A 115,343-nucleotide genomic window follows, 5' to 3' on the forward strand; every position below is an offset into this window, starting at 1 on the left:
GAACAATCTGCTGAATTTGGGTAATGGCGCTGATAATGATCCCACAGACATTGATTTCATCGCCAAAGTAAACGCCCACACGATAAGCGTACATGATCTGGCAAGCAGCGAACGTCTCGCTACACTTGATTTCAAGCAGCGTTATAATAAGGGTGTGGATAACATCGAAGCCTTGTTTGGTTCAGGTTTCACTCATCATCATTGATCTAAAGCTGATTAACAGAGCCAAAGCGTGGCTCTGTTACCTCAACAAACAGGTCAAATGATAGCTAGTGTGGACTGCGAGCTGATGTCTATGCCAAAAGTTGCAATAATAATATCTGGTTTTGCTGTGTTACTGCTTGCGGTGGCCATAATTGTGCTACAACCTACTGGCCCCCAAACTAGGCCTTTGCTGTCTTTTAGCGCCCCTTTTGTCTTCGGCCATTTCAATATTCCCGCTGACAATCCCCTTACTGCAGAGGGGGTTAAACTGGGCCGCAGACTATTTTATGACCCACTGTTATCCGCCAACAACAGGGTGTCCTGTGCCACCTGTCATCTACAACAGTTGGCCTTTACCGATGGTAAGGCCCACTCTGTGGGCGTGTCTGGTATCCCACTGCCATTTAATAGCATGAGTCTGGCAAATACGCTGTGGGGACCACAACACTTTTTCTGGAATGGTCGCGCACAATCCTTAGAAGAGCAGGCATTGATGCCCATCCAAGATCCCAATGAGATGGCTCAGGATATGAACGAATTAATCGACAAATTAAGGGCCGACGAAGTCTATGTGAGGCTATTTGGTGCGGCCTACGGCGAGATTAGTGCAAAGAACATTGGTCGAGCCATTGCCAGTTTTGAGCGCACACTCATTTCTGCCAACTCAAAATATGACCAATTTTTGCGTGGTGAGCTAAAACTCAATACACAGGAAGAGCGGGGGCGGAAGTTGTTCATGGCTCATCCTGATGCCAAAGCCAGTTTGCGTGGTGGTAATTGTATAGACTGCCACAGCCAGTTTCTCACCAGTGGCTTCAACACACAATTTGACGGTTTTACTAACAATGGCCTGGAGGCGGAAGAGACGCTCGAGCCAGGGCTCGAAGCACTTACCGGTTTAGCCGCCGACAGAGGTAAATTTAAGGTTCCAAGCTTAAGAAATATAGCGCTCACCGCTCCTTACATGCATGACGGACGGTTTAGTTCACTGGAACAAGTACTCGATCACTACAATGGTGGGATCAAGCTCAGTTCTACCTTGAGTCCTTTGATTTTTGAAGCCAATAATCAACAAAATGATAGCACTTTGAGCCTAAATCTTAACAAGGAAGAGAAACAGGCACTTATTGCATTCTTACATACTTTAACTGATAACACTTTTATCAATGACAAGCGTTTCTCTGATCCTTTTAGCAAACAGGTACAACACAATGAATAAAGTTTGGATCGCCATTTTCACTGTCATACTGATCCTGGCCGGCAGTGCTTATATGGCTTTTTATTATCACCAGAGCGGTTCTGTGATACTTGAATTTCATGCTCGTGTAGGTGATAAATCACTTGAATTTGGTCAGCCCCTTTATCCCAACCCTGGCGGAAAGGGGCGTTTTAGCATAAGGGCGTTTCAAGTCTACCTTAGCGATATTCACTTAGTAGGCAGCAAGCAAGACTATCAGGTAAGTGATAGTTATCACTTGGCAAGGTTTGACAATGAAACCAGGCGCTACCGCATAGAATTAAGCGACGTGCCCTACGACGAATACTCCGATGTAATGATTTCTATCGGTGTAGACGAGGAGGCAAACTCCTCTTTGATGCCAAGGGGAGATCTTGATCCTAATGGCAGAATGGCCTGGAGCTGGGAAGTGGGCTACAAATTCTTGTTATTCGAAGGCGGGCTGGAGCAAGAGAATAGCCGACTGCCCCTAGTTTACCATGTGGGGTTTAGTGAAAACCTCAAAAAGCAGCGATTCAATCTACCTAAAACCATAACACCGGGCTCGGCGCCCATTCATTTCGATGTCGATGTGCTGGCCTTGTTTGACTCCCATCAGTCCATCGACATGGCCACCCTGCCCTCGGTGAAATTTGATCGTAACGATGCCAGCTTATTAGCTGAGAATTACGCCAACCTGCTCAGTTTGTCGGTCAAGGAAAGTCATAATCCCGTTGAAAACTGAGCTGACACAATTATCAGCTGTCTAAATAACTGGAATCAATGGGGGTGACGTTGATTGACCAAAGTTTGTAATTGAAACAAAAACTGTAGTTCAACCCTTTGACTGTCCGAGAACTCTGTAAACTTGCAGTAGAAGGCGTCGTTACTGACTGACGGTTGAACGCTCATTTCTATCGGTGATATCACATCTCAAATCAATGTTTTAAACAATTGCAATCGTTCTAAAAAATCTTGTATTTTTATTCTTGTTAATTGTTGGCTTTTTCAGCGAAAACAAAAAATGTGTTCTACTCTTTATACGAACTCAACCAAGGAGAATACTGATGCTCCAGCTAAATAAAAAGAAAATATTACTTACCACTGCTGCACTATTGATCGCTGGCACTGTCCATGCAGATGCAGATGATAACAATGTCCTGATCACGAAAGCAAAATCCGCAGCACCATCCATGATCAGTGCCAATGCCACGATAATGTATCGTGGAAAAATACTCGTAGAAGGAAGCAACGGCTGGATTTGCTTGCCAGAAACCATGCCCGATGACAATGCGCCGATGTGCAACGATGCAGTGTGGATGGAAATGATGGCCGGAGTGGGCACTAAAACCCCATTTACTGCAACCAAAATGGGATTTTCCTATATGTTACAAGGCGATGGAGGTGTGTCAAACTCCACACCCTACCACGCAGACCATATGAATGCGCCCGACTTTATTAAGGAAGGTCCGCACCTGATGATCATTGTGCCCAAAGCTACACTTAAAGGCATTACCAATGACCCTCAAGTAGGTGGCCCTTATGTGATGTGGGGCGAAACCGATTATGCACATATTATGATCCCAGTGGAGGATAGGAAGTAAGTTAAACGAAGAACCAAATAAAAGTATCCGGCGAAAAGTCGGCTCTTTTGATGTTGAGAGGGACTGACTTTTATAGCACCTATAATGTAACACCCACAACGCTGTTCGACAGCGTATTGCGAACATCACTTAATCTGGCCGCTCCCTCTTCGTGTCTCGCACTCAGGAGTAGACAAAAACGTAGGACGGTCAGATGAATTGAGGCGATATAGGTACTGTAATGGGTGCTTTGTTCTTTCATAAATCCCAATCCGTATAAAGAAGTTTCTGAGAGAGTAATTCTTTATACGGATTGGTATCAAACGCAGCTTGCACTCACTTCTCACTTCTCACAACGACACCACTTCAACAGACTCTACGCCACCCCACCGCGGTAACTCAACCCAAGTGGCATCAGGTCTCCACGTAGTGGCCCACGCGGGAAAATTTTCAGCAGGCATGGGGTGTGCAATGCCAAAACCTTGTGCCAGTTCACAGCCCAGCTTTAGCAGTGCAGTGCCATGTTCATTCGTCTCAACCCCTTCAGCGATAGCCTGAAGTTTGAAGGCAGCAGCCAACCCAATCACTCCGACCAGAATGGCCATGTCATCCTGGTCATAAAGCATGTCCCGCACAAAGCTCTGGTCAATCTTGAGCTGTTTGACACGTAGCTGTTTCAGGTAGGTCAGTGAAGAATAGCCGGTGCCAAAGTCATCTAGGGCAAATGTCACCCCGATCTCAGCACATTTTTCGATCACCTGAGACATATGCGTCATGTCCGACAAGGCGCTGGTCTCCAGCACTTCAAGCACTAGGGTGCTCGGTTTAATCTGCGAATGCTTTGCCAGAATTTTTTTCAGGCGCTCTACAAAGTCGCCTTGCTGTAACTGGCGTGCACCTACGTTGATACTCACGGGCAAGTCCAGTCCTTCGCAGCTCCACTGCTCCATCTGAGCCAGGGCAGTATCGGTCACCCACTCCCCAACCTCAATGGCCAGCGGGTCATCTTCGATCACCGGAAGGAACGCGTCAGGGAGCAGAAGGCCCCTCTTAGGATGCCGCCAGCGGATCAGGGCTTCAGCCCCAACGACGGCGCCGGTTCGCATGTTGACCTTGGGCTGGTAATGCAAAACAAATTCGTGTTGTTCCAGTGCCTTGCGAATGCGCTGCAGACTTTCGTGGTGACCCCGGATACTATCATCCTGCAAGACATCAAAGAGATGAAAGCGATTTTTGCCAGACAATTTGGCCTGATACATTGTCTGGTCAGCCTGACGCAGCAATTGATCGGCTTCGATGTCTTCGGACTGAGGGTAGAAGGTCACACCTAGGCTGGCTGAAACCTGCAGCATCAAATTGCCCAGTTGTTGAGTTTCCGCCGCAGCGTCTACCAGCCGGGTCAGCATCGGCACACAACTCATGGAGTTTTCCAGACCGACCAGCACGGCAACAAACTCGTCACCGCCAATACGCGCCAGTGTGTCGCCTTCGCGCAGCGTGCTTCGCATGGCACCACCCAGCATGACCAGCAATTGATCGCCCACATTGTGCCCATAGCGATCATTAATAGCCTTGAAGCCATCAAGATCGATGTAGACGACTGCTACTACCTGGTTGCGTCGCTTGGCCTGAGCCATCGCCTGCTGCAGGCGGTCGGACAGCAACGCCCGGTTAGGCAGATTGGTCAGCACATCGAAATGGGCCATGTGCTGCAACTGATTTTGATGTTCCTTAATGGCAGTGACGTCAGAAAACAATCCGACGTAGTGTTCTATTTCCCCATCGATGCCAAGCACTGCCGCGATGTTCATCGAACAGACATATTCCCCACCACTTTTCAGACGGTTGCATAATTCGCCCTCCCAATGGCCATTTTGGGCCAGACCCGACCACATACTAGTGTAGAAATCCTTACCTTGATGCATCGAGCTGAGCATACTCGGGTGCTTGCCCAGGACTTCCTCACGGCCATACTCTGTGATACGTGTAAAAGCATCGTTGACATTCAAAATGATCCCTTGTGCATTCGTAATCATGATGCCTTCGCGCGCATAAGTAAAAACGCTGGCCGCCTGAATGAGACTCTCGGCCTTCTTGCGCTGGGTCACGTCCCGGGCCGCCGCAAACACGCCCAGCACCTTGCCGGCATCATCGCGGTAGACGCTGGCGTTGTAGAGCACGTCGGTGATCTTGCCGCTGATGTGACGGATAGCCAACGGGTAGTCGGTCACAAAGCCCTTGGCAAAGACTTGCTGGTAGCCTTCGCGGGCCTGCACGGGGTCGGTAAAGTAGTCGGCGAAGTCGCTGCCTACCAGATCAGCCCGCTCGACCCCCGTGACCTGTTCGGTGGCGGTATTGACGTCGGTAATCTTGCCCTCGGCACTGATCGTCACCAACGGATCCAAACTGGCCTCAATCAGGCTACGGGAATACTGGGATACCTGCTTAACCAGCTCCTCGGCCTTCTTGCGCTCGGTCACGTCACGGGCCGCCGCAAACACGCCCAGCACCTTGCCGGCATCATCGCGGTAGACGCTGGCGTTGTAGAGCACGTCGGTGATCTTGCCGCTGATGTGACGGATAGCCAACGGGTAGTCGGTCACAAAGCCCTTGGCAAAGACTTGCTGGTAGCCTTCGCGGGCCTGCACGGGGTCGGTAAAGTAGTCGGCGAAGTCGCTGCCTACCAGAGCAGCCCGCTCGACTCCCGTGACCTGTTCGGTGGCGGTATTGACGTCGGTAATCTTGCCCTCGGCACTGATCGTCACCAACGGATCCAAACTGGCCTCAATCAGGCTACGGGAATACTGGGATACCTGCTCAATCATAGCTATCAGAATGCCTTATTTAATAAAATTCATGCCTACGTAGATTATTCAGGGCTGAGCTATGCTGTATATATATACACACTGTATAGGTAACCATTATAATGAACATGCAAGAAGCCAGCTTTTTAGCATGGCAACAATATTTTAGCTCAGAAGAAGATTGTTTGGTCTATTTATTTTCTTGGCTCGGAGAAAGGCAGTATATCGGCCCTTGTATTAAGGACGCTCTCATTGGTGGTAAACAGAAAGGCAAGCAAGGTCGCGGTGCAAGTGGGAAAACGAGTGTGATGATAGCTTGTGACAGCTGTGAGGAAAAAAGCCGGGTTTATCACTATGCCAAGGCCCAATTAATTTCCACGGCATTTATCTTGACAGCTAATAGTTTGCAGAGACTGTCCAAATTCGTGTGTTGCTGCGGATCAATTATTACCATTTTTTTCCATTGTTTTTTTGTCTTCCACCACGAAAAGGATAGAGGCTTTTATACCCAAGGTGTTGAGCGAGTGATCGATGCATTTACAGGTTTTTCGAGTCTTAATACATAAAAATTACTTGGGTCAAAGCAGAATGCAGTTGTTGCGAAATGGCTCTACTTTCAAATTTAACGAAAACTAAATTTTATACTATCCTTAATGAGCAGCCTATTCACTGACAGTGTTGTTCCTGTTGGAGCATCAACCATTCTTCGAGAAACATTACTATGTGGCTATTCATCATCAATTCAGTTCGACCCAAGAGATTGAGTAGAGTGCTGATCTTGTCGTTGTTGCTCAGTAGCTGTGCATCAATGGATGACAATAATAAACAGCGCCAGGTGGCTTCGGTAATTTCATATCTCTTCCCCGATACACAAGAGGTACCCACAGCAAACTCTAATATTGCACACATTACTGTTCCATTCCGGATAGGTATCGCTTTTGTGCCAGATAATGCGTCGCCTGAGTTTCGTCTACCTGAAAATGAGCGACTCAAATTAGCCGGCCAAGTGCGCGATGCTTTTTCTCACTATCCATTCGTCCAAGAGATTGTGCCCGTGCCGTCGGTTTACCTAAAATCTGAAGGAGGATTTGCCAATCTCGAGCGGGTTGCATCTTTACTCAGCTTAGATGTGATCGCCTTAATATCATTTGATCAAGTACAAAATTCAGGAGCTTCAGGTTGGTCATTTTTATATTGGACGGGGATTGGGGCGTACATTGTCGAAGGAGATCAATACGATATTCTCACTTCCGTTGAGACAACAGTATTCGACATTAAAAGTCAACGTTTGTTAATGCGTGCGGGAGGGATATCTACTATTCAAGGAGCAGCCACTTGGGTCGGTTTTTCGGAATACGCTAGGGCAGCTCGCACACAAGGCTTTGTTGATGCCATCGACAAAATGATTAAAGAATTGCATGTCGAAGTGAAAATGTTTCGTGAAAATGCGGTGAAAGATCCAATGATTAATCTTTTGTTACCAAAGGGATACAACCCAAATTAGAAAATAATCAGCACGTTAATAACGATTCAAACTGTTCAATCGGCACCGGTTTGCTAAAATAAAAGCCCTGAAATTCCTTGCAGCCTAACTGTTTAAGTAGCGATAACTGAGCTTCGGTTTCTACTCCTTCAGCTATGACACAAATATCGAAGATTTTTGCTATATCGATAATGGCTTTCACCATCATTTCACTATGTTTATCTGACGATATGTCTCGCACAAAACTCTTATCAATTTTTATTTGATCCATAGGTAATTGATTTAAATACGACAGCGATGAATATCCGGTACCAAAATCATCCAAAGACAAACTCACTCCAATCGCTTTTAAATCATGCATTTTCGCAATCCCAAGGGAGATATTTTCCACCATAATGCTCTCTGTCAATTCCAGTTTTAATAACGAGGCATCAACGTTAAAACGTAGCAAGATATCGGTGATTTTTTTAACAAAATTGGCTTGCTGAAATTGTTTCACGCTAACATTGACCGCCAGCGTGAGATGGCTTGTTTGTTCGTTTTTAGACCAGAGTTGAAGTTGTTGACAAGCGGTTTCCAACACCCAGTCACCTATGTCGAGTATTAACAAACTCGCTTCTGCAATAGGAATGAAATCTGTTGGGGAAACTTCGCCACGCAGAGGCTGATTCCAGCGTATCAGGGCTTCTGCTCCTATCGGTTGCTGTTCGCTATTCAACTGAACCTGATAGTACAAATTAAATTGCTTATTCAGTACTGCAAGAGCTAGGTCATTTTCCAGTGAAGCTCTAGATTCGACCTCCAACTGCATAGTTGGATCGAAGAAACGGACGCAATTACGGCCCGCCTCTTTTGCTTGATACATCGCCAAATCTGCTTGTTTAAGTAAGTCAAACGACGATACATTATTGTCATGATACAAGGACACACCAATGCTGGGTGAGCTAAGATATTTAATGCCTCTAAGTAAATAAGGTGCAGACAGGGATGATCGAACCTTTTCAGCTATTAAAGCGGTTTTATGAGATACCGCACTTTTAGTACCTTCTATATTATTGATTAATATAATAAATTCGTCCCCCCCCAAACGTGCAGCGGTGTCCTCTTCACGAACACAGAATTTAATCCGGTTTGCCACTTCAATCAGTAATAGATCACCAAAATCATGTCCTAATGTATCGTTAAGTGACTTGAACTTGTCCATATCAAGGAACAATACGGCCCCGTAATGATTACACCGTGCCGACGCCAACAAATCCACACCCAAACGATCCATTAACAAACGTCGGTTTGGCAAGCTGGTCAGCGTATCATAAAAAGCCAGTTTCTTAATTTCTTGTTCGGCTCGGTTACGTTTGGTGGTATCGCTAAAAATGCTGACATACTCTGTTGTTAACCCTTTAGTATTTTTGACGGCAGTGATGATCATATGTTTGGGGTATAAGTGCCCGTCTTTATGTTTATCCCATACTTCACCCGACCATGAGCCTTTCTTCAACACCTGTACCCACATATGCTCCATAAACATATTGCTCTGGCGATTAGAATTTAATATTCGTGGATTTTTTCCTATAACTTCGTGCGAACTGTAGCCGGTAATGTCTTGAAATGCGGCATTGACTTGGATAATTTTGGAATCAGCATTGGTAATCATAATGCCATCACCGGATTCAAATACCGTTGCCAAAACCCTTAAAGACTCAATATTTTCCTTCAATGTGCATTGCTGGTCATGCAATTTTTTGTTTATCTGCTTTAGAGAGCGATTATGTTTTTCAATTCTTTGCCTTTGTTGCTCCAAAACTTTATTTTGCTGATCCAGTTGAGTGAAAGTTTGTATTTTATTCAATAAAATATTCGGATTAATCGGTTTAGTTAAAAAGTCCACTGCTCCCGATTCAAAACCTTTCATAATGTAGTATTCCGATGAATACACCGCCGAGAGGAATATAATAGGAATCTGTTGAGTATTCTTTTTAACTCTGAGAAATTCCGCCAACTCAAAGCCATCCATTTCTGGCATCTGCACATCTAGTAGAATTAGAGCGAAGTCGTGATGCAAAGTTAATTTCAACGCTTGTGGACCACTGGTGGCTGTAAAGATCTCCACCGGCAAGCCCTGTCCATGATCAATGATGGTTAATTCCAGGGCCAGAATATTTTCTTTTTTGTCATCCACAATGAGAATTTTTGATTTCTCGGTCATTGTTGATTTCTTGGTCATCTTTGATTCCGCCACCATGTGTTCTTAAATTTACTTCTTTACCGGTTAGTTTTTTACTTACCTCAGTAACGACAGTTATTGTCACAAGGTAAAATTTGCGATTTCTACTAACAAAGGTCCAATCTTCTCCAGTGGCAGTAAATAATCTGGCACTACCAGATCAAGAGCCGCTTGTGGCATTTTTTTTACTTCCGCTGTCGTGGGATCTTCGACCACTGTAATTCCCCCATACGCTTTTATGACTTTCAAGCCCTGGCTTCAAACGCTCTTTTTCATCGGCTTCCTTGACGCTTAACTGACATATTCCATTTAACATCCGGTATAAAAAATCATCTGCGGATTTCCACCGCCGGTGCAGCACAATAATCACTGATAAAGCCATATGACGTTCCAATGCCGGAAGAATTATTTTCAACGCATTCATTCCTCCAGCAGACCCCCCAATCACTATGGCTTCAACTTTCGATTTCAAAATAGTGTCTCAATGTTTTATTTTCTGGTAGATTTTTTCTTCTTTATTGAAATCCTTAAAATGATCTCTGACAGTCGAAAAATCCAGGCTTTCTTTGCTACCCAGAGCAATAAAACCGGTATAATGCAGACTCTCATCAAATCGCGTAAGCACTTTATTTTGCAGGGATTTATCAAAGTATATGAGTACATTTCGGCATAAGATTAGATGCATCTCGCCAAACACACCATCAGTCACCAAATTATAGTTGGCGAAAGTAATATTCTTCTTCAAAGATTTATTAACAATCAATGAATCGTATTTAGCATAAAAATATTCATTTAATGAATGCGTTCCCCCTGTTTGTTGATAATCTCCAGCCGCGGCTGTGATATCACTCAGCGGATAAATACCTTTTTTTGCCGTTGCTAGAGAATCGTCATTAAAATCAGTCACAAAAATTGTGGCTTTGTCATAAAGGCCCTCTTCTTTCAATAATATCGCCAATGAATAAGCCTCTTCCCCAGTTGCACACCCTGCGTGCCAAATTTTGACAAAAGGAAATGTCTTCAAATAGGGGATCACTTTTTTCCGTAACGCCCTGTAAAACAAAGGGTCCCTGAACCAGTCAGTCACAGTTATCGAAAAATGAGACAGCAACCATTTAAAAAAACTTTCTTCCACTAAAATTTTTTGAATAAGGTCCATAACTGTAAGGCAATCCGATTTCAGTAATGCATCTCTGACCCGTCGTTTGATAGACACTCTGGCATAAGCCCTAAAATCATGACCATAACGTTGATAGATGGCTTCCAGTAGCAAATTTATTTCTATATTTTCGATGTCGTCCTTGTTCATGACTCTTTGCTCACTTGTACATCCAGATGCGCAACATAGAAAACAAACGTTGTGCATCCACAGGCTTGCACAGGTAGTCACTTGCTCCGGCTGCAATACATTTATCGCGATCTTCCTTCATGGCTTTGGCAGTCAAGGCGATAATCGGCAATTTTTTAAATCGTGCCTGAGTGCGAATTTGTCGAATGGTTTCGCAACCATCTATGCCAGGCATCATGATATCCATCAGCACCACGTCAACGAGCGGGCTATTTTTCAAGATATCTAAGGCGACTTTTCCATCTTCAGCAGCGAGGACTTCGATCCCCTTCTCCTCTAGGATTGCAGAAACCGCAAATATATTCCTCACGTCGTCATCAACCAACAATATTCTTTTACCCTTGAATACCATTTCAATATCATAAAGATCATGAATAATTTTTTGTTTTTCCGGAGGTAATTTTCCAATACTCTGGTGCAAAAACAGAGCTGTTTCATCCAATAAACGGTCATCTGAATCGCACCCCTTAATGATGATGGAATCCGAGTATTGGAGCAGTTTTTTATGTTCTGCTTTGCTAAGAACTTTCCCGGTATAGATGATGATGGGAGGAATTTGGAGGTTTTTCTCTAATGCCAATTTCTCCAGCAATTCAAATCCTGACATATCCGGCAACTTTAAATCCAAAATAACACAATCGAAATTTTCTGATGTCAGTGCCTTTAATCCTTCCTTGCCGGTTAAGGCCGCGGTAATGTTAACATCGCCGCTTTCTATCAAGCGCTGAATAGCAATTTGGGAGGGTTCATCATCTTCAATGATCAACAAATCCTTAACCGCTTTGGAGGTCAAATTAACCAGTTTATTTAAGGCTCCATCCAACTGCTCCTGAGTGACGGGTTTGGAAATAAATCCAATGGCACCCAAATTTTGATGGCCTTTATTTTTATCATCAACTGACATAAAGTGGACTGGAATATGACGTGTTTGTTGATTCTCTTTCAGTGCACTCAAGACAGACCGGCCATCGATGCCGGGAAGATGAATATCCAGGATGATGACATCTGGCAGATATTGCTCTGCGAGCATTAAGCCTTCTTCTCCCGTGGACGTTGCGACGCACAGCAAATCATGCTCGCGGCCTTGATTAATCAGAATTTGCGCAAAATTGGCATCGTCTTCAATCACCAGCATGATTTTTTTACCGTCCGAACGACTCCCCAATTCCAACATAAGCTCACGGTCATCATCGACCTGATAATCTAGTGGAGCAAGAAAGGTTTGGATTTGCTTAATTTCCGCAGCAGCCTTAACATCTTTAACCTCGTCCTTTACCTCCTGCCTGCTTTTTTTGTAACTCCCTGCCACGGCTCTTTTGTCACGGGGCATCTCTGACAGATGGCCCCTGCTTTGCTTTGTAATAGGAATGTATAAGGTAAACGTTGAGCCTTTACCTATTTTACTTTGCAGTTGAATCTCTCCTCCAAGTAATTCGGCTAAATCATTGGAAATAGACAGGCCCAGCCCGGTTCCACCAAATGTCCTCGCTGTTCCTCCTTCAGCTTGCTGAAAAGCTTCAAAGACCATTGATTGTTTATCTGCATGAATACCGATACCCGTGTCGGTGAAAGCAATCAACATGGTATTTGAATGTTCTAGACTGCTTTTGAAAAGATGCTCATCGCTGCTTGGCCTACTAAAATTGACGGTGATGCTTCCTGCCTCAGTAAACTTGATCGCGTTCGACATAATATTTTTCAAAATCGACTCCAAACAATTCCGATCCGAATAAATGGCTACGGGCAAACTAGGATCAGTCTTAATGATAAATTCTAAGCCCTTCTCCTCCATCATGTGACTGAAGTTGCGCTGCAGACTTTCAATAATATCTGCAATGGCAACGGGGCTTATTTCGATGTCCCTTTTTCCCGCTTCAATTTTGGAGAGGTCCAGAACTTCATTGATTAAAATAAGGAGATCTTGCCCACACTGGTGAACGATTGTGGCAGATTGGACTTGTTTGGGGGTCAAGTTATCTTCCGTATTTTTGGCCAGGCTAGCAGAAAGTAACAGCATACTGTTCAGCGGTGTTCGTAATTCGTGGGACATATTGGCTAAGAATTCGGATTTGTATTTACTGGAAATAGCTAGCTCCTCAGTCTTTTTTTCTAACTCGTCATTTTTCTTGTTAATTTCACTTTTCTGTACTTCGAGGCCATCGTTCGCAAATCGCAGTTTTTCTGTCTGTGCGGCCAAATCTGCGGATTGCTCTTCCAATTCCTCGTTACTCACCCTCAATTCTTCTGACTGGCTTTCCAATATTTCGGCTTGGTTTTGGCTTGCTTCGAACAGCTCTTTCATTTTAGCGGCGGCTTTGGCCGTATTGAAAATAGTGGAAAGGGTTACTCTTGTGCTAACTAACAATTCCAACTCAGTGTCTGAAAACTCTTTGAACGAACCTAGTTCAATCACTCCACACAACTGCCCATCATGCATAAAAGGACAAACCACCACATTTCGAGGGACAGCGTCACCAGTGGCAGAGCCAATTCGCGTGTAATTATCAGGAATATTAGTGACTGAGATAAGTTCCTGCTCATATGCCGCTTGCCCTACTAAGCCTTCGCCTATCTGAATCCGCTCATTTAAATTTTTACGTTTAGAAAAGGCATAGCTACCCGCGAGCTTTAAATCATTGGATTCCTCTTCTAGCAGATACAAAGCACCAATCTGAGCGCCGAGATATTTTGCCAAATAGGTAATAATGTTTCGCGATAGAGTTGTTTCATCCTGGGTGCCAAGTAGTTTCTGGTTTAGATCGTTTTGCCCTGTTTTAAGCCAATCTTGCTTTTGGTTTTTATCGTTCAGATCCTTTAGCATCTCGATCATCCCATTCATCGAATGCCCCAACAGATCGTCCTTACCTTTTATTTCAACTTTCGCGTCTAGGATCGCTCCGGATCCAATCACTTCAGCGACCTTTGCAATATCTCTCAAAGTAGCGGTCATGTTCTGCATCGCCAGGCCTAACTCATCTTTGTCACTGCGAGGTGAGATATCGGCAAGGTAGTTGCCCACAGAAATCTGGTTGGCCTGGGCAGCGATGTTTTTTAAGGAGGCAATCATCGTGTTGACGGCATTGGCCAGCAGATCGTTCTCCCCTTTAATCTCGATAGCCATGTCCAGATCGCCCAGGGCGACTTGCTCAACAACATTGGAGGCTTGACGCAAGGTTAAGGTCATCGCTTGCATGGCCGAGCCAATGACATCCTGGTTACTGCGAGGCTGGATGTCAGCCAGATAATCCCCTTGCGCTAGAATACTCACCTGGCGGGCCACATCCTTTAGCATCTCGATCATCCCATTCATCGAATGCCCCAACAGATCGTCCTTACCTTTTATTTCAACTTTCGCGTCTAGGATCGCTCCGGATCCAATCACTTCAGCGACCTTTGCAATATCTCTCAAAGTAGCGGTCATTTTCTGCATCGCCAGGCCTAACTCATCTTTGTCACTGCGAGGGGCGATATCGGCAAGGTAGTTGCCCACAGAAATCTGGTTGGCCTGGGCAGCAATGTTTTTTAAGGAGGCAATCATCGTGTTGACGGCATTGGCCAGCAGATCTTTCTCCCCTTTAATCTCGATAGCCATGTCCAGATCGCCCAGGGCGACTTGCTCCACAACCTTGGAGGCTTGACGCAAGGTTAAGGTCATCGCTTGCATGGCCGAGCCAATGACATCATGGTTACTGCGAGGCTGGATATCAGCCAGATAATCCCCTTGCGCTAGAATACTCACCTGGCGGGCCACATCCTTTAGCATCTCGATCATCCCATTCATCGAATGCCCCAACAGATCGTCCTTACCTTTTATTTCAACTTTCGCATCCAGGATCGCACCGGATCCAATCACTTCAGAGACCTTTGCAATATCTCTCAAAGTAGCGGTCATTTTCTGCATCGCCAGGCCTAACTCATCTTTGTCACTGCGAGGTGCGATATCGGCAAGGTAGTTGCCCACAGAAATCTGGTTGGCCTGGGCAGCGATGTTTTTTAAGGAGGACGTAACTTGAGTAAGTAATGAAAAGGTTTCCTCAAATTCACCTGTTTCTTTGGGAATCTGCGTGGAACTTAAATCCCCTGATATCAGAGCGATCAGCGATTGATTGACTCTTGCCATAGAATTTTTTTCGTGTTTTAGCATCGTGTTTTCCTTATCTCAGGTACTTTCCAGATACCGAATTTGAATAAATTGAATGGCGATTTAACTATCTGCTGAAATCACATCGCCATTACGGCATTGATACGCTATGAATTTGAAGCTCAGTGAAAGCTCCGCAACTAAATTTCAGGGTGTCTTAGTGATATATCATACTGAGAAAATGAACATTGAAAATTGGTATATTTACCTATATACGCCACCCATTTGCGGTTTTTTATTGTATAAATCCACATTTCAAAAGGGATGTGTTGTTCGACCTAGGCAATATCCCCCGATAAAAAAGGGGTGCCTTTTTATCATGTTATCTAACGTTGATAGATGGCTTCCGGTAGCAAATTTATTTCTATATTTTCGATGTCGTCCTTGTTCATGACTCTTTGCTCACTTGTACATCCAGATGCGTAACATAGAAAACAAACGTTGCGCATCCACATGCTTGCACAGGTAGTCACTTGCTCCGACTGCAATACATTTATCGCGATCTTCCTTCATGGCTTTGGCAGTCAAGGCGATAATCGGCAATTTTTTAAATCGTGCCTGATTGAGAATTTGTCGAATGGTTTTGCAACCATCTATGCCAGGCATCATGATACCCATCAGCACCACGTCAACGAGCGGTCAATTTTTAAGATGTCTAAGGCGACTTTTCCTTCTTCAGCAGCGAGAACTTCGATCACCAAGTACCGTGAATGTTCCAAATTATTTTAAAATTACTTACCTGTTTATTTCGTGGGGATACCTCAGGGTCAGATACTGTCGTTAGCTAACCGACCACTTTGGTGCGCTTGCAAACTTTATTTTGACTACCAAACAATCTTTCGATGGTCTATTCATCGCTATGGGGATGAGTTTATTTAAAGATCAGAAATTTCAAGGAAAATCAAATCGTAAGACACTTTGGTATGGTAAATTCACCGATGAATATATTAGCTACATTAGTATGAAGGGCTACCAATACAGTTGGAATGTAATGAGTATCCTACTGCCTATCCTAGTGATACTCGCCTCCTTGAATGACAGGGGCGAATACTTACCTGAGCTTTTCAACAGTATTTCCTTTATTGAATTTATTAAACTGAACTTTGCAATATTAACGCTCAGTTATGGTTTGCCCATACTATATATAATGCGTAAAGAGCAGGATTAGCATGCTTGACAATAATATTGCAAAGCTTCGGGGGAAACTTAAAATATCTCAGCAAGACCTAGCGGATGGCATTGGGGTATCTAGAAAAAAAATCAGCACAGTGGAAACGGGGCGTTTTACGCCCTCGGTAGTTATTGCATTAAAATTGGCGGCTTATTTTCAAGTTACAGTAGAGAGTATTTTTAGCTTCGAAGAGTAAAAAATAAGCTGTTATATGTTGTTCACAAAATGGAGTTTCAAATGAGAAAAGAATTCGAATTCAATGTTAAAGATCATAAAATTAAAGTTACTAATTCATGGCTTCATGGGGCCAAGCTCTATGTAGATGGTGATTTTCGCGATTTTGATAAGAGCCTATCTGCAAATGGAAAAAATACAGTTGGCCATTTTCACTCCGTTCAAAATTTAGCCAACTATATTTTCCGCTTAAGTAGGCGTTAATGTCCGCTTTTAGGCGATAGCACAATCAAAAATTGAATATGCCCAACGGCGGCAATTCGTGCGGAAAGTCAAACCGACTCGAAGTTCACTACAAGATTTAAAAAGGCAGCTTTCGCTGCCCTCATAACTCCATCAAAAGCTAAAGACAATTAGCTACCTTGTTTAACAACCTAGTATTTAAAGACAAAACATTCTTAGCCCTCCATATTAACCAGTATCGAGTCTGACTGGCGTAGTAGATCACTCTGTCCTTCAGTGGGAAGGCCATTTTTTCGCCTTCTTGATAATAAAAACAATCTTTTGAACGTTTTAACCAGTCGTCATCAGATTTGTTTTTAACATGCAAAAAGCTGTAAGGATTACTGAGTCTAATTTCGCGGCGCATCTTAATTTGTTCAGGTGTACGCTCTGCATAATGATGGCAGATTGGCGATGGACGATACATGTTTTGGCAAAACGGTGGCACTTTACCACTTATATTTTCTGGCCACTTTTCGCTAGGTGAATTTCTAAAAAAGCGTGGCTCACGCCAGTTGATTCGATAATAACGGCGACGCTCCGATACTTTTAATGCTTTGTCTTCTTGGTCATAAACGGCTAAGTCATTATCGGTGAAGTAAAATTGTGCTTGCCAAACACGCATTTGATTTTTGTTGTGTTGCATGGCTTTCACTAACATAGGCCGAGGATCTTCGGTGAGCATTTCATCGGCATCTAAGATATACCACCAGTCTGAAGGTGAATAACGATGGTGAAACATGTTGTACACTCGATTTCTAAATTGATTACGGTAAATCTCATCGGTATGGGCGGCTATTATAATACGTTCATCATTTAGCGCTTTTTCGCAAATAAGCTCCCAACTGCCGTCAGTTGAACCGTTATCAAACACATAAATAATGTCGCAAAACCTAAGGGCATTATTTAAAGTTTCTAGAATAATGTCGGCTTCATTTTTCATAATACAAATTGCGTTAAGTTTCATATTGATCTCTTACTAAAGTGAATCTTGACGAGCAGCTTGACGATTAACTCGCGTCAGATTTGCCAGCGTTGAAAACAGAAATTGAGTGATTAACCACACACCGAATAAGTGACGATGTAATGGTTTAAATTTGCTAACAGGGTGTTTGAGTAGCTGCTTGGCAGCGGCTAATTGACCTGCCTGAATATTGATTTTGGCTAAATGACAAATGTGCGCCGCACAATATTGCAACACAAAAGGCGCGATAAGTTTATCTACCTGACCTGCGGCTACTTTTGCCAATAAACGTTTGGCAAAAGGTAATATGTCTTGAGGTATATGCCTGTCACAGGCCCTATTCTCGCTATCGGTGTGGTATAACATTAGCACTAGCGGCGTATAAACTAGGTTAGACTGCAATGCGATTTGCGAAAACAGTGCTTGGTCTTCACCCATGGCTTCACCAACAGGGAATCCCCCAAGCTGCTTAAATAGTTGAGTACTTATCACTAAACTTGACGGCATAAAAGGCAAGTCACCTTTAGCACACACCTCAAAGTAATTATTCATCACACAGCCTGTTGGCGATATATCACCAATGGCTAACTTTGGGTTTTGATAACCACCATCTGCAATTACTTTCTGGTAATTACTGGCGAAACATTGATGCTCTGGAAAGCGCTGGATCAACTTACTCATTTCATATAAATAAAATGGTGACCATTGATCGTCGGCATCAATAAAAGCGATATGCTGGTATTGAGCTATTCTCACACCATAATTACGAGCTGCAGAGACTCCCTGATTTTTTTGCTTCACTAAAACCAAGTTAGGAATATTTAGTGCTGCCACTTTGGCTGCACTGCCATCAGTTGAACCATCGTCAACCACTATGATTTCTGCTGCAGTAAAACGCTGCTCACAGATTGAATGGAGTGTTCGGATGACACTATCAACTTTGTTGTACAAAGGAATGACGACTGAAAATTTTACTGTTTTCATATTATTGGCTCCCAGTTATGCTGACCAATTAAGCAGCGCGGCTTGCACTGCTTCATCGGGTTTCATAGCCGGTTTTGCAAAGCCTGTGCCAATACCCTGTTTTAGCTGTTGCGATAGCTGTTGAGGATCAATATATTGCGCATCATATCGGTAGGCTTCAGGTACCCCAACCTGTTCACACCAGCTGCGACATTTTTTATGGTAATTTATTGATATTCCAGGAGTATTTACCATGAAAGACATAATTGCTGAATGTAATCTCATGGACACTGTTGCCTTAAAACTAGCAATGCGTTGCAGTACTTTAAATGGGTTAGGATCGTACGCAATATGGGTCATAGACACATCACTTGAAACCCGCGACATGATTTTTTGATGAATGGAAAAATCCCCAAATTGCGAATGATTATTGAAATCCAATAAAAATATTGGTTCTTGGGTTTGCTGCCAGGTTTGTTCTATCGCTGCCACAGCCATGTCGATGCGATTTTGTTCGTTGTTTTTGTTTACATTGCCAAAGGGGTCAACTGCTTGCTGGCAAAAATTAAACATTATGCCATTACGTTCTATATCAATTAAGCGGTTAGTTTGATGGCAGAGCATGAGTGGCGCAAGATCGAAGGTTAACATCACATTAGCGTTAGGTGCGATAGTTTGGGCAATCGTTAGGCTTTGAGGATCTCTTACGCCGGTGAAACCACATTCGTTAAGAAACTTGGTGCAGGATTTTTCTGCTTCAAGGGACTCAAATGGACCAATGCCAACCCCTACTGCTCGGCTGGCTTTTTGCCCTGCTAACTTAATCAGATGGCGTTTAAATTCGATATCTTTGGTGCTATGTAATACAGAACCACCACCAAATATGACTTTCTCACTTTGCAATGCATTTTTATAATGCGAAAGTCGCTGATGACCACGAAAACGTGGCTCAGGCATCCCTTTAATATCGCCAAATTCTTCACATTTAATCAAACCCGCACTGCTGACTTTGTTATGGGTTGCACCCAGTAAATGGTGGCTGGCCCAACGCGTCGTATACAAAAGCACGTCGTCACCGGTGTTTTGCATGCCGTAATAGCCCGTAAGATAAGCATGGTATTGCTTAAACATGTTATTCTCCGTTTCGTAAATTTTTAAAGGTCATACCCAGCCAGAACAAAGCTGGCCAATAAAGGTATGCAAGAATTTCTAAGTTTTCAAAAAAGCTGTAACAAGCGAACACAATTAACATGCACATAGCAGCACGTGCTTGCACATTGTGGGCCGAAAAGACAAGTAGATAGAGAAGGCTTAAAATCATTGGGATTGCTAAGGAAAATAACCCCACTAAACCTTTAACAAACAATAAGCCGTACCAAGTATGGTGTGAGCCTATTGGCATAAACTCGACTAATTTGGGACCTGACTCAACCTTTCCATGGCCCCATATAGGTGCTTCATCACGCCAGCGTTGCACGGCTAAATTTTCTAATGCAGTGCGCACTCGTGTTGACGCGGGGCGCGCTTCTTTAACTTGTTGAAAGGCGTCCATCACCATTTCGTAGATAGGCTCGCCCAACAGCAAAATAATAGGCAATAAAAAACCAAGACCCAGTAATAACCATGGGTTTTTCAACTGACGAGTAAACAAAAACAGCGGTATTATCATGATGAAGATTGCCCAACCTGCCCGTGATTGAGATAGCAGCGCCATGACTACACAACCTGCTACGCCCCAGTTTCTCCATACTTTGTCTTTTTCTTGTAAGCAGAAAATCACAAAAATACAGCTCAAGAACCCAGCAGCAGGGGCCCATGGCGCAAAAAACTGCCAACGCCCCGCGCCTGTCTCTGGGTTTAATCCGTATAAGCTGACCATAAAGAAGTTGTCACCAGCGCCGCCCAAAATTTGTAGTGGAGAGATAAACAATTGCCCAGGTACTCGAACTACATAAAGAATAAAAGTTATCACCCCAAAAATAGCAGTGTGTTTACCCACAACACATACGGCTCGAATAAGACTTTCAGGCTTTAGGTTCACCACAGCGCCTAATAGCGGAAACACCCCCAACAAAGCCCAACCTTTAGCCCAACCCACTGTGCTTTTAATGGTTTGAGAGGTGCCTAGTGACCAATCTGCGTGGCCTACCCACAAACTAATTAACATCACCAGCATGCCAAGCCCCCACACCCACACAATCATGGGTACCTGGTTGAAGCTATTTTCACCTTCAACAAAGGCCCGTAACGCAACAACGCCTAGCACAGTCCAACCTAATGCTGAGCCCGTGATGTATAACCCACCTATTGCATAAATAGGATAGGTAAATACCAAGGCCCAACAAATTAACTTCTCTTCAACAGTACGTTGATTATGCGTCTGCGATTGCATAACACGGTCACTCCTGAAGTAATGAATAAAAAGCCTACTAGACCAGCTGCTAAACCTAATTGCGGAATAGGACTGTGAATGTCAGTAGGAAGGGAAGGTTTCGTTAATAGCTGTAACACTGGGTAAGAGGCAAACACATCAGCTTTACCCGCTTCAAGTCTAGCGGCTGCCGAAGTAAAGATGGCTTCTGCTAAATCAAACTCACGTTGCAAACGGTCTAATACTGCCGACTCTCGGGCGTATATTTTAAGTTCATCTTTAAGATGTAATTCAGAGCGGTGCAAGTCAGTAATTTGTGCGGTGATCCCTTGGCCTTTGGCAGACGCTTCAATTAAGTCTGCAAACATTTGCGCACGCTTTGGGTTCATTTCTAAATCAAGGCTACTAAAAACGCTGGCCGCATGAGGACCAGCAATAATATTACTGCGTATAAGTAATCCAGAGCGAGCAGCTTGGTAACGTTGTTGTTCGGCCACCACTTTAGGGTGACCATCTCCCCAACGAGATTGATACTCAGACAATTGTGACGTACTGATGTCTAACTCTTTGAGTAAACCGCGAAATTCCACGTCAGATTGCAAGATAAAAGCCTTGCCTGCCAAATCAGCCGACACCCCTAAATTCTTGCCTAAGCCAAAAGTGTAATCGACTAAATTAGAGGCTTCGGCTTGCAAGTAAAGTTGCTTTTCTTTGATGGTTTGTAGACTACTCACTAATAACGTGAATTGCTCTTGAGACACAAACGTTGAGCTTTGTTGAAATTGTAAGATATTGGCCCGGGCTTCATTTAATCTGATACGGTAATCATCCAGCACTCTTTGGATACTCTTATCTCTGTGAGACACCTCATCTGCCCGTAAACGGTTTAGCTCGTCTTGAAGGCTGTTATACAATGCCCATGCCTTTGCTTCTGCTTGTTTAGCACTGCTTCCTTTAATAGTTACCGCTAAAATAGAAGTTTGTTCAGTCAATGCAATTTTAGGTTGACCAAATTTGACAGCCGATAATGATGTTTTTTCACTGGCAAGATTCAACACCCCTCTGCTTAGTAGCATTTCTTTGTAATTCACTCGTGGGTTAAAGCCACCCGCTGAAAACGGCGCACTGGTTTGTGATTGCACTTGTCCCACATTATCAAGGGCCACGCTAGATGTTGCACCGGTTCCAGGTAACACCAGCTCCAGATCACTTTGGTAAACTGGTGCTTTATTCAGATAAAGCATCACAATCAAAGCGATAAACAAATAACCACACACACACAGTTCTAAATATGGCCATCTCACTATGCGATAAACCTGTGCTCTGAATTTCTGATAACGTGTAGGAATAGCGATGGGATGATGCATAATAATATCCTAAAACAACAACGTGAATGGTCTTAACACGTCAACAATAGTGCTTGCTACATCTCGTATATTAGTAATATCAGAGTCGTAACAAGCTATGGCATCGTTGGGCATGACATAAGGATTAATGTCATCACGGTTGGCCTGTCTCATTAATTGTTCAACAGAGCGTTCCACAACTTGTGTTTGATGAGTGATGGGGTGAATACTCGCCAACATCACTTTACGAGAAGCATTTGTCCACTCTTTACCACCCACACAGTTGGCTGATACCGCAGCCTGTAATAGTTTGGTGCCATAGGGCAAGTTTGTAGAGTAATTCCCTATCCCTGCACCTGAATTACTTTGTGCAGAATCAATCAGGTTAGACATAAAGACCCGAAAACCTTTAGGTGTGATTTGGCTAGGTCGAACTAAATGAGATTGAAAACATCCGGTGCTTGGCACAATCACCTGATCGCCATCGATCAGTGGGTAATCCTTGACGGGTAAGCCAGATAATATGCCCGTTAAGTCGACTTCAATCTGCCATCCTTGACGAATAAGGATAACTTGATCGAGCTTGGCATCGGGTCTTGCGCCGTAGGCTGCGCGTATGGCTTCTGAAAGTAATCTTTTATGACTGTAATCGCCTGCTGCTACGACCCTTTGATCCATCTCATCATTCGCACGTGTACTATTGATCAGCACCCTACCCGGTTGAAATACCGCGCCAGTAACGGGTACTTCAATTGCTGCTAAGTGCAAAACTTTAACGTGCACCGTTGCGGTTGCTGGGCGAAAAACATTAGCTTTGATTAACGCCATTTCTACTCGATCTGATAATTCTCTAGGCGACATGCCAGATGCAGAAATTGGATCAAGAATAGGTAACGTCAATAAACCTAAGTTGTCTAATACATAACTGCCATTAAATCCTTCTCCGAACTCCATCATGATTTCAATCATGTCACCTGGGCTAAGGGGTAAGGTATTGCGTGCAGGATTCATTCTTGAAGGTAACGGCGCTTGGCTTGGAGCAGAAGACAAGATAGGTTTATCAACCCGATAATTAAGGGGTGCCGCAAAATCCGCGCGGTCAACACAATTTAACTGTGCAGCAAATACATTGCCCGGGACACTTTGTTGACTGAACAACTCGCCATTGTCGTTTTTAGTACCGTAAAAACCAGAAGAGGAATTTTCGATTTCTTGCAAACCATGCTGTTGGGCACAACCTGCCAATAAACATAAACTTAAAACACTGGTCGCTGTACTGATTTTCGCTCTCTGTGTAAGATTTAATAGAACCGTCTTCATTAAATATCCCGTGACTAATCTGTAGTCTATGTGACTCATATCACTCACTATTGCAGCAACTAGGCCAATCACAGAATAAACATAACACACTGTTTTATATGCATTTTATTTTTCTAAAAAGATTAATCTTTTGCATATTGCAAAGGTATTTTTGATTTGCGAAATGCGAATTGCGAAAGGATTGAGGGGATAATGAGGTCAATTTGCGATAAATAAGCGACAGATAAAGCTTATTTATCGCAGCTACTTTTTACTGAATACTAATAGGCTCCTCTAGCGCCAATAACACAAGGTAAAGTTGCGAGTAATATTCTAATATCATAACCGACGCTCTGTTTTTGAAGGTAACGGTCGTCTAACGCAACTTGGGTGTCAAAATCAGTATCCGCCCTACCCGATACTTGCCATAAACCCGATAAACCCGGCATTCCGTTAAGACGACATAACGCGGAAGTAGGATAAGCATTTACCTCAATAGCCAAAGCTGGACGAGGCCCAATTAACGCCATATCACCTTTAACAATATTGATTAATTGTGGCAGTTCATCGATTGAGAACTTACGTATAAATGCACCGACGATAGAAATACGAGGGTCATTTTTATATTTTTTGCAGATACCGTCCCGATCACTGGTACTTGGATCAGGCTCAGCATATCGACGATCCGTTTTTAAATACATTGAGCGGAACTTGTACATTTTAAAATGACGACCATATTTACCAATCCTATCTTGACTAAAAAAACAACTGCCGCCGCTTTCTAAACGAATAAGCAACATGACTATCATTAACAAAGGTGACAAAAACAGTAAAGTAATCAAAGCCGCTGAACGTTGCAGAAACATCGGTATACCGTTGTGTTTACCCGTCAACTTTACTGGATAAGAAGGAGTATCTTGTTCGCTGGAAACAATATATTGGTCAATAGTTGGGTTTGAAATAGTAGGATTAGTCATGATTAAAGTCCTCGACTTGCACGGTTAAAAACAAAGGTACGAATTAAAAATAGTGGGTTGCCAATAACATAGCGTTTAAATTTACTTTTTGGCTCTTGCATTAACCTCCAGACCCATTCCAAACCTAATTCGCGCATCCATATTGGCGCTCTTGAAATGTGTCCTGAGTAGAAATCAAACAATCCACCTACCGCCAATGCGGTGCGACAGGTCAGTTGTGGGGCGTTATCTTTAAGCCATTGTTCTTGCACGGGAGAACCCATGGCTAATAGCAAAATATCGGCATTCGACTGATTGATACGCTTTACTGCGTTGCTATCATCGGTGCGCTCAAAATATCCATGTTCAGCTCCCGCAATAATTAACCTTGGATATTGTTTTAGAAGGTTATTAGCAGTGGCAATGGCGACCCCAGGCTTAGCTCCCAATAGATAGATTGACATTCCTTGGGCCTGAGCAGCTTCGCAAAGTTGAGGCAACATATCTGTACCATTGAGATTATCTCTGATGTTAATACCGAGGTTTTTTGCAGCAAGCCTTAATCCGGAGCCGTCAGCAAAACTGCGGTTAGCAGCATTTAGATTAGATTTAAGTTGTGGATGATCGACACTTAAGTTGACTGAGTTAACATTAACAAAGCAGCCAGTTTTACAACTCTTAGGTTTTTGTTCGCCATTTATTAAGAGGTCTTGTTCAGACATCACCCAATCAACCGCATCCGTCATAGTGTCATTATTAATTTTCAGCCCGAACACACTAAAAATAGCAGGGGTGGTTAACTGAGACTTATTATTGTTATATAAAAACGTGGTGAGTCCGGCCTTTAATAATAGCGATACGTACCCGAGTCGGTTGCCAGAAAACTGCTGTTCAAGTAACTCATATTTTTCGATGGTGACGAGTCCACTGGCTTGATGCAAAGTCACCGCATCAAACAGACCCGCTGGAATAAAGGAATAAGACTGTAAACGCTCTATTTGCTGTGCGGTCAATTCAATATCAATGGGCATGCCACACAAGCTAATGCGTTTGGTCAACACAGCCCATAACATCGGCACACCTTTAAATAGCCCAGAACTAAAGCGCTGGTATTGAACAGGTCTACCAAGGCAGTCTTGCTTTGTAGAGTATTCAAAAACCGTTTTACCTTTGGCTACAGCCAAATATGTATTCAATAGAAGAATGGGTAAGCTCATTAATAATAAACAGGCGCTTATTGGGCGGTTAAACTCTGTGCCTAAGTAACGCTGCTGTTGGGTCCCATCGACAACACGACTTATTTCCTGAAGTAAAAATGGTTTAGCTGACATATCGATCTCCAATCACTGCTAGTTTTGGTTTACCTAGAGCGTGAGTATCTCTCTAGGATCCGTATAACAGTTACATTGCGTATCTTGTGCCAAGTTTTAAAAAAATTTAAACCATTGTTATAAAAGACTTTTATTTGATTTTAAGTAAATTTACGTGTTGTTTTTTTTCATTTTAAAAATGCAAATTGAGAATTTTTCTTATTACGAAAAAATGTATATGAAAGGGAGTATTAATGTTTATTGATAATATCAAATGCGAATTAGCAGCACTTTTTGCAGAGCTCGGTCGTATGCATATATCGGTAATGTTAGCTAGGTACGACCAAACTCTGAATAACGCTTTAATACTAATGCGGTGAGATTAGTAAGTTTATCTTGGGGAGGACAAGATTGGCTTTTTATCTGGGTTAAAGCCTGATATTTGCTGAATATTTTGGTCAATCTTGCTAGAGCCTTATGACTTAGATTGAGCCAGAGGTTGGTACGTAAAGGCCCAAAACTAAAATGTCGAATATAATCATTTAAGTCTGGATCGTAAGTATTATTCCAACTTCGATTTAGGGTGCTCACGAATTGACAATGCTTGGTATATTCAATGATGTGTCCATTTTCACCCCAGCCTACGTCATTTTCAGCCAATATTGGTTGATGCCGAGCTGTTATTATCGTGTTTAACCAGCTTCGCACCTTGCTATGATTTTTTATCAACATTACACCTGAGTTAAATCTTCCCGTGTAACTTTTCGCCAAATACAGGTATTTATTAGGCAGTAACACATTGTTTAGTTTAGGTGTGTGCGTTTGGATATAGGCATCAGCGTCGACAAATAATACAGCATCATAACCATTATCTAAGGCTTCAATCATTAAGGTTAACTTTAACCAACAGCACTCCACACCAATAGAAGTCGCATAAGGTCTGGTGACAACTTGATAAGTATAACCATTACGGTCTGCATAACGCTTGTGTGAAGCAATACAATCTTTATATAGCCATTGGTAACCGTTCAGTGCAATGCTAAATACTAACACGTTATTTTTCATAGTTTCACCACTCTCATACTAATTTTAGATGTCTTCTAATGCTTGCATTGCAAGAAACAATCCAATTCTACCGCTCAGTAAAAAGCAAGTTTCAGAGCAGCACCATGAAATTAGCTATGCGATTTAGGAATATCTTGTGTATTGCGTTGCAAATTGCAAACAAACCATAAAATAACGCAACCATTAGTGACTCAACATTAGCTAATCAATTGATTTATATATATTTTCAAACATGGCACGAAGTTGGCAAACCTTAGAGCTTGCACGAGCATCCCAACATATTATTGGGTGATGCAACCATTGTTAATATAACTAGAGAAATATTATGCACCGATTCTATCGAACAAGTTTAATCTGGGGATTAGCCCTATTATGTTTTCAAACCCAAGCAACGGAACAAGAAAATGGTCAATATGTATGGAAGTTTTTGTCAGGCCAAGAATGGCCTCAAGGATACAACCAAAATATAGGCAAGCCTGACAACTTAATTTGGAGCCGTGATGAGTACACTGATGACTTTTTTCAGCGTATTAATAACGCCTTACCAGAACGCGAGTTAAACCAAGCCTTCATCACAGATGACAAAGGGTCAACCATTCACATTACGGAGCAAGCTGAAGTGTTTGTGACCTTCATCCACGAAGGTGCAGGTTACAAAAACTCCTTTGGCTTTTTTATCTTTGACCCAGAAAATCCCCCCACGTCACCAGAAGAAGTCCGAGAAACCATTGTTTTTCCTAACTTATCCTATCCACATATGACAAAAGGACACAGGGTCAGCCTAGGTTTTTTTGAGGCAGGAACCAGTATTGGTTTTTTCATTGCTGCAAACGGTTTCGACTATTACAGTGGAGTTAAATCTAGGTCTGCACCTTACTACTACTCATTACAAGACTTGAATCCAGAAAATGACCCAGCGTTACGTCAGCATGCTGTTTTATTGTACGATGAAGACGTGGCGGAAGTGATTCTAGGGTTTGAAGATTTACCTAGAACTTGGGGCGATAATGACTTTAATGACGCGGTATTCAGTATCAAGTCGACCCCAGAGCGAGCCATAGAAAAAGAGAACCTAACGAAAGTACCTAATGTTAACGACAGTGACGCAGACGGCGTACCTGATGATCAAGACGAATTCCCAAATGATTATCGTCGCACTTATAGTAGTTATTTCCCTAGTCAGAACAGTTACGTTACGTTGGCTTACGAAGATAATTGGCCGAGCCTTGGAGACTACGACTTTAATGATCTAGTCATAAGAGAACGTCTACGCACTGTATATGATGCAAGTGGCCTAGTAAGCGGATTTATACTTGATGGTTTTATCGCAGCAAGAGGCGCCTCACAGAAAAATGGTTTTGCATTGCGCTTAGTCGATATTGAAGGCGCACAAATCGCAAGTGCTACGCTGAATATCAATGGTAACAGGTATCAAAAAAGCGTTGAAAATAATCAGACCGATGCTGTGATATCACTTTGGAGTAATAGTCATACCTATACTCAAACTGGAGAAACAGGTAAATGTTCACTGTTTAATACCAACAAACAGTGTGCTCAGTTTGATCCCGTTCCGTTTAGTTTTGATGTGAAATTTACGAACAGCCAATTGTCATTAAATCATTCAGCACTGGACTTTTTTATCTATCGCACCGCTGACCGCACCTTAGAAATTCATATGCCAGAGTACGCACCAACTGACTGGTTCAATACCGGGCGATTTGGGACGAAACAAGATACCTCTGATCCAAGTCAACAACGTTATTTTAAATCAGCAAACAACTTACCGTGGGCTATAAAAATAACCGATGACTGGCATTACCCACGTGAATATATTGATGTGTTATGGGCTTACCCTGACTATGAGCAATGGGTAGAAACATCGGGCCAACAATCATCTGATTGGTACAAGACAAGTGAGCGCAGCACTCACTTTTATCAACCTAAATAATTGAGGAGAAAATGATGAAACGACTTAAAAACAACAAAATAATACTCAGTTCAGCATTAACAAAAAAAGCAAATAGCTTGTCGAGAATTCTATGCACAGCTTTGTTCTGTTTGCTGGCTGTTTGCCAGGTTAGTGTGGCAGAAGACTATTTACCTGATTCTGAAAAATTGGTGACTAAAGCGGCTCAATCAAAGGATCTATATGTTGAACCTGACTTTAACTTTCAGACCTTCAATACTTATACTTTAGAATTATTTGTCAATGACTCAAATGGACAACCCTTGCAAGGCGTGCTTTTACGTATCTTTTCTACTGATGCTGAAAACGTAGGATCTGAAGAAAGTTTAGCTGCACAAAAATCATTGTTAGGCATCGTAAAGACGGATCATCATGGAAGTGTCTATCAAACTATTGAGATATCGGGGTCTATCAAACAGGTGTTACTGCAACTCAATAGTCAAAGTCCTAATAACCAAGTGCTGATTAAACTTGCTGATCAAGAATATATTAGCCATGTCTTTGAAGTGGATTAGTAGTAGCGCAATTTAAACCATGAGTGAGTATACATTTTGCGTGTATTGTTAAGACTAGGGCAATCAATATCAGTAAGTAATCAATACTGATATTTTTTGCCCCTATTAACCTTTATAATTTGTAACTATATGATGATATAAATCATTGTACTAAATAGACTTATTAAAAATATAGTCCGTTTTTTTTTCAACCAATTCAGTCTATTAAATACAACAACAGGCACGTTAAGGAGACATCAAATGAATGATGAAAATGCAGTAACTAAACCGCCTATGACAGTGCTTTGTGTGGATGACGAATTAGATATCACTCATGCTATGAAACGTTTGTTACGTAAACAAAACTACAATTTGTTATTCGCTTCAAGTGGTGCAAAAGCCTTAGAGCTTATGCAACTCAACGATGTTCATATGATCATTTCTGATATGAGAATGCCTGCTATGTCAGGTGCAGAATTATTAGAAAAGGTAGCCATATCTTATCCCAACAGCTATCGTATTTTATTGACTGGCTACGCCGATATAGAATCGACGGTAAGTGCTATTAACAAAGGAAAAATTCACAAATATATTCAAAAACCATGGAATAACGACGAGCTAATCAGTTCAATCGAAGAAGGGTTGCAAGAAGTCAGATTAAAGAATGAAAACATACATCTGCAAAAGCGCATAAAAAAAACAATAGCGGCCTTAAAGAGCTGAATCAAAACCTTAAAGATAAGGTGCAATTACGTACTAAAAAAATTCACACCGCATTAAATAAAATAGAGCGCAATAATAACGCCACCCAAAAAGTGTTGTACAACCTGATAAATATTAATCCTAATATCAACAGCGGTTTTGCAAATAGTGTAAGCCAATTATCTAAGCGAATAGCCGAGTATTTATCGCTATCCAATGATGAAGTCAGTGATATTACTTATGCAGCATTGTTATGCGAAATTGGCTTATTGGGATTAGTTACAGCCATCTATAGTAAGCCGTTTAGTGAACTTAACTATAATCATATGCAAGAATATCTGAGTCAAACTAAAATAGCGCAGCTTGCACTTGGACCGGCTCTGCATTTGCAAGCGGTGTCAGATATTATTACTTACCAATTTGAGTGGCACAATGGCGCGGGACCCAACAAGTTAGTTGATTCACAAATCCCCCTAGGAGCAAAAATTCTATCTGTAGCAAGAGATTACTGGCGTTATGCATTAGGCAGAATGACACGTTTTCAACAAAGCAACGATAGCGAAACTGCTACAGTATGAAAAAAGCCAACCCAAACCGATGTTTTTAATAATAGAAAATCAGCAGATTGAAGCCTAAATACTCACTGGAAAAGATAAGTTAAAGGTAGTGCCCAAGCCGATTTCAGAGTCGACAGTGACCTGCACATTATGTGCTTCAAGAATAACATAGGAGACAGATAGTCCTAATCCTGTACCCACACCAACAGGCTTAGTGGTAAAAAAAGGAGTGAATAGCTTACTTATCGTCTCTTCGTTCATGCCGCACCCCGTGTCTTTAACATGGATTATCACTCTTTGGTTTTCTTCAGTATGCCAAATACTGAGTTTTCCACCTCCTTGCATGGCGTAGGCTGCGTTGATAAACAAATTCATAAAGACTTGTTGTAATTGCCCCAAATTACCTAAGACTAAAGGGCTTGAATCGTTCATTTGATTATCAATTTGATGCTCATATTTAAATACGTTCCCAGCAATTCTCAACGCAGCATCAACACATTTATTCAGCGATATTTGAATCAGCTTTGCATCCCCAGCATGAGAAAAACTCTTTAGGTTTTCTACAATATCTCTGACCCTATTTAACCCTTCAATATTGGAGGTTAATAAAGCGACAGAATCCTCATCTATATAGGTAAGGTCAATTTTTTTACATAGGGCAATAAAAGACGACATATCCAAATTATTATGTGTTTGCAATTCACTTTTAATATCATCATGCAGGCTTTTATAATCCATTAAATACTCTTTAAGCACCTGCATATTTGAACGTATAAAAGCTAAAGGGTTATTGATCTCGTGGGCAACGCCAGCAGCTAATTGACCCAACGAGGCCATTTTTTCTGATTGAATGAGCTGACATTTTGCCGTTTCAAGATTGTATACTGAATCTTGAAGTTGAACATTTTGTCTGAGTATACGTTCATCGGTTAACCTTCTTTGGATACCGCTAGCGAAGTTATCTCTAGCTGTTGCCAAGATTGGGAAAATACACTCATCAACCAATTCCTTTCGGCTCAAGAATGCCAACCAGCCAATTTTACCGCCAGACAAGGAAAAATTCATATACAGCACCCAACCAAACTGCTGTAAATTGTAATTGTTAACCTCGCTGACCTGAGAAACAAACCACGACTCTAATATTTCAGTTTCGGTTAGGGGCAAGTTGTCGTTAACAAGTATTTGCAACTCACTTTGAGATTGCCATCCGAGTTCTTTACTCCATACCTTATCAACTGTCCCATCTAGTTCCACACCATCTTTAGTAACAAAGTAAAATCCATAATCTGCAGCACAATATTCGCAAGTGAGTTCAACCATGTTGCCGACCATATCGTTTAGCGGCATCTGCGATGCCCCGGCCATTGAAGTTTTCCCAAGGTATTCGAGCTCAAATTGTTTTGTTGTTGAAAAAGCCAATGCCTTTTCCAAAGACTGATTAGTTTGATAAATTTCCAGAGAATATCTCTCTAGCTGGTTTTCAGCCATATTCCGCGCTTTCTTTTCTCTTGCGGCTTTACGTTCGAGAACGGCAATACGTTTCTGAAGTTCCTCAACAGACTTATTCTCAGTTAATACAAGCTCGCCAGTTTGAGGCTCTATTTTTTTATTCACACTTTTTCTACATCAAGCACGCAACGGTGACCGCCTTCATGTTCACATTCAGATTGGGAAACCTTTATTTTTTGCCCCGTATGCTCAGCAAGTCCATGCACAATACCTTCACAGAAAAAACATAACTGACGTGGAGACTGATAATGAAATGAGAGCTTATTCGATGTTTCAGACAAAAATTCGAATTCGGGTATTAAGGCGTCTGGATTCAGTTTTTTCACCTCTATGTGAATAAAGTCCTGAACCGCATGTAAAAACTCAAATATATCTTTAAAGTCATGGACACCCTTTGGGGCCATATTATATAACTCTTTAAAAACCCACGTCCCAAAGGCAAACTGTACATCTTTTGCTGATATGTTTTTCTTTTCTACTACCAAGCCAATTAAGGTAAACAACTCTAGATCATCGTATGTGCCAACAGTCGTATAAATCCCTTCGCTTGGCAGTTCTGCCTCGCCTAGTATTTCATCCCAAAAATCTTCTCCCCATAACTCTTCGATAAATTCATTAAATTTTACAAACACAATGCCTTTCATGTCATTCGCCTTTGAATTCTATTGGTTATTTATTTTCATTAATCCAGTTATTAACTGTATAAAAATTATATACTTATATGCTAGATATATTGAATGAAATCAACCTATGTAAATTCATTACTTCTTGTAAAAGTGCACCCAATCCCTGCTAGCTTTATCGGCAGATAACAAAACTTTAACAGTATATTTGTAGATAATAAAGCAGGCGCAAAGTGTTTTAAGACTAGCAATAAACACCCGATTCATATTTAAACACCCTTTAAAAGATAACCATAGTGAATAAATTTAGTTAAAACAATACATTGAAAAAGTGCGCATGTCGGGACTAGTTGAGTTTGTGGCAACATTAATGTAGGTCCCAGCCACTTAAGATCAAAAGTTGACTGACAAAGCCAATGCTTTTGATTTATTCTCTTTAGGATAATGTATTCATGGTTAGCATCACCCAGATTGTTTTTGTGATGGAGACTTGCTTTACAACCAACTCATTCTAAATGGCGAATAAACAGTGAGTAAAAAAGTGAATAACAAAACTATGTTGAGTTTTTATGGGTTAACAGAGTTTAGCTCGAATGGCTGTGACCTGTGAAGAATGAATTAGATGCTTTAGTGCCCTTAGGTCGGCGAAGTTTAATTCAGGCTACAAATCTTACCGTCACTATTCTGGTCGCCAGTTTAGTGGCGATGAAAATGATATTTTTAGGGCTCGATTCTCCACCTCTCCCAGCATTTTTTGTGGTTATAACAGGACTGACTAATGCTATCTATATTAGACGTAAGGGTTCGATTGATATAGCAGCCTGGATACTAGTAGTTACGTCGCTCTTAGGTCTGGCCTTTGCCAGCGTTTATACGGGTGGATTTGGTGCGCCGGTTATATTGCTCGCGCCGATCGTTCCCATTATGACTGTGTTACTTATCAATACGCGGGCGGCATGTATATCTCTTGGACTGACCTGTTTAATTCTAGCAGGCGTTTTTGTTCTGAGTGTCTACGGTTATGTGCCTGAAAACCCGAAAGACCCAAATTTGGTTCTATTTGGTGATTATATTGTGCTCACTTACCTGTGCCTAGTATCGACTTGGGTAGTATCGAGATATGCTTCAATTTCTAGAACTTTGTTAGTCAAACTGGAGAAACAATCGAATATAGACTACCTAACTAACATATTAAACCGCCGAGCCATTGAAGCGAGGCTGTTGCTAGAGGTAGGTAGGGCGAAACGTTCAGACACCTGGCTATCGTTTATCATGGCTGATGTTGATTTTTTTAAGTTATATAATGATAGCAATGGTCATCAGGCGGGAGATAACTGCCTTAAAGATATAGCGAGGTTATTAGATGATTGTTGTGAACGCCCAACGGATGTTGTTGGGCGATTTGGCGGGGAAGAGTTTGTTTTAATATTACCCGACACTAATATTGATGGTGCACGAAGAGTTGCAGAAAATATACGAAAAAAAATGACAGACCTGAATATTCCATATGGGCCACAAAAACCGGAGCCAGTCACTTTAACCTTAGGCATAGTGAGTGCTCATGGTAATACAATAGATAGTATTGAAAAACTCATCCGAGATGCTGATGCCGCACTTTATAAAGGTAAAGATAAAGGTCGGAATTGTGTTGTCAGTAAGGTGTTTGGTGAGCCTGAAGTGAAACGTTAAAATGTTGCAATACTTTAAAGGGATGTTTAAAGAGGTAAAAGATTGGCCATTATTAACCTTAGAAAAAAGGGATCACATCTCATCTGTTTGTTACAGAGTCAAACAGTTAACTACCCGCTAACATCTAGGGCTACACATAAAGGTAGACCAAAAATCAAAGCATTAATTCGTACTTAAAGTTATTCACAATGTTGGCAAAAAGTTCAGGGCGATAAAAAGGCGAACCATGCCCTGTCATTTCCATAAGTTCAAACCTGCCACCAGGAATAGCGTTTGCGATGCGTTGCGCTGCATTTAAATTCATATCTTGTCGACCACATGCAACAAGCACCGGCACCTTAAGATTACCTAACAGTTCAGACGTATCGGGTTCATGTTGATGGGCCGTATGTGCATTCAACGCGGCGTCTCTATTTTCGTAAAACCGCCATGATTTTTTAGGCACGATCTCAATTTCCCCTGCTGCATCTAATAATCCTCTGGCTTGTGCAGCTAAGGCCTTTTGTTGTGACTGCTCGACCGGAGGCGTCAAGGCCACGTCAAATAAACCTAATGCCGTCAACTTTGTTTCATGACGCAATGCAAACTGAGCCGCAGTTCTAGCCCCATAAGCAACACCAAGTACAAAGGCTTTGGGGATCTGTAACACATCCATAATCGCGGCTAAATCGTCTGCATACTGAGAGAAAGTAAACGCATTTTCTTCACCCCATCCACTTTTCCCCGTTCCGCGAATATCAAACCGTAAAATGCGATATGACTTCAACAAAGTGGTGAGAACGGGTTCCCAAGCGGTTAAATTAACACTGGCCATATTAACCAAAGCCAACACCGGTTTGGAGACTTCACCGTCAAGGGAATAGTGAAATTCTACGCCGTTAGCTATCAGCGTTTTATTACTTTGTTGATACGACAAACACATAAGACTTCCAGATAAATAGCACAGCATTGAGTTTAGAACATTGATTGTAAAGCAGAAATATCAGGTGAAGAAGTATAATCAATGAAAAACGCGATCCCTGCTCTAAGCAATAAGCGACCGACTTGACTGGAGCGACAATGATGCAGCAAAACTGACTTTGCGAATGACGTGTAACTGACTACAAAAGAAATGAATGCCAATGATATATACATAGGGATGCATATTGGCGCTAGCTAGCGTAATATTTTGATTAAATATTTCCGACCGAGAACATTCTAATATGTTGCACAAATCCTCACTATTACTTCTTTTATGTAGTTTATGCTCTACATATGTTGCTGCCAATCAGGACGTAGAGCAGCAAATAATCCAACATGTTGATACCCAGCTCGACGAGTCAACGGTTTTACTTAAACAGTTGGTCAACATTAACAGCGGTACCATGAATTTTGCCGGTGTTGAACAAGTGGGTATGCTGTTGCAACAAAAATACGATGCTCTGGGATTTACTACACAATGGCTTGATGGCAATCAATTCGGCCGAGCAGGACATTTGATTGCGACTTATGAATCAACCAGTCATCCAGATGCTACAAAGATATTATTGATCGGGCATTTGGATACGGTATTTGCTAAGGATGATGATTTTCAAACTATCACTGAGCTTGCTAACGAACGTATGGCTGGGCCAGGCATTACTGACATGAAAGGCGGTAATGTCATCATGTTAGCGGCCTTGCAAGCACTGCAAAAGCAAGGTTTGTTGCAACAATTAAATATTATGGTAGTGATGACAGGTGATGAGGAATCAAGTGGTAGTCCATTATCACTGTCAAAACAAGCCATCATCGACGCCGCGATTTGGGCTGATATTGCTTTAGGTTTTGAAGATGGAGATGGCAATGTTGCCACCGCTGTTACCTCACGTCGGGGCTCTGTAAATTGGGCACTGACGGTCAAAGGTAAACCTGCACATTCATCACAAATTTTCACAGATGAAAACGGTGACGGAGCAATTTTTGAGACAGCACGTATTCTCAATGAATTTCGTGTTCAGCTGCAGCATGAAAAGTTGCTGTCCTTTAATCCGGGTGTGATAGCCGGTGGAACCAGAGTCACACAGCAAGGTGATAAATCAAATTACAGTGCATTTGGTAAAACCAATGTGATTGCAAAAGATACCTTGGTTAAAGGTGGGATCCGCGCAGCAAGCCCAGAGCAATTGGAACGGGCTAAAGTGATAATGCAAAAAATTGTCTCGCAAAATCTACGACATACCTCAGCCGTTTTGGAATTTCAACCCGGTTATCCGCCAATGGCGCAAACCCTTGGGAATTTGGATTTACTGGCATTATATAGCCAAGTGAGTGAGGATTTGGGTTACGGAGCAATTGTGGCAGTAAACCCTCGTAACGCGGGGGCAGCCGATATTTCTTTCGCCGCTTCTCATGTGGATATGTCACTCGATGGTTTGGGCTTAATGGGCAGTGGTGGCCACACTAAAGATGAAGTGGCGGATATGTCGAGTTTCGTCAAAAACATGCAAAAAACGGCGATACTCATTTATCGTTTGTCTCAATAATTTAGAATTTATATAGCAAAAAAAATTCCCACATTTTAAATTGGCAGTTGTAGGAGCCACAACAACTGCCAATTGGCATTCTTAATTTCTTTTAATTTTTTTATCCACTTTAGCCATTAATTGATTAATTTCAACACGCCTAAATTCATCTGCGAGAGGTCTTTCTTGTCGCGCAGGTGCTTGAAGAGCCAGCATTAAGTGTTTCTTTGCTTTTGTATATTCTTTTTCGTCAAATAAAAACTCACCATAAAAGTAGTTTGAATCAATGCCATTTGGATTGATTAACATCGCTTTTTCTAGCATTTCTTTGGCAGTATCGTCATCACCGAAACCAAGTGGCCAGCCAGGTACTTTGTGATAAAGCGTGCCCAGACTGGTATAAGCGGAACCATTCAGGGCTGAATCATCAATTTTCATCGATTCTTCAAGGGCTTTTTTCGCCTTTTTAGCTAAAGATAAAGCCCCTATACCGCCTTTCGCCCCTGCATAGCTAGACTCTATAATCCCCAACCAGACTAGTCCGTTCGCATTTTCGGGATTTTCTGCCACTAAAGCTTGGGCTTGTGTAACAAGATTTTCGAATCCATCTTCTTGAGCATCATCAACAAGTTGATAATTGACTTGAACCCAGTGTTGTTGCAGGTTAAGTAGCTGTGTATTAAAATTTTCTGCAGCAAAGGTAGTAAAAGATGTTGCAGCTAACGAAGACGCAGTCAATAAAACTACCGCACCAAATTTGCTGAATGATTGAGTAAATGTCATAGGAATATCCTCTTTAAAGTAAAATAAACAATCATGCTTGTGATGACTGTTTTAAATAACGTTTAATAATTAAAAGCTTAGACTGGATGGCGTTGTCGACTAATTTTGGAATACATCCGTTTATTCGAGCAAACAGTTTTTCAGGCCAACCGACTACCTGCTCTCGTTTCTTACTATTTAGAAAAATCATAAAGGCTTTAGCGACGCTATCAACACTATCTACCGCGTTACCAAGGGCGGTATTCATATCGTCGACACTTGCAGGGTTTATATTGGTATGGGTTGCACGGGGTGCAAAATATCCAAAACGAATATTGGTATCAGCATATTCACGAGCAAGGGTCTCAGTAAAGCCACGCAAACCGAACTTGGAAGCACAATAACTACTAAAACCAGGATAACCAATATAACCAAAGGCCGAACCAACCTGAATAACGTTAATTGGCCCTTGATCAGAGTGATGCTCAGTGCTCAACGCAGACTTGGCCAGAAACGCCTGAGTAAACAACATGGGTGTTATCAAGTTGGTCTGCATCAAATCATTGATAAATTCTGGCTTAGACGCTTCAAATGCCACAAAGCTAGATAAGCCTGCGGCATTAACCAATACATCGATAGGTTGATTGGCAAAAGCGAGGTCAAGGATCTGCGCACGATCTTCTGATTTGTTTAAATCACCCATCAAAATTTCACAGTTTCCGAGCATTGTGAGTTGAAGCTGTGCAAGTTTCTCCCGATTACGCCCTTGGATAAAAACTTTGTAGCCATTTTCACAAAGAATTTTGGCAATCGCACCGCCGATACCACCTGATGCACCAGTGACTAAGCAAGTCTTAGTATTCTTTAGAGGTTCCAAAGTTATGCCGCCTGCATTTGGCTAGCAGACACTTCTAGGCTTCTAAAGATGTTGCCGTACAACACGTAAAAACGTTTGGCACTTTGAATAATGAGTGCTTGCTCTTTTGGACAATCGATTTTGTTCATTAAGGATTCAAAAAACTTTACATGTTCGATATCTAATGAGCCGTGAGATACCAAATAGCTGAACGCTTTTTTAGGTAAACCTAAAGCCTCTTTAATATTGCTGGCTGCGTTATCGGCCATCGCAATACTTGTGCCCTCCAAGACGTGCACCATCCCGAAAAATCCAAGAGGGTTGACTCTATTAACCATGTCATAGGCGTATGCAACCATCAACTCAGTGGCCATTGAAGGCGAAGTTGCGCGTACCTCTTCTTTGTCGTAACCACAGCTTGCAATGTCGTTTAGTACCCATTCTTGATGACCTAATTCTTCTTCAATATATTCAGCCACTGCTTCACGTAACCATTCTTTGCTTTCAGGTAAACGACTGCCCACCGACATTAACAAAGGCACGGTATGTTTAACGTGATGATAAGCTTGGCTTAAAAATGCCACATAGTCAGCAGTTTCAATATCCCCAGAAAAGCAGCGTTTAATGATCGGAGACGACAACAAATAATCACGTTCAGTGGTCGTTTCGTTTAAAAGTCTTTGATATAAGCTCATGGTATTTTTTCCTTCTTTCACCACTACAAATTTGCTGTGATTAGCGTAAATCGCAGCAATTTTTGCTTGGTAATGTTGATTAATTTGTTCACGTCTCGGACGCATGTTGGCGGTATACAATCCGTCTTCAAAACCCATGGCTTGAGTCAGGATTATATTGGCCTTAATTTGTGCATAATCGGGTAACTGACTATTCATTTTATTGATAGTGTCATGAATAACAGCTTCGGTAATTTGCTCTGATATGGGCACTAAAATCGCCATACAAAAAGGTCGACTATCACCCAGCACAACAGACTGCAAAAATAAGCCTGTCGCCTGTAATTCAGATTCAATCCATTCAGGAGAAATATTCCGCCCGAAAGAATTGATGATGGTGTTCTTATTACGACCTTGAATGTAAATTTTATTATTTTCGATAGTGGCGATATCCCCAGTAAAAACCTGGGTTTTGTACCAAGAGTTAGCGTCCTCCAAATACCCTAAAAAGGCATTACCGGTTATGACTAACTCGTCATTAATGACTTCTGCTTTTAAGTGCTCCAATACTGTTCCTGCACTTAATACGTCATCGTTATGGGGCGTATTGATACACACAACAGAACTGCATTCCGATAACCCATAACCTTGATAAACAGGTAAACCTATACTTCTGGCATCTGCCAACAATGAGGCTGAGACTCGGCTACCACCCACAGCAATAAATTTAAGTGACGCTGGTGGTTGCCAGTTATTCTTAGTCGCCATTACCAATACCTGAAGTAATTCTGGCACCAAAATCAAGGTGTTTGGCTGAGTTTTACTGATGCAACTTAACAGTTCATGGGGATTAACTAATCGGCTACCTTCAAATCCACGTTCTGTATCACTCGCTAGCACCACCGTGCCAGAAGCTAACATTGGGCAATACACGCCAGCGATGTTTTCAAGCAAGGTTGGCAGGGGTAACAAACACAAATGCCGGGGATTCTGTAAACCAATACTGGCAACCAGTGCATTGGCCACTGCCATTTGATTTTTGATGCTTAAACAGACTCCTTTAGGAGTGCCCGTTGAGCCTGATGTATAAGTGATTTTGGCCGTTCCTTTGGGTGCCTTCAATTTAGTATCTTGCACTAATTTGTAAGTACTAAGGGTGACTGGTTCACATTCAACTGACTCACCAAAATTGATTTTTTGTTGACTGAAAAGAATGTTTGGTTTCACCGAAAACAGCAATTGGTCATATTGGGTTTGAGTGAAAAACAATGGAATAGGCGTAAAAATCAGCTGTGCCATTTGGCATGCCAAATCAACAACGATCCAATCAATGGAATTGTCTGCATGCAAAGCGACTGAGGTGACTTTTTGCTCTTTCAACCATAAGGATAATGTTTTAACTCGCACTGCTAAGTCAGCATAAGTCATACTGCTATCCGACGTTTCAATGGCAACTTGATGCTCAAGCCCTTGGGGGATATTTGAAAATTGTTGTATCAAGTCACTCATTTTAATGACCTTTTAAGCTTGCTGGTAGTCAGTGCAATTTTGGATGCGAGTTGCTCAAACATCTGCTTAAAGTGCGGTGACTTATGTACTACCTTCATTACACTGGCCAGAGAAACAAAGACAACTTGAGGGTTTGTTTCGTAGTAAGAACCCCATTTTTGTGATGCCCCTAGTAATTTGTTTTTATCCGCAGGGGCAATGTGGTGACACTCAATACCTGCTTTGCCAATTAATTTAACGACATGATCAGTACCCGCAAATGCCATATGCTCATAGCCGTTACAAAACAATGAAACGGCAGTGGTAAGAAACAGTGGAATAGTAAACTTGTTTGAATTGCTATAAAGATGACCAATTTCAGCAATAAGCTCACGAGTTACCGTTGCATATTTTTGCGAAACGTAATGTTCGATAGGTTGAGCTAGATACTGTTCAATAAATAAGGTGTTGGTTGCGGCTCTGATCCCCAAAGCAGCCTTAAATTTGCCATTATTAATGGCTAAAACATAAGGCATACTAATATCAATGTCTGCACCATAAGTCGATGCAAAGCCTGCTTTGATAAACTGCTCTGCGGCTAAACGTCCAGCATCACTTTTTTGATAAACATCGAGGGAAAATCCATACTTTGAATGAGTTAAAGGTGTCAATTGACGAATATGGTGCACCTTAAGTAAACGTTGTCCAGTAAAAGGCATAGTCACTTTGTAGTCACTGACTAATGTTGTTTGTTCTGCTTGCATCATGAATTGCATCATTAAGACCTTTTGTTACTTTCTGACAAAATAATAAAGGTCAAGCCTTAAAATAAACTTAAGGTTTAAAAAGACATTGAAAATATTGGATGGTGAATTGCTTCAAGAGTGAACAATGATGGTAGGTTCTTAGGAATCACAATAAGTGACGAATAACTAAAAAAGTTAAACACTTCACTTTTTATCCTTGTGTTACCTGCTTCCGTTGTGCATGGCTACTTAATTTTGATAATTAAAATATCTGGACCACAGAGATCCTAGAGGCTGCGCGCACATAGAAGTTATTAAGTTTAACGGACGGGTTTGAGCAATCACGCAATACGTCGATGCAATCATCCCAGCTATATTCGACATACGTTTATCTAGTTGAGTCACTTAACGATGACCAACGAGCATCGGGCTTCCAGTTTTTGATCCAGATTGGGATATCACTCGCAGGCATAGGCTTAGCTATGGCATAACCTTGGGCTAAGTGACAGCCCATTTCTAATAATATTTTTCCTTGTTCACTGGTTTCTACTCCTTGTGCAATCACTTTGCATTTGAAGGCTTTAGACAGGCCGATAACCCCTTCGACTGTAGCTCGATCGCTTGGGTCAGTTAACATTTTTGCGATAAATACCTGTTCAATTTTAAGTGTAGTGACAGGTAGGATCCTCAGATAGGTCAGGGATGAGTAGCCGGCACCAAAATGATCTAAAGCAAACTGAACTCCCATATCAAGACACTCCTGTATCACACCAGTAACTTGTTCTAAATCATTAAACGCAGCCGTTTCACTTACTTCCAGCTCTAAATCATTTGGATCCACGTCAGGGTGGGAAGACATGATCTCTGCTAGCCTGCTCAAAAAGGTTTTCTGCTGCAATTGTAATGCGCTGATATTCACACTCACGTGCAGGTCCAGTGCTATGCTTCGCCATTCCTTGATTTGTGCCAATACTGAATTAAGAACCCATTCTTCCAGTTCTATCGATAAAGGGTTATCTTCAATCAAAACTGGAATTTCAACGGGTAATAATAAGCCACGATCTGGATGTTGCCAGCGTAACAACGCTTCTACGCCAATAACCTTGCCCAGCTTCATATCCACTATTGGTTGGTAAAACACTACAAACTGGTGATGAGTTAATGCGAAGCACACAGCTTCGAGACTTTCAGTATGAGCTTTTAAAGCGATATCTTGTGTTACATCGAATAGGTGGTAGCAATTTTTACCCATTTTTTTTGCTACATACATAGCCTGATCTGCATGACGTAAAAGCAAATCAGCATTAACGTTATCTTCAGGAAAGATAGTCACCCCAATACTCGCAGTGACATTAAGCATAAGATCATCGACAAATACGGGAGCAGAAGCGGCTAGTAGCAGGCGTTCTAATAGAGGTTTACAACTTTGAACTTTATCTAAATCGGCTAACACTGCGACAAATTCATCTCCTCCAAAACGTGCTAAAGTGTCCCCTTCTCGCAGGGTCTCTTTCATACGATTTGACATAGTGATTAGCAATCTGTCACCGACACCATGACCATGGGTATCATTCACCGCTTTAAACCCATCTAAATCTAGAAATACTATGGCTACTGATTTTTTATTGCGCTGACATTGCAGTAATGTCTGAGCGAGTCTGTCTGACAGTAATGTTCGATTGGGTAGCTGAGTCAATGCATCATAATGAGCAATCCGTTCTAATTGACTTTGATAGTTTTTTATACTGGTGATGTCAGAGAACAAAGCAACGAAGTTTTGTATTTTCCCCTCTGAATCACAGACACTACTAATGGTCTCAATTTCAGCATAGACTTCACCCGTTTTTCGGCGATTCCAGATTTCGCCAATCCAATAACCATTTCTGATTATTTCATTCCACATGTCTATATAAAAATCAGGGGATTGCCTGCCTGACGTCAAAAACCGCGGGTTTTGACCGACCGATTCTTCTCTGCTATAGCCGGTTATATGGGTAAAATTTTCATTAACATCAATGATGATGCCAGACGGATCAGTAATCATAATGCCCTCGTGGGCATGATTAAACACTTCGGTAGGCAGACTAAATTTTTCTTCTGCTACTTTTAAATCTGTAATATTTTCGTGAGATAACATCAGATGTTCGTTATCATTTTTAAAATGTGTAACACGAACTTTAAACCAACGCTTTTGGGTAGGACTATGACAGGGGTATTCCATGGTGAACTCATCAATCTCGCCTTGAATGACCTGCAAAGCCCCTGCAACTAAAGGTTTAGCATCATAAGCGTCAGAGCCTTGAGATTGACTGCAAACTTGAAAATAATTGTCGCCAATAAAATAATGACTGGATAAGGGTGAAGCACAGTTTTTGTCGTAAAAATTTCGCCATGCCTGATTAACCAACAAGATGTCACCCGCTTTGTTTAATATACAAACACTAGGCGAAAATGCGTCAATTGCGGACTGAATAAAAAAACTCTCAGCATCTGGCAGCTTTGACTCAGCCCCATTGGCACTGGAATCCTTGATTGGTTTTGACATAAAGTACTTCCAGAGTATTCATTTATATTGATAGCAATTATGCTCATAAAATAGACCTATGCAGGAAGAATAAGCACTAGACATTAATAATTTAGCGGGCTAAATCCCCAAGTCGAATACTCATTGGTGTGGTGCCCGCATGGTTCATTTCCTGATCCAACATTGTACGAAATTCTGCAGTGTCGGAAGCAAATATGATACCCACACCTTCTTTGTTGCAATGCATAACCAAGCCTTTTTGTTCGACACAAGCCTGGCCTTTATCTTTGTGGGTGAAATAGATTTTAATGAAGTCATTAGTTACCAGTTCAGGCTCGGGTAATTCTATAAAAGCGCCAAAAGTATTAATATTTCGTGTAAAGGCGTGCCCTAAATTTGCCCCCTTAAATTGAAGCTGGACATCTAAAGCTAAGGGTATTCGAGTATAAGTACGATGATGAAGAGACACTTCAACTCCTGCTGTTAAATTTAGAAGATATTAGCTTTTTCTTTCAGTATTGATTATCTATTAACTAAGATCAGTATAGGAGTATTTCTATAGATAAAATTGACTTGAATCAATTTAGAATAAGAGGAGGATAAAAATTATTACCGCCTATCTAATTCGCAATAGGCTATATTCGGGATGCAATCATGAAGTAAAAATGACGGTTCAAAATTAAATAGAATTGTTCAAGTTTTATTTTCATAAGCAACAACTCTATTACGGCCTTGATTTTTTGCTTGATAGAGTGCTGTGTCGACTTGATAAAACGATTCAATATTCGATTTTGAATTAGGATCAACTTTAGATACACCAAAACTTGCAGTAAGATCCCCTATATTAGAAAAAGAATATTCATTAATAACAGTGTGTATTTTCTCAGCAATACCCATAGAATTTTCTAAGGATGTTTCGGGTAATAGAATAATGAACTCTTCCCCGCCCCAGCGGGATAAAAGATCAGTTGCCCGGATATTTTTGGATAATAATTCTGAAAACTCCTTTAGTACAATATCCCCCACCTGATGTCCATATTCATCGTTAATTCGTTTAAAGTGATCAATGTCGATCAAAATTAAGCATAATTTGTTGTTATAACGTTTGATTTTTTGATGTTCGATTGCGAAGTTATCATCAAAGTATCGTCTATTACGTAAACCGGTAAGTTGGTCAGTGACAGACAATTTTTCTAATTCCAGCAGATGGAGCTTTTCTTTTTCTCTTATTTCTTGAATTGTCTTATAGGCTGAATTTGCTGATACTTCAAAAAAATAGGAGGCATACACTATAGCTAAAGAGGCGATTGTAAATCTTACAAATCCTTTTAAATTCCAAAAGCCGTAGTCCCATTCACCTATTCCTAGATAAGCCATTGGTATGATTGCTAAGTAAAAAAGAACAACCATTATCATGCCTTTGCGTGTTCCTAATATAGGAATAACAAATAATGGATAACAAAGAGTCCAAACGAGTGCAAAACTTTCGTTTCTAGCGAAATATGAAAAAATGACCAAGAAAGTGAAGAGAAAAATGGTGGCAAAATAAGCAGAAAAATTAAAACTTTTTTTGACAATCAGTGAATACAGCGCGAGCGCCGCACAGATGGAGATAATAAAGTTTACAAGGGGTAAAATGTAGTTATCATCATCAAAATTAATAAAAACAAATACACCAAAAGTAATAGTGGTAAAGATAAGTAAAGCAGCAGTCATAATAATTCTGCGATACAAAAAAGGGTCTTTTTTGATCTCTTTATCTATTGTGAAACCAGCTTTTATACTTTCTATCATTTTGGGTTAGCCCTACTGCGCTCCAGAAAAATCAAAGGCGGGAAACTCACCACTTACACGTTCTTCAAGTGCTGTTTTAGATTACTCAGATTAATTATAAATTACTAATCATTTTCTCAATCCTAGCATTATATTTAGTCGATTTATCAAGCCACTGATAATAAGATTTTAATCAGTAGCAGCGCCAATATCTGCCAATAATTAAGTTCCACATTATTTACTCTGACACTTGATCAATTGCACAGCTTCAATATTGCCCGCTGGCACAAAGCCAAAAACCTGACCATAGAAACTGAGCTCTGAATTCAGTGCTTTGATATTATTTGCTGGCTGTCTAAAGCCATGTCCTTCACCTTCAAAGGTGATGTAAGCGGTATCAATACAATTATCTTTTAGAGCGTTAAATATTAATTCAGATTGATTAGGAGGAACCACCTTATCGTCCAAGCCCTGGAATAAAAGCAAGGGAGCCGTTATATTTTCAACACTGTTAATAGGTGAACGTTGATCGTAAACGCTTTTCATCTCAGGATAGGGGCCAATGAGTTGATCCAGATATCGCGATTCAAACTTGTGAGTGTCGCCTGCTAAAATGCCTAAATCGCTGATCCCATAATAGCTGGTACCGGCTTTAAATACCGTTTGAAACGCTAAAGCTGCCAACGTGGTATATCCACCAGCACTGCCGCCTCGAATGGCAACTTTATCCCCATCTATAAAACCTTCAGCAGCAAGCCATTTAACCCCATTGGATGCGTCTTCAACATCGACTATTCCCCAATTAGGATAGAGTTTTTTCCTGAACGTTCTACCATATCCAGTGCTGCCTCTATGGTTGACATCAAAAACTGCAAATCCTCGACTGGTCCAAAATTGAATCCCTGGTTGTAGACTTGAATCGGTAGCACCCACAGGTCCTCCATGAACTTTAACGATAAGTGGAGGTAGGGTATTTTTTGCCCCCGAATAATCATTATTTTGGGGAGGATAATAGAAACCATAAGCGATTTCATTGATACCAGTAGGAAACTCAATTGGCTGGGGTACAGAAAGTAAATGTTTGGCTATGACGGGTCCGCTGGGTTGATAAATTTTTTCATAATGATTAGCTGTTAACTGGTATATAGCGTTACCTGAACTAGGTGTTGATGCTCTGAAATAAACAGTATCATTTGCCACTGAAATTGAATCTGCCGATGAAAATGCATCCCCAATATTGGTCATTTCACCTGTAGTTAAGTTAACCCGCGCTATGTGATCAAGCCCCTCCTGTGAGTAGGCAATAATGGCGTAATCGTTATCTTCGATACCATAACTGTTAATTTCAATATTTTTATCCAGCACTTTTTGTGGCTTGTTCTGTTGCTCAGACAGTTTGTCAATCCGATATAGGGTCCACCAGTTTTCAAAGTCGGCGATAAAATAAAGGGTGCCATCTTTAGAATAGTGCGGTTGTTTTATCGACACATTGCCACTCTGTGGTATTTCAACAACTCGTTCGACTGAAGCATTTTCCCTAAAGTTTATCACCCGTAATTGTGTATCATCCCATGGCATGTTCGGATGCGACCAGGTTATAAAAGCGACTGATTTTCCATCGGGTGATAAATGCGGAGCACTGACAAAATCCGTACCTTCGAATAATATGGTTTCATCATTGACTTCGCTTAAATTAATCGCCACAAGGGTATTAATGGGTTCTCCGATGCCTCGATGATCCTCTCTGACACAAATAAGTCGGTTATTTTTTTGATCTAGAATACATTCCATATAACGCAGCCCCTTACTAGTGATAGCTTCAGGAGGGCTATTTTTCGAGAGGCGGTATAATTTTTGGTCGCTGAATTGAGAATAATAAATGTCGTCCCCATCAACTAAAAAAGGACGTCCCCCATATTCATGGACGCGGGACCTAACACTGACTTCGTTTGACGTTAGCTGCACGGCGGTATTTTTTTGATTCAGTTTGAAAAGTATATTCTTGCCATTTGCAGATGCTTTTGACTCCACAAAATAGAGTTGATTGTTCGCAACCATAAGATACGAAACGTTATCTGATGCTTCAAAAATACTTGCGGCAGTGATGGGTGATGACCAAGTTCCGTAAGCGGCTGTGGTGTGACTCATTGATTCTGGTGCCTCAGTATTTGGTTTAAAAATCAAATAAATAGTAAGAACTAACAAAATTGAAATTATGAATATTTTTGCATTCATTGTTAGGGAACCATTTATTTTATTGTTAACAATCAGTGTAAAGATTATGCATAAGTATGTCTAATAGTCCGGATAATGCAGTCACTTGCTGACACTTTTTTGCTCAAGTGGCTGCAAGAAGATAAATTCTCATTAAGTGCAGTGATGACTAGGTGAACCCTAGACAGAATCCCTTGGTATTAACACAGTTTCAAAGATTAGGGTCTATACCCATGCCACCTCAAAATGCGCGTTTCAGAACGACTGGGGCGCTTCAATTCAAGGCGCGTCAATGACTGAATGTCGGTCACCTTCTGAATTGGCGCAACGAAGAAGTGGAGTGCCCCAGCCGTTCCCTTCGGGCGGGTTTTAAAGCGATTTAACCGTTGTTGGCCATTTTTGACTTAGATTGCTAAGCCTGCAAATAGACGCCTAGTCTAAATCGCTTTAAACTCCCGCTGAATCCGTCATTTTGAGGTGGTATGGGTATATACTAAGAGCGGCCCTCAGTCGTGATACGCACTATGTCTCCACAATGTTTGCAATGCACCGCATCACTATCATGACGATTTAGACCACATTTTGGACAGGCATATTTAACTTTTGAAGGGCGAAAAATAGTTTGGATTAAACGCAAGAATAACGAAATCCCAAAAATCATGATCAAAACCGCTAATATCCGCCCGTCTGTGCCTAATAGAGTGATATCTCCAAAACCCGTGGTAGTCAAAGTGGTAATAGTAAAATATAAGGCATCGACGTAATTGGCTATACCCGAATTTTTTCCTTCCTGACTAACCAATACAACAGCCGTGATAACAAAGATAAAAACCAGTAAATTCACCACACTAAAGATGATTTCTTCGTTAGCCCGCACCAAGCTAAATTGCCGACGTAAAGCTTTAATCATATGATAAGAACGTAATAAACGTAACGCACGTGCAATACGCAGGAAACTAAAATTCGCAGCCAATGTAGGCGCTAATAACGACACAATAACGATTAAATCTGCCAAACCAACAGGATGCAAGATATCGCGAATACGCCGTTTGCTAATGAAAGAACGCGCCACAAACTCCACTAAATATATAATGCCAATGCTAATCTCTAGCCAACGTAGTTCATGCATATAGTGAAAAAACGACGAAAAAATAAAATACAGAATAGTTAAAGCGTCAAATCCCAATAAACCCCAACGAAATCTAATCGAAACTTTATTACTACCGTTGTATAAATCGTCAATTTGTTGATGCATGGATTGGAATATATTAAGAGTCGGGGAGAACAAGAGTAAACACTATCCCTTATCTAAGCAATGAGCAACAGGCGCTACTTGGGCTGCAACAGATCAACCTCTTGAAGATCAAGTCAGTGCTCATTTAAGACTAAATTATGAGCTTATTAAAGGCATTGTCTCGGATAGTTTGGTGAGAGCGTCAGCCCTTGGCCTTTCCCAAAGTGAACAGAAAATTTAGCGCCATTGAGAAAATTTCACCTTGTTCTAATTCGTTATCTATCGAAAATACAGCTCAAGTAAAAGAGTCATCGGGTTGCACAACATCACCCGCAGCCAATAATGTGTTTATTTGGCTATCGGCAACACCAGCCAGTTTCAAAATATCGATGCTGTCCTGTCCCAGCAGCCTGCCCACTTTGGGTTCAGGAACATTATTGGCTGCACACAATGGTGAACGAATTTGTGGGATAACCCGCCCATCCTCTGTAATAGCCTGATTGACCATATTGCGTTCTTTGAGTTGAGGATGTTGGGCTGCCTCCTGAACAGATAACACCGGTTCAACACAGACATCTGTGGCATCGAACAGATCAAGCCAATGTTGCATGGGATGACTGGCAAATAACGCTGCTAAGTCTTGTTTCAAGGAGTCTTGTTTACCAGCGGGTGCGACACATCGTGGCAGCCATTGTGGAAATCCGAGCAAGGTAAAAAAGCTCTGAGCAAATTTCGGCTCCAGTCCACCAACGGATAAATGCTGTCCATCGGACGTTGCATAATAATCGTAAAAAATGCCGCCGTTAAGAATTTCTGCACCCAATTGAGGATCCTCACCTGTTGCCAAAGCAGCGGCACCAGACATACCGTTCATCGCGAATGCACAATCCAGCATACTGATATCAATATAGCTCCCCTGGCCATCTTGCTGACGTTTTATCACAGCAGCTAAAATCGCCATGACTGCATGATGGGATCCACCAGCTAAATCGGCCACTTGTGTGCCGCTCAAGACGGGGCCAGTACTGGCTTTACCGCTGTAACTTGCCAGACCAGATAACGCCAAATAATTAATGTCGTGTCCCGCTTTATCCTTGTAGGGGCCGGTCTGTCCATAACCCGTAATAGAGCAATAAATAAGCTGGGGATTAATGGCTTTTAGCGACTCGAAGTCGAGGCCCAACCTAGCCATCACCCCAGGGCGAAACTGCTCAATTACCACATCATGACTTTGTAGCAATTGATGAATAATTTCACGGGCCGGTGCAGATTTTAAATTTAGCGCTAGCGAACGTTTATTTCGATTAATGGTAAGATGCGCATACGAACGCGCATCATACATTGGCGGGGTAACCCGCAGTAAATCCGCTCGTGTGGGTGACTCTACGTGTATTACATCAGCCCCCATATCCGCTAAAATCATAGTGGCATAAGGGCCTGGCAATAGTGTGCTGAAATCCAACACTTTTAATTGTGACAACGGTCCCATTATTTATTGCTCCATCAGGGCACGGGCAATAATAAGTTTCATAATTTCGCTGGTGCCTGCATAGATTTTCTGAACCCTAGCATCGGCATACGCCCGTGCAACGGGGTATTCCCACATGTAACCGTAGCCACCGAAAAGTTGTAGGCACTCATCTATTGAGCGGCATTGAATTTCAGTCGAAAGTAATTTAGCTTTAGCCGCAGTAGCTGCATCCAGTTGCCCAGCAATATGCAGTTCAAGGCATTTATCGATAAATACCCTGAGCATGGTTAATTCAGCGTCAACTTCAGCAAGTTTAAACTGAGTATTTTGAAAACTCGCAATACTGCTACCAAAGGCTTTTCTGTCTTTCACGTAGTCAATCGTATGCTGTAAAATACCCTCTGCATTAGCAACCGCACCCAGCGCTACTGACAAACGTTCTTGCGCTAATTCCTGCATAAGATACCTAAATCCCATGCCTTCTTGGCCTAGTAAACTCTCTCGAGGTACTCTCACGCCGTCAAAAAACATCTCCGAGGTGTCTTGTGCTTTCATACCAATTTTTTTGAGTTTTTTACCCTTCTCAAATCCGGGAGTACCCGCTTCCACAAGAAAAAGGCTGGTACCTTTAGCACCAGCAGACGGATCGGTTTTAGCGACTACAATCACCAAATCAGCGAGTTGCCCATTGGTAATAAACGTCTTAGATCCATTGATGACATAATCATCGCCGTCTAATACCGCATGGGTTTTGACCGCTTGTAGATCTGAACCTGTACCGGGCTCGGTCATCGCGATGGCAGTAATAATTTCGCCACTAATGCAGCGCGGTAGGTATGCCTTTTTTTGCTGCTCGGTACCGTATTTTTCTAAATAAGGCACCGCAATATCAGAATGTAAACTCCAGCCAATCCCGGTTAAGCCAAATCGAGCGACTTCTTCAGTGACAATAGCGTTGTAACGAAAATCGGCTCCCACGCCCCCATATTGCTCGGGTATAGTAGGACACAACATGCCTTGTTGACCGGCCTTTGACCACACTTCACGACTGACTTGCCCTTGCTCTTCCCATTGTTCATGAAAAGGCATAGCTTCGGTTTTCAGGAATTTTCTGACCATGTCCCGAAACTGTTCATGCTCGGTATCGAAGACCTGACGAGAAATCATAAGTTTTCTCCTAATTGAGCTTTATCAATGAGTAATTGTGGAGGCGCAAAACGTTCGCCATAGGTGTCACAAAACTGCTGTGCCCTGCGAATAAACGACACTATCCCATGTTGCCCATGTTGCCCATATTGATTGATATATTGAATACAACCTCCTGTCCATGGCGGGTAACCGATACCAAAAATTGAGCCAATGTTGGCGTCAACGGTGGATGTAAGCACATTTTCTTCTAGACAGCGCACCGTTTCAATCGCCATGATGAATAACAGTCGTTCTTTGATATCAGCCAAGGGTATTGCCGCATCTTCATGGCTAAACTGACTCAGCCCCGTCCAAAGATGTTTTGCACCTTGTGGCGGGTAATCATAAAATCCGGCTGCCCCAGACTTCCCTGGCCGCTCTAGCTCTAACATACGATCAACAACCATATCCGAAGGATGACCAAGATAATCTTTACCCTCGGTTTCTAAGTCCGCAATGGTCTGACGTTTAACTTTATCGATAAGGGTTAACGAAACTTCATCAGTGACTGCCAAGGGCCCTACTGGAAAACCCGCCAAAAACGCGGCATTCTCGATACTAGCAGCGGGTATGCCTTCGCCCAGCATTGCCATGCCCTCACTTACAAACCTATCAAATACACGTGAGGTAAAAAATCCGCGACTGTCATTAACAACAATAGGGGTTTTACCTATCTGTTGCACAAAATCGAAACATCTAGCCAAGCTTTCATCCGAGGTTTGTTGACCACAAATAATCTCTACCAATGGCATTTTATCTACTGGTGAAAAGAAATGTAAACCGGCAAAATTATTCGGTCGACAGGACGCTTTTGCGAGTCCAGTGATAGGTAAAGTGGATGTATTACTGGCAAATAATGCGGTCTCAGCTAACACCGCCTCCGCTTCTTGGGTGACACGTGCTTTAAGATCTCGGTCTTCAAATACTGCTTCAATAACAAAGTCACAGGCGGCCAAATCGTTGGCATTGCCAGTAGCAGTAATCAGACTCAATATTTGTTCAATCTGTTGCTGTGTTTTGCGCCCACTGCTAAGTTGTTTATCTAACAATTTGCGAGAATAGTCTTTGCCTTGCTCAGCACGTTCGCTGTCAACATCTTTGAGGACCACTGGAATGCCATTGATTGCGCATGTATAAGCAATACCAGCTCCCATCATACCAGCACCTAACACGGCGACTTTACGCACCTTCTGTTTATCAATATTGGCTGGACGACTGTTGCCTGCTTTGAGCAAATTATGCTGGAACCAAAAGGTGTTGATCATGTTTTTTGCAACTTGGCCACAGGTCAATTCAACGAAATAGCGAGACTCAATCCGTGTAGCCGTATCAAAATCGACTTGTGCACCTTCAACCATCGCCGCCACTATTTTCTCTGGCGCTGGCAATACACCCTTGGTTTTAGCTCTGAGCATGGCCGGTAAAATGGCCAGCATTTGTGCCACTTTAGGATGATTAACCGCTCCGCCAGGCAGCTTATAGTGTTTTTCATCCCACGGTTGCAGGACCTTGGGATGAGCAAGTATCCATTGTTGTGCCATATCCAGCATGTGTTGTTGCGACTGCGCTAACTCATCAATCAAACCCGCTTTTAAACCTGCTTGAGCATTAAATTGTTTACCTTCAGTTAGGTACGGTAACGCACCTTGTAATCCTAGTAACCGCACCATGCGAGTCACACCGCCGCCGCCGGGTAATAGCCCCAAAGTCACTTCTGGCATCCCCATTCTGAGGCTTTTGTGATCGATTGTAATCCGGTGATGACAAGCTAGCGCCAATTCCCAACCACCTCCCAAAGCTGCCCCGTTTATACAGGCGACAACTGGTTTTCCACTCGTTTCCAGTTCACGCATCGCTGCTTTGATTTTTTGTAACATCTGGAAAACCTGACTCGCACTATCTTCATTTACCTTTGCGAGCATAGTGAGATCACCACCAGAGAAAAACGTCGATTTTTCTGAACGCAATACAACGCCTACATAGTCATCATTCTGCAATTCAGCGATTTTATTGGAAAAATCTTCAGCGAAATGTTCATCCATCAAATTGGCTGAGCTATCTGGCCGGTCAAATATTAGATGTACGATACCTTGTTGATCTTTTTGATACTTAATTACCTGCATGTTGACCTCCTATACACGTTCAATAATAGTGGCAATACCCATGCCACCACCCACACAGAGCGTCGCTAAACCGTAGCGCTTATTTCGCACCTCAAGTTCATCTAACAACGTACCGAGTATCATTGCTCCAGTAGCGCCTAAGGGATGCCCCATTGCGATTGCGCCACCATTTACGTTGATTTTGTCTGGGTCAACTTGCATCTCTTTTTGAAAACGCATCACCACCGATGCAAACGCTTCATTTACCTCAAAAAAATCAATATCGGCAACACTAAGGCCGGCCAGTTTAAGAGCTTTGCGGGCAGCAGGAGCGGGTCCGGTTAACATGATTGTTGGGTCTGTACCGACTAACGCTGTAGACACAATGCGCGCGCGGGGTTTTAAATGATATCGATTAGCCATGTGTTGGCTACCAATTAACAGTGCCGCAGCACCATCGACAATACATGAAGAATTACCGGGCGTGTGTACATGATTAATGCGCTCCACCGATGGGTATTTATGTTTGGCTACCGCATCAAAACCAAGCTGTCCAGGTTGTAAAAAAGACGGTTTTAGTTTCCCCAGCGTGGCCATATTGCTGTCAGCGCGGACGGTTTCGTCATGCTCAAGAATGATCAGCTTATTTCTGTCTTTGACCGCCACAATGGAACGTGAAAACGCTTTACGCTGCCAAGCATTTGCCGCCTTGAGATGAGAGTTCATCGCAAAATTATCAACCTCTTCACGACTAAAACCGTCTAAGGTAGCAATCAAATCGGCACCAATTCCTTGCGGCATGAAACCAGTATTGATGTTAGTTTCAGGATCCATTGCCCAGGCACCACCATCACTGCCCATGGGTACTCTGGACATAGACTCGACGCCGCCAGCCACAACCAGATGCTCCCAGCCAGAACGCACCTTCATGGCAGCCATATTGACCGCTTCAAGACCGGAGGCACAAAACCGATTGAGCGTCACACCCGCTACATCATCATCCCAACCAGCAACCATTGCCGCCGTTTTAGCAATATCAGCGCCCTGATCGCCAATTGGTGTGACACACCCAATAACTATGTCGTCCACTGAGTGGGTCTCAAATTTATTGCGTTGCTGCAAAGATATAAGCATTTGACTTAATAAAGTGACAGGTTTCACTTCGTAAAGGGATCCAGATGTTTTGCCTCTGCCCCGTGGTGTGCGGACAGCATCAAAGATGAACGCTTCAGTCGTCATAAGTTTCTCTCTATTTGAGGTCGTAAACAGGTGGTTACCTTAGACCTACTAATGTAGGTAATACAGTAAGTAATCAGCGGCTAAAAAAACATGATGTTTATGATCGCAAAACATGACATTTCTAATCATCTGGTTATTGGCGCTCAAGTTTTGGACATTAAAAAAGATAGAGTAGAGAAGGTAGAGAAGTCGTTGCTGTCAACTATTGGTGGGAGTCACGATATGCTTTAGGGGTCAGCCCAGTCCATTTTTTGAAGGTGCGATAAAATACCGCATCTTCTGAAAAGCCCAGCTGTGAGGATATTTGACTAATAGACAAATCGGTATTTAATAACAACTGTATCGTACGGGATCTGCGCACTTTGTCCTTGATTTGCAGAAATTGATAACCTTCCTGCCTCAGCCTCCGAGCTAATGTGGGTGCTGAACAATTAAACGTATTTGCCACTGATTCCAGGCTAGTACTATCAAAATCATCAAGGTCACTAATATGCGTCTTAACCCTTGCAGACCAAGTTGTTTGAGGCTCATAACGACTCAAAATATTTTCTGGCGCATTCGCCAAGAATTGACCTAGGCTGTGAGGGTCTTGTTTAATAACCCGGTTTAAATAAGATCCAGGGAAGATAATGGCATTTTGTTTGCGTTGAAAAAATACCGGGCAGTTAAACACCTCCTTGGTATGCTGTGGCCACCCATGTTCATCAAATGCAAAGTAGCATCGGTTTAACAGCAATGGGGCATCCATCAGCCAAGCTAAATAACGCCAGAAAATGGTAAACAACATGGCCACAAAATAATCATTATTGGTACCCTGTTTTGCCTGATGATGGATCACGAAAGCAGCTTCTTCACCCTGCTCCTGCAATTCAAAATGAAACTCATCGCTCAGCAGACGGAAAAATTCAGCAATCCTTAAAATAGCGCGGCGCACATTCCCGCAATTAATAGTCGCATGGCACAGCATACGAAACGTACCAACGCGCAACGGCTTATGCGTAAAACCCATAGCCTCATCGTCAAGCTGTTCGTAGCAGGTTCTCATCAGACGAGCAAATTCAGTGGCATCAAGAAGGGCTTCTTGATCATTCAGCAACGGCGCTTCTATGCCGGCACTATATAGAAGTTTACGACGCTGAACGGGGTCAGCAATAGCGCTGAGTTGTGCGTTGACAATGATATTAGGAATTCGATGAGGCATGCATATATTGTAACGTTAATATTAACTAATTAACTATACCCATTAGATTTAAGTGTCTTTATGTAAATAAGCACCATAAAACGCTCTTTACTCTGTAATGTCATGACAGTTAAACCTTCGACTAACGCTAGCTAATACATCTAAAACGGTACTCTAAACCTCGTTATCTTAATCATCCGTCAGTTAAATTAGCTGATTAATCATAGATTTAAACAAATTTAAAAACGTCAATGCTACATTGGTCAAGGTATTGAAAATGAAAGCGTTCACACATTAAAAAACTCAGGACACTACCCATATCCTAAAAAACAAAACCATAAATTTCACCTTGACACCTGACTGTCGAAATTTGATCAATGTCATTATTTATGTTCACCTTACTTTTCTTAACGTTGTTCCCATCGACATGTTAGCGACAAAGACCTCATATAATAAAAACAACGATTTTAACGTTGTTTTTATTATGATGATTTAACATGGTCTTTATTAAAAATCAGATGGTAAAATAATAACCAATTTTGAACCCATAATGCCAAAGTGAAATGGCAATCGGGGTTGCCATGTATTCAAAAATGCTGCTGGCCAAGTTCACACCCTAAGCCGAGCCACAATAATCCATCAAATAACTATGGAAATGAAAATGAACCTACAGGAAAAAATTCGAAATCAGGTCACAGCAAAGACCTTCATGTTTTACATACAAGCAAGCACCCGTTGCCGCGGTGTGGTTTTTCCAATGGGATGCTGCACAGACAATGCCTTTGGCGTTGAGTACTTTAATGTCTAAGCAACTGCCTAAGGAAACATCCACAACAATCGTGACGCTCGACCAGCTCGCAGAGTTGGCAAATTACTCCCTCATGGACACTCTTAATTGCGATCCTGATGCGAAAGCAGACGGCGTCGACCATGCTCCGCGACAAGTATTCACTGGCCATTATGTCCCGGTGAATCCAACCCCAATCGAAGACCCCGAGTATGTAGTTCATAGCAAAAGCTTTTTTCATGAACTTGGCTTCGCTGACAGTATGGCAACATCATCCGACTTCGTGCGGATGTTCTCTGGCGACATATCGCAGCTTCCAAAGCCGATGCGCAAAATCGGTTGGGCGAGTGGCTATGCCCTTTCCATCTTCGGCAGCGAATATGTTCAGCAGTGCCCGTTCCACACCGGCAATGGATATGGAGACGGTCGCGCAGTTTCAGTGCTTGAGGCGGTGATCAAAGATAAACGCTGGGAAATGCAGCTCAAAGGTGGCGGACGGACACCATACTGCCGCGGTGCTGATGGTCGCGCGGTCTTACGGTCGAGTATCCGCGAGTTCCTTGCTCAGGATCATATGCATGCCCTAGGGGTGGAAACATCTCGGTCTCTGAGTTTGTATGTATCTAAGACTGAGAAGGTCAATCGGCCATGGTACTCCGAGGGTTCGCGCTCAAAGGATCCCGATATGTATATATCGGAGGCCGTCGCCATCTCGACCCGCGTTGCACCGTCGTTTATTCGAGTCGGTCAACTCGAGCTTTTCGGTCGCCGTGCCCGCAAAAATGCACACCCAAAGGCGATGCAAGAGCTAGAGAAAATAGTGTTGCACGCAATTGATCGCGAGTATGCTGATGTCATTGATAATACACTCACCGCAGCCGAAAAAGTGTTGTTGCTGGCGCATGAGTTCCGCAACCGCCTTACGTCCCTTGTAGCAAACTGGATCCGCGTTGGCTTTTGTCAGGGCAATTTCAACAGCGACAACTGCGCAGTAGGTGGATTCACACTTGATTACGGTCCATTCGGTTTCTGTGATGTGTTTGACCCACACTTCCAGTCATGGACCGGTGGTGGACAACACTTCTCGTTTTTGAACCAACCCATGGCAGCACAACAAAACTTCCAAAGTTTTTGTACGGCGTTAAGGCCATTGTTGGCGGCGCATCAAGACCCTCTGCATCAGGACTATCTGCAACAGCTTGATGAGATCCAAAATGGCTTTTCAAACGTGATGCAAGCTCAAATGGAAACCATGTGGGCTGCCAAACTTGGACTTGGGAGCTTTCACAGGGGGTTATTTAGTGAACTCGAAATCTTGATGGCGAACACGCCAGTGGATTACACCATCTTTTTCCGCGAGCTCTCAATGCTGCCTGAGAACATTGCCCCTCTCAAAAAAAGCTTCTACAAGGACTCAGAAGACATGGACCAACGCTGGTCAGAATGGCTCACAAAATGGAAATCCCTCATCGCCAGCGATTATATTGCTACCCCCCGCTCTCGGGATGAAATCTCTAGGCAGATGAAACTCGTCAATCCAAAATATATTTTGAGAGAGTGGTTTGTTGTGCCAGCTTATCAGCAAGCAGCCGCAGGGAACTATTCTCTAGTGCGAGAACTGCAGGAAGTCATGACACAGCCCTACGCCGAGCAGTCGCAGGAAATCGAGGATAAATACTACAGGCTAAAACCATTTGAGTTTTTTGAACTGGGTGGAACGTCGTATTACAGTTGTTCATCGTAATTTTCGAAAACAGCCCGAACAAGAAAAGCAATGTATGCGGCCTCCCCGCGGCTTACATTGCTAACTTTCACGCCTAAAAATCAGTCCTCATTAAACTGAGTAGTTAAGTAAAGTTAGCCACTTTAAAATTTGAAAATGGTTAACTTATATCTAATTTATACAACCCATCTAATCAATAAAGGTAATGCACTTCACGCTTGCGCTATTGGTTTTACCAATCCATTGTGTTGCATAATCGCCTTAATTTCGTCGATACTTGCAGGATCATCTATAGTGGAAGGGATAACAAACTCTTGATTTTCTGCAATCTGGCGCAACAATTTACGCAATATTTTCCCGGATCGGGTCTTTGGTAAACGTGGAACGATGAGTGTTTGCTTCAAACAGGCAACAGCACCTATTTCTTTTCGTACCATAGCGACCAACTCAGCTTGCAGGTCTGCCTCACTGATATTCACACCATCTTTTAATAGGGTTAACCCTACGGGTACTTGGCCTTTGATATTATCGTACACACCGATAACAGTGCATTCTGCTATGGCGTCATGGGCAGCGATAATTTCTTCCATTTCACCTGTTGATAAGCGATGACCCGCAACATTAATCACATCGTCGGTTCGACCCATGACAAACAAATACCCGTCTTTGTCTATGTAACCCCCATCACCTGAGCAATAATAACCAGGATATTCCCTTAAGTAGCCAGCATCAAAGCGTCCAAAATCTCCCCAAATAGTGCTAAGACAACTGGGAGGCAAAGGTAATTTAATCGCAATCGCTCCTTGGGTATTCGGTGGGAGTGGCTGTCCACTTACATCGAGTATTTGTATATTAAAACCAGGCACCGGTTTGGTCGCCGAACCAGGTTTTGTAGCTAGCCTTTCAATGCCGATTAAATTTGCAGCAATGGCCCAGCCTGTTTCTGTTTGCCACCAGTGGTCGATGACCGGTTTACCGGTTATTTGCTTGGTCCATTCATAGGTGGGTGGGTCTAGTCGCTCGCCAGCCATAAACACACTTTCTAAGCAGGATAAGTCGTACTTAGCCAGTAATTTAGCTTCAGGATCTTCTTTGCGAATAGCTCTAAAGGCGGTGGGAGCAGCAAAAATAGCTTTGACTCCATACTCTTCAATCACTCGCCAAAATGCGCTGGCATCAGGGGTTTTTACTGGCTTACCTTCATACACTATAGTAGTGCACCCATGTAACAGTGGCGCATAAACAATATATGAATGCCCCACTACCCAACCAATATCTGACGCCGCCCAAAACACATCACCCGGTTGCATATTGTAGACTGCCGACATTGAGTATTTTAAGGCAACGGCATGGCCGCCATTATCACGAACAACACCTTTAGGTTTGCCGGTTGTTCCAGAGGTATAGAGAATATAAAGGGGATCTGTTCCGCTGACGCTAACACAATCTGCAGGTTGTGCTGAACCTGCGGCTTCAGCCCAATCTATATCGCGACCGTGTTGCATGCTCGCAAGGCACTGCTCACGTTGCAATAAGATAACTTGAGCAGGTTTATAAGCGGCAAGCTCAATAGCCTTATCAATCATAGGTTTGTATTCAATTATACGGTTAACCTCGATACCGCATGACGCGGTTATCAATAGTTTGGGTTGTGCATCATCAATACGTACAGCAAGTTCGTGGGCAGAAAATCCCCCAAATACTACCGAGTGCACGGCGCCAATACGAGCCGCCGCCAGCATCGCAATAACGGCTTCGCTGATCATGGGCATATAGATAACGATTGTGTCACCCTTAACTACGCCGTTGTCTTGCAATAGGCCTGCAAAACACGCTACTTTTTCAAGTAACTCACTGTAGGTAAATTGCCTTTTTGTTGCGGTAATAGGTGAATCATAAATGAGTGCAATTTGCTCGCCACGACCTTGTGCGACATGATGATCTAAGGCCATATAACAGGTATTCATTTCGCCATCAGCAAACCATCTTTGCATACCATTGTCGTCAGTAGATAATATTTTTTCAGGCGCTTTAAACCAAGGTAATTGTTTGGCTTTGTCGCCCCAAAATGCTGCGGGAGAGTCAATTGAGGCTTGGTATTCTGTTGCGTAAGACATGACCTATGTACCTTTATAAATGATTGTAGATAACGATTTTGTAAACTACTAATAGTGTCCCTACTTTCCCTTAACAATACTGCAAAGATGAAAACGGTGATATGAGACTTCAGTCCTATGTGACGAAATTTATTTGCATGGTAGCATCACCCCATTAATATCGACTGAAACAATGCCCTTGCTTGCAACATTAAAACCCTTCTATCCTCTTATCTTTTTGCTCGTTTGGAGCGCGGGTTATGCTATGGCAAAACTAGCATTGGTATATACCCAACCATTAAATTTACTCGCATTTCGGTTTGTAGGTGCATTTTTAGCGCTCACGCCTTTAGTTATTTTGTGGCGCTTACCTATTCCTAACTTTCGAAAGTCTTACGCACTCATCGGAACGGGATTGTTTTTACATATAGGTCATTTTGGAAGTATTTATGTCGGCATGAAGCTAGGAGCAAGTGCAAGTATTATGGCGTTGTTTGCAGCTTCACAACCAGTATTAGTGATAATAGCTAGCGCGTTATTGGCTCGAAAAATACCGGCTTGGAATATATGGGCTAGCTTGACCTTAGGATTACTAGGTGCGGCACTTATTGTTGGTGTTAATATGCAAGGTAACGAAGGGTACTTGTTAGGTGCAATCCTTGGTTTTACTGCCGTTGTTGCCTTATCAATTGGTCAGGTAATTGAAAAACAGCGCAAGTTAGGTGTACATCCTATAGTTGCTACGTGGGTGCAATATGCGTTTGCATCGGCGATTTCTATTCCATTTGCATTGGCATTTGAAGGACTTATTTTTGAAAACGCCTTGCCTTTTTGGGGAGCTATCTCCTTTTTAGTCTTCGGTAATTCGATTGTAGGCATACTGTTAATGTTCACCATGGTTCGCCAAGGTTCTATGGCAAAGGTAGCTTCGATTATGTTTATGGTGCCTGGAGTTGGAGCGCTGATTGCTTGGTTGGTTGCAGATGAAGTGCCTAAATTAATAGCCATTCCTGGATTTATACTCGCAATGTTGGGAGCGCTATGGACGAATAGAATAGCCCATAAATCTATGCCAACACGTGCTCCACAATGAGATAGAAATGGTTGTTTAAAATAAATCCTTTAATTTTGTTGTTGCTGATTTTTGCTGTACTAGAAGCAGTTCAGCAGTAGCAATAGCATCATTGAGCGCATTGTGAGCAAAATGCTTGGGCAAATTATATTTGTGCCGTAAAGCAGAAAGTCTCAATTCTTGCGGGTCGTAAGCGATATCTCTTTGATCGAGTTTACGTTTCGCCATCGCAAGGGTATCCAAGATCATAATTGGTGGAGACACGCCATATAATGCTAAACACGCTTGCTTTAAAAATTGTTTTTCAATTCGGGCAAAATGCACCAACATGACTTTGCCTGCTAATGCTTTTAATAACGCTTCGACGACAGCTCGTAAAGGTTCTCCTTGAGACTTTTGTTGGTCAGTAATGTGATGAATAATCACATTATCTGCATCAAGGCGGTGTTGAGTGTTAATAATTTGATGGTAACAACTGCCTAGTTTTATTTGCCGTTTATCAATGCTTACAAATCCAACGCTAAGTAACTTGTCTGTGATGGCATTTAACCCAGTGGTTTCAAAATCTACAGACAAAATAGGTAGGTCTGACAAACATGTTTCTTCACTAGGAAAGGGTACAGATAAAAAATCATGGAGCGCCCCTTGAGGCACTTTTTTTAAAAGCCTTTTTCTTCGGGCTTCGTAACCAAATAGACTATTGAGTAACAAAGTAATCCCCCTAAAGAACAGCTGATTGGCGATAATCTTGCATCGATTTAATGACTTTAAAAGCATCTTTTAAATGCTCTCTTTCTAACTTTGAAATTTGTTTAGGATCTATGTAGCTGTCGACGGGTTGTTTCTTAAGTAAGAGTTTGCACTGATGTTCCAGGCGTACCGAAGTCAAAAATGCATAGGCATCTATCAAATTTTCTGCAGAGGCTTGGGTCAATGATGGGGTGCCTGAACATTGCTGTAATCGCTCAATTGTATTGACCCCAGACACGCCTTCGATTAACGCGTAAATACGAGCTAAGTCAACAATTGGGGCAATGCCATTATGTTTTAAGTCTAGTGTCGCATTGTGTTTACCGTCTTGAATCAGTACAAAGTCTCTGAAAAAACCGAGTGGGGGCCTAGACCTTAAAGCGTTTGAAGACATATGTGCAATAAATAAGGTACTGACTTTGGTTTTTTCTAGCATCCGCTGACGCACTTTTTCAAGTAAGTTAATATCACCATGAATGGTACTTAAATCAAAAAATACGCTGCTATTTAGCAAGGCTTTTGGGCTAGGTGTATCAACCCATTTATCAAAATATTGTTGCCATATCTTCTGTGGTTGACGCCATTTTTTGTTAGTCGCCATGATATCGCCAGGACAATAAATAAATCCGCATTCGGCTAAACCGTCACTAACAAAGGTTGCGAGACCCAGAAACCACTTATCATCTTCTGGTTGCATGGTGTCACAAATAATTAAGGCGTTGTCTTGGTCAGAGTGTGCAAGTTGCTCTTGTCTGGCTTGAGAGCCTGCTGCTAACCAAGCATATGGAACAGGCGCTGGTCCTAAATTTTGTTCAGCCATTTCAATTAGGCGTATGGTAAATGCCATAGTAATCGCACTGATGCTTTTGCCAATATGGTCGGCATTTGCACCAAGTTTGGTGAGCTTCACTTGTAATTTATTTAACAACTTACTGATGGTAACTAACTCGGCTACAGAGCTCGCTTTGTGAATAATGCTGGTCATGTTAATGGCGTTATGTTCTTCGTTATTCACCAAATCGGTCACGCTTACCATGCCGGCAAGTTTACCGAATTTGGTCACCGGTAAATGATGGATATGTTTGCTGGTCATGGCAATTAATGCGTCATATGCATTGCACTTGATATCAATGGTGGCAATGTCCTTAGTCATGATCGCCTTGACTGGATTAGAAGTGGGTAAACCTAATGCCACACAACGTCGCCTAATATCTTTGTCGGTTACTATGCCTAATCCCATGTTAGCGACCTTCTCATTTGAATTGTTGTCGTCAACAACTACTAAGCAAGAGAAACCCTGCTTGGTCATTTTAATGGCGGCGTCTTGAATCGAAGCTGTAGGTGATATTGTTGCGACTGGGTGATGATAAAAGTCTTCAACTGAGGTATTGCTGATAGAAGACGATAAAATAGCGTCGTCATTGAGTTTAGTTTTTTTGCTATGAAGTCGTTGTTCAGATGAATGCTCTAAAAACTCAATCACCTCGGGTGAATCTACTAGCAATGTTTTAAGCGTTTTATAATCAAGGCTGTAAATTAAAGCATCTTCGTCGACAATGACGGCAATTTCCGTATTTAATTCACTTCTTTTTTGACAGAAAATAGTGCAAATATCACCTTCACCATATTTGCCTGTCAGTTCTTTATCTGCAGCTAAATAACGCAAGGCGCCTTTGCGCAATATGTACAATTGCGGTTGTTCAATATCCTCAGGTGCTAAGTGTTCATCCCCCCTTAAATAACGAATGCTAATTTCTCTTACTAATTTACTAAGTAAGGTGTCAGGTAATAAATCAAAGGGTGGGATGCTTCCTACAAAAGCAGTGACTTCTGCCAGTTCATTATCCATATCAAGACCTTTTGGTAATGTTCTCAAAAAAAATTCATGAGTCCTTTTACTTCTATAGAGCTAATTTGTGACGGCGTAGCCATTAAGTCAACTGGTAAATACTGATATAAGACCAAGGTGGTATATCTGACAAAATCAAAGCTTGCTAATGTTGTAGATAGTTAAAGTTGTATATGAATTGTTATAAGTTGTTTTCAAGCTTGTTGCGAAAACACTTGGCGACAAGTCTATATTCATACTTTTTCTCGAAAATAGAGTTATTACAACAAAAAACGACGCATGTAATAAATACAGTAACATGCAGTGCTAGGAGAATAATGTGGAAAAGAAGACAACATATTGGCAGGAAAATCTGCGCTTAATAGCAATATGTCTAGTCATTTGGTTTATTGTATCATTTGGCTTTGGCTTGTTATTAGTAGAACCACTAAACGAATTCCGTCTCGGTGGATATAAGCTCGGGTTCTGGTTTGCTCAGCAGGGTTCAATTTACACTTTTGTTGGTTTGATTTTTTGGTATAGCCATAAAATGAACAAACTTGATAAAAAATACGAATCTGAGGATGGATCATAATGGATGAGTTAAAACTATATACCTACATCGCGGTCTTTGGCACTTTCACCCTATATTTCGCTATAGCATGGTGGGCTCGTGCCGCTTCAACCAGTGACTTTTATGTTGCAGGCGGTGGCATAACTCCTATCCAAAACGGCATGGCAATTGGTGCTGATTGGATGAGTGCAGCGTCATTTATTTCAATGGCTGGTTTAATTGCCTTTTTAGGATACGGTGGTTCTGTATTCTTAATGGGTTGGACAGGTGGTTATGTATTGTTAGCCATGTTGCTAGCCCCCTATATGCGTAAACACGGTAAGTTCACGGTTCCTGAATTCATTTCTGATCGTTATTACTCTAAAACGGCTCGCATTGTCGCTGTTATTTGTTTAATCATCGCATCATTAACCTATATCATCGGTCAAATGAAAGGCGTGGGTGTGGCATTTTCTCGCTTCTTAGAAGTTGACTACGGTTTAGGCTTGGCTATCGGAATGGCCGTTGTTTGGTTCTACGCTGTACTAGGTGGTATGAAAGGCATTACTTATACGCAAATAGCCCAATACGTTGTGATGATCTTTGCTTATACCATTCCTGCCGTTTTCATCTCTTTCCAATTAACCGGCAATCCCATTCCTCAACTTGGTTTAGGTTCGACATTGGCTGATGGTAGTGGTGTTTACTTACTTGATAAGTTGGACCTAGTTGTAACTGAATTGGGCTTTAAAGAATATACCACAAGCAACATGAATGGCTCATTAGATATGTTCGCCTATACCATGTCGCTAATGATTGGTACTGCTGGTTTACCCCACGTTATCATGCGCTTCTTTACGGTTCCTTCTGCACAAGCTGCACGTTCTTCAGCAGGTTATGCATTAGTTTTCATCTCGTTATTATACACGGTTGCTCCAGCTGTTGGCGCAATGGCACGTCTTAATTTGATGAGTACAATTGAACCAACTGCCGGTCAACATTTAGAGTATTCAGAGCGTCCTCAGTGGTTTAAAGACTGGGAGAAAACAGGTTTATTAGCATTTGAAGATAAAAATGGTGACGGTAAAATTCAATATTCAGCAGACAAAGCAACCAATGAAATGGTGAAAGTTGATAATGATATTATGGTGCTAGCGAACCCTGCTATTGCTAACTTACCAAACTGGGTAATTGCATTAGTAGCTGCCGGTGGATTAGCGGCTGCGCTGTCAACTGCGGCAGGTTTACTACTCGCTATATCATCATCAATTTCCCATGACTTAATGAAAGGTGTATTAACACCAAACTTGTCTGAGAAAAATGAGTTACTGACTGGGCGAATTGTTATGACACTTGCCATATTAGTCTCGGGTTACCTCGGTTTAAATCCGCCTGGATTTGCCGCAGGGACGGTGGCGTTAGCCTTTGGTTTGGCGGCATCATCAATATTCCCGGCACTAATGATGGGTATATTCTCTAAGAAAATGAGTGGCACAGCAGCCATTGCGGGGATGTGTTCTGGTATCGGAGTAACCATGCTTTATGTATTCCAACATAAAGGCATTATGTTTATTCCTGGTACAGATTTCTTAGGTAGTATGGGTCAAAACTGGTTCTTTGGTATCTCACCTAATGCATTTGGTGTAGTGGGTGCGTTAGTTAACTTTGGAGTCGCGTTTGTCGTACTTCAGTTCACAGGACCAGCGCCTAAACATGTTCAAGATTTGGTTGAAAACATGCGTCGCCCTGGTGGCACCGCTGCAATCAGCGATCACTAGGCATGAATTGTTTTCTGGACGAGTCGTGTTGGTAACATGATTTGATAAGGATGGTCATTGAATATTAAAGGCTAAAGAGTTTCTCTTTAGCCTTTATTTTATAAATATTTAAATCAAAAATATTGAGTGAAATCAGTTAGCATGGATTAATAGTTAAGTGAAAACGCTTTTATTTGATGGTTGAACATCAAATTTTTTAAAAGCCTTAAAAAAGATAAAATAATGAATAAACATACAAGAACTGCATTTATGGTGGCACCAATTTTAGCTGTAATTGGGTATATTGCTGCAGATTATTATGAAGAAGACCAAGCTGAAAAAGAGAAAGTGATCCAGTTAGTGCCTGTTGAAGGCTGTGATGTCATCAATCAAAAGTGTATTTTGAGAGCTGGCGATTTCGAAGTGAATGTCTTTGACAAAGACAACTTAACCACAGTCAACTCAACGTTTCCGCTAGATAGCGCAACAATCTTTCTGGTTGATAAAAACAATCAGCCAACCGCCTATCCATTAGGCATGATACAAAGCCCTTATTATTGGCATACAGAAACTAACTTGAGAGAATTAATCGGGCATTCAGGACAAAGTTACAAACTTCGACTTGTAGCGAAGATTAAAGGTGGACGTTACATCTCAGAGTTTTATACAACAACAAAATAGCATTCCATGAGCAAAGGCATGACTAAATTGTCGTTCCGATTTTACGCTTCAAAATACTAAAATGCGTTCTAATCTGATAGTCCATGAGCGAATTCCTGACGTTCAGCTCTAGTTATTCCAAGTATTAAATAAACATAAATTCATCATAAACAAACTCAATCTTCAGAGCTACTTTGCTTAACAGCGTGAGGCGCTTGTTTTGCATTTTATGAAAAATGACGTTTTATTTTACCTATACTCCGATGGCGGTCCTTCTAATAAAAACGGTTTTCGGGATACTAAAATTGTGTCACGTAATTACAATATCAGGTATTATTTTTACAGTTATGAGACGTTAAATAATAAATAATATGAGAAGTCTTGCCCTATTACTCTTTTGTACAATTAATACATTATCAGTCCAAGCTGATATGTGTAGCGACATTGATGGTGCCAGCATTTATTCAGATGAACCTTCGCCTGTCTATTTAGGTTTTTTTGGAAATTCCTTTGCTATTGACTCAGCTATCAACCCATTAGGAACCCACGGCTCAATATTTTCAGATTTTGGTGTATATAATATGCTGGGGTATTATGGTTCAAATTTTAGTGAAATAAGTGCAAATAATTCGTTAGCTACAAATCCGCCTATAATTAAACGATGGGGTACTGCTACTGGTTATAAATTAACGAATAATTCATTTGTTCGCGGTGGAATTTCATTAACTGATATTAAGAACTGTGGGTTTTACTTTAATAGTCCTGAGCTATTTGCTGACTATCCACAAACTGTTAGTGCCAGTGATGATTTATTTGATATTGTGACTATTGCGTGGTCTGAAAGTAAAGGTACAGACACCTATAAGCTGTATTATTCTCTCTCTGAATTCTCTGAAAGGATATTTATCCAAGAAACTGCTTATTTACAGGCTAATGTATCTGTAGGTGAACCCGATGTAGACTACTACTTTTGGATAACTGCAAACAATGGCCATGGTGAGTCAGTCGCAACGTTTGATTTGGGTCGTGTGATTATTGATAAGGTAACAGATACTGATGAGGATGGAGTACCTGATTACCTTGATATTTTTCCGTTAGATCCTAATGAAAATGAAGATACCGATTTAGATAACATCGGCAATAACGCTGATTTAGATGACGATGGCGATGGTTATAGCGACATCGATGAAATTCAATGGGGAACGGATCCACTTAATAAAGACGATTTTCCTATCAGAACACGAAAACCTTGGCTTTTGAAAGTATTGAAAGACAAAATTACGGAGATTAAATAATGACTCATTTTCAAAAAATATTAGCTTTAACACTTATCACCATGACATTAAATATTAATGCAAGGCCAACCCTCCCACCCGATGGATTGTTTATTGATGGCCAAAAAGGCTTAAAAATTGATGCTTGGAGTTGGGGTGCATCACAATCGGGAACAACTCATATGGGTGCGGGTTCGGGTGCTGGAAAAGCAAGCTTCCAAGATATAAGCTTTACTCGACTGTCTGACAGTAATACAGCAATGTTGATGATTAAACTTTCTATTGGTAGCCATTTTCCTGAAGTAACTTTGCGGCAAGGGAATGTTACTATTGTGATGACAGACGTTCTAGTTACCTCTATTTCCTTCAACGGGGCCACTAATCCTGTTGGCAATGGAGATGTGCTAAGAGAAAATGTTACGTTGAATTTTGCTGAATTTAATATGACCATTGATGGTAGCAGCGCGTGCTTTAAAATTGCTGAAAATTTGGCCTGCAATTGAAAAGAAATGCTTATACTCACATAACCCGTTGAAATATAAGGTCGCAAATAAGATTTTCAATGGCTAGAGGAAGCCTTCTTTGAGAAGATTTTTATGTTTCTGCTTCGAGCGTAGGCTGTGTGAAAACTATTGATCAACTTTTGAGCTAAGCACCGTGTTTTTATGATCAAATAATCTTGATATTATCGGCTGCTATTTAGCCTGTTTACTATACTTATTAATAGGTTAACAAGATTCGCTGATATGTCCCACCATATTACAGGCCAAGGTCGCAACCAAGTCACCCTGTTCCCAGAAGCATTAGATGATTTCGTCAATGAAGTATGTTGACACCCACATTAATAAACCCCAGTGGCATTTCATCTCAGAACGCTAACTGTTGCCACTTTGCTGACTAACGTGAGAAACTAAAAAGCAGTCTTCAGAGTACTGCTTTCGTTCTTGAAGCAGACTTAACCGATTTAAGCTTTTGCTGTAGATATTTCTCGATTTCCTATCTACTAAACGCTTTAAGAACAAATTTTTTATCACAATGAAATAAGGAACATTACAATTAAAATTAATTAATTATAATGTTCCTTATTGATTAATACTTTCTTACTGTACAATTGCACATCCAACCCGAGCAATACCATAAAAATTGTGAGGTACAGTATCAATATTCCTCCAATTGAATTGCCACGCATTAGCACCATTTCGTTGAGATGTTACAAGTAAAAATTTTGCATATACTTGAGGACTAGTCAGATAATACTGTAGAGTATATGCACCTGATATTGCAGTTTTTCCGGGTGGGCAAGTGACGTTAACAATCATTCCATCATTTACCCCAATGTTATCTCGGCCAAAACTTAAAAGTTTAAATTCAAATCCTGATAACCCAGGAAGCCCATCAGCTCCATTAGCACCCGCGGCTCCATCAACACCATCAGATCCATTAGCACCAGCGGCTCCATCAGCACCATCAGATCCATTAGCACCAGCGGCTCCATCAACACCATCAGATCCATTAGCACCAGCGGCTCCATCAGCACCAGTTGCACCAGTTGCACCAGTTGCACCAGTTGCACCAATTGTGAGGTCGTAACCAATTAACTGACCATCATTAGGACCAGTTGAAACTAGCAATGAATAATCTCCAGCAAGAAGTCCTGCTGGTAATTCTGCTTCAATCGCTGTCGCACTAGATGGTGTAAGCTGATCAAGCTCACCCATCTCCCCCAGATTTACAACAGCAGGATTACCATTATCAAAATTTGAACCATAGATGTACAACATACCATTGTCCATATCGGCATAAACACTCGATAGTGATATAGCCGCTCCGATAGGTGGTGGTGGTGGTGGTGGTGATCCACCATCAGTTACCACTTCAAGTGTAGCCCCGAGTGCTGTTTCAGTACTCGCGAAACGTACATCACCTGCAGTTGTTAACAGTAAAATACCAAAGTTATTATCCGGAGAATCAACCCAGAACTGGGCCAATGAAGTAATATCAATAGAAACAGTTCCACCTACATCTGCTCCAGTTACGGCTAGAGTTGCTGTTTCTATTGGGTCAAAAAATGGAGTGGTGTTGAATGTTACGTTAGTTTCAATCCAGCTACTTTGTAATGCATGTAAGGTTATGTCTCCAGGCACGTCAACTACAGATACGTTTAACACTAAGGTTGCAGACGAAACAGTACCCCCAAAAGCAGAGAGGTCGAACTGAACCAATCCATATTTTGGATTTATGGATTCCACCCAAAGTACAGGTTTCGTACCCTTGTTCTTATTCGCTTGGCTGGATGTACCATCCACGTATGCATCCTTTACTAGCGGTGCTTGATCTGCATGCGAAATTGACATGCTAGTCAAAAGCAATACCGTTAATACAGAAAGTGATTTATAGATAATATTCATAATACTAGTCTCCATGTGGTAGTGACTGAAGTGGTCAAGTAAAATTGTTCAAAGAGTTTTATATTTACTCACGTTAATATATTAGCTTTTACTCTGTATAGAGCTACCTAGTGTGTAGGAATGTCTTGCCAGAAAAGGCTGAGAACTGCGATCTCTTTTTTAAGTAAAGTACGTAGTGAAAGTTTTTATTGGTTAAAAAAAAGTAGTCTAATAAATGCACAGATGCAAATGCAAAGTGCAATTAACAGGTTCAGAAGTCGCCCTTTTATAGAATTACTTGAACGAACGAACATCGTTACCGAAGGAGACATTTAACTTTTCAGTTGGTTACGTCAACAATGCGCACTGCAATGTCATTAACTTAAGGATTTAACACATACGTTTATAATTCATTGGGTACTTATTTGTCTTGTTTCTACGGTCTTGTCGAAAAAACTTACGGTTGGGTCGAATGACACTTAAATTCTTTGATATTTTGCTTATTAACAGTTCGTATAATTCAAGCCCAGCTAGCTTCATTGTGAACTGTACAACATTATCTTTGAGCTGATTTACTGCAAAGGTGAAATTGATTTTATATTCATAGAGCCTATTGTTTTTAGCTTTCTTTATTTTTTGTTTTGCATCATGTATTGCACAAGCGGCAAGGTTTTTAGTTAATAGCTTAGCGTGTAAGTCTTGTAAAACACCTTCAACAGAAACACTAGAATATTTTCAATATTAAGGCGACTTTTCAATACTTTGTAATCTTCTTCAACTCCCCAGCGTTGGTGATATAAATCAGCAAAAAGAGCAGTAGGATAAGCTTGTAGATCTGTTAATGACGAAACTAAAATCTCCGATTCACCTGATGGCAGATCAACTCGCACTAATCGTAAACGTAGTGATTCTGTCGATATTTTATCTTTTCTACATCGGCGAAGAGACTTCTCAGTACAAGGAAAGTCAACGACATCACTATATTTTCCACTTTCTAAGAAGGCTTTAACCACATTAGAGCTTTGAACAATGCGCATGCAGAAATCAACATTCTTTAGCCTATGGTACTTATAAAACCAAACGGCTGGATAACCTCTGTCGTAAACGACTAAATAGCCTGCTTGGGTTTTATTTAAATGCTTTAGTGCCATTTCACGCTCTCCTGTTGAATGGCTCTCGACCTGTAAATCTACCGTAATATTATTCTTAACATCATAAAGTTGAGAAAGACGAACGGCAGGCATAGCAGCATGTGAGCGAGCTTTACCAAAATGCTTAAGTAGTTCGTTAGAGGTTGGTAATTGTGTGACTGCCCCATCAACGGCTAACAGTCTGTGTCCTTGCCATTTATCGATGGTTGCAGCTTCATAGAATGCTTGAACTAAATCATCGTTTAACTCGATAAATGCCTGATGAGATAGTTTCATTCTTGCTTTACAAAAAGCAGCGGTGCTAACTGACGTTGTTGACAAATAGCTATCATCGATAAAATTGAAAAACCGAACAAGTTCAGCCTGAATTGAACTATTGAGAGCATTCAACATAAAACTCATTAAACGTGGAAAAGTAAGGGTGCGATTTCGAGTGAAATCGGTAGGTTTTTTACGATGCTTTTCTAAAAACTCAGTTGAATGAATTTCATTGGTTAATTTTCGTACTATTTGAATTACATACTGAACAGCGCATTGGTAATTTCTCTAAATTTTTAATTCATCGACAGATTATCAACTAGGTAACTTGTTGTAAATACGCAAAATAAGCTTAAGTTAATGGTAAGCGCTTAATAAACCGACGTACTTTCCAAGTATAAATATCCTTGTCATAATCTAACAGTTCACAGTAAGCGCTATTGAACGTGCGGGGGTAGCCAACTGGGTTTTGAATTTTTGAAATTCCATGGCAGGAGGTCTTCGATCTTTTCAACCGTGTCAGCATAGGGTAACGCCTTGAACACGGCATTGAGATAAGCGTAAGGTTCAAGCTCATGAATTTTGGCTGACTCAATCAGGCTATAATGGATTGCACTGGCATTAGCGCCTGCTGGGGTATCGGCAAATAACCAGGCGCGCCTACCAACAGCAAAGGGACGAATGGCATTTTCAGCCAGAATATTGCTGAGCCTCAGCCGACCATCCGTACTGTAAACCATTAGCTTTTCCCACTGATTATGTAAATAGGTCATCGCCTTGCCCGTCAATCCTCCTTTGTCGACTCTGGGGCGATTGAGCTCCAGCCATGTTTTCAGCTCGCTGAGTATGGGCACACTTCTTTGTTGCCTGGCCTGATAAATTTCATCCGCGCTTAGCAATTTGATTTGACGCTCTACCACGTACAACTTATTGATAAGGCTCAGTGCCATATCCGCTTTGGTTACCTTGCCTTTCATTGCCCTGGGTTGCCCATCTTTGGCTTCACGGAATTTTCGTCGTGCATGATCCCAGCAACCCACCGAGATTAACTGATTTTGTCTGCATACCTCGTTATAACTGGCACAGCCATCGGTTTGCAGGTAGCCATGGGTAAACCCATCAAGCAGGCGCAAGGGTACCTCCCTGCCACGGGAGGGATCGTATTCAAACAAGACACTTCGTTGCTGCGGTAACCCGCCCAGGGTTACCCACATCCATTTATGTGAAGTGGGCGAACGATCTGGCTCTTTCAATACTTGAATGCGGGTTTCATCCGCACAAATCAGTGGGCCCGAATGTTGATGCTCCCTGAGTAGGTTAATTAAAGGTTGGGCTTGTTTCGACAGGGCAATCACCCAGTTGGCCAGTGTGGCCCTTGATATTTCACCGCCATAACGTTTGATGATGTTTTCAAGTCGATAAAGCGGCATGCCATCGGCGTATTTTGAAATAATGATATAGGTCATCAGGTTGACGCTCCCCATGGCCTTGGGGACAGGATGTTTGATAAGCTGGGCGGCTTTCACCGTGCGGCCATCATCTTGTGTTTTGAAGGTCGCTTTTTCCTGCATGTATTCCAATACACGTACCTGAGCGGGAATGATATCCAGCTCTTCCCTGACTTTGACAAAGAAGGTGTCAATGGCACCCACTTTTTCTTCATCACTCAAATAAGCGAACACCTGAAGGCGGGGCAATTTGTCGGACAGTGGCTTGCGACCGGTTTTGGCCTTTGGCTCGTTGCCTGTAGGTAAAGGTGAGTCGACAGGCTCAGGCTCAGCCACCGCTTCTACTTCATTAAACAGGTGACCTTGCTGTGGTGGTGTTTGCTCAGAGCTGGCGCCAAAACGTTTTGAGTTGGCCAACCGCAAGTACTCTTCAAGCATCGCTATTCGTTTCTTTTGCTCGGCAATGACATCCGTTTTCTGTTCGATGACATCGTCTTTTTCAGACAGCAATGCGGTCATCTGGCTCATCGCATCCAGATGTAATTTTGCTTTATTTTCAGTGTCTTGCGGCGCTAATTTCATGCCGTAAAGTATACCAAATTAGCGCATTGATTACCTTAAAAAACGGCCTCATAATGCAACTTTTTATGACCTTTCATGGCACTGATATCATAGCCATCAAGCAGCCAATTAATTTGCTGCCCGGTCAGTGTTATCACCTTATCATCACGCTTTGGCCACTTGAACTTTTCCTCTGACAGGCTTTTGTAATACAACACAAAACCATTATCTTCCCAGAACAGACACTTGATTTTATTACGCCGTTTATTGGTGAATGCATAAAGGTGACCGGCAAAGGGGTCGTGCCCCAACTCACATTCAATGATGGCAGATAATCCCAAGTGTGCCTTGCGAAAATCAATCGGCTGTTGGTAAAGAAAAACCTGAGTGAGCTCCACACCTGGACGCATCACTTTGCTCACGACAACAACTCGGCTAATTGTTTAACCACTGACACGTTACTTGCCGTGATACCTATCAGACGAACACCATTGGTAAAGTGCAATGAGAGTGGATCATGATGTTGCGGCTCAGGTAATCGCTGCACACTGACAAAACCGGAGGGTTTGTGGTTAATGGGTACCAGTGCGGTTGAGTATTTGCGTTTGTGGTAGCTGAAGTTGTGTGGACACAGGTCGTGATCTCGACAATAGGCAGCTTGGGTTAAACCTGAGTCACGCCACTGAGTCACATGCTCACGCCACAGCGGAGCTTCCTGCTTTAAATTTGATGTTGCGGTCACTTTGTTTTCCTCATACGTTTGTAATGAGGAAATTATGCAGCAGATTGCCCGTCGGAATAAGGACGTAGGTTTATTAAGCGCTTACAGTTAATGACATTGATGCGCACTGAACGGTCATCCCAATGCAACTTCGTGACAGGCGGCAAATGGCACATTTGCGACGGACAGCGAATGGCTCCAGTGAGCGATCAACGGACATTAGGGATATTCGGTTTTTGATTGTGCTATCGCTCAAAAATGGACATTAACCCATCAATCAGCAGACGCGTTAGCGGTCGGTAGGATCGATTTGTTAGCTTTATAGTGCAATATTTTGGTTTGAACGCCTATATATTCATATGCGGCAGCAGCTTTCATTACCAAGTCCTCATCTCTACACAAAAATAAATGACAATATGACGCGATGCCAGCGTGCGTCATGTCACTAAAAGATGCCCTGAATCGTCGTTCTTTTTTCATTTTCGAGTCACGATAGTACCCTAGAAAATTCAACTGGTGATAGACGGCATTTACCTTCTCTTGAGTAGTTCTCTCTCTATCAGCGTCTTCTTCAAAGCTATGTGGTTTAACCCCAAAAAAGGCTTCTATTTCCATTTTTGAGAAATTAGGAACTTCGGAGAGCACCCGCCATATTTTTTCAACTACATTTGGTGGAGTGATATTTTTTAGAACGATTGGCCCGATCCTTGTCACCGTTTCGAATTCAGAAACTAGTGAATCATCTTTTTCATCCAGCTCCTTAGCCATTTCTGATGATTGACTACTCATCAATTCAGGCATGCCTTCTATAGCTTTTTGGAGGTTTTCAATATCGATAGCATTAACTAGTGGAAGTTCTTCGATACCATCTAGAGCTTTTTTCATTAGCTCTTGTAAATCAACTGCTCCTTGTTGAAATATTTCTGCGTAGGAACTATCCGGTGCCCTGTTTGTTTAAATTTATGATCAAGACGTGACTCAATGTACTTAGCTTCGATTTCTTCAAGCAATTCAAGAAACTTATTTTCATAACCCTTTGAGCGTTCAATTTCTTTTAAGGACTCATTAGAATAGACAGCTGTAAGATTGTGGTTTCTCAATAACTCTTTGACTTCATGTGGATCACCTTTAGTCATCAAATCTAATATATTGTGGTCTAGATACGCCAATATATGATTGTTTTCCATAGTTTCCTCTTAATGTTAACGCCCGCAGCACGGTCAAAATTGGAGCGCAGCGTACATTTTGTCCCAGTGCCTGCGCGTTAGGCAATTAGGCACTCGCTAATTTTACACGCAAAGTAATATTCCTTTGATCTAGCAATCGTTTCTTTATTAACCTCCACCAATTGCTGTCTGTTAATTTTTTGATCGCGTTCTCCAGCCCAAAAGGCCAGTTTCCGAGAAATGGGGATAAAAGCAAGGTCACCGCAACCATCAGCAACCAGAAATTCACCATCTAAAGCCTCGATTAATCTCCATTTAAAATGACTGCAAGTATGCCAATCACGTTCAAGGCTAATTTGTATTTGAACGACAGATGAAGATCTAGAAGCTACAACTCCACCATCTCTGACAAAACTGCTATTTTTACTTTCTAGTATTTCTTCCTGATCCTTGGTTAAACCTGATCCAGAAACACCGTTTAGAACAATATCGTCTAGATTACTGAGATGATAATCATGCCTAAAACGCCACAATAGACAATATTTTGAAATTGTTTGATGATTTCTTTCCGAGAAGCTCTTGATATTATCAATCTCTTCATGAAAGGAATTCTCTATTGGAACCATATACCCAGTTTCAGCTCGTTGATCCCAAGTGCGTTTGGTGCAAAATATTTTCGCTCGTTTATGCCTTTTGAAAATTTCACCTGAAGATAGCTCATTTACCTCTACTTTCTTGTCAGAATCATAAAACAGCGAAATAGCATGAGCCGTATGAAAATGTTGCTCTATGGTTAGCTGATGGGGATTCTTTTTAATGGTAGGTTCGTATGACATTACTCTCCCTCTGCCTACAGTGTATTGTGTAGACGTCTCAGTAACAACCCAAGCACTACACAAATTGAATTATAGTAATTTCCACACAAACAATGAGTTACAAAGATTTTTGTGCACATTTATTACCATGTGACATGGATATTACTGAGACTTCTTAGTAGTATCCTCAATTTACCTTATGTATTACGGAAACATCTATTTGTCTATTAAATGACGGCTTTGTGGTTTAAATGGTTGAATAACGCATCTACCGCAATGTCCGCAACTGGCACAGGCTGTGTAAAAACTCCAATTTATGTATTTTCGTCTTTAACTTTGACTTAAAAACCTTCTCTACAATGAATATTGATGGTGATTTGCGGTTAATCCTTTGTTTCATTGACACAGCAACGCATTGTCAACGGCGGAAAATTAGTTTTTACACAGTCTGGGCACTCAGGCGACAGACGGCAAAGAGCGAAAACCTGTCATAGGATTAATTAGCTGTGAAGATCGCCTATACTGAGGAAGCAGATGGTGACATCTTCCCGTCTATTCTCCGTCATTCCCGCGAAGGCGGTAACCTCCAAACCAACTGGCTAATCTAAAAGAATCGTCCTTTTCAACATGGCAATTTTTGCATATATTTATTAAACGATTGAAAAGAAATTCAACTATGAAACGGCCCTGCATATACATTCTCACTAATGATAACAACAGCACGCTATACATCGGGGTAACAAGTCATTTAGTGCAGCGTATTTATCTACATAAAAACAAACAAGTTAAGGGCTTTAGCTCAAAATACAACTTGAATAAACGAGTCTATTTTGAGCAACTTGAAGATATGGATAGCGCAATACGTCGAGAGACAAGGCTCAAGAAATGGAACCGAGAATCGATTGAGCTTACTGGGGCTATTTGGGGGTTCCCGCCTTCGCGGGAATGACGTGTAATAGCTTGTAAATCCTCATCATCCGCTATCTGCTATAACCGCTAAGTCGGCCAGCGAGCCATGACTGTCGGGTATTGGCACTGAAGCGACGGACGGCTTGAGCGATCACCGGACATTCAGCCCCAGTTATTCCAACCATTGAATATCAATTGGTGATCCAAAAGATACTCAGTCACCTGAATACAAAAAATGACGACATCGTCGAAATATTGCCTCCACAAAGTAGAGCGCCGCCTCAGATAAGTCTGTTTGAATAAAAGCAGTTCATCATCATAAACAAAAGCAATATTCAAAACGGGTTTGCACAACAGTGGGAGGCGCTTGTTTTGAATTCTGAATTAAGTGGAAATAGTTGCTTAGTACACGAAAAATAGCCGACTTTCACTCCCTTAAGAATATAAAATAGATGTCAATATGGAAAATATAAGGCATCAAGTATTTTAATTATAGGAAAAATGACGTTTTATTTTACCTATACTCTCGTCACCATGACCTGATCCTTGCGTCTGGTGATAGCTTGGTACGCGGGCTCATATTAACATTAACCAGAAATCCAAAATGATTTGTCAAGCATCAAACGGGCTGGATTCAAGGTGCAGCGCGCAATCCGCGGTGTATTAAATTGAGATTTTACCCTTGAGGAGTTCTCAACGGCCTTGATTAATTTGGTGCAATGGGTGGACTCTGGGTAACCCCTGTCCATAGCGAGGTGTTTTTGGAGGTTCGGATGCAACCAAGCCCGCAAGGTTATCAAGACATACGTTCATTCGCTGTTTTTATTCAACGGTGAGTTACCAGAAATTTGCTGACAAGCAGACACAATTAGGGTCGAAAATAGACTCAATATTCAATGCAAATCAACATAAATGCGTTTCAACGCTAACAAGTGTTCCGGTGAGATATAGAAAGATTTTCGTCCGGAGCGTTTTTTTCCAAACGGTTGCCCTCAGGCTTGGATTACATTTAATGTGAGTCAATTTGTGAGTCAATTCGATCAATGCGGTCACGTTGCTCTTCGATCAGTTCTAGTCTATATACATTATGTTCTCCTTGATGGAGACACAATAATAAATAATCCAATACCTAAATTAAGGAAAATTACTATGTTTAAGCGAGTTGCGACATCTATCGCCTGCTCAGTGCTTGTGCTTTGTGGTATTCAGTCAGCAGTAGCCTCTGCGGCTGGCCCCCAAGCCAATCAATCAAGCGCGGCAGTCGGAAAACAAGTACAAAAAGGCGAATACAATTCATATATTGTCGTGATGGAACTTGATCCGGCGATAGCCTATAAAGGCGATATCAAAAAATATCCAGCTACCAAGCCTGGCAAGGGAAAGAAAATCAATCCCAACAGCGCGCATGTTAAGAAGTATGCGCAGTTCCTGAACAAGTCGCACGACGATACCCTCACTGCAGCGGGACTTAGTGTGGGTGCCAAACTGCATGATTATACCATTGCACTGAATGGCTTCGCTGCACAGATGACGCATGCGCAGGCTAAAAAGATAGCCGGCATGAAAGGTATAAGACGAGTAGTTCCCGACGTTCTGCGTCAAAAGACCACAGAAAATAGCCCGACCTTTCTTACCCTGGATGGCCCCGCGGGGCCATGGGCGACGGGTTTTGATGGAGAGGGCGTTGTTGTCGGTGTGATTGACACTGGCATCTGGCCAGAACATCAGTCCTTCGCCGATGACGGCAGTTATGCATCGCCACCGGTACCAGCCCCGCCCTGTGAGTTCGGCAACATCGGACACAACCCGAATGATGCTGCGTTCACTTGCAACAACAAACTGGTCGGTGCCCGGCAAATGCTTACAACTTACCGCGCGCTAATTGGTGCAGCCCCCGATGAATTCGACTCAGCTCGAGACGACGACGGGCACGGCACTCACACCGCATCGACTGCGGCGGGCAATGCCGGAGTCGAAGCCAGTGTTTTGGGCACATCCCGTGGCATAGTCAGCGGTATCGCCCACAGATCTCACGTCATCGCTTACAAGGGCCTTGGCAATCTTGGCGGATTTGGCTCTGATCTCGCCGCTGCAATTGATCAGGCGGTAGCCGACGGTGTTGACGTTATCAATTACTCCGTAGGCGGTGGACCCAGCCTTACCGGGGCTGACGATATCGCCTACCTGTTTGCCGAAGATGCGGGCGTATTTGTGGCTACATCAGCTGGCAATAGCGGGCCAGGTGCAGGTACAGTAGGTGGTCCCGGATCGGTGCCGTGGCTAACCACTGTTGGCGCCAGTACTCAGGACCGCACCTTCCAGGGTTCCGCTGTATCCAGCGGTGGCTGGGAATTCTTTGGTGCCTCGATAACCGCTGGTACAGCCGAACTGTCTTTAGTTGATGCTGAAGATGCCGGGGACAACCTATGTAATCCCGGCGCGCTTGATCCCGCCCTGGTAGCTGGCAAGATCGTCTTGTGTGAGCGAGGCGCTATTGCGCGTGTAGCCAAGAGTGAAGCCGTGTCTCTCGCTGGTGGGGCAGGTATGATACTGTTCAACTCCAACGATGGACAATCGGAAGTTACTGATACCCACTGGGTTCCGTCGGTACACATCAACAATACCAATGGCCTCGTTATCAAGGCTTATATAGACAGCGAAGGAGCCGCCGCGGTGGCCAGCATCAACGGTGGTGTATCAACCCCCATCGATGCCCCATCAATGGCTTCTTTCTCATCGCGTGGATCTAACGTGGTGGCTGAAGATATCATCAAGCCGGACGTAACCGGGCCGGGTGTAAACATCCTTGCCGGCAATACGCCGTTCCCGGATCCTGGCAGTGTCCCAGGAGAACTGTTCCAGTCTATTTCCGGAACATCCATGTCCAGCCCCCACGTGGCCGGTGTATTCGCTCTGCTCAAGCAGGCGCATCCCGACTGGACACCGGCAATGGCAAAATCCGCGCTCATGACCACCTCCTACCAGGCTGTCAAGAAGGAAGACGGCAGCTCAGCGGCTGATCCCTTCGACATGGGTGCTGGCCATATCAATCCCGGAGGTAAGGCCAAAAAGGGCTCGGTATTCGAACCAGGACTGGTTTACAACACGGACTTCTTTGGCTACCTCGGCTTTCTGTGTGATGCAGAACCGTCTGCCCTGTCGCCTTCCACCTGCCCGTATCTTGACTCGATAGGCGTGCCCACAGACGCCAGCGACCTGAATATCGCATCAATCGGTGTAGCAGAACTACCGGGCAGCCAGACCGTAACCCGAACCGTGACCAGTGTTGCCAGTGAGAACGGCTGGCGCACCTATCACGTCGAGGTTGATGAGCCTCCAGGATACAACGTCAGTGTGTCACCCTCCAGTATTAAACTGAAGCGTGGTATGTCGGCCAGTTATGAGGTCACGATCACCAACGAGACCAGCCCGATTGGCGTGTGGGCTTTCGGCTCTCTTACTTGGGCTGTCCCATCGGATACATATAAGGTTTACAGCCCGATTGCCGTTCGTGGCGCGCTGTTCAATGCGCCGGTCTTAGTCGAGGGTTCCGGTGCAGTTGGTAGTGCAAGCTTCGATATGCAATTCGGCTACACGGGAAGCTATATGGCAGCACCTCATGGTCTTGTTGCAAATAGTCCTACTTTAGGCGACATCGGCCAGGATCCTGATCAGGCCTATCCAAGTGGCGATGATAGTCCCACCGGCGTGCATAAGATCGCGTTCCCGGTCACAGGAACTGCATTCGTTCGATGGGAGATGGTAATCCCGGGGGATGATGACATCGACCTGTTCCTGGAGAATTCTGCCGGGACGATCATTTCCGCCAGCACGAATGGTGGTACAGATGAGTCGATCGAACTAACCCTGCCTGCTGATGATACTTACACCATGGTCGTCCATGGATGGTCCGTACCCAACGCGCCGCTGGCATACAGCTTGAACTTCTGGAATGTCCCCATGACATCGGGAGGCAGTCTGATAGTAGATGCAGCGCCGACCTCAGCGACTGTCGGAAATACGGAGACCATTGAAGTCAGTTGGTCTGGACTCGCCTCAGGAAAACATCTCGGTGCAGTGTCACACACCGGTGATTCGGGTTTGATAGGCCTTACCCTGATCGAGGTAGACAACTAATTCTTCAAGGATATTAAACTTTTGAAGGGCTCCCGAGGGAGCCTTTTTTTTATCCTCAGGTGTCACCAAACGGTTCCGGACCTACCCCTTTGTGAGGCGTTATCGGTCTGGCACAATAAAATGGGCCCCGGCCACCACCGCTGTGGTAGTAATAAGACTTGCCGACAACTTCAAACCTTATCTGTGATCCGTTCACCAGCACCTGTTTGTAGCGCATACCCGGCTGCGGACAACCGAGGCTGCCGTCGCGCCAGGTGATCTCACGTATCTCTGTCAGTGTTATTTCTGACGGCAGCACGTTGAGCCGCTTCGCCAGATCGGCTTGCGCCAGTTGCACCAGTGTTGATGATGCGGGATGACTTTCCTGAGACGGCATAATCACCTTATCCCCCTTTAGTTCCACCTCCACTCCGGAGTGGCAGGCGCAATTAGCCAGTATCAGGAACAGCACACCCATGCGGCTAGTTTCTTTACCTAGCCTTCGTAGTGCTGAAACAGAAAATCGGCTAGAAGCTTTGATACTGACCACCGCGTCCCCCCCCTTCAAATTAATCTTCGATGTATAAGAAGAATAAACCGCATACCTGATCTATTCAACAGGGTCCGATTTTGTTGGGGCAAGTCAATGGACGAGAAAGTTAAAGTGTAAATACCTTTTGTCCTTGTTGTGGTTTCTTCGCAATGCAATAACTCAGTGCCACCTCAAAATAAGACCATAGTCTTAGACCCTCAAAGTTATAGATTAGCTATGCTAAAGTAATATCCAAGATGAAAAAGAAACTGTGAACCGAATTGGAATGAAGCATGGCAATGGGTTGGGTAGCGTTAGCACTAGTGTATTTAGGTGGGCTCTTTTGGCTTGGAAGGTGGGGTGATAGCGATTCCCCATTAGCCAAAAAATTAACATCTCATCCTGCGATCTATTCGCTTGCGCTTGCAATTTATTGTACAGCTTGGACTTACTTTGGGTCTGTTGGCGAGGCGAGTCGCAATAACTGGCAATATTTACCTATTTTGCTTGGCCCTATGCTGGTGTACGTGTTTGGCTTTCGCTTTATCCAAAAGCTCACCTTCGTTAGCAAAAAGCAACACATCACCACCATCGCTGATTTTATTTCGTCCCGCTATGGCAAACGTCAGACTGTGGCGTTATTGGTAACCATCATTGCGCTTCTCGCAACTATTCCCTATGTCGCGTTACAACTAAAAGCAATCGGTTCAGCATTTCAGTTGGTATCTGAACAGCAAGACAGTGAGTTGATTGTGCTAATTGCAACAATTTTCATTGCTTTGTTTTCTATTTATTTTGGTACACAAAAAACAGATGTCACTGAATACCGCAGGGGCTTGATGCTCGCAATTGCTTTCGAGTCCAGCGTCAAACTCATCGCATTGTTAGTGATTGCTATAGTCGCATTTTTCATGTGGTATCCAAACAGCACAACACCACTTTTACAGTCATTTAGCACACCTGAAGCCTTAAGCACCTTTGAATCGTTTCCTTTCATCGCACAGACCATTATGGCTGGAGCCGCTGTTATTTGTTTGCCTAGGCAATTTCATGTGGCCGTTGTTGATAATTTAAGTATGGAACATCTGAAAACTGCGCGATGGCTGTTTCCTTTGTATCTTGGACTCATTGCAATGACCATTCCGGTGATTGCAATAGCAGGGCAAACACTCTTGGCGAGCACATCAGCTGAACCGGATACTTATGTACTTGAGCTGGCGTTAATTTCAGGGTCTGGGTTTGTGCAAGTATTGGTCTTTGTAGGTGGCCTTTCTGCTGCTACGGCTATGATAATAGTCGCGACACTCACCTTAAGCACTATGTTGACCAATGACGTCATTTTGCCAAAGCTGCTATCAAAACACAGTACAAATTATCGACAACATAACGTCAGTAAAGTCATTCTGGTGACTCGTCGCTTCGTCATTGCCGGATTATTATTGTTGGCATATTTGTATCATCAGCAGATGGGTAATAGCCATTCACTAGCATCAATTGGTCTTATTGCCTTTTCGCTGGTCATTCAGTTGCTACCGTCTATTATCGGTGGTTTGTACTGGAAAAAAGGACATGCCCATGGTGTTTATGGGGGGTTGATAAGCGGAATTGTAGTGTGGATATTGTGGCTCCTGTTACCCTTTTTTGAAGGGACCAATAATGCGCAGTTAAATAATGACAATATCTCTTTTATCGCCATTATTAGTTTGCTCACTAATTTTGTTGCATATGTGTTGTTCTCATATATCGCTACAGAGCGACTTATTGACCGTATTCAGGCTCAAGCTTTTGTTGCTCCTCGGGAAAATTTGGATAATCAACCTAAGAAACCTTCGACCTCAGTAACGACCGGCGATCTAATAACCTTACTCTCGACTTTTCTGGGCGAGACACGTTGCCAGAGGTTGGTTGAAGACTTTCAACTTCACAACGATATTTCTGTTCATGCAGATACTGCACCTCCTGCTCATTTTGTTATATTTTGCGAACGAGCGTTAGGAGGGGTTCTCGGAGGCTCTAGCGCTAGAGCCCTTATTGATAGTGTATTGAGTGGCAAAAAACTCGGGTTTGAAGAAGTCATTAATTTTTTCGATGACTCCACCCAAGCAATAAAATTTAATACTGGCGCTTTGTTTACTTCAATTGAAAGTCTCGATCAAGGTATTAGTGTCATCGATAAAAACCTGAATCTGGTGGCGTGGAACAAACGTTACTTGGAACTATTTAACTATCCCCAGGATATGGTTTTAGTTGGGACACCAGTTGAAAAGCTAGTTCGTTACAATGCATCTCGTGGTGATTGTGGGTTAGGTGATATTGATGCTCTAGTCAAAAAACGGTTGGGTCACCTAAGACGCGGACATGCTCATAAATTCGTGCGACAGCGAAGTGATGGAAAGATGATTGAAATGGTTGGAAACCCTCTGCCTGGCGGCGGTTTTGTGACCAGCTTTAGTGATATTACATCCCATATTGAGTTACAAATGGCGCTCAAGGAAGCCAATATTGACCTGAAAAACAGAGTCAAAATTCGCGGGGAAGAAGTTCAGGCTATCAATGCTGAATTACACAATGAAATTGCCCGTCGGGTAGATTTGGAGCGGGAACTGATTGATGCTCGTCAAATTGCCGAAAAAGCCAATGCAAATAAGACTCGATTTCTGGCGTTAGCTAGCCACGATATATTGCAACCTTTAAACGCGGCCAAACTTTATCTATCGGCCCTAGATGAAGTCACAATGAAAAGCGAAGTCCGAACAATAATTAATAAACTTGGAGAAAGTTTATCTTCAAGTGAGGTGCTTATCGCAACTTTATTGGACATAGCACGATTAGATCAGGGTGAATTAAAACCTGTTAAAGCGATGTATTCGATTGTCAAAATACTGTCTCCGCTAATAGATGAGTTTTCAATGCAGGCACAAAATAAAGGCCTGAAGTTCAGCACCAGGATTGCAGATGTCTGGGTTGAAACTGACAAAACTTATCTTTACCGAATTGTTCAAAACCTTTTATCCAATGCAATTAAATACACCAATTCGGGGCGAATTCTGTTAACCGTCAGAACCCGAAGAAATACGGTGCTGGTCCAAGTCTGGGATACCGGAGTTGGTATTTCTACCAATGAGCAAAAGCATATTTTTGGTGATTTTTATCGTGTCGACGGAAGCAAAGAACGCGGTGCGGGTTTGGGATTAGGTGTAGTATCGCGGTTGTCAAAGAAACTCGATACACCTTTAACGATAACTTCAAACCTTCGAAAAGGTAGTTGTTTTAGTCTTACACTCCCAATGTGCCAAGCCGTTGCTCAGAGTCCAGAACCACTCGCCAAAAGTTTCACAGGGCTTGCTGGCCTTGAGGTTTTATGTGTGGACGACAAGATTGAAAATCTCGACGCAATGCAGACCTTACTCGGGAAATGGCAAGTGATATGTGTGCAGGCACATAATGTTGCTGAAGCGCGGCGAAAAGCAGAGAGACATCAACCTGATGTGTTATTGATTGACTATCATCTTGGCAACGGGATCAACGGTCTGGAATTAATTCAGAAGCTTAGAAGTGACGCCGGAACAGAAATACCAGCGGCTTTGGTCACAGCTAATCAAGATGAAGAGGTAAAAAAGCAGTGCGCTGCATCAACGATTGGCTATTTGAGTAAACCAGTGAGGCCCGCTAAACTAAGAGCGCTATTGCTGAGCCTCAAGAATAAAAAGAAGTGATCAGGAAAACTGGACTCTAGGTGGCGGCTCTAACTGTAGCTGGGAAGCTATAAGTACGGCCTGAGTGCGATTGTTGATCCCTAACTTCTTAAACACGGCTGTGACATGTGCTTTTACCGTAGCAACTGCAATGTCCAGTTCGTAAGCTATTTGCTTGTTTAGCAAACCATCTCGCATAAAACACAGCACTTTATACTGGGCAGGAGTGAGACTAGAAACTGACTCAGCAAGTTTCACAAAAGCTTCATCAAAGTCGGTCACATCGGAAGGCATTTTTTCTGGCACCCACACCTCCCCTTCTAAGATGCTGGCAACTGCTTTTGCTACTTCACAAGCCTGGGTGGTTTTTGGAATAAATCCAAGGGCCCCTGTGTTCATCACTTTTGACACAATGCCAACATTTTCAATACCTGATACAACAGCAACAGGTATCTCTGGAAACAATTTTCGAATATGGATAAGACCAAATAAATCGGTGCTTCCAGGCATATGTAAATCAAAAAGCAAAAGGTCGACTTCGTTCTCATGCAGCGTCTTGACTGTTTCATTCAAGTCACTAGTTTCCAACAAATTCAAGTCGACTAGATTGAGCATTAATGCTCCCCTAAGCGCGTCGCGATACATGGGATGGTCATCAGCTAGCAATATTGTCAACATTGTATTTCCTCAATTAAAGCAAATCTAGTTTAACAACTCGTAGCTGATAGGCCAAGCAAATGTAAATTATTAGTTAACAGGCACTATTAGCTTATAAATACGCTTAGTTAACGACACTACATATTAAGCCTATTCTCTATCAGGCTATCCACAACAGCTGGGTCAGCCAGTGTTGATGTATCACCTAACTGCTGATATTCATTAGCTGCAATTTTGCGTAATATTCGGCGCATGATCTTACCCGAACGGGTTTTCGGCAACCCTGCAGTCCACTGAATTAAATCAGGTGTCGCGATAGGACTCAGTTCCTTTCGCACCCAAGAACGTACTTCTGCGGTAAGTTCGTCGCTTGGAGAAATACCTTCTACCGGTGTAACGTAAACATAAATAGCTTGGCCTTTGATATCGTGGGGATACCCCACTACTGCGGCTTCTGCAATTGACGGATGAGAAACGAGGGCACTTTCTATCTCAGCCGTGCCTAAACGGTGCCCTGAAACATTTAAGACATCATCGACTCTGCCAGTGATCCAGTAATAGCCATCCTCATCTCTTTTGGCTCCATCGCCCGTAAAATAGACATTATCGTAGGTGCTGAAATAAGTCTGAATAAAGCGTTCATGGTCTTTGTAAATGGTTCGTGCTTGTGCAGGCCAGCTGTCTTTTATGCCTAAATTGCCTTCTGCCGGACCATCAAGTTCAACCCCTTCGCTGTCGAACAATGCGGGCACAACACCAAATAAAGGTAACGAAGCAGACCCAGGTTTCAAATCGGTAACCCCAGGTAAGGGTGAAATCATCATGCCGCCGGTTTCCGTTTGCCACCAAGTATCAACTATCTGGCAACGACCCCGTCCAATGACATCATAATACCAGCCCCAAGCTTCTGGATTGATAGGTTCTCCAACCGAACCCAATAAACGTAATGATTTTCCGTGAGTATCGGATGCAGCAAAATCACCATGGGCCATCAAGGCGCGAATGGCTGTAGGAGCGGTATACAATATGCTGACCTGATGTTTATCTACCACTTGGCAAATCCGCCTGACATCTGGGTAGGTAGGCACACCTTCAAATAACAAGGTAGTAGCGCGATTGGCTAATGAACCATATACCATGTAGCTATGACCTGTGATCCAACCCACATCCGCAGCGCACCAATATACTTCTCCAGGTTGATAATCAAACACGTATTTATGAGTGATTGCGGTGTACAGAAGATAGCCACCTGTAGTGTGAACTACCCCTTTTGGTGTGCCTGTAGAGCCTGATGTATAAAGAATAAAGAGGGGATCTTCCGCGTTCATGACTTCTGGTTCACAGTTGCTACTGCAGTCACTCACCAGATCCTGCCACGAGCAGTCAATATCACCCATGTCCACATTCGCTTCTGTATGTTTCCACACTATAACTTGTTCAACACAAGGGCAGCGGTTATCCAATAGCGCCTCATCAACATTCGCTTTCAATGGGATGGGTTTTCCGGCTCTGAGCGCTTCATCAGCGGTGATGACTATTTTAGCACCGCAGTCATTTACACGATCGGCAATAGCATTGGGAGAAAAACCCGCAAAAATAATAGAATGTATCGCTCCCAGTCTTGCGCAAGCTAACATTGCATAAGCGGCTTGAGGGATCATCGGCATATAGATCGCCACTCGGTCACCCTTCTCGACCCCAAGTTTTTTCAAACCATTGGCAATTTTACATACTTCATCGTGCAGTTCTTGATAGGTGATATGGGCGCTATGTTCCCCACAATCACTTTCCCACACTATGGCGTTTTGATTAGCATGTTGTGCAAGATGCCTATCAATACAATTGTAAGAGACATTTAGCTCTCCATCTTCAAACCACTTTATTTGGGCATCTTGCTTATTGAATGAGGTGTTTTTAATTTTTTGAGGAAACTTAAACCAATCTAAGGCTTTCGCTTGCTCAGCCCAAAATATGTCGGGGAACTCCACCGATTGTTGATACATCTCTAGGTATTGCTCTTTACTCAGGTGAGCATGTTTTTTTGCCTGTTCAGACACAGGATATATTGCATCGGTCATATGTTATCTCCAGCGACATTTACTAGTGACTATAATCTACTCCCTACTATAAACAGTGGAATGAGACTTTGGTCTTATAGAGCATAAGTTTATATGCAATTTCATTATTTTGGTGCGAATTTTAGGCGATTTTAACACACTGATTGCTCGGTTTCGCTGCACACTTTAGATAGCGCCCAGCAATGTTTTACTCAAAAACACCAAAGAGCGCGTTATAACACTTGGTTCCAGGTTCGAAAGTGATATTATACAAAAGTTGATAGATTGAGAAATTACAATGAACCGTCGTAAAAAAGGTAATCAGATTTTAAAAGCCCGTGCCAAAAAGGCAAATGCCAAATTAACCTCAAAAAACAAACCTAAATATATTAGCAAAGCCGATCGGGGGACAATAACCTCTGAGCCAACTGAAGACAAAAATGTCGTTTCTGAGGAGTGATGAGCATTGAGTAAGTCGTCGTCCAAAGAGAGCAAATAGTCTTAAATCCATAAATTCCCCATAAATATTGCTCTAAAAGTAAAAAAGGTAGTTAAAGCTGCCCTCATATACTTATAAAATAAAACTAAAGACTATTGGCTACCTTGTTTAACAAAGTAGTCTTTAAAAACAAAACATTCTTCACTCTCCACATAAACCAATACCCTTCATAAAACAATAGTCAATTGAGACAAAAGCGATTTTATCGACCGTGAAGATCCCTCAGGGTCTAACCTTGTGGATCCAAAAAAACTTTAGATTTGCGTAATACACACTGGGGGAACTATCCTTTATTTACTCATTTTTGGTTTGTTTTAACTGTTCATTGAACAAACCTATGAAGTGAGCATCTTTTGGTTGGCTGATGTCACTGGGTTTCTATTTATAGCCAACAAATAAGCCTCTATTTTGAGATGTTAGCTGTTTGATTCAATCAGAGGCTGTCAACTCATATAAAGTAGAGGATTTATTATGTATAGGTTAAAAAAATTAATTACTGCTGCAATATTGATTGTTATGGCGGGGTTTCCATTCCACGGGAATTCACAAACGGCACCTTACCATCTGACCAAAATAAACTCGGGATACAAGGTTGAAGGGCTACCGACGGAATTGCTGAAGGATTTGTCAAAAGTAGGTAAGAAAGAGTTAGTTGTATTGTCACTCGTCGACCCCTCATACGGACGCAGCAAAATACAAGGATATGTTCGAGCAATGGATAAAACGACTCTTTCAATTAGAACTAAGGATAGTTTCATATTTCACCCCGATTTAAATAGAACCTATATGCTGTTTGAATTGGATAGTGCTCCTGCAGCAGGCGGGAACTGTTCAGGTTGCACTCTTACTAATACAAACCTAAAAGCAACCAGTCCTCAAATCTGCTGGTGTTTTAGTAAACTCACATTAGGACAAAATAATGAATCATGCAGTCACAGTTTTACCCAGCTTCGTTTCCCTACACCAGAAGAGTCGGCATTTAAATTGAGGAAAAACATAGGAGAGCCAAACCGGTTCCAAGCTATATACTTGGAGTGCTATCCATCGTCAGGAGAAGGCGGTGAAGATTGCAGTCTATTTGACACTCTCTGTGCAGGAGGTGGGGGCGGCAGTAGTTCTTTACCAGGAGGCGGTTCTGGTTGTTCAGTGGAGTAAAGTAATCTTACTTTTTGTTATTGTTATTGTTATTGTTATTGTTAACAAAAAAGTACATGGCTTTAATTCTGAGTTGTAATTCCAATGGAAATATTGGAAAAAATAAGAAGCGGCATGCCGCCGAATGTATCGTGTATTTCGGCGGCAGCTTCATTTTTAAACATTACTCGTTGTTTCTTTGCAATAATATCACCCAGTCTTTATCACTCTTATTTTTAGGTGCTTGGAGGGTATTCATGCCTAGCCCTTTCAAGGATGTAAGTCCTAGTTGCTGAAACTCCCCTCCCTGTTTTGGGTCGAACCATCGCACTGAGTACCCAAGTGCTGACTGCCCAAGATCAATTTGGGTAGCCATGCCAGCGGGTAAATAAATCAAGTACACCTCACCTACTTTTGCAAACCCATAGGCTTGTTTATTAGTCAGTAAATGTTGAACTGGTTTCATGTCCCAAAATGGTACATTTTCTTGAAAAAAATCAATGGCAATTTTGGTTTGACGCCACAAGTTGTGACGATAACGCCAGTCTTCGGAGGTCAGATCATTGTTGGGTTGTTTACCGCCAAAGTACCACTCCACTCCTGCTCCTCCGGCCAACAGACTGCCCCATAAGGCATATCGCCTTAGTGTGTCATGGTCTGGATCTTGAAAATCATTCAGGGCACCAGTATGCCACTCACCAATTTCATCCATAGTGATCAGCCAGTCGTTACCGGCAGCTCTGGCTTTTTCACGCCAAAGTGCCAGCTCTTGATTGACGCGTGTCCTGTCATTAACTTGAAATGACAGGCCATCTAGTGGCTGAAACCCAAGCAGGGGTGGCAACAAGTGTTCTTTGTCTTCGGCAGTCGAATGTGTATGCAATAAAATATCCCATTGCGCTAATTTACTTACATCAAAGCTGTCAAAAATTCTGGTGAGGTGTAAGGCCAGACATCCTTGCCATCGCCATTAATATTCATAGTCAAAAAATAAACTGAGTTCATGCCCATTGAAGCCAAATAGTTGATTGCTCCGATCACATTCTTACCTTTGTTAACTTTCCATGTGGGGTCACCTAATTGCCAGTCTCTTTTATGGGCTGCGAACTCATGGATAGTTCCTCCTGCGCTGGCTTCACCATCTCGGTTCTGACCTGATATTCTATAAGTGTCATCGAAATCAACATAGGCCAACAAATTTTCTGGGCTATTAGCACCGCCTTTTAACCAATACTGATCTGAATATTTAAATTTGTAATACCTTTTTTCAATTTCTAATCGATCTCTATGGGCTAAATAAAATTGTGACCATCAGTTATGATCAAAATATAAGTCAACTTCTACCCATTAGTCGTTATAGTCTAAAAATTAATGTGGTGGGATTAGGCACTGCAGGGGCCGCAGCAGGAATTGGGTTAGCCGCATTGGGCCAAAAGGTGATAGCGGTTGATCATGATCAACGAAAGGTTAATGCTTCAAATCGGGGCCGTGTACCCGATGAAGACTTAAAACTAAAAACCCTTCTAACACAGGTGCGAAAATTGAATAATATGGTTGCATCATGCGATTTGCAACACGCCATATTAAGTACTGACTTAACTATGATTTGCTTAGATGGAAGCGGCATTCAAAAAATAGCAGATGACTCGGACAATATGACGCCGATTGTTGAGCAAATATCTGCAACCTTAAGATCCAATCAAGACTTTCACCTTATCGTTGTTTGCCAGCCAACAACACATGCTGACACTCATAACTTTATCGGTACAGATATCGAACAAATTACAGGCAAAACATTAGGCAAGGACTTTGGTTTATGTTTTATTCCTTTAGTGCTTAGGGAACAACGAGCATTAAGTGACTTTTATGCATTACCTAACATGACTGTGACAGCAAGCGATACAAGGAGTGAGAACTTAATAGGAAAACTTTTTAACGGATTCAATCACAAAATAAAATACACTAGGTATATTAAGATGTAATACAGGCCAATGAATGGCCTGAATTCTTTGTTTGTCAGGTGAACAATCTCCAAAACCAGCCTTTAGACAGTTCTTCTTCACAGGTTTTTAACTGAGTCGCATACTGTAAGGAACGTGCATTTACAACTTTAGCGACGTCTTTAAGCCATGCTTTGCTATTATAACTGCCTCGTTTATACCCCCCCCACCCCTCGTGATAATTAAGATACTGCAACTCCGCATCCCACTTTGATACAGCGTTTATTTTATTGGTTTTATTAATAAACCAGCCCATAAAATCAATAGCATCACTAAAGTCTGAACGCTCAGCCCAAGAGTTATTTGTTTCCCGTTTGTAATCATCCCAGGTGGGGGTCTTAGCCTGAGAATAACCATAGGCACTGCTGATACGCCCCCATGGTATCAAACCAAAAAAGAAATAGTCTTTGGGTGGACGGGCTTTAGCCTTAAAAGAACTTTCCTGATACATCATTGCCATAGGCACATGAATTGGTACACCCCACTTTGCTTTCATGTCGGTTGCAGTTTCAAACCAATCACGTTTTTCAGTAAAAATATCGCAAATATTACTAGTGTTTTGAGGCGGAGTCGTGGTGCAGGCCACTAAAAACAAGGTACTAGCCATAGTTATTAAAATAATTTTAAAAAACTGATATTTTTTTGTGAACTTTTGTTGCATAACCTACTCTTAATTAGCGTGTTCTAGTTATTATGTGTTTCCCTGGTAGTAGCTTTGAAGCCTGAATTATTTCAGGCTTTTTTTTTGCTTAAAATTAATCAGTTGTGGTAACTGCAAAATAACTACTTAGAAAATTATCGAAAGAAATATTGTCTTGCTGCTCAATAATACGTTGTTTATCTATAGATAACTTCGCATGTTCTGCCAATACCTCAGCATTCATAAATTCATAATCAGAATCTATCAATTGTTGTTTGTAATCTTCAGCCAAAGCTAAACCAAAGGTACCATTATCACATTGCTGGCTAACTAGTCGTTCTAGAATTTTGGCTGAGGGAGTCAAACTAGGATCAAGTATTTTTTGATTTTCAAGCTCTAACGCAACTGAATAATGTGTTGTGTTATTCGCATTGTCTAGGACCAAAGCCACTTCTTGCATGTCAGAGAACATCTGTAATGCCCAATTAGATAAACCTACGGATTGTTGCTCATTTAAGAGCATTAGCTCAGGGTCTCGCCCATGACCCACTACCGCACTTAAATTGACTTCGGTTTCATGGTACTGATTTGCATTCATCATCGGACTGGGTTTTGTGACACAGTACAACAAAAACACATCAAGAAAATAAAACTGATTTTCCTCAATGCCTATTGCACTAAATGGATTAACGTCTAAGGCCCGAACTTCTACGTAGCTCACGCCTCTTTTATCTAAGGCCTCTGACGGTTTTTCTAAGGACTGAGTTGGCTGTTTGGGTCTAATAGGCGAATACAATTCATTTTCAATCTGCAATACGTTGGCATTTAACTGTTGGTACTCTCCTTCTTGCTTACCAGCATATTTTTGGAAAGCCGCAGATGGCTGGTTAATGGCTGCTTTTAACGATGCAATGTAGCTGTCTACTTGGTTATAACAAATATTTAAACCCGATTGCGCACTATTGGTATACCCCAAATCACTCATTCTAAGAGACGTGGCGTAAGGCAAGTAATACGTGCCGCTTCCCAATTTTTTAAAAGGCAGATCCGTTTCTTTACCTTTGATAAACGATCCACAAATGGCAGGAGAAGCACCATACAGATAGGGTATTAACCAACAAAAGCGCCGATAATTTCTGATTAAAGAAAAATATGCTGCAGAAATTGTATCTTTATTGGCTTTTTTATCGGATTTTTCTATAGATGTTTTTTGTAACCACTGTTGCCAGAATTCGTCAGGAAGAGAAAAATTAAAATGTACCCCCGAGATAGCCTGCATCATACTTCCGTAGCGGTTTTTTAACCCTACTCGATACAGCGTTTTCATTTTGCCTACGTTAGACGAACCAAAGTTTGCGATAGGAATAGCATCTTGATCCTCAATAAAACAAGGCATACTCATAGGCCATAAACGTTCATCACCCATATTTGAAACTGCAAATTTATGCACATCATTTAACTGCCCGATAGTTTTTTGTACAGACACTTCAGGCGGTGTGATAAATTCCAGTAAAGATTCAGAAAAATCGGTAGTGATAAACTCGTGGGTCAAGGCCGACCCCAAGGCCTCTTGATGAGGGCTCTGTGCCAAACCGCCGTCTGGATTGATGCGTAAAGTTTCACGCTCTATCCCATGACGAATGCCAGTTAAGGTTTGCGCAACTGCTTGGTCTTGTAAAACATTTAAACGCTCTGCAAAAGATGTCTGATTTGCTTGCAAAATACTATCCAACTAAAATAAAAATAACCAACTTGTGGCTTCTAGTCTACCTGCAGTTTATAAATAAAGTAACTAGGGTCTATGGGTAATTTACATCGAGCAACAAATACGCCATATTGTTTGCTAGAATACGTGAAACTAATATTATGCAAATTTTTTAAATACCCGACTACATTGAAGGAAACGCTATTTTGTCTGGTTCTGACTTAAGTATTTTTGATGCACAATTTGCCATAAATCAGTTTAGCGGTAATGAATCGTTACTGGTGCAAATTTTAGAAAAATTTATCCAACAGTATCAGTCTTTTGATACCTTGATCTCAGAACAACTTCAGCAAGAAGACTTACAAACAGCCAAACAACAATTGCATACCTTAAAAGGAGTCAGTGGCAATTTAGGTATGAAGGCCTTATACCAAGCCTGTAAGGACCTTGAAGATAGTTTAGCTAATCAAGAAACTGACACCACCTTAGAAAATTTTTTGAAGGTTTTTAAACAAACATTAACCTTAATACTTAGTTTCTCAGCAAAAAAGGGTACTGAAGAAATCCCTGAAACTGCCCCTAAAAAAGATGACAAAGCATTACTAATCGCGGCATTAAAGCGCAATGAGTTTATTTCTGAGAGTAAGATTCAAAGCTATGGTCAAGCATTAGATTTGTCTTCAGAAAAACTGAATGAACTGAAACAGGCAATTGATAATTTAGATTATTCCACCGCCATTGCGCTGCTGGAGTAACAAAAGATTTTAATAGACTTGATAGATATTTTGTTTGACCATCCCGATTTTGTGGTGGTCAATAAACCCTGCAATATTTCCGTTCAAAATGAGTCTCACCAATCAGGTATTTTGCCCATCCTTTGTCAACAACTTAACGTTGAAAAATTATGGTTGGTACATAGATTGGACAAGGTAACGTCTGGTATTTTAATGCTGGCTAAACACCCCCAAGCTGCAGCAGAGTTTGGTCAGTTATTTGAGCAAAAACAAATAGAAAAGTACTATCTGGCTATCTCTGCGAAAAAACCCAAGAAAAAACAAGGTGCCGTCAAAGGCGGTATGAAAAAAGTCCGAGATGGTAAGTGGATGTTGGACAGTAGTGATACTGCTGTGGCTATCAGCCAATTTTTTAGTTTCTCTGTTTCCCCAGGCTTTAGATTATTTTTGGTGAAACCTCTTACGGGTAAGACACATCAAATTCGGGTGGCCTTAAAAAGCATAGGCAGCCCTATCTTAGGGGATGAGTTATACAAAGGGGCGAGCTCTGACCGCACTTATCTTCACGCGTATTGCATTCGTTTTCACTATCAAGGACAAGCCATTTGCATCATGTGCCCGCCAAATAAAGGTGATGAATTTGTCAGTGATAACACTAAGCAACAAGTCACCGAGTTAGCATCACCTTGGACACTCAAATGGCCTAACATCAAATGGCCCCAACAAAAACATGCAGGTTAAGTCGCGACTTAAATTTCCTACATTAGCGATTGTTGGCAAAGGTGCTATAGGCGGATTAATGGGGTTTAAGTGCCACCAGCTTGGCTATAATTATCAGCACTTAGTAAAAACACAACCGCAACCACTGTTTAAGGTAACCGATATAACTGGCGTGTCACATAGTTTCACACCGAATGCCTCAGTAATAACTCAGCCTAACCCATTTGATTTACTAATATTGCCGGTCAAAGCGTACCAAGTCATGTCGGTGCTAGAGCAATTAGCACCCTTTATTGAACCACATCATATAATAATGCTACTGCATAACGGTATGGGTACCATAGAGCAGGTTAAAGAAAAGCTACCTAATAATCCATTGATCGCCGCCACTACCAGTTACGGGGCATTTAAACCGGATGCAAACACACTGCTAGAAACAGGTTTAGGTCAAACTCACCTGGGCTGGATAGGCAGTGTTGATATAACGTTAAAACAAGCCATAGAGCCCATACTTTCAGCGCTACTACCACCGAGTCACTGGCATCAAGATATCGCTTTAGCATTATGGAAAAAGTTAGCAATCAATTCGGTGATTAATCCCCTTACCGCCATTCACAACTTAAAAAACGGCGAGCTTGCAGATATAAAATATAACGCCAACATTTCTAATATTTGTTTGGAAATCTCAACGGTGATGAGAGCACTCGATTACTCAATTGACAGCACTGAACTCATTAAAAACGTGCAGCAAGTGATATCAGCCACAGCTAATAACTACTCTTCGATGCATCAAGACCTGAAGTTTAAACGTCACACAGAAATTGAGTTTATTAATGGTTATGTCATCTCTAAGGCTACTGAGTTAAATATAAAGGTGCCACATAACCAACGTTTGCTTGAGCAAATAAGACAGTTAGAATAACCAAATCGGCTAAGCTATAACGTCCAGGGCTCAAGTTATTAAATTTTTTTTCTGTGTCCCCTCATTGACTTAGATCAACAACAGCAAGATCCGCCTGTTTATACTGAGTGCAGATTCAGTTAACAGGTGCATAATTATGAAACAGAATGTTGGAATTTTAGATACCACGATCCGTAGTATTGTAGGTGTGGCATGCTTAGCCCTAGCGGCCGAAGGCCTTTTTCCACAAGCTATCTCTATTGCCCTTTTAGTGATTGGGTCATTACTTTGGGTAACAAGTAGTTTTGGGGTATGTTTTATCTATAAAATTCTTAACCTAGACACATACCCTGGTGCAGGACATGGTTTAACTCAGTGGTATCCAAGAACTTAGAATAGGTATCTCAATACACTTTACCTTTCAGGCCAGCTAAAGCTGTTCCATATTTATCGCGCTAAATACATCGTACGTGGTTTTTATTCTTGGCATGCAATTAATATTTTTGAATCTCGATAAATTTAAAAGCACGCTTCGCGCCATCATCCAGCGCGGCGTCCGCATGATGGTTTTTGACTCGAAGGGATTCTAGTCAAAATCCCGCAGGACGCGGGTGCCCGACAGGGCATAAAATAAAAGTCATAAAATTCAAACGTCAATCGCTATCGACTATCTTGTGTGTCTGATAATTATGTTCTGGCTATATTAATTTCTTTCTCTGTGTAGCGAAGCGCTCTGTGATTTCTGTGGTAGAAAGCTTTTAAAAGCTGAAAAACCAAAGTTTAAGATTTTCTACCACAGAAGGCGCACAATGCACAGAGAAAAGCAAAGTCTATTGATTATCCAAGTCTTGATCTGACCAAATTTCGGCAGTAAATTGGCTGAAAACGTAATTAGATCAAACTTTAAAATGGATTAGTATTAATCTTTACAGCTACTCATACCTAAATATCTTCTTCTTAAATTTTGTAAAACGAATCCGCTATCTTTCAAACGTACGAGTTTTCCAGCTTCGCTGGGCAAACAAAAAGGACACCGAAGTGTCCTTTTTAAAAGATAAATTATGGTTGTTATTCAGCTTGAGTTTCTGGCTTCATATGTGGAAACAAGATCACGTCTTTAATCGTTGGACTGTCAGTAAATAACATCACCAAGCGATCTATGCCTATGCCCTCTCCCGCTGTTGGCGGTAAACCATATTCCAAGGCTCGAATGTAATCTTCGTCAAAGTGCATGGCTTCATCATCGCCTGCGTCTTTTTCTTCGACTTGTTTACGGAAACGAGCAGCTTGGTCTTCGGAATCATTTAACTCCGAGAAACCATTGGCCAATTCACGACCACCTACAAAAAATTCAAAACGGTCGGTGACAAAACTGTTGTCATCATTTCTTCGCGCCAGTGGAGAGACTTCCCAAGGGTAAGCGGTAATAAAGGTGGGTTGGTCGAGTTTTTCTTCAGCCGTGGCTTCGAAAATTTCACACAAATATTTGCCTGCACCCCAAATCCCGTCTACTTCTGGCTCTTTAATATGCAGCAGCTTAGCCATGACTTTAAGTTCAGCTAAATGGTTTTCAGGATCATTAATCGCGTCAACATTTGCTTCAGGCCAGTATTTGATGACGGCTTGGTTCATGCTTAAACGGGCAAATGGCTGACCAAAATCGTAGTTTACTTCACTGACTACATTGCCTTCGGTGTCTTTAGTGGTGTTTTTGATGATGGTGGTGCCCAACACGTCTTGCGCCACTTTACGTAACATTTCTTCGGTTAGATTCATTAAATCATGATAATCAGCATAAGACTGATAAAACTCTAACATCGTGAATTCAGGGTTATGTCTAGTCGACAGACCTTCGTTTCTGAAATTACGGTTAATTTCGAATACACGCTCAAAACCACCTACTACTAAACGTTTGAGATAAAGTTCAGGGGCGACACGTAAATACATATCGATATCAAGGGCGTTGTGATGCGTAGTGAAAGGTTTAGCTGTGGCACCACCTGGTATCACTTGCAACATGGGAGTTTCGACTTCCATAAAATCACGTTCAATTAAAAAATTGCGAATGCCACTGACAATCTTACTGCGGATCATAAACGTATCGCGGGTTTGCTGATTAGTGATCAAGTCCACATAACGTTGACGATATTTGGTTTCTTGATCAGCCAAACCATGGAATTTTTCAGGTAGTGGACGCAATGATTTAGTCAACAATTGGTATTCGGCCATATTGACATACAAATCGCCTTTACCTGACTTGTGTAACACGCCTTTCACACCAATTATGTCGCCTATATCTAAGCTACCGTAACGCTCTTTAATATCTTTTTGGATGTCTTTGGAAGCATACGACTGAATCCGACCTGTCATATCTTGTAATGACAAAAATGGTCCACGCTTAGCTAAGATACGACCTGCAATACTCACTACTTTACCTAGTTCTTCTAAAGCCGGTTTTTCATGCTCACCAAAGGCTTTTTGTAATTCATCACTGTAAAATTCGCGGCGAAAGTCATTAGGGTAACCATTGGATTGACAGTTTTCTCTAATGTGAGAAAGTTTAGCGCGGCGCTCTGCAATCAACTTATTTTCATCTTGTGTTTGTTCGGTCATCGACTTTCCTGATATTGCTTTGCTGTGTTAGGTATTACAGACCAGATTTTAAACTGGCTTGAATAAATTTGTCTAAATCGCCGTCTAATACGGCTTGTGTATTGCGGGTTTCTACCCCAGTACGTAAATCTTTAATCCGTGAATCATCCAGTACGTAAGAGCGTATTTGGCTACCCCAACCTATGTCGGACTTGCCGTCTTCCATGGTTTGTTTTTCTTCATTCTGTTTATGCATTTCGTGTTCATAAAGCTTGGCCTTTAACTGTTTCATGGCCTGTGCTTTATTTTTGTGCTGGGAACGGTCGTTTTGACATTGCACCACTATGTTAGTGGGTTCGTGAGTAATACGTACCGCCGAATCTGTGCGGTTAACGTGTTGACCACCGGCACCTGAAGCACGATAAGTATCAATTCTCAGATCAGAAGGATCGATTTCAATCTCGATATCATCATCCACTTCAGGATAAGCAAAAGCAGAAGCGAAAGACGTATGCCTACGGCTGCCAGAATCAAAAGGTGATTTCCTCACTAATCGATGCACCCCCGTCTCAGTGCGTATCCAACCAAAGGCATAATCGCCGCTAAATTTAATAGTGGCACTTTTAATACCGGCTACATCACCATCTGAGACTTCAATTAATTCTGTTTTAAAGCCGTGGGCTTCACCCCAGCGTAAATACATACGCAGCAGCATATTCGCCCAATCTTGTGCTTCGGTTCCTCCTGACCCTGACTGGATATCAATATATCCATGATTGGCGTCATTTGGCCCAGAAAACATGCGTCGAAATTCCAGTAATTCGAGTTTTTTAATCAGCTCAGCAAGTTCAGACTCGGCCTCATTAAAAGTATCTTGATCTTCGGCTTCAACTGCCAGTTCAACCAAACCTTCAACATCCTCAGTCCCCTGCTCTAGAAGAACGATGGTTTCGACGATCAGTTCAAGCGCCACTTTTTCTTTACCTAAGGCTTGAGCTCGCTCAGGTTGATTCCAAGCATCAGGGCTTTCTAATTCGCGATTAACTTCTTCAAGGCGTTCTTTCTTTTGATCATAGTCAAAGATACCCCCGGAGTGACTCGGCACGTAGTCTTATATCCGCTAACGCATTATGTACTGGATTGATTTCAAACATGAATAATAGGGTTACACTCGAAATAAAAAGAGACGGATTTTAACGGATTTTACGCGCTAATAATAGGGAGAGTATTAGAATTAACCATGCGCACTTATTGTTTAAGTGTCAGCTCATTGGATTTAGATTTAGCTTTATCTTTTTCAGAATACCAATGTCCCATAAAATCAGCATAAATAGCTTGCTCAATTTCTATCGCTCGTTCAGTAGGGCAAAAGATAGTAATGCCGATTTCTGTATCCCCAAGCTCAGTGGTTGATACTTTAATAAGTGGGTCTGGGCCAGCAATGGTAATGTCCAAACGCCTTTCAATCATTTGATTATAACGCACGGCCACATCATAAAAATCTGCACAATAAGATTTTGCGATCTCGACTATTTTATCAATAAACACGAAGGGATTGACACTCTGATCTCGGGTAATAATAAAATGATGGGTGGCATAACGTTTTAAAAAATTTAAGTTTTTGATTGGGCTAGTCATCAATTTATTATTAGGGATAAACAATGTTTTACCTGAAAATTCGTAGGTCTTAATGTTTACTTCTAATAATGTGGTTTTTATCCAATCTGTGGCCGAGACTTCGCCAACAAAATGATCGACTTCAATCCAGTCTCCGATACGAAAAGGTCGCGTTGAAACTAAATAGAAAAAGCCAATAACACATTGAATGAATTCTCGGGTCGCCAACACTATAGCCACAGAAAAAGCAGCAATTGAAAATGCGAAGGTTTGCATCTCCGCCGCCCAAAGGCTAAACAATGAGACTATGAGTACAAAATTTAAAAAGTTCTTAACGTTGTTAACTAAATCCCTTCTGTCTTCACCTTTATTTTTAGCGTATTTACGCACCAATTTAACGAGTCCATATTTCGTCAGCAATGCCAAAAATGTGATGGAGAAGGTTAAAATCAGTTTGTTTTCAAAAATGTTCTGTATAAATTCCATATAGAATATTTAGCTTTATAAGGGTCTAAAAATGCAAAGTATACACAACTATGAATCAGAGAATATATTGATTGCTCCCACAACTAAAAATAACACTTTACCTTAAGCCTAGGCTGCAAGTAATATGCAAAACCTAGTATTACCGGACGTTAAAATTGCGCATTGCTATTTTATCTCGTAACCCAAAACTTTATTCAACTCGCCGCCTAGTTGAGGCCGGAACAGCCCTCGGTCATCAAGTAGATGTCATTGATACTATCCACTGTTATATGGATATCACCAGTAGCCGATCTTCCGTCAGATATAATGGTAAACCACTCCCCTATTATGATGCGGTTATTCCACGTATAGGTACATCGGTTACTTTTTATGGCACCTCTGTGGTTAGGCAATTCGAAATGATGGGCACCTTTAGTGTGAATGAATCGGTCGCCATCAGTCGTTCTAGGGACAAGTTACGGTCGTTACAGCTATTGTCTCGAAAGGGCATTGGCATGCCAAGAATAGGTTTTGCTCACCACCCTGACAAAATTGACGATTTAATCAAAAATATTGGCGGTGCGCCCGTTTTCACTGGGCTTAGATGGCATTGAAACCGCTACAGGTAAAGACGTGGCCAGTATGATTATTCGGTTTTTAGAAAAAAATGCCAAACCCAATAGCAACAAAACCCGAGGAAAAGGCTAAATGCAAGTGCTTGAAATTGGTGGCGTCAGAGTAAAACCAGGTGAAACAAAACGTATAGAACTGCCTAGGTGTGGTTAACGTGATGCGTGAAATCGGCATGTTAAATAAACGTCAACGCCAAGGTCATAAAATTCCTAAGTTTGTGGCACGTCAAAGTGGTTGGGTACGTGCAACAGAAAACGGCTTTGTAAGCCATGTTGCGCAATTAGGTGACCATGTTAACAAAGGAGCTTTATTGGCCATTATTGCCGATCCATACGGAACTGAATTAAGCAAAGTACTTTGCCCTGAAGAAGGCGTAATTATAGGCAAACAAAATATTCCCTTAACTCAAGAGGGTGAAGCCATGTATCACATAGCTTATTTTAGAAAACCTGATTTAGTCGCCGAACACCTCGAATTATTACAAGACAATTTTGTTTTGGAAGATCCTTCTATTATCGATTAAAGAGTAACTCAGATGAATAATAAACATTTAGTTGGCGCACTTGAGCTATGTGATTTACCCCAACTCAAGCTTAACTCAATAGAGACAAGAGTAGACACGGGTGCCACCACATCATCATTACATGTGGACAATATTGTCGAGTTTAAAAAAGAAAAGGAAAAGGGAAAGGGAAAGGGAAAGTGGGTACGATTTGATATACACCCTGACACACATGATGTGAACCAAGTAGTGCAAAGAGAAGCCAAAGTCAAAAGTGTTCGCAAGGTTAAGAGCTCTAACGCGACCCACCAAAGACGCCTTGTCATCGAAACCGATATATTAATTGCCGGAATGCGCTGGTGTATCGAGCTCACACTTACAGACCGCTCTGAAATGAAATATCTGATGTTGCTTGGCAGGGAAGCCATGTCTGGGCGTTTAATTGTTGACCCAGAACATGAATTTTTACTAGCCAAATAGGCAAAGATATTATTATTAAGAATGTCTTTGCAATCATCAAACTGAAACCTAGCTATATTTAACTGTTTAGGCTTTTAACTTAGTTAGGGTTTCGACCAACTCTTTTCCGAGAGACTTTAACGCTTTTTCGGTTTTAACATCGTTAATATTGCCGTCGCCGTCAAACATAGCAAACGCGCCACCTACCGCTTTTTGATTGGGTAGTACCATAGTGCCTAAATTTTCCATCAACATACGCAATACAACTAAAACCCGCATACCGCCTAATGCACCTGGCGATGCGCCCATGATCGCTGCTACCTTGCCCCGATAGGCCGCCATATTGGCTTCATCGCCGGTTTTTCTGGATGCCCAATCAATCGCATTCTTAAATAAGCTACTATAGGAACTGTTGTATTCAGGAGATGAAATTAAAAAGCCGTCATGACTTATCATTAATTCCTTGAAGGCTTGAGCAGCAACAGGCATGCCTTGTTGTGCCTCTAAGTCTTCATTAAAAAAAGGCATGTCAAAATCTTCAAGGTTGATAATAGTGACCTCTGCGCCAGCCTCCCGAGCACCTTTCGCAGCAATAGCGACCACTTTTTTATTCACTGAATCTTTTCTACCACTACCTGCAAAAGCTAAAATTTTTATCATATTGGTTGTCTCACTTGTTGGTAAATATTGATAGATAAACCATGCACAAGATTAAGTATGCTTTATCCGAAAGTATTTTATATCATCTAAAAACTAACAACCCGCTAAATAGCGGGTTGTTAGTTTATGTGTTGCGTTAGCTCGAAACGCAAAGTTAAAAATATTACATTTTCTCCATCGTCTCAATACCTAACAAGTCCAAGCCAGACTGTAATGTTTTAGCTGTCAACTGAGCTAACATTAAACGACTATTTTTAGTCTGTTCATCAATCCCCTCTTTTAATATTGGGCAAGCTTCGTAGAAACTCATAAATAAACTGGCTAGCTCATACATGTAAGTACAAAGCACATGAGGTGTGGCCTCGCTTGATACTTGTTTTATCGCTTCGACAAATTGCATTAATTTGACGGCTAACAATTGTTCTTGAACCTCTTCAAGCTGGATCTCTGCCTGTAAGTTCACATCATCAGCATGAGCTTTTCTGAAAATACTTTGTACACGGGCGTAGGCATATTGCAAATAAGGCGCGGTATTGCCTTCAAAACTGAGCATAGTGTCCCAGTTGAAAATGTAATCTGTGGTGCGATTTTTACTGAGATCCGCATATTTGACTGCACCAATACCCACCTTGTCAGCGATGGTTTTACGCTCTTGTGCTGACAAATCGGATTCGCGTTTATTAATCAGAATTTCAGCTCTTTCAATGGCTTCTTCTAATAATTCAGCCAACTTAACGGTTCCACCGGTACGGGTTTTAAAAGGTTTACCATCGCTACCTAACATCATCCCAAATGGGCAATGTTCATAACTTTGTTGCCCATTTATAAAACCTGCTTTACGGGCAACAATTTCTGTTTGTTTAAAATGCAAAGCTTGACGCACATCCGTAAATATCAAGGTGCGATCAGCGCCTAAAACACCATTACGATAACGAATAGCCGCTTGGTCAGTAGTAGCATACAAATATCCACCACCAGACTTTTGCACTATATAGGCTGCGGGATTGCCCTCTTTGTCAGCCATTTCCTGCAAGAAGGCCACTTGTGCACCTTGGCTTTCGGCCACTATACCTGAGGCTTTAAGCTCAGCGACTGTTGCGGCCAAATCATTATTGTAAGCACTTTCACCCATTACATCGCTGCGTTTAAGGCTGACATTAAGTTTGTCGTACACTTCTTCGCTGTGGGCGATAGATACATCAATAAAATTTTGCCATAGTTGCATACACTGGGCATCGCCACCTTGTAACTTCACCACATAATCCCGAGCACGATCCGCAAACCCCTCTTCATTATCAAAGCGCACTTTAGCTGCTCGGTAAAAATCTTCTAAATCAGATAATGCAGTTTCGGCAATTTCATTCGCGGCTAACTTGTCATTTAAATGCGCCAGTAACATGCCAAATTGTGTGCCCCAATCACCCATATGATTTTGACGAATAACTTTATGACCTAAAAATTCCAGCGTTTTAGCCACGGCGTCACCAATAATGGTGCTACGTAAATGTCCAACGTGCATTTCTTTAGCAAGGTTGGGCGCTGAGTAATCCACTACGACAGTTTGTTGCTGTTCCGCTTCAATGCCAAGACGAGTATCTGCATTAGCGGCTTGGAGTTGCTGGGCTAGCCACTGAGGTTTTAGGTAAATGTTAATAAAACCTGGACCTGCGACTTCGAGCTTTTCTGCTTCGTCATCTAAATCAACAGCATCCACAATTTTTTGAGCAATATCCCGCGGGTTTTGTTTAAGCACTTTTGATAATGCCATAGCGCCATTAAACTGATAATGCCCAAATCCAATACGGGTGCTACGACTAAGTGGCGCTGACGTGCCTTCTGGTGCACCTATGGCAATAAGCGCGGCTTTAAATTTTACTAGTAAATGTGTGTGTAAGTTCATGTCTGCTCTTGTCTAAAATGCTACAGGCGGCTAAAAAATGCCTTAGTGCTCTCTGGTAGTATGAAATTCGATATCAGGGTAACGCTCTTTGGCTAGAGCCAAATTCACTCTGGTTGGTGCAATGTAAGCCAAATTATCACCCCCATCTAATGATAAATTAGCTTCTGCTTTGCGTCTGAACTCGTCGAGCTTTCTTGGATCTTTAGATGTCACCCACTGCGCTGTATAGACGTTAATATGTTCATACATTGCATCTACGTTGTACTCGCCTTTTAAACGGGCCACCACCACATCAAATTGCAAGACACCCACAGCCCCCACTATCAAATCGTTATTTTGTAACGGCCTAAATACTTGGACGGCACCTTCTTCGGCTAATTGAATCAAACCTTTTTGCAATTGTTTTTGTTTAAGTGGATCGTTTAATCGAATACGCTTAAATAATTCTGGGGCAAAATTGGGAATCCCCGCAAAGCGGAATTTTTCGCCTGCGGTAAACGTATCGCCGATTTGTATAGAGCCGTGGTTATGCAAACCAATAATGTCACCAGCGTAAGCCTCTTCCAACAACTCTCGGTCGCTGGCTAAAAAAGTCACAGCATCTGAAATTCGCACATCTTTGCCTATGCGGCTATGGTGCATCTTCATACCTTTCTCGTACTTACCCGATACTATGCGGCAAAACGCGATACGATCTCGGTGTTTTGGGTCCATATTGGCTTGAATTTTAAATACAAAACCACTGAATTTTTGTTCGCTTGATTCGACCTTGCGATCACTGGTTTCACGCCCTTGAGGTAATGGTGCCCATTCAACCAAACCATCAAGCATATGATCAACACCGAAATTTCCCATGGCAGTGCCAAAAAAAACAGGGGTTAATTCTCCAGCCAAAAATTCATCATGATTAAAATCGTGTGATGCACCTTTCACCAGTTCAAGCATATCTCGTATTTCTTCAGCGTAAACACCGATAGCGTCATCTAATTCAGGATTATGTAAGCCTTTAACAACACGCACGTCTTGAATAGTGTGACCTAAACCTGTTTTATAAAGATAAGTTTCGTCTCTTAGTAAGTGATATACACCCTTAAACTCTTTACCCATACCAATCGGCCAGGTAATAGGCGCACATTTTATATTCAGTACTTTTTCAACTTCATCTAATAAATCGATAGGATCCCGAGTATCCCTGTCGAGTTTATTCATAAAGGTAATAATTGGCGTATCACGCAACCGCGTTACATCCATTAGTTTTATGGTACGGGCTTCGACACCTTTGGCCGCGTCAATCACCATCAAACAGGAATCAACAGCAGTTAAGGTACGATAGGTATCTTCTGAGAAATCTTCATGTCCTGGAGTATCTAACAAGTTTACAGTGCATTCACGATACGGAAATTGCATCACTGAGGTGGTGACGGATATGCCCCGCTCTTTTTCCATTTCCATCCAATCAGACTTAGCATGTTGCCCTGACTTTTTGCCTTTCACCGTACCGGCTTTTTGTAAGGCATTACCGAACAACAATACTTTTTCGGTGATAGTAGTTTTACCCGCATCGGGGTGAGAGATAATCGCAAAGGTGCGGCGTTTATCAACTTCTTGTTGGAAAGACATGGAATACTCTTAAGTGACTGGTTACTAAATAATTTGGCCGCGTATTGTATATTACTCCGATAAAAAAGTCGCTAATCTGATGTATTTTTGTAGCTCGGTTCCATGTTTTATTAGGCTCTGTGCTTTTTACTGTAAGAAAGGTCGATATTGACAGCATTTATTATAAACTTTCCTATTTACTCAAACCGATGTTTAAATTATATTGGGTCGAGGTAAATTTTTTGTCTAACATTATTTAAACAAATATCATTCATAGTTTGCCATCAGGAAAACCTAACATGTCACATAGAAAAATGTTTAGTGGCGCTCAACTCAAATCATTGCGCAGAGAAGCGGGTTATACCCAAGAAGAGCTGGCTCAACGAGTGGGTATTAGCCGTGAGACTGTCTCTGCTATCGAAAATGACAAACCTGAAACCATGGATAATATCGGTGTGGGTGTAGTGAATAAGTGGTGGTCTATTTGTCGCCAAACTGCATCACAACAAACTCGCGAATCTTTCTTCTCTACTGTTATGGATTATTTTGGCTTTAACTTGAGCTGATCTTGTTTTAGTCTAGGCTTATGTTAATACGTGCCTATCTTCCCCAGATTCTTACAGCCCTCTTCGGAGGGCTTTTTGTATTTCTTGGTATTGCTACTTTTGGTAACGCATTAGCTTTCGACCGTATTTATGTAAGTTTGTTAATATTTACGGGGTTGGTTTGTAGAAAAGATATCAATGTAGTCAGTGTCATCATCATTCTAGTTTTGCAATTGATTTGGGAAGGTTTAGCCTGGAATATACTGGTAGATGAAAATCTGGTTAAGGTCATATTTTATTTAACCGCTCTCTATGCAGTCTTCTATTTTCGTTATGATTGGTTAGCAAAAATGGTGGCGACGATTGTAATCATAGCTTCTGTAAGCGAATTGTACTGGTACTTAAATGACTACAGTGCCCCAGAAATATATTGGTATATATGGATTATGATTTCTAACCTTTTAATTAGGCACCTAGTTTTCTGCCGAGTCAGCTTTGTGGACAGGTATTACCCTACAAAAGGGGAATCAGTAAATTTAGATTGGGTTATCTATAAATTTAATGCCGCGCTAACTATACTTCAAGCCGCAATGGTTTTTGAGTACTTATCACGACACTTACTAGGCTTCAACGATATACTGATCGTATATTATTCCTACTCTTATATTATTCACATTATCGGAACAATAACTATTTGGGCCATATTTACCGAAAGCTATAAACGCCTAATTCCCAAACTACTTAAAGCTTAGACTCCCCTTAAGGCCAAAAAACCTACATAATCAGTTTTGTGGAAATTGTTCCACTACAATATTGATAATTAGGAAAAGTGATGAAACTCTCTACACCAACGCTGTTATGTTTAACAGCCTTCATGAGTCTAACCAATAGCTATTTTGCTCACAGTACATCTAGCATGGAAAATGTTAAAAACGTTGATAATTTGATCATACTCGACCAGTTCATTCTAGATAAAAAAACACAACAACGCCCTCTAGTTGCTGGCCTTTCTATTAAGAAGCCACCACAAAATACTCTGACAGCTGGCCTTTCACTGAAAAAACCACCCTATGTTTAGGTCGTTTTCTAGTAGATAGCCAGACTCAAAAATTCGCCGTCCTCATTGGACTGTGCTCAGAAAAAGCATATTTTTTACTTTTAACTATAAGAATCATAAACTTACCCAATATAGTGAAATTATTTCACCTCGTGGAGTCAAATCCACATTTTTATTTGTATGATTAACATCGAGAATGAAAGTAAAGATTAAAAATAAAAATTATTCACTACTTTGCTGCTGTTTCAATAATGATAAGAGGAATTAAAAATGTATATTAATGGTGCGGACTTGAGAAAAATGCGTCTTGATGCAGGGTTAACCACAGTTAAAATGGCAAAACTTGCTAACGTGAAAACTCGTAAGACTTACGAAAATTGGGAAAAAAATATTGGTGCACCGAGTATGAACCAATTTATTGCAATGTGTGTGGGCTGTAACTATAACTCGTCTAAGTTTGTAAAATTAGCAGTTGAACGCCAAGACACGTCAGAAAATCTAAATGTAACCGCTGCACGTCGTTAAGTTGTATTTGGGGGCTTGTCCCCCTCTCCCCATTGTATTGATAAATTTCTAATTATCTTTTTAGGTACTCAATTTTTACCCTAAGTAACAACACATAATCAAAGCATCTTCTTTACCTTTGGCGCTCGGATAATAATTGACTCTCTGTTCGACCAAAATAAAACCGGCATTGTCATAAAGGTTAATGGCAGCTGCATTAGACTCTCGTACCTCAAGCCAAATTTGCTGAATATTATTCTGGTTGCATTGTGCCATAAAGTGTTTCAACAAAGATTTACCTAAACCCTTGCTTTGATGCGCAGCGCTGACCACTATATCCATCAAGGTCACTTCATCAAGGACAGTCATACCAATGTAATAACCTAATGGCTGATTATCTTGGTCGAGTGAGTAAGCAAAATAGGGTTTAGTTAAACAATCTTCAAAGATCTTACGGGACCAAGGTGAAAACTGTCCTTTTTTATGCAAATCAAAATAGGGATCACTATTTTGTGCCGTTAATGGGGAAAATTGTGGTTTCATCTAACTGAGTGCGACCGCTATTGGGTTAAATTTTTGCAAGAGATAAAGCGCTTTGTAGTTCCTGCCAAAGTTGCTTTTTGGTATCTGAGTGATGTAACTCAGTTAAAGCTGGGGTAATAAGTTGTTTATGATTAAAACTCACCTTTTCGCCTTGTGTCCAACTCAGGGGATAACCTGAATAGTGACTCAGTTGCTCGGTTGAAATATGTTTTTGAGGCTTAGCGTCTAGGTCTAACGCGATTAATACATCGGTAAACATTTGAAACTTGGTATCGCTTAGGGTAAATGTCAATAACACAGACTCGGTGGCTTCACTTGTTTGCGTTTGAATTTTGAGTTGATTTAACTTGGCTAGGGCATCTTCTTTTGATGTGACGTCAGATGACTTAGTAACCACTTCAGGGGATTGGTTATCAACCTTTACTTGAGTTTGCTGTTCACTGGTTAACTGCCATGAGGATATGCCCATTTCATTCAAAATGGCGTATTGATAATCACTTAATGCAAGATGAGAAGTATTTTCCATTTCAACAGATTAACATGAATTTAATTTAGATAAGTGATGTTTAAGATCAGTGGCTCTTAAAAAAGTTGCGTTTGAGAAAAGTTGGCAAGGGTGGAGGGATTGCCTCAGTTACATCCAAGTAACTGACCGCAAGCGGCGCTGTCGCGGTTCAAATCGTTCCAGACGATTTGTATTTCAGGCTTCCTGCCTTGCACCCCTTCGGGGCCATACTCCGCATGTTCTAATTTATTCCAGAAAAATTAGTCAAACCCATGGGCGTTCTCACCCTCTATCTTCATTATCATTTTTTACTTTACAACCAAAGCTCTACTCAGGCCGATTCTTAATTATTTGGCAGGGGTGGAGGGATTCGAACCCCCAACCATCGGTTTTGGAGACCGCTGTTCTACCAATTGGAACTACACCCCTGCTGACCGGCTGAATTATACTGACGGGAAACGAAAGGTAAAGTGATTTTGCTTTTACTATACACATCTAACGCACAACTGCACATTTAATGAGCTATCGGCATCAATAGTACCTTAAGTTGACTGACGAGCAGCCTCATACCAAAGTTTATTGGTTAATTCGACTAGGGGTTTCATAATGTTTACTTTAGTAATTACCTCAGATAAACGTTGTTCACTATATTGAGCATAGAAAACACATAAGCTAGCTTCATCGGTTAGGCTAAAGCCATTTACAGTAATACATGATGCAAGATCGAAATACGGGCAAGATATTGCGCAGTATTCCCAATCAAAAATTTTACTGGGCTGAGAATGAGTGACATGAGTTAAAGCTAAATCATTGTGACAAAACACCGCTTTAGTTGAGCAGGCTTGTTGCCAAATCACCCCATAACTATCGATAATTTGTTGTTCTGAAGCTGAAATCGGTATATCAATCACACTCATATAATGTTGCCATTGGCTGGGCAAATCTAGTTCTGGGGCATTTACCTTAGTGTTATGTATTATTGATAACGCAGACGCTAAGCTTTTGGTAATGGTTACATTAGATATATCGGCCTGATCTAAAGTGGGGCTATCTAGCCATTGGTCAATTTGAAAATCAAGTGACTTTGAAAGATAGATTGGCTTTACTGCAAGCCCTTTAGCAGCAAGTGCCAATTGAATATCAAACAGCTTGTTTCTATCTAACAACGTAATTTTGTCTGACTCAAACGTTTTGACAAAATAACTTTTGTTGGATGTGTCAAGGCGATAACTACTGTTTATTGTTCCCCCTTTTAAAGCGTTAAGATGAAAGTCTGATTGAACAAACTCCAAATTTTCTAACTCAGCTTCCAGCTTAATCTTTAAATCGCTCATACGGAGTCTGTCTGACCTTCTACATTAGCGGGTTCTATACGCCATTGCATAAAACCATATACCGCAAATCCGGTATAACATAAAAATAATATCCCTGTTAAAACTAAATCATTGGCAAAGTAGAGATAGGCTGCAAAGAGATTAATAATAATCCAGTACAACCAATTTTCCCGCACTTTATGGGCCATTAGCACAGTTGTGAAAACACTAAAAACGGTTATAAATGCATCTAAATGTATATAATTTGCATCCAACACAGTACTCGCAAAATGAGTTAATAATAGCGCCCCAATGGTCAGCCCTGTAATACATATCACATGCCGAGATATTGGCCAGCTATTTACAAACACTGTATCACCATGATTATCACGCCACTTAATTAAGCCATAAACAGCCATAATTAAGTAATAAAAATTGAGTCCAGTGTGAAAAGGTAAAGACACGCTCCAAAATAGCCATGTGTAGATCCCTGTGCTGACCAAGGCACAGGGCCAACACCAGATGTTTTGCCTAGCCGCCAGCCACACGTACGCCACAGCTAAAGCCACCGCAATACCTTCCAAAAAAGATGTTGCGGCCAATTGCTCTAGAAAATGCTCCATTAAATTTCTGTACTCATCTTGTCACCATTTAAAAACTTACAGACAAATATTGCCTGTCCTACTTTTTGATGACTACGTTGCATTTCTTCGGCTAACAATTGCATAGTGGATAGATAATCCCCGCTCACTAAAGTACTAGTTGCAGACGTCACTACTTTGAGACTCTCATGAGTATTTAAACGATCAATAAACTCTTGAATTGGCTCTATGTACTGTTCTTTGAGAGGATACATGGATATTTCGACAACTAATTTCATCTTGATTCCTTATGATTACAGCCGGAGTGACAAGTCAGCTCCGGCTTGGTATATCGTTATTAATATTGATATTTAAAGTTGATACCTACACGGCGAGGCTCACCAAACTGTTCATATAAATGGCCTTCATACTCATCTCGAGGATCGTTTCCAAAGTAAAATCCACGATTAGCGTATTGTTTATCAAACAAGTTACGAGCATATAAACTCACCTGCCAATTTTCAATTTGGTAATCGAGGCTAGTATGGGTGATAAAGATATTGTCTGACTGCTGTTCGTGACTAAAGGAATAAAAGAACTCATCTTTAGCATCAAATTCGATAAGCCAATTTAGGTTGTCAGCGACTTGCCAATTTAGACCCGCATTCACATGATATTTAGGCGCATGTGCTTGGTCTCGTTTATCAATGGTGCTGCCATCTTGACGCGTAATACCGCTAATCTCAGTTTTGAGATAACCAATATTAACGAAGGTGTCTACACTATCTGACAACATATAATTGAGACTGACTTCAATACCGTAGTTTTTTCCATCTGCGGCATTATTATACAAATCCACAAAAGATTGATCGTTAACAATAGAGTTTTTATATTGCACGTCGTCACGATTTTGATAGAAGGTGGTAAAGTCTAGGACTAAACTTCCATCTTTATTGGCACCTTTTATGCCAAATTCAATGCCGACTAAAGATTCAGCATCAAAAATTGCATTGTCGAGTAAATCTTGTTTGAACTCAGCAATTTCCTCGTCGTCAATCTTACCTAGAGCTTGGCCATTTACCCCACCCATTTTATAACTGCGCAATAGACTAAGATAAAGCATGCTGCTGTCACCGACTTTTTGATGATAGCTAATTTCAGCTCCCCAATCATTATGCTTAAGTTCTTCATTAATCATATTGGAATCATCATAATCGAGTGTCTGCGAGGCTAAACGTAAACTTGTAGTAATCCACTGGTCATCTGATAACACATATTTATATTGACCAAATAACGCACTGTCCACACGATCCACTTGGCTCTCAAACGGTCCTGCTAACCAAGTATATTCACGGGTTAAGTCTTCTGTTTTGTCGGCAAAATAAAATCCGACCACCCAAGTGTTGGCTTTATCAGTTTTGCTGGTTAGTTTTGCTTGAATTGTTCTGTCTTCACGTTCACGGAAGTAATAATCGGTAGATGAATATTCCCAGCCTGGCGCTATACCAACATAACTCCAATCCTCATCATAGCCATAAGCTAAATCAGCTTGCATAAAACTGCTCTGAAGCTGCACATTAGCCCAGCCTAAACCTCGATAATCTAGGGTTACACCAATGGCTTCACTTTCTTGTGTGTCAAAGCCAGGCTCATCAGATAAGGTGGTTCTATCTCTGTTGAGTGAAAAAGCATCATAGCCATTATCCACATCTATCAAGTGAATGACGGTGTTAACAGACAAGTCTTCGGTTGCTTGCCAATTCAGTTTGGCTCGTGCAGTTAACTCGTCCACACCATTAGTATCGTCAAGTCCCAACCAAGTGTTTTCTACAAATCCATCACTGGTATTTTGGTGAACTGACAAACGATAGTCAACGGAATCGCTTAATCCACCGCCGACTGCGGCTCCTATTTGCCAACTACCGTAATTAGCAACACCAAATTGGGCGTCAATACTGGTTTGCTCTGAGGGATCTTTACTCAGCACGTTGATCATGCCAGCAAGGCCATCAGCACCAAAACGCGCACTGTTTGGGCCTTTGAATATTTCAACTTGTTCGATATCAAAAGTACTTGCGCCGGCGAGCAATCCAGAATAATTGATACCGTCAACCAGGTAACCAACAGAAGGATTGATTGGATCGGTAAACTGACTACGTTCACCAATTCCGCGAATTTGCACAA

99 protein-coding genes, 1 tRNA gene and 4 pseudogenes (1 of these 104 running past the window's edge) are annotated in these 115,343 nt (G+C 41.8%); 39 read left to right on the forward strand and 65 right to left on the reverse strand.

Features of this window, described 5'->3' with window-relative positions; genetic code table 11:
- The 4 genes from CXF95_RS00005 to CXF95_RS00020 form a co-directional block, all read left to right on the forward strand.
- The coding region (locus CXF95_RS00005) for a hypothetical protein (RefSeq protein ID WP_198556442.1) at positions 1 to 205 on the forward strand (205 nt) is incomplete at its 5' end.
- An 84-nt stretch (positions 206 to 289) separates the two neighbouring features.
- Positions 290 to 1,423: a cytochrome-c peroxidase gene (locus CXF95_RS00010; protein ID WP_232787542.1), complete on the forward strand. Its 1,134-nt coding sequence runs from the start codon at positions 290 to 292 to the stop codon at positions 1,421 to 1,423.
- Positions 1,416 to 2,165, forward strand: a complete 750-nt coding sequence (locus tag CXF95_RS00015) for an MbnP family protein (protein WP_101196806.1) — start codon at positions 1,416 to 1,418, stop codon at positions 2,163 to 2,165. Before CXF95_RS00010 ends, CXF95_RS00015 begins: the two co-directional genes overlap by 8 nt.
- A 322-nt stretch (positions 2,166 to 2,487) precedes the next feature.
- Positions 2,488 to 3,024: a hypothetical protein gene (locus CXF95_RS00020; RefSeq protein WP_101196807.1), complete on the forward strand. Its 537-nt coding sequence runs from the start codon at positions 2,488 to 2,490 to the stop codon at positions 3,022 to 3,024.
- Between the two features lie 329 nt (positions 3,025 to 3,353).
- Here CXF95_RS00020 and CXF95_RS00030 read toward each other — a convergent pair whose 3' ends face one another.
- On the reverse strand, positions 3,354 to 5,828 hold the full coding sequence (locus CXF95_RS00030) for an EAL domain-containing protein (RefSeq protein WP_101196808.1): 2,475 nt from the start codon (positions 5,826 to 5,828) through the stop codon (positions 3,354 to 3,356).
- A gap of 129 nt (positions 5,829 to 5,957) precedes the next feature.
- Between CXF95_RS00030 and CXF95_RS29380 the strand changes: the two are divergent.
- Positions 5,958 to 6,164, forward strand: a pseudogene (locus tag CXF95_RS29380) (IS1595 family transposase); the annotation flags it as partial.
- A 412-nt stretch (positions 6,165 to 6,576) separates the two neighbouring features.
- Positions 6,577 to 7,311 carry a rhombotarget lipoprotein gene (rhlP, locus tag CXF95_RS00040; RefSeq protein ID WP_232787543.1) on the forward strand — a complete coding sequence of 245 codons (735 nt, stop codon included), beginning with the start codon at positions 6,577 to 6,579 and terminating at the stop codon, positions 7,309 to 7,311.
- Positions 7,312 to 7,318: 7 nt separating this feature from the next.
- Here rhlP and CXF95_RS00045 read toward each other — a convergent pair whose 3' ends face one another.
- The 6 genes from CXF95_RS00045 to CXF95_RS00065 all read right to left on the reverse strand — a co-directional run bounded on the left by CXF95_RS00045 (position 7,319) and on the right by CXF95_RS00065 (position 15,630).
- On the reverse strand, positions 7,319 to 9,496 hold the full coding sequence (locus CXF95_RS00045; RefSeq protein WP_198556443.1) for an EAL domain-containing protein: 2,178 nt from the start codon (positions 9,494 to 9,496) through the stop codon (positions 7,319 to 7,321).
- A gap of 99 nt (positions 9,497 to 9,595) precedes the next feature.
- Positions 9,596 to 9,730, reverse strand: coding sequence for a chemotaxis protein CheB (locus CXF95_RS31285; RefSeq protein ID WP_198556444.1), 135 nt, complete (start codon positions 9,728 to 9,730; stop codon positions 9,596 to 9,598).
- On the reverse strand, positions 9,675 to 9,986 hold the full coding sequence (locus CXF95_RS29850) for a chemotaxis protein CheB (RefSeq protein WP_198556445.1): 312 nt from the start codon (positions 9,984 to 9,986) through the stop codon (positions 9,675 to 9,677). The genes CXF95_RS31285 and CXF95_RS29850 overlap by 56 nt, the downstream gene beginning before the upstream one ends.
- A gap of 9 nt (positions 9,987 to 9,995) precedes the next feature.
- A complete protein-coding gene (locus CXF95_RS00055) occupies positions 9,996 to 10,823 on the reverse strand; it encodes a protein-glutamate O-methyltransferase CheR (protein ID WP_101196811.1) in 828 nt (275 codons plus the stop codon).
- A gap of 10 nt (positions 10,824 to 10,833) precedes the next feature.
- Positions 10,834 to 15,006, reverse strand: a complete 4,173-nt coding sequence (locus tag CXF95_RS00060; RefSeq protein WP_101196812.1) for a response regulator — start codon at positions 15,004 to 15,006, stop codon at positions 10,834 to 10,836.
- Between the two features lie 399 nt (positions 15,007 to 15,405).
- Positions 15,406 to 15,630 (reverse strand): response regulator, encoded by a 225-nt coding sequence (locus tag CXF95_RS00065; RefSeq protein ID WP_369809259.1) that lies wholly within the window; start codon positions 15,628 to 15,630, stop codon positions 15,406 to 15,408.
- A gap of 193 nt (positions 15,631 to 15,823) precedes the next feature.
- Here CXF95_RS00065 and CXF95_RS00070 point away from each other — a divergent pair, with 193 nt between their 5' ends.
- Genes CXF95_RS00070 through CXF95_RS00080 form a run of 3 tightly spaced genes read left to right on the forward strand, consistent with a single transcriptional unit; the run spans position 15,824 to position 16,612 of the window.
- A complete protein-coding gene (locus tag CXF95_RS00070) occupies positions 15,824 to 16,171 on the forward strand; it encodes a hypothetical protein (RefSeq protein WP_232787544.1) in 348 nt (115 codons plus the stop codon).
- A 1-nt stretch (position 16,172) separates the two neighbouring features.
- Positions 16,173 to 16,370: a helix-turn-helix transcriptional regulator gene (locus CXF95_RS00075; protein WP_101196814.1), complete on the forward strand. Its 198-nt coding sequence runs from the start codon at positions 16,173 to 16,175 to the stop codon at positions 16,368 to 16,370.
- A 41-nt stretch (positions 16,371 to 16,411) separates the two neighbouring features.
- Complete coding sequence (locus CXF95_RS00080) at positions 16,412 to 16,612, forward strand: hypothetical protein (RefSeq protein ID WP_101196815.1); 201 nt, start codon at positions 16,412 to 16,414, stop codon at positions 16,610 to 16,612.
- A gap of 139 nt (positions 16,613 to 16,751) precedes the next feature.
- On the opposite strand, the gene CXF95_RS00085 is transcribed toward CXF95_RS00080, so the two are convergent.
- The 9 genes from CXF95_RS00085 to CXF95_RS00125 all read right to left on the reverse strand — a co-directional run bounded on the left by CXF95_RS00085 (position 16,752) and on the right by CXF95_RS00125 (position 26,904).
- On the reverse strand, positions 16,752 to 17,597 hold the full coding sequence (locus tag CXF95_RS00085; protein ID WP_101196816.1) for a glycosyltransferase family 2 protein: 846 nt from the start codon (positions 17,595 to 17,597) through the stop codon (positions 16,752 to 16,754).
- Between the two features lie 12 nt (positions 17,598 to 17,609).
- A complete protein-coding gene (locus CXF95_RS00090; RefSeq protein ID WP_101196817.1) occupies positions 17,610 to 18,578 on the reverse strand; it encodes a glycosyltransferase family A protein in 969 nt (322 codons plus the stop codon).
- Between the two features lie 15 nt (positions 18,579 to 18,593).
- Positions 18,594 to 19,688, reverse strand: a complete 1,095-nt coding sequence (locus CXF95_RS00095; protein WP_101196818.1) for a polysaccharide pyruvyl transferase family protein — start codon at positions 19,686 to 19,688, stop codon at positions 18,594 to 18,596.
- Position 19,689: 1 nt separating this feature from the next.
- Positions 19,690 to 20,949 carry an O-antigen ligase gene (locus CXF95_RS00100; RefSeq protein WP_101196819.1) on the reverse strand — a complete coding sequence of 420 codons (1,260 nt, stop codon included), beginning with the start codon at positions 20,947 to 20,949 and terminating at the stop codon, positions 19,690 to 19,692.
- Positions 20,904 to 22,295 carry a hypothetical protein gene (locus CXF95_RS00105; protein ID WP_101196820.1) on the reverse strand — a complete coding sequence of 464 codons (1,392 nt, stop codon included), beginning with the start codon at positions 22,293 to 22,295 and terminating at the stop codon, positions 20,904 to 20,906. The genes CXF95_RS00100 and CXF95_RS00105 overlap by 46 nt, the downstream gene beginning before the upstream one ends.
- A 9-nt stretch (positions 22,296 to 22,304) precedes the next feature.
- Positions 22,305 to 23,594: a polysaccharide biosynthesis/export family protein gene (locus CXF95_RS00110; RefSeq protein ID WP_101196821.1), complete on the reverse strand. Its 1,290-nt coding sequence runs from the start codon at positions 23,592 to 23,594 to the stop codon at positions 22,305 to 22,307.
- A gap of 260 nt (positions 23,595 to 23,854) precedes the next feature.
- Positions 23,855 to 24,550 (reverse strand): sugar transferase, encoded by a 696-nt coding sequence (locus tag CXF95_RS00115; protein WP_101196822.1) that lies wholly within the window; start codon positions 24,548 to 24,550, stop codon positions 23,855 to 23,857.
- Positions 24,551 to 24,552: 2 nt separating this feature from the next.
- A complete protein-coding gene (locus CXF95_RS00120; protein ID WP_101196823.1) occupies positions 24,553 to 25,860 on the reverse strand; it encodes a WecB/TagA/CpsF family glycosyltransferase in 1,308 nt (435 codons plus the stop codon).
- A 312-nt stretch (positions 25,861 to 26,172) separates the two neighbouring features.
- Positions 26,173 to 26,904, reverse strand: a complete 732-nt coding sequence (locus CXF95_RS00125; protein ID WP_101196824.1) for a hypothetical protein — start codon at positions 26,902 to 26,904, stop codon at positions 26,173 to 26,175.
- Between the two features lie 325 nt (positions 26,905 to 27,229).
- Between CXF95_RS00125 and CXF95_RS00130 the strand changes: the two genes are divergently transcribed.
- The 4 genes from CXF95_RS00130 (at position 27,230) to CXF95_RS00145 (ending at position 30,644) form a co-directional block, all read left to right on the forward strand.
- The gene (locus CXF95_RS00130) at positions 27,230 to 28,852 is read left to right on the forward strand and encodes an LruC domain-containing protein (protein WP_101196825.1); all 1,623 of its coding nucleotides are present in this window, start codon (positions 27,230 to 27,232) and stop codon (positions 28,850 to 28,852) included.
- A gap of 14 nt (positions 28,853 to 28,866) precedes the next feature.
- Positions 28,867 to 29,385: a hypothetical protein gene (locus CXF95_RS00135; RefSeq protein ID WP_101196826.1), complete on the forward strand. Its 519-nt coding sequence runs from the start codon at positions 28,867 to 28,869 to the stop codon at positions 29,383 to 29,385.
- Positions 29,386 to 29,625: 240 nt separating this feature from the next.
- On the forward strand, positions 29,626 to 30,087 hold the full coding sequence (locus CXF95_RS00140; RefSeq protein WP_101196827.1) for a response regulator: 462 nt from the start codon (positions 29,626 to 29,628) through the stop codon (positions 30,085 to 30,087).
- Between the two features lie 20 nt (positions 30,088 to 30,107).
- On the forward strand, positions 30,108 to 30,644 hold the full coding sequence (locus CXF95_RS00145; RefSeq protein ID WP_101196828.1) for an HD-GYP domain-containing protein: 537 nt from the start codon (positions 30,108 to 30,110) through the stop codon (positions 30,642 to 30,644).
- 54 nt (positions 30,645 to 30,698) lie between these two features.
- On the opposite strand, the gene CXF95_RS00150 is transcribed toward CXF95_RS00145, so the two are convergent.
- Positions 30,699 to 32,237 carry a sensor histidine kinase gene (locus CXF95_RS00150; protein ID WP_101196829.1) on the reverse strand — a complete coding sequence of 513 codons (1,539 nt, stop codon included), beginning with the start codon at positions 32,235 to 32,237 and terminating at the stop codon, positions 30,699 to 30,701.
- Positions 32,234 to 32,776 (reverse strand): heme NO-binding domain-containing protein, encoded by a 543-nt coding sequence (locus CXF95_RS00155; protein WP_101196830.1) that lies wholly within the window; start codon positions 32,774 to 32,776, stop codon positions 32,234 to 32,236. Before CXF95_RS00155 ends, CXF95_RS00150 begins: the two co-directional genes overlap by 4 nt.
- A 585-nt stretch (positions 32,777 to 33,361) precedes the next feature.
- Here CXF95_RS00155 and CXF95_RS00160 point away from each other — a divergent pair.
- Positions 33,362 to 34,444, forward strand: coding sequence for a GGDEF domain-containing protein (locus tag CXF95_RS00160; protein WP_101196831.1), 1,083 nt, complete (start codon positions 33,362 to 33,364; stop codon positions 34,442 to 34,444).
- A 154-nt stretch (positions 34,445 to 34,598) separates the two neighbouring features.
- Here CXF95_RS00160 and CXF95_RS00165 read toward each other — a convergent pair whose 3' ends face one another.
- On the reverse strand, positions 34,599 to 35,366 hold the full coding sequence (locus CXF95_RS00165) for an alpha/beta fold hydrolase (RefSeq protein ID WP_101196832.1): 768 nt from the start codon (positions 35,364 to 35,366) through the stop codon (positions 34,599 to 34,601).
- A 280-nt stretch (positions 35,367 to 35,646) separates the two neighbouring features.
- Here CXF95_RS00165 and CXF95_RS00170 point away from each other — a divergent pair, with 280 nt between their 5' ends.
- On the forward strand, positions 35,647 to 36,948 hold the full coding sequence (locus CXF95_RS00170; protein WP_101196833.1) for a M20/M25/M40 family metallo-hydrolase: 1,302 nt from the start codon (positions 35,647 to 35,649) through the stop codon (positions 36,946 to 36,948).
- Positions 36,949 to 37,029: 81 nt separating this feature from the next.
- Here CXF95_RS00170 and CXF95_RS00175 read toward each other — a convergent pair whose 3' ends face one another.
- From CXF95_RS00175 to CXF95_RS00245, 15 genes and pseudogenes are all read right to left on the reverse strand, one after another.
- Positions 37,030 to 37,710 carry a hypothetical protein gene (locus CXF95_RS00175; protein WP_101196834.1) on the reverse strand — a complete coding sequence of 227 codons (681 nt, stop codon included), beginning with the start codon at positions 37,708 to 37,710 and terminating at the stop codon, positions 37,030 to 37,032.
- Positions 37,711 to 37,741: 31 nt separating this feature from the next.
- A complete protein-coding gene (locus tag CXF95_RS00180) occupies positions 37,742 to 38,566 on the reverse strand; it encodes an SDR family oxidoreductase (protein ID WP_157828018.1) in 825 nt (274 codons plus the stop codon).
- 2 nt (positions 38,567 to 38,568) lie between these two features.
- Positions 38,569 to 39,240 (reverse strand): TenA family transcriptional regulator, encoded by a 672-nt coding sequence (locus CXF95_RS30195; RefSeq protein ID WP_232787579.1) that lies wholly within the window; start codon positions 39,238 to 39,240, stop codon positions 38,569 to 38,571.
- A 522-nt stretch (positions 39,241 to 39,762) separates the two neighbouring features.
- Positions 39,763 to 40,728, reverse strand: a pseudogene (locus CXF95_RS30200) (AMP-binding protein); the annotation flags it as partial.
- Entirely contained in the window at positions 40,725 to 41,486 is a 762-nt protein-coding gene (locus CXF95_RS00190) for a thermostable hemolysin (protein WP_101196837.1), read from the reverse strand. The gene CXF95_RS00190 and the pseudogene CXF95_RS30200, both read right to left, overlap by 4 nt.
- Before the next feature lie 355 nt (positions 41,487 to 41,841).
- On the reverse strand, positions 41,842 to 43,998 hold the full coding sequence (locus CXF95_RS00195; RefSeq protein WP_101196838.1) for an EAL domain-containing protein: 2,157 nt from the start codon (positions 43,996 to 43,998) through the stop codon (positions 41,842 to 41,844).
- Positions 43,999 to 44,089: 91 nt separating this feature from the next.
- The gene (locus CXF95_RS29385) at positions 44,090 to 44,446 is read right to left on the reverse strand and encodes a PilZ domain-containing protein (protein ID WP_157828019.1); all 357 of its coding nucleotides are present in this window, start codon (positions 44,444 to 44,446) and stop codon (positions 44,090 to 44,092) included.
- 224 nt (positions 44,447 to 44,670) lie between these two features.
- Positions 44,671 to 45,771, reverse strand: a complete 1,101-nt coding sequence (locus CXF95_RS30205) for a GGDEF domain-containing protein (RefSeq protein ID WP_232787545.1) — start codon at positions 45,769 to 45,771, stop codon at positions 44,671 to 44,673.
- A 213-nt stretch (positions 45,772 to 45,984) separates the two neighbouring features.
- Positions 45,985 to 47,898, reverse strand: coding sequence for a S9 family peptidase (locus CXF95_RS00210; RefSeq protein ID WP_232787546.1), 1,914 nt, complete (start codon positions 47,896 to 47,898; stop codon positions 45,985 to 45,987).
- Positions 47,899 to 48,457: 559 nt separating this feature from the next.
- Positions 48,458 to 49,252: a potassium channel family protein gene (locus CXF95_RS00220; protein WP_232787547.1), complete on the reverse strand. Its 795-nt coding sequence runs from the start codon at positions 49,250 to 49,252 to the stop codon at positions 48,458 to 48,460.
- Between the two features lie 241 nt (positions 49,253 to 49,493).
- Positions 49,494 to 50,687 carry a CaiB/BaiF CoA-transferase family protein gene (locus CXF95_RS00225; RefSeq protein WP_232787548.1) on the reverse strand — a complete coding sequence of 398 codons (1,194 nt, stop codon included), beginning with the start codon at positions 50,685 to 50,687 and terminating at the stop codon, positions 49,494 to 49,496.
- Between the two features lie 3 nt (positions 50,688 to 50,690).
- Positions 50,691 to 51,836, reverse strand: coding sequence for an acyl-CoA dehydrogenase family protein (locus tag CXF95_RS00230; protein WP_101196842.1), 1,146 nt, complete (start codon positions 51,834 to 51,836; stop codon positions 50,691 to 50,693).
- The gene (locus CXF95_RS00235) at positions 51,833 to 53,980 is read right to left on the reverse strand and encodes a 3-hydroxyacyl-CoA dehydrogenase NAD-binding domain-containing protein (RefSeq protein WP_101196843.1); all 2,148 of its coding nucleotides are present in this window, start codon (positions 53,978 to 53,980) and stop codon (positions 51,833 to 51,835) included. Before CXF95_RS00235 ends, CXF95_RS00230 begins: the two co-directional genes overlap by 4 nt.
- 9 nt (positions 53,981 to 53,989) lie before the next feature.
- Positions 53,990 to 55,198 carry an acetyl-CoA C-acetyltransferase gene (locus CXF95_RS00240; protein ID WP_101196844.1) on the reverse strand — a complete coding sequence of 403 codons (1,209 nt, stop codon included), beginning with the start codon at positions 55,196 to 55,198 and terminating at the stop codon, positions 53,990 to 53,992.
- A gap of 202 nt (positions 55,199 to 55,400) precedes the next feature.
- The gene (locus CXF95_RS00245) at positions 55,401 to 56,399 is read right to left on the reverse strand and encodes an AraC family transcriptional regulator (protein WP_101196845.1); all 999 of its coding nucleotides are present in this window, start codon (positions 56,397 to 56,399) and stop codon (positions 55,401 to 55,403) included.
- 779 nt (positions 56,400 to 57,178) lie between these two features.
- Between CXF95_RS00245 and CXF95_RS00250 the strand changes: the two genes are divergently transcribed.
- Entirely contained in the window at positions 57,179 to 58,909 is a 1,731-nt protein-coding gene (locus tag CXF95_RS00250; RefSeq protein ID WP_101197120.1) for a YdiU family protein, read from the forward strand.
- 191 nt (positions 58,910 to 59,100) lie between these two features.
- On the opposite strand, the gene CXF95_RS00255 is transcribed toward CXF95_RS00250, so the two are convergent.
- Positions 59,101 to 61,005: a propionyl-CoA synthetase gene (locus tag CXF95_RS00255; RefSeq protein ID WP_101196846.1), complete on the reverse strand. Its 1,905-nt coding sequence runs from the start codon at positions 61,003 to 61,005 to the stop codon at positions 59,101 to 59,103.
- A gap of 172 nt (positions 61,006 to 61,177) precedes the next feature.
- On the opposite strand from CXF95_RS00255, the gene CXF95_RS00260 reads away from it, so the two are divergent.
- Positions 61,178 to 62,077 carry a DMT family transporter gene (locus tag CXF95_RS00260; RefSeq protein WP_101197121.1) on the forward strand — a complete coding sequence of 300 codons (900 nt, stop codon included), beginning with the start codon at positions 61,178 to 61,180 and terminating at the stop codon, positions 62,075 to 62,077.
- Between the two features lie 15 nt (positions 62,078 to 62,092).
- On the opposite strand, the gene CXF95_RS00265 is transcribed toward CXF95_RS00260, so the two are convergent.
- Both CXF95_RS00265 and CXF95_RS00270 read right to left on the reverse strand, forming a co-directional pair.
- Positions 62,093 to 62,767 (reverse strand): exonuclease domain-containing protein, encoded by a 675-nt coding sequence (locus CXF95_RS00265; RefSeq protein ID WP_101196847.1) that lies wholly within the window; start codon positions 62,765 to 62,767, stop codon positions 62,093 to 62,095.
- Positions 62,768 to 62,777: 10 nt separating this feature from the next.
- Positions 62,778 to 64,655, reverse strand: a complete 1,878-nt coding sequence (locus CXF95_RS00270; RefSeq protein WP_101196848.1) for a putative nucleotidyltransferase substrate binding domain-containing protein — start codon at positions 64,653 to 64,655, stop codon at positions 62,778 to 62,780.
- A gap of 319 nt (positions 64,656 to 64,974) precedes the next feature.
- Between CXF95_RS00270 and CXF95_RS00275 the strand changes: the two genes are divergently transcribed.
- From CXF95_RS00275 to CXF95_RS00295, 5 genes are all read left to right on the forward strand, one after another.
- Positions 64,975 to 65,229, forward strand: coding sequence for a DUF4212 domain-containing protein (locus CXF95_RS00275; protein ID WP_101196849.1), 255 nt, complete (start codon positions 64,975 to 64,977; stop codon positions 65,227 to 65,229).
- The gene (locus CXF95_RS00280) at positions 65,229 to 66,965 is read left to right on the forward strand and encodes a sodium:solute symporter family protein (protein ID WP_101196850.1); all 1,737 of its coding nucleotides are present in this window, start codon (positions 65,229 to 65,231) and stop codon (positions 66,963 to 66,965) included. Before CXF95_RS00275 ends, CXF95_RS00280 begins: the two co-directional genes overlap by 1 nt.
- A gap of 222 nt (positions 66,966 to 67,187) precedes the next feature.
- The gene (locus CXF95_RS00285; protein WP_101196851.1) at positions 67,188 to 67,625 is read left to right on the forward strand and encodes a hypothetical protein; all 438 of its coding nucleotides are present in this window, start codon (positions 67,188 to 67,190) and stop codon (positions 67,623 to 67,625) included.
- 350 nt (positions 67,626 to 67,975) lie between these two features.
- Positions 67,976 to 68,899, forward strand: a complete 924-nt coding sequence (locus tag CXF95_RS00290; RefSeq protein ID WP_101196852.1) for a fibronectin type III domain-containing protein — start codon at positions 67,976 to 67,978, stop codon at positions 68,897 to 68,899.
- The gene (locus tag CXF95_RS00295; protein WP_101196853.1) at positions 68,899 to 69,381 is read left to right on the forward strand and encodes a type VI secretion system tube protein Hcp; all 483 of its coding nucleotides are present in this window, start codon (positions 68,899 to 68,901) and stop codon (positions 69,379 to 69,381) included. The genes CXF95_RS00290 and CXF95_RS00295 overlap by 1 nt, the downstream gene beginning before the upstream one ends.
- A 597-nt stretch (positions 69,382 to 69,978) precedes the next feature.
- Here CXF95_RS00295 and CXF95_RS00300 read toward each other — a convergent pair.
- From CXF95_RS00300 to CXF95_RS00330, 8 genes are all read right to left on the reverse strand, one after another.
- Positions 69,979 to 71,286, reverse strand: coding sequence for a DNRLRE domain-containing protein (locus CXF95_RS00300; RefSeq protein ID WP_198556449.1), 1,308 nt, complete (start codon positions 71,284 to 71,286; stop codon positions 69,979 to 69,981).
- A gap of 656 nt (positions 71,287 to 71,942) precedes the next feature.
- Positions 71,943 to 72,932 carry an IS4 family transposase gene (locus CXF95_RS00305; RefSeq protein WP_157828042.1) on the reverse strand — a complete coding sequence of 330 codons (990 nt, stop codon included), beginning with the start codon at positions 72,930 to 72,932 and terminating at the stop codon, positions 71,943 to 71,945.
- Between the two features lie 179 nt (positions 72,933 to 73,111).
- Positions 73,112 to 74,704 (reverse strand): IS66 family transposase, encoded by a 1,593-nt coding sequence (locus CXF95_RS00310; RefSeq protein WP_198556450.1) that lies wholly within the window; start codon positions 74,702 to 74,704, stop codon positions 73,112 to 73,114.
- A 35-nt stretch (positions 74,705 to 74,739) separates the two neighbouring features.
- On the reverse strand, positions 74,740 to 75,105 hold the full coding sequence (gene tnpB, locus CXF95_RS00315) for an IS66 family insertion sequence element accessory protein TnpB (RefSeq protein ID WP_101197177.1): 366 nt from the start codon (positions 75,103 to 75,105) through the stop codon (positions 74,740 to 74,742).
- Complete coding sequence (locus CXF95_RS30210; protein WP_232787551.1) at positions 75,102 to 75,425, reverse strand: hypothetical protein; 324 nt, start codon at positions 75,423 to 75,425, stop codon at positions 75,102 to 75,104. Before CXF95_RS30210 ends, tnpB begins: the two co-directional genes overlap by 4 nt.
- A 252-nt stretch (positions 75,426 to 75,677) precedes the next feature.
- Positions 75,678 to 76,289: a hypothetical protein gene (locus CXF95_RS00325; RefSeq protein WP_232787552.1), complete on the reverse strand. Its 612-nt coding sequence runs from the start codon at positions 76,287 to 76,289 to the stop codon at positions 75,678 to 75,680.
- Positions 76,289 to 76,591 carry a hypothetical protein gene (locus CXF95_RS30215; RefSeq protein WP_232787553.1) on the reverse strand — a complete coding sequence of 101 codons (303 nt, stop codon included), beginning with the start codon at positions 76,589 to 76,591 and terminating at the stop codon, positions 76,289 to 76,291. Before CXF95_RS30215 ends, CXF95_RS00325 begins: the two co-directional genes overlap by 1 nt.
- A 77-nt stretch (positions 76,592 to 76,668) precedes the next feature.
- Positions 76,669 to 77,406, reverse strand: coding sequence for a hypothetical protein (locus CXF95_RS00330; RefSeq protein WP_101196857.1), 738 nt, complete (start codon positions 77,404 to 77,406; stop codon positions 76,669 to 76,671).
- Between the two features lie 655 nt (positions 77,407 to 78,061).
- Between CXF95_RS00330 and CXF95_RS00335 the strand changes: the two genes are divergently transcribed.
- Both CXF95_RS00335 and CXF95_RS00340 read left to right on the forward strand, forming a co-directional pair.
- The gene (locus CXF95_RS00335; RefSeq protein WP_101196858.1) at positions 78,062 to 78,334 is read left to right on the forward strand and encodes a GIY-YIG nuclease family protein; all 273 of its coding nucleotides are present in this window, start codon (positions 78,062 to 78,064) and stop codon (positions 78,332 to 78,334) included.
- Between the two features lie 1,109 nt (positions 78,335 to 79,443).
- Complete coding sequence (locus CXF95_RS00340; RefSeq protein WP_101196859.1) at positions 79,444 to 82,431, forward strand: S8 family peptidase; 2,988 nt, start codon at positions 79,444 to 79,446, stop codon at positions 82,429 to 82,431.
- 55 nt (positions 82,432 to 82,486) lie between these two features.
- Here CXF95_RS00340 and CXF95_RS00345 read toward each other — a convergent pair whose 3' ends face one another.
- Complete coding sequence (locus tag CXF95_RS00345) at positions 82,487 to 82,888, reverse strand: hypothetical protein (RefSeq protein ID WP_101196860.1); 402 nt, start codon at positions 82,886 to 82,888, stop codon at positions 82,487 to 82,489.
- A gap of 347 nt (positions 82,889 to 83,235) precedes the next feature.
- Between CXF95_RS00345 and CXF95_RS00350 the strand changes: the two genes are divergently transcribed.
- Complete coding sequence (locus CXF95_RS00350) at positions 83,236 to 86,658, forward strand: PAS-domain containing protein (RefSeq protein WP_101196861.1); 3,423 nt, start codon at positions 83,236 to 83,238, stop codon at positions 86,656 to 86,658.
- On the opposite strand, the gene CXF95_RS00355 is transcribed toward CXF95_RS00350, so the two are convergent.
- Positions 86,659 to 87,315, reverse strand: a complete 657-nt coding sequence (locus CXF95_RS00355; RefSeq protein ID WP_101196862.1) for a response regulator transcription factor — start codon at positions 87,313 to 87,315, stop codon at positions 86,659 to 86,661. It lies immediately after the preceding gene.
- A gap of 116 nt (positions 87,316 to 87,431) precedes the next feature.
- Positions 87,432 to 89,372 (reverse strand): acetate--CoA ligase, encoded by a 1,941-nt coding sequence (gene acs / locus CXF95_RS00360; protein ID WP_101196863.1) that lies wholly within the window; start codon positions 89,370 to 89,372, stop codon positions 87,432 to 87,434.
- Positions 89,373 to 89,649: 277 nt separating this feature from the next.
- Between acs and CXF95_RS00365 the strand changes: the two genes are divergently transcribed.
- Both CXF95_RS00365 and CXF95_RS00370 read left to right on the forward strand, forming a co-directional pair.
- Complete coding sequence (locus CXF95_RS00365) at positions 89,650 to 89,811, forward strand: DUF2986 domain-containing protein (protein ID WP_101196864.1); 162 nt, start codon at positions 89,650 to 89,652, stop codon at positions 89,809 to 89,811.
- A 510-nt stretch (positions 89,812 to 90,321) separates the two neighbouring features.
- Positions 90,322 to 91,005, forward strand: a complete 684-nt coding sequence (locus tag CXF95_RS00370; protein ID WP_101196865.1) for a hypothetical protein — start codon at positions 90,322 to 90,324, stop codon at positions 91,003 to 91,005.
- A gap of 163 nt (positions 91,006 to 91,168) precedes the next feature.
- Here the strand turns inward: CXF95_RS00370 and CXF95_RS00375 are convergent, their stop codons facing one another.
- Both CXF95_RS00375 and CXF95_RS00380 read right to left on the reverse strand, forming a co-directional pair.
- The gene (locus CXF95_RS00375) at positions 91,169 to 91,867 is read right to left on the reverse strand and encodes a putative collagen-binding domain-containing protein (RefSeq protein WP_101196866.1); all 699 of its coding nucleotides are present in this window, start codon (positions 91,865 to 91,867) and stop codon (positions 91,169 to 91,171) included.
- 26 nt (positions 91,868 to 91,893) lie between these two features.
- A complete protein-coding gene (locus tag CXF95_RS00380) occupies positions 91,894 to 92,178 on the reverse strand; it encodes a hypothetical protein (RefSeq protein ID WP_157828020.1) in 285 nt (94 codons plus the stop codon).
- Positions 92,179 to 92,288: 110 nt separating this feature from the next.
- Between CXF95_RS00380 and CXF95_RS00385 the strand changes: the two genes are divergently transcribed.
- Entirely contained in the window at positions 92,289 to 92,966 is a 678-nt protein-coding gene (locus CXF95_RS00385) for a hypothetical protein (protein ID WP_157828021.1), read from the forward strand.
- Between the two features lie 34 nt (positions 92,967 to 93,000).
- Here the strand turns inward: CXF95_RS00385 and CXF95_RS00390 are convergent, their stop codons facing one another.
- Both CXF95_RS00390 and gshA read right to left on the reverse strand, forming a co-directional pair.
- A complete protein-coding gene (locus CXF95_RS00390; RefSeq protein ID WP_198556452.1) occupies positions 93,001 to 93,645 on the reverse strand; it encodes a hypothetical protein in 645 nt (214 codons plus the stop codon).
- Between the two features lie 94 nt (positions 93,646 to 93,739).
- A complete protein-coding gene (gene gshA / locus CXF95_RS00395; protein WP_101196869.1) occupies positions 93,740 to 95,344 on the reverse strand; it encodes a glutamate--cysteine ligase in 1,605 nt (534 codons plus the stop codon).
- A gap of 191 nt (positions 95,345 to 95,535) precedes the next feature.
- Here gshA and CXF95_RS00400 point away from each other — a divergent pair, with 191 nt between their 5' ends.
- The 4 genes from CXF95_RS00400 to CXF95_RS00415 all read left to right on the forward strand — a co-directional run bounded on the left by CXF95_RS00400 (position 95,536) and on the right by CXF95_RS00415 (position 98,078).
- Entirely contained in the window at positions 95,536 to 96,084 is a 549-nt protein-coding gene (locus CXF95_RS00400) for an Hpt domain-containing protein (protein ID WP_101196870.1), read from the forward strand.
- Between the two features lie 18 nt (positions 96,085 to 96,102).
- Complete coding sequence (locus CXF95_RS00405; RefSeq protein ID WP_232787554.1) at positions 96,103 to 96,804, forward strand: TIGR01621 family pseudouridine synthase; 702 nt, start codon at positions 96,103 to 96,105, stop codon at positions 96,802 to 96,804.
- Entirely contained in the window at positions 96,794 to 97,705 is a 912-nt protein-coding gene (locus tag CXF95_RS00410; protein ID WP_101196871.1) for a ketopantoate reductase family protein, read from the forward strand. The genes CXF95_RS00405 and CXF95_RS00410 overlap by 11 nt, the downstream gene beginning before the upstream one ends.
- Positions 97,706 to 97,841: 136 nt before the next feature.
- Positions 97,842 to 98,078, forward strand: a complete 237-nt coding sequence (locus CXF95_RS00415) for a DUF2892 domain-containing protein (RefSeq protein ID WP_101196872.1) — start codon at positions 97,842 to 97,844, stop codon at positions 98,076 to 98,078.
- A 674-nt stretch (positions 98,079 to 98,752) separates the two neighbouring features.
- On the opposite strand, the gene lysS is transcribed toward CXF95_RS00415, so the two are convergent.
- The 3 genes from lysS to CXF95_RS00430 all read right to left on the reverse strand — a co-directional run bounded on the left by lysS (position 98,753) and on the right by CXF95_RS00430 (position 102,379).
- Entirely contained in the window at positions 98,753 to 100,297 is a 1,545-nt protein-coding gene (gene lysS / locus CXF95_RS00420; RefSeq protein ID WP_101196873.1) for a lysine--tRNA ligase, read from the reverse strand.
- A 34-nt stretch (positions 100,298 to 100,331) separates the two neighbouring features.
- Positions 100,332 to 101,430 (reverse strand): peptide chain release factor 2 gene (gene prfB / locus CXF95_RS00425; protein WP_101196874.1). Its coding sequence is split into 2 segments (ribosomal slippage): positions 100,332 to 101,354 and positions 101,356 to 101,430, totalling 1,098 coding nucleotides; the frame shifts between segments, so codons are not numbered across the junction.
- Between the two features lie 94 nt (positions 101,431 to 101,524).
- A complete protein-coding gene (locus CXF95_RS00430; protein WP_101196875.1) occupies positions 101,525 to 102,379 on the reverse strand; it encodes a mechanosensitive ion channel family protein in 855 nt (284 codons plus the stop codon).
- Between the two features lie 155 nt (positions 102,380 to 102,534).
- Between CXF95_RS00430 and CXF95_RS00435 the strand changes: the two are divergent.
- The 3 genes and pseudogenes from CXF95_RS00435 to CXF95_RS00445 all read left to right on the forward strand — a co-directional run.
- Positions 102,535 to 102,948 (forward strand): annotated as a pseudogene (locus CXF95_RS00435) (30S ribosomal protein S6--L-glutamate ligase); the annotation flags it as partial.
- A 185-nt stretch (positions 102,949 to 103,133) separates the two neighbouring features.
- Positions 103,134 to 103,514, forward strand: a pseudogene (locus CXF95_RS00440) (succinylglutamate desuccinylase/aspartoacylase family protein); the annotation flags it as partial.
- A 12-nt stretch (positions 103,515 to 103,526) separates the two neighbouring features.
- Positions 103,527 to 103,973 (forward strand): RimK/LysX family protein, encoded by a 447-nt coding sequence (locus CXF95_RS00445; protein ID WP_101196876.1) that lies wholly within the window; start codon positions 103,527 to 103,529, stop codon positions 103,971 to 103,973.
- Positions 103,974 to 104,039: 66 nt separating this feature from the next.
- On the opposite strand, the gene CXF95_RS00450 is transcribed toward CXF95_RS00445, so the two are convergent.
- The 3 genes from CXF95_RS00450 to prfC all read right to left on the reverse strand — a co-directional run bounded on the left by CXF95_RS00450 (position 104,040) and on the right by prfC (position 108,132).
- Positions 104,040 to 104,612: an NADPH-dependent FMN reductase gene (locus CXF95_RS00450; protein ID WP_101196877.1), complete on the reverse strand. Its 573-nt coding sequence runs from the start codon at positions 104,610 to 104,612 to the stop codon at positions 104,040 to 104,042.
- Positions 104,613 to 104,775: 163 nt separating this feature from the next.
- The gene (gene argS, locus CXF95_RS00455; protein WP_101196878.1) at positions 104,776 to 106,512 is read right to left on the reverse strand and encodes an arginine--tRNA ligase; all 1,737 of its coding nucleotides are present in this window, start codon (positions 106,510 to 106,512) and stop codon (positions 104,776 to 104,778) included.
- A gap of 42 nt (positions 106,513 to 106,554) precedes the next feature.
- Entirely contained in the window at positions 106,555 to 108,132 is a 1,578-nt protein-coding gene (gene prfC / locus CXF95_RS00460) for a peptide chain release factor 3 (protein WP_101196879.1), read from the reverse strand.
- A gap of 278 nt (positions 108,133 to 108,410) precedes the next feature.
- Here prfC and CXF95_RS00465 point away from each other — a divergent pair, with 278 nt between their 5' ends.
- The 4 genes from CXF95_RS00465 to CXF95_RS00480 all read left to right on the forward strand — a co-directional run bounded on the left by CXF95_RS00465 (position 108,411) and on the right by CXF95_RS00480 (position 110,238).
- Positions 108,411 to 108,677 carry a helix-turn-helix domain-containing protein gene (locus CXF95_RS00465; protein WP_101196880.1) on the forward strand — a complete coding sequence of 89 codons (267 nt, stop codon included), beginning with the start codon at positions 108,411 to 108,413 and terminating at the stop codon, positions 108,675 to 108,677.
- Between the two features lie 20 nt (positions 108,678 to 108,697).
- The gene (locus tag CXF95_RS00470; RefSeq protein ID WP_101196881.1) at positions 108,698 to 109,408 is read left to right on the forward strand and encodes a hypothetical protein; all 711 of its coding nucleotides are present in this window, start codon (positions 108,698 to 108,700) and stop codon (positions 109,406 to 109,408) included.
- Between the two features lie 80 nt (positions 109,409 to 109,488).
- On the forward strand, positions 109,489 to 109,734 hold the full coding sequence (locus tag CXF95_RS00475; RefSeq protein ID WP_101196882.1) for a hypothetical protein: 246 nt from the start codon (positions 109,489 to 109,491) through the stop codon (positions 109,732 to 109,734).
- A gap of 249 nt (positions 109,735 to 109,983) precedes the next feature.
- On the forward strand, positions 109,984 to 110,238 hold the full coding sequence (locus CXF95_RS00480) for a helix-turn-helix transcriptional regulator (protein ID WP_101196883.1): 255 nt from the start codon (positions 109,984 to 109,986) through the stop codon (positions 110,236 to 110,238).
- A 75-nt stretch (positions 110,239 to 110,313) separates the two neighbouring features.
- Here CXF95_RS00480 and rimI read toward each other — a convergent pair whose 3' ends face one another.
- The 7 genes from rimI to CXF95_RS00515 form a co-directional block, all read right to left on the reverse strand.
- A complete protein-coding gene (rimI, locus tag CXF95_RS00485; RefSeq protein ID WP_101196884.1) occupies positions 110,314 to 110,760 on the reverse strand; it encodes a ribosomal protein S18-alanine N-acetyltransferase in 447 nt (148 codons plus the stop codon).
- A gap of 25 nt (positions 110,761 to 110,785) precedes the next feature.
- Positions 110,786 to 111,286, reverse strand: coding sequence for a DNA polymerase III subunit psi (locus CXF95_RS00490; protein ID WP_101196885.1), 501 nt, complete (start codon positions 111,284 to 111,286; stop codon positions 110,786 to 110,788).
- A gap of 331 nt (positions 111,287 to 111,617) precedes the next feature.
- A tRNA-Trp gene (locus CXF95_RS00495) sits at positions 111,618 to 111,694 on the reverse strand.
- 113 nt (positions 111,695 to 111,807) lie between these two features.
- Positions 111,808 to 112,599 (reverse strand): phosphotransferase, encoded by a 792-nt coding sequence (locus CXF95_RS00500; RefSeq protein WP_101196886.1) that lies wholly within the window; start codon positions 112,597 to 112,599, stop codon positions 111,808 to 111,810.
- Complete coding sequence (gene pnuC / locus CXF95_RS00505) at positions 112,596 to 113,201, reverse strand: nicotinamide riboside transporter PnuC (protein ID WP_101196887.1); 606 nt, start codon at positions 113,199 to 113,201, stop codon at positions 112,596 to 112,598. Before pnuC ends, CXF95_RS00500 begins: the two co-directional genes overlap by 4 nt.
- Positions 113,201 to 113,458, reverse strand: coding sequence for a hypothetical protein (locus CXF95_RS00510; RefSeq protein ID WP_101196888.1), 258 nt, complete (start codon positions 113,456 to 113,458; stop codon positions 113,201 to 113,203). Before CXF95_RS00510 ends, pnuC begins: the two co-directional genes overlap by 1 nt.
- Positions 113,459 to 113,517: 59 nt before the next feature.
- Positions 113,518 to 115,343 carry the 3' portion of a TonB-dependent receptor gene (locus CXF95_RS00515; RefSeq protein WP_101196889.1) on the reverse strand. The gene runs 286 nt beyond the window's last position, so 1,826 of the gene's 2,112 nt are visible here — the last part of the coding sequence; the start codon falls outside the window, past its right edge; it ends in the stop codon at positions 113,518 to 113,520.

Origin of the sequence: Paraglaciecola sp. MB-3u-78 (assembly GCF_002835935.1) — a bacterium.
Lineage (GTDB): Bacteria > Pseudomonadota > Gammaproteobacteria > Enterobacterales > Alteromonadaceae > Paraglaciecola.

Coding starts and splice junctions, on each gene's coding strand:
- CXF95_RS00010 (WP_232787542.1), top strand. CDS start 290: ATGTCTATGCCAAAAGTTGCAATAATAATATCTGGTTTTGCTGTGTTA.
- CXF95_RS00015 (WP_101196806.1), top strand. CDS start 1,416: ATGAATAAAGTTTGGATCGCCATTTTCACTGTCATACTGATCCTGGCC.
- CXF95_RS00020 (WP_101196807.1), top strand. CDS start 2,488: ATGCTCCAGCTAAATAAAAAGAAAATATTACTTACCACTGCTGCACTA.
- CXF95_RS00030 (WP_101196808.1), bottom strand. CDS start 5,828: ATGATTGAGCAGGTATCCCAGTATTCCCGTAGCCTGATTGAGGCCAGT.
- CXF95_RS00045 (WP_198556443.1), bottom strand. CDS start 9,496: ATGACCGAGAAATCAAAAATTCTCATTGTGGATGACAAAAAAGAAAAT.
- CXF95_RS00055 (WP_101196811.1), bottom strand. CDS start 10,823: ATGAACAAGGACGACATCGAAAATATAGAAATAAATTTGCTACTGGAA.
- CXF95_RS00060 (WP_101196812.1), bottom strand. CDS start 15,006: ATGCTAAAACACGAAAAAAATTCTATGGCAAGAGTCAATCAATCGCTG.
- CXF95_RS00075 (WP_101196814.1), top strand. CDS start 16,173: ATGCTTGACAATAATATTGCAAAGCTTCGGGGGAAACTTAAAATATCT.
- CXF95_RS00080 (WP_101196815.1), top strand. CDS start 16,412: ATGAGAAAAGAATTCGAATTCAATGTTAAAGATCATAAAATTAAAGTT.
- CXF95_RS00085 (WP_101196816.1), bottom strand. CDS start 17,597: ATGAAACTTAACGCAATTTGTATTATGAAAAATGAAGCCGACATTATT.
- CXF95_RS00090 (WP_101196817.1), bottom strand. CDS start 18,578: ATGAAAACAGTAAAATTTTCAGTCGTCATTCCTTTGTACAACAAAGTT.
- CXF95_RS00095 (WP_101196818.1), bottom strand. CDS start 19,688: ATGTTTAAGCAATACCATGCTTATCTTACGGGCTATTACGGCATGCAA.
- CXF95_RS00100 (WP_101196819.1), bottom strand. CDS start 20,949: ATGCAATCGCAGACGCATAATCAACGTACTGTTGAAGAGAAGTTAATT.
- CXF95_RS00105 (WP_101196820.1), bottom strand. CDS start 22,295: ATGCATCATCCCATCGCTATTCCTACACGTTATCAGAAATTCAGAGCA.
- CXF95_RS00110 (WP_101196821.1), bottom strand. CDS start 23,594: ATGAAGACGGTTCTATTAAATCTTACACAGAGAGCGAAAATCAGTACA.
- CXF95_RS00115 (WP_101196822.1), bottom strand. CDS start 24,550: ATGACTAATCCTACTATTTCAAACCCAACTATTGACCAATATATTGTT.
- CXF95_RS00120 (WP_101196823.1), bottom strand. CDS start 25,860: ATGTCAGCTAAACCATTTTTACTTCAGGAAATAAGTCGTGTTGTCGAT.
- CXF95_RS00125 (WP_101196824.1), bottom strand. CDS start 26,904: ATGAAAAATAACGTGTTAGTATTTAGCATTGCACTGAACGGTTACCAA.
- CXF95_RS00130 (WP_101196825.1), top strand. CDS start 27,230: ATGCACCGATTCTATCGAACAAGTTTAATCTGGGGATTAGCCCTATTA.
- CXF95_RS00135 (WP_101196826.1), top strand. CDS start 28,867: ATGAAACGACTTAAAAACAACAAAATAATACTCAGTTCAGCATTAACA.
- CXF95_RS00140 (WP_101196827.1), top strand. CDS start 29,626: ATGAATGATGAAAATGCAGTAACTAAACCGCCTATGACAGTGCTTTGT.
- CXF95_RS00155 (WP_101196830.1), bottom strand. CDS start 32,776: ATGAAAGGCATTGTGTTTGTAAAATTTAATGAATTTATCGAAGAGTTA.
- CXF95_RS00165 (WP_101196832.1), bottom strand. CDS start 35,366: ATGTGTTTGTCGTATCAACAAAGTAATAAAACGCTGATAGCTAACGGC.
- CXF95_RS00170 (WP_101196833.1), top strand. CDS start 35,647: ATGTTGCACAAATCCTCACTATTACTTCTTTTATGTAGTTTATGCTCT.
- CXF95_RS00175 (WP_101196834.1), bottom strand. CDS start 37,710: ATGACATTTACTCAATCATTCAGCAAATTTGGTGCGGTAGTTTTATTG.
- CXF95_RS30195 (WP_232787579.1), bottom strand. CDS start 39,240: ATGAGCTTATATCAAAGACTTTTAAACGAAACGACCACTGAACGTGAT.
- CXF95_RS00190 (WP_101196837.1), bottom strand. CDS start 41,486: ATGATGCAATTCATGATGCAAGCAGAACAAACAACATTAGTCAGTGAC.
- CXF95_RS00195 (WP_101196838.1), bottom strand. CDS start 43,998: ATGTCAAAACCAATCAAGGATTCCAGTGCCAATGGGGCTGAGTCAAAG.
- CXF95_RS30205 (WP_232787545.1), bottom strand. CDS start 45,771: ATGATAGAAAGTATAAAAGCTGGTTTCACAATAGATAAAGAGATCAAA.
- CXF95_RS00210 (WP_232787546.1), bottom strand. CDS start 47,898: ATGAGTCACACCACAGCCGCTTACGGAACTTGGTCATCACCCATCACT.
- CXF95_RS00225 (WP_232787548.1), bottom strand. CDS start 50,687: ATGGGACCGTTGTCACAATTAAAAGTGTTGGATTTCAGCACACTATTG.
- CXF95_RS00230 (WP_101196842.1), bottom strand. CDS start 51,836: ATGATTTCTCGTCAGGTCTTCGATACCGAGCATGAACAGTTTCGGGAC.
- CXF95_RS00235 (WP_101196843.1), bottom strand. CDS start 53,980: ATGCAGGTAATTAAGTATCAAAAAGATCAACAAGGTATCGTACATCTA.
- CXF95_RS00240 (WP_101196844.1), bottom strand. CDS start 55,198: ATGACGACTGAAGCGTTCATCTTTGATGCTGTCCGCACACCACGGGGC.
- CXF95_RS00245 (WP_101196845.1), bottom strand. CDS start 56,399: ATGCCTCATCGAATTCCTAATATCATTGTCAACGCACAACTCAGCGCT.
- CXF95_RS00250 (WP_101197120.1), top strand. CDS start 57,179: ATGTCTAAGCAACTGCCTAAGGAAACATCCACAACAATCGTGACGCTC.
- CXF95_RS00255 (WP_101196846.1), bottom strand. CDS start 61,005: ATGTCTTACGCAACAGAATACCAAGCCTCAATTGACTCTCCCGCAGCA.
- CXF95_RS00260 (WP_101197121.1), top strand. CDS start 61,178: ATGCCCTTGCTTGCAACATTAAAACCCTTCTATCCTCTTATCTTTTTG.
- CXF95_RS00270 (WP_101196848.1), bottom strand. CDS start 64,655: ATGGATAATGAACTGGCAGAAGTCACTGCTTTTGTAGGAAGCATCCCA.
- CXF95_RS00280 (WP_101196850.1), top strand. CDS start 65,229: ATGGATGAGTTAAAACTATATACCTACATCGCGGTCTTTGGCACTTTC.
- CXF95_RS00285 (WP_101196851.1), top strand. CDS start 67,188: ATGAATAAACATACAAGAACTGCATTTATGGTGGCACCAATTTTAGCT.
- CXF95_RS00290 (WP_101196852.1), top strand. CDS start 67,976: ATGAGAAGTCTTGCCCTATTACTCTTTTGTACAATTAATACATTATCA.
- CXF95_RS00295 (WP_101196853.1), top strand. CDS start 68,899: ATGACTCATTTTCAAAAAATATTAGCTTTAACACTTATCACCATGACA.
- CXF95_RS00300 (WP_198556449.1), bottom strand. CDS start 71,286: ATGAATATTATCTATAAATCACTTTCTGTATTAACGGTATTGCTTTTG.
- CXF95_RS00310 (WP_198556450.1), bottom strand. CDS start 74,704: ATGAAATTAGCGCCGCAAGACACTGAAAATAAAGCAAAATTACATCTG.
- CXF95_RS00325 (WP_232787552.1), bottom strand. CDS start 76,289: ATGAAAAAAGCTCTAGATGGTATCGAAGAACTTCCACTAGTTAATGCT.
- CXF95_RS30215 (WP_232787553.1), bottom strand. CDS start 76,591: ATGGAAAACAATCATATATTGGCGTATCTAGACCACAATATATTAGAT.
- CXF95_RS00330 (WP_101196857.1), bottom strand. CDS start 77,406: ATGTCATACGAACCTACCATTAAAAAGAATCCCCATCAGCTAACCATA.
- CXF95_RS00335 (WP_101196858.1), top strand. CDS start 78,062: ATGAAACGGCCCTGCATATACATTCTCACTAATGATAACAACAGCACG.
- CXF95_RS00340 (WP_101196859.1), top strand. CDS start 79,444: ATGTTTAAGCGAGTTGCGACATCTATCGCCTGCTCAGTGCTTGTGCTT.
- CXF95_RS00345 (WP_101196860.1), bottom strand. CDS start 82,888: ATGGGTGTGCTGTTCCTGATACTGGCTAATTGCGCCTGCCACTCCGGA.
- CXF95_RS00350 (WP_101196861.1), top strand. CDS start 83,236: ATGGCAATGGGTTGGGTAGCGTTAGCACTAGTGTATTTAGGTGGGCTC.
- CXF95_RS00355 (WP_101196862.1), bottom strand. CDS start 87,315: ATGTTGACAATATTGCTAGCTGATGACCATCCCATGTATCGCGACGCG.
- acs (WP_101196863.1), bottom strand. CDS start 89,372: ATGACCGATGCAATATATCCTGTGTCTGAACAGGCAAAAAAACATGCT.
- CXF95_RS00365 (WP_101196864.1), top strand. CDS start 89,650: ATGAACCGTCGTAAAAAAGGTAATCAGATTTTAAAAGCCCGTGCCAAA.
- CXF95_RS00370 (WP_101196865.1), top strand. CDS start 90,322: ATGTATAGGTTAAAAAAATTAATTACTGCTGCAATATTGATTGTTATG.
- CXF95_RS00390 (WP_198556452.1), bottom strand. CDS start 93,645: ATGCAACAAAAGTTCACAAAAAAATATCAGTTTTTTAAAATTATTTTA.
- CXF95_RS00410 (WP_101196871.1), top strand. CDS start 96,794: ATGCAGGTTAAGTCGCGACTTAAATTTCCTACATTAGCGATTGTTGGC.
- CXF95_RS00415 (WP_101196872.1), top strand. CDS start 97,842: ATGAAACAGAATGTTGGAATTTTAGATACCACGATCCGTAGTATTGTA.
- lysS (WP_101196873.1), bottom strand. CDS start 100,297: ATGACCGAACAAACACAAGATGAAAATAAGTTGATTGCAGAGCGCCGC.
- CXF95_RS00430 (WP_101196875.1), bottom strand. CDS start 102,379: ATGGAATTTATACAGAACATTTTTGAAAACAAACTGATTTTAACCTTC.
- CXF95_RS00445 (WP_101196876.1), top strand. CDS start 103,527: ATGAATAATAAACATTTAGTTGGCGCACTTGAGCTATGTGATTTACCC.
- CXF95_RS00450 (WP_101196877.1), bottom strand. CDS start 104,612: ATGATAAAAATTTTAGCTTTTGCAGGTAGTGGTAGAAAAGATTCAGTG.
- argS (WP_101196878.1), bottom strand. CDS start 106,512: ATGAACTTACACACACATTTACTAGTAAAATTTAAAGCCGCGCTTATT.
- prfC (WP_101196879.1), bottom strand. CDS start 108,132: ATGTCTTTCCAACAAGAAGTTGATAAACGCCGCACCTTTGCGATTATC.
- CXF95_RS00465 (WP_101196880.1), top strand. CDS start 108,411: ATGTCACATAGAAAAATGTTTAGTGGCGCTCAACTCAAATCATTGCGC.
- CXF95_RS00470 (WP_101196881.1), top strand. CDS start 108,698: ATGTTAATACGTGCCTATCTTCCCCAGATTCTTACAGCCCTCTTCGGA.
- CXF95_RS00475 (WP_101196882.1), top strand. CDS start 109,489: ATGAAACTCTCTACACCAACGCTGTTATGTTTAACAGCCTTCATGAGT.
- CXF95_RS00480 (WP_101196883.1), top strand. CDS start 109,984: ATGTATATTAATGGTGCGGACTTGAGAAAAATGCGTCTTGATGCAGGG.
- rimI (WP_101196884.1), bottom strand. CDS start 110,760: ATGAAACCACAATTTTCCCCATTAACGGCACAAAATAGTGATCCCTAT.
- CXF95_RS00490 (WP_101196885.1), bottom strand. CDS start 111,286: ATGGAAAATACTTCTCATCTTGCATTAAGTGATTATCAATACGCCATT.
- CXF95_RS00500 (WP_101196886.1), bottom strand. CDS start 112,599: ATGAGCGATTTAAAGATTAAGCTGGAAGCTGAGTTAGAAAATTTGGAG.
- pnuC (WP_101196887.1), bottom strand. CDS start 113,201: ATGGAGCATTTTCTAGAGCAATTGGCCGCAACATCTTTTTTGGAAGGT.
- CXF95_RS00510 (WP_101196888.1), bottom strand. CDS start 113,458: ATGAAATTAGTTGTCGAAATATCCATGTATCCTCTCAAAGAACAGTAC.